Here is a 115,343-nt window from a genome sequence, read left to right as displayed (position 1 = left end):
AACTGGGAAGGCGAAAAAACGGTCGCTGCCGTCATCATGGAGCCGACCATTACAGGCGGGGGAGTGATCGTGCCGTCGCCCGAGTACATGCCGAAGGTGCGGGAGATTTGCGACAAGTACGGCGTGCTGATGATCGTCGATGAGGTCATCTGTGGCTTTGGCCGCTCCGGCAAAAAATTCGGGCATCAAAACTTCGGGGTCAAGCCGGACATCGTCACAATGGCAAAAGGAATTACGAGCGCCTACCTGCCGCTGTCGGCAACGGCTGTGCGTGCCGACATTGCCGACAAGTTCAACGAGCCGGGCAACAATCAGCACTTCCGCCACGTCAACACGTTTGGCGGGAATCCGGCGGCCTGTGCGCTCGCTTTGAAAAACATTCAGATTATGGAAGAGGAAAAGCTGGTGGAACGCGCCGAGCAGCTCGGGGACGAATTGCGTGCCAAGCTCGCTTTCCTGGCCGATCACCCGAATGTAGGCGACATTCGCAGCTTCGGCTTTTTGATGGGCATCGAAATGGTCGAGGACCGCAAAACAAAAGAGCCCGCGACCCCGGCGAAGCTTACGCAAATCATCGCCGCGTGCAAAAAGCGCGGCCTCATCATCGGTCGCAACGGTGACACGATCCCCGGCTTCAACAACGTCCTGACGCTGTCACCGCCCTTTTCGACCACGAGCGAGGACATCGACTTTATTGCCCGCGTTATGAAGGAAGCGTTCGACACATTGGGATAGAAGTTTGAAAGAAAGCCTTTTCAAGTCAAGAAAACAGCAGAAGCCCCCACGCTCTTTACGGGAGACGTGGCCGGGGTGACTGCTGTTTTTTTCGCTGCAATCTTCCTGATGCTATCCTTGTGTCTGTGTTTTTCTACGTTCGGCAGCGTTCCCCATAAATTTTCCTGCCTGTTCCTGAAATTCCCTGATATTCACATGTATCTGTCCTTTCCAGATTTTTGTATAATGATCCAGTACACAAAAAAGTGGTGCCAAAAGCCACGCAACTTTGATGGATCTAGGAGGATGGCATGAAACGTATCTGTGTTTTTGCAGGTTCCAATCCAGGCGTAAATCCGGCCTATGCCCAGTATGCCGAAATGCTGGGGAGAGAGCTTTTGGCAAGAGGGCTTGAGCTGGTTTACGGTGGTTCCAACATGGGGCTGATGGGACGAGTGGCGAATACGGTACTCGAAGGCGGCGGCAAAGTGATCGGGGTCATGCCGACCGGACTGTTTCGCGGCGAGATCGTACATAAGGGGCTGACAGAGCTGCATGAGGTCGTCACAATGCACGAGCGCAAAGCGAAAATGCACGACTTGTCCGATGGATTTATCGCCTTGCCCGGAGGCTATGGCACGTTTGAAGAAATTTTTGAAGTCGTCAGTTGGGGACAAATCGGGATTCATTCGAAACCAATCGGGCTTTTAAATGTAGACGGCTTCTATACGCCGCTGTTGGAAATGGTGCGGCACGCTACAGAGGCAGGCTTCATCCCGCAGATGCAAGGAGAGCTGGTCGTGTGCGAGAGCGATCCGGCTGTTTTGCTCGACCGTCTGCGCGACTACAAGCCGCCAGTCAAAGGGAACAAATGGTCGGAGCTGACTGAAGAATAGGGGAACAGAAAAAAGCAGTTCGCTTTGGAAAAACGGAAGCGAGCTGCTTTCTTGCTTTTTGGAAGGGCACTTTTTCATGGAACAAGAAAAGATTGACAGACAATAAGAACAGGTGATAAGGTAGATGACAATATATCCTAGTTAACAAATAGGAATAGTAAAAATATATTTTGCTTCGTACATAAGGAGGAACCGACATGAGAAAAACGAACAAGTGGCTTCAGCTTTCCACCACAGCAGCGCTCATCACCGCGCTGGCTCTCCCGGCGACAGCGGGAGCCGCAGCGAATCAGCCTGTTGCGGTCCTGGCCAAAGAAGCGGCAAACGCAACAGCGCAGGCAGAGTACGGCAGCTTTTTGTTGCAGCAATACGGCATCTCCCTTGACAAGGCAGTGACCCGCGGGCAATTTTCCCAGGCACTGGCCAAGGTGGTAGCGGCTACCCAAAGTATAACGGAAAAAGAAGCAAACGCGAAAGGCTACGTTCCGCAAGCCGCGGGTACGGCGAAAATCGCCGCCTGGGAAGCGATCAGCGCCGCTGTGAAGGCGGCTGATTTGGCCGAGCTTGCTTACACGTACAGCGAGGACAAAGTGGCGGCGTCCCTGAAAACGGCGGGCATTGCCTATCAACAGGGAGGGACACTTTCCTTGCAGGCTGCACAGGAAGTAGCCGTTGCCCTTGACACCGGGCTTGTGTCTGCGAGCACGCTTTCCGCGATCAAGGCAGACGGTGACACGACCGGAGAACTGGCTGTGCAACTGCTGGGGAAAGTCGTAGAGTTCCACGGCAACTACAAGAACTACCTGGGCAACGTGCAGGATGCGGACATTTACGGAAAGCTCGCGCAAGCCTGGAGCGAATCGTCGCTTATCAAGGCGGGAGAGCTGCAAGAGATCATCGACACGGGCCTCAAGCAAAACCTGATTACCGGCTACAACCTGAAAGACGCTGCCTTCGATCCGCACTTTGATCCGGAGCGCACCATTACTTACGGACACAGCGACATTGCTCACGCCATTCAACTGATCGGTCTGTTGAAAAGCGAAGGCATCCACGCCAAAGTCCAGTTCGAGCCGAAAACATCTGCCTTCATCTACTTGAAGGAATGGGGCGAGCCTACCCAGTCGGATGATTATCAGGTCGTGCAGATTGAAAATGGCAATTTTATCGCCTATGCAAAAGAATACGACTTGAGCTTCGAGTTTGCGAGCAAAGCCGAGAAGGAACGCTTCCAGCCATTGGTGCTGAAGTATGCGAAACGATATCAGGAAGACGTGACGGGCCTGCTGAAAGCATCCTGGTGGCAGCCGCTCTACCACTCCCGTACGGAGCTGGCCGACTATCCGGTCATCACGAACAACCTCATCAAGGAAGGTCGCTACATCGTCCAGACGTTCTCCCTGAACGAGGAGTCGCCAAAAGTGGTGGCGGGCCTGAAAAAACTGAGCGACAAGCTGAACGTGGAAACGTACAAGTTCTGGGTTGACCAGCCATTCTTCAACTATTTGCACGGCGAATCGAAGTAAGCCTGTTTTGTCCATGCAATAAAACCGATCAATCGCAAAAAGCCTTGCTTTGCCCAAGCGGTGGGAGCAAGGCTTTTTGCAGTAAACCCGCATGGAGTCAGGAGAAAATATTGGCAATCATTCGGTATGTTTTGCTAAACTGGGAAAGATAGTCGAAGTAAGGTTGATCGGGGAGGGACTACCGTGTTGGCGAAATACGTGTTTCTTTTGCTTACAAGCTTTGGTTTGCTTGCAACCGGTTCATTGGCCGGTGTGGCTACGGGCATGCAGCAGACCGTACCGGGCCAGGTCGGAACAGATCAGGCGAATGCTGCGCAGGAGCTGGCGCAAACTTCACTCGTCCACGTGTTCCAGAGTGGCCAATGGCAACGGGACGCACTGGGCAAATTTTTGGGACAAGCCGTCAAGACGTTCGACGATTATGCGTATTATCAGGCGGGAATTGCCGTCAAGTGGGATGAAAACGGGCAAGCGTTTGGCGTGTTGGCTGAGCCGGGCTACCAGGGAGAAATCGTTCCGGGCATCACCGCTCAGACGCCCAGGCAGGAGATTTTGCGCAAGCTGGGCACCCCAGCCTTCACTGAACAGGAGTACGGGCTGATCGGATATTCCTATCAGGATTACTACTTGTTTGTCACTTTTGACGAACAAAAAGGGAAGGCGTTTTCTCTCTATCGCCGCGATCGTGTGCCAGACGTGAGTACGCTTGTCGATATGGCGCAGCATTTGCAAGCGTATGGAGAGAAGCTCGCCGAGCCGGCTGCTTCCGCTGCTTTTTCCATTTTTGGCACCTGGGGCCAGCCTGACTTTACTTACCATCTGCACGGAATTGGCACGTATGCCTGGGAATATCCGTCGATTGGCATTGCCTACGACGGTGCGCCGGAAGAGGGGACATTGACGATCTACAGCAATTTCCCGGCAAAAGATGTGCTGTCTTCCCTGGTGAAGCTTCCCCATGTCAGCCTCTCTCCGGAAGATGCGCTCGTTGTGGCCGAAAAGCAGCGAATCGAGCAAGAAAAGGCCAATATTGTAAAAGTGAAAAGCGAGGGAATATTTTCGCCGGACCGAAAAACAGTGGCCGTCATCGACTCGGAAGGTCTGTACAGCTCCGCCAATATCCGTTTTTACGATTGGAAGGACAAGCCTGTCGCCCAGTTTTTTCCTGGGCATTTCGTGGAGAAAGTTGTCTGGTTGGACCACCACTGGATCTATTATGAAACGATGAACGAAGCTGGTGTCTACCATGTCCCCACGCAAAAGGCAACTGCCATTTTGTCCTGGGACGAGCAGCAAGCGGTGCCGATCACGATGTTTGATGTCAATGAAACACGTCTCGATCTGGCGAAAAAGGAGATTGCGTTTGTGTGCGGGGACAAGCCAGACAAAACGTACACGGTGCAATACCAGCTTGCCGGAGAGCGTATCCAACTTGATTGGAAAAAATGAAGCCGCATCTAGTCAGCGGATTGTTCGCCTTTCTTTTCCGCCAAATAGGCGCGCATGCCGCGTATGAACAGCTCGCGGATTACCTCTTGCTGTGTCTTGCTGCTGACGAGCGCGCGAATTTGCTCCAGCTCGGCTACCAGCTCGGAATCCAGGTGCAGGTTGACGGTCTTCCCTTTGTGGCGCGGGTGAATTTCCCCATGTCCGCCGCTCGCGTTGATCTGTCCGTCCACAACCGTGCGCGGATCGAGCTGCTTTGGGTCTGGTATATACAGGCATGGTGCCTCCAAAATAATATGGGTCAGTCCTTCGCTGAAACGGATCGCGAGGGGCTGCCCCTTTTTTTTGTGAAAATCGCGAATTTGTCGGGACAGCTCCTGATTGTCCGCAGTATTTTCCAGTATGATAACGGCCAGTTCCATAGTGCCTCCTTACGGGAGAAACAAATCTTCTTCCGGTACTTGAAGCACGACTTCTCCCGTTGTCTCCAATTGAACGTCGTAAAAGAAACGCAGGTCGCGGCGCGAAACGGCAGTGACCAATGCCCAGCCTGTGTCCCGGCAGGCATGACGGAAGCGCACGCGGTCCAGCACTTCGTACGCGGGGGCGAGCAGCCCTTTTTCATACAAAAATGACAGCACTGTTTCGCGCGGGTACAGAAACCGTTTGTTCCCCTGTTTGCTCGCCAAAAGCGGAAAAGCTTCCCGTTCCTCCACACCTTCACCCAGGCAGCCGCGATCTGACCAGCGCTTGATCGTAGCCATGCTGCCGATGCGGACATGTTTTTGCTCCAATAACGCAAGAATTTCCCGCGAAGACATGTACGCTTTGCGCTGCGCCAACTGCTCGTGATAGCATTGTTGCTCGCTTTCCAGTTCGGCAAGCTGTGTGGTCAGCTCTGCTATGTGCTGTTTGATTTGCGCGATCTTGCGGGTGTAGTCTTTCATCCTGACAGACTCCTTGACAGACGTGGTTACTGTTAGCCTATTCGGGTGTGAAATCATTCATGACTGCGGGCGGCGATTGATTGCACGAAAAACATATGTTGATAGGAAACGAAACAATCATAAAACGGGGCTGCTGCACATTGATTAATAGCAAGCATCTTATTTTTGCTGGCAAGGAGGCTGTGTATGGATGAGCGACCCGTTGGACTTGCAAAAAAATTTCAGCGAAGTGGTGAGCGCCCTAAAGCCGAAGGAAGCGATTGATGAAGCGAATCGCTGTCTGTTCTGCTACGACGCGCCCTGTATCAAGGCTTGCCCCACGTCGATTGACATTCCGATGTTCATTCGTAAAATCGCAACAGGCAATCTGCTCGGCTCCGCGAGGACGATCATGGAAGCCAATCCGGTTGGGGCAAGCTGTGCGCGCGTATGTCCGACAGAGGAATTGTGCGAAGGAGCCTGTGTGCTCAACCACGCCTCCAGACCGATTATGATCGGGCTGCTTCAGCGCCATGCGACAGACTGGGCGATCCGCAACAACGTGACCTTGTTTGAAAAAGGGGAGCCCAACGGCAAGCGGGTGGCGATTGTCGGAGCGGGGCCAGCCGGACTGTCGGCGGCGCGGGAGCTTGCCCGGCTTGGCTATGCGGTCACGATCTACGAGGCAAAAGAAAAAGCGGGCGGGCTGAACACATACGGCATCGTGTCCTTCCGGCTGCCGCAGGAAATCCCGCTCTGGGAGGTTGAGCAGGTCGAAGCATTGGGCGTTACCATCAAGACGAACACGCGCATTGGCGTTGACATCATGCCAGACGAGCTGATGGAAAGTTATGATTCGGTCCTGCTGGCAGTCGGCATGGGCAACGTGCCTTCCTTGCACATTCCCGGAGAAGAGCTGGAAGGCGTATTGGACGCGATTGCTTTGGTGGAGGAGACAAAGACCGGGCCGCTTCCTACAGAGATGGTCGGCAAAAAAGTGGTCGTGATCGGCGCGGGAAATACAGCGATTGACGCTGCGACCTGTTCAAAGCGGCTGGGAGCAGACCATGTGCAGATTTTGTACCGCAGAACGGCGCAGGAAATGAGCTGCTACCAGTTCGAGTACGAGTTCGCCAAGCAGGATGGCGTGGAGTTTCGCTGGCTCGTGGCTCCGAAGCGCGTTTTGGGAAGCAATGGGCGCGTGACTGGGCTGGAGCTGATCCGGATGGAGCTGGGTGAGCCGGATGCCAAAGGCCGAAAACGCCCGGTACCGATTCCGGGGAGTGAGTTTTCCATCGAGGTCGACTTTGTGGTGAAAGCGATTGGCCAAAACCGCCACGTGGCCTTGGTTGAGCAGTTTGGCCTGCAGCATGAAAACGGCATCGTCAGCGTCGAGGAAGGCACGTACCGGACTTCGCACCCGAAAGTGTTTGCCGCCGGGGATGTCATTTTTGGCGGAGGAAAAACGGATGCGATGGTCGTCGACGCGGCCAATCACGGAAAGCGTGCCGCTCATGCGATTGACAAGGCGATCCGCGACCAGAAGCAGCCTGTTTAGGGGATTAATGTACAGAACATTCTGACCTTATTTTTGGAAGCGCTTTTTCGCAGAGCGTGAGTCTGGCAGGGGAGTACGGCGTGCCTGTGGCAGCGCCAATAAGATGGAGGAGAGCAATCATGGCCGATCTTTCTATCAATCTGGCAGGGATTCAATCCCCGAATCCGTTCTGGCTGGCATCCGCGCCGCCGACGAACTCGGGGTACCAGGTCCAGCGGGCTTTTGAAGCGGGCTGGGGCGGAGCCGTCTGGAAAACGCTCGGGGAGCCGATCATCAACGTCTCGTCGCGGTTCGCCGGACTGACTTTTGGCGGGCAGCGGGTATTTGGGTTCAACAACATCGAGCTGATTACCGACAAACCGCTTGCGGTCAATCTGAAGGAAATGGATGAGACGAAAAAACGGTTTCCCAAGCATACGCTGATCGCCTCGCTCATGGTCGAGCACAAGCGGGAGGCGTGGCATGAAATCGTCAAAAAAGTGGAGGCAATCGGCGTTGACGGCCTGGAGCTGAACTTCGGCTGTCCGCACGGGATGGCGGAGCGGGGCATGGGCTCGGCTGTCGGGCAGCACCCCGATCTGATCCGCCAGCAGGTCGAATGGGTCAAAGAAGTCGCAAAGACGCCTGTCATCGTCAAGCTTACCCCGAACATTACTGACATTCGCTTTACCGCCAGGGCGGCTGCGGAAGGCGGAGCCGACGCGATCAGCATGATTAACACGATCAACAGCCTGATGGGCGTCGATCTGGACAAATGGCTGCCGATTCCGCACGTCGATGGAAAAGGAGCACATGGCGGCTATTGCGGGCCAGCGGTAAAGCCGATTGCCCTGAACATGGTCGCCGAGTGTGCCCGCGACCCGTTTGTAGGCGTGCCGATTTCCGGCATCGGCGGGATTTCCAACTGGCGGGATGCGGTCGAATTTTTGCTCATGGGAGCAACCGGTGTGCAAGTATGCACAGCCGCGATGCACCACGGCTTTCGGATCGTGGAAGACATGATCGACGGCTTGAACAACTACCTCGACCAGCGCGGGATTGCCTCGGTCATGGACATCGTCGGCAAGGCCGTACACACGTATTCGGATTGGGGCAACCTGAACCTGAACTACAAGGTGGTCGCCCGCATCCATGAAGAAACCTGTATCCACTGCAACAAATGCCATATCGCCTGCGAGGACACCTCTCATCAGTGCATTGAGATCGTAAGGGACGATGCGACGGGGAAGGAGCGGCTGGTGGTGCGCGAGGAAGACTGCGTCGGCTGCAATCTGTGCTCCATCGTCTGTCCGGTGGAAGGAACAATCGAGATGGTGGAGATTCCGACAGGCAAGCCGCCGCTTTCCTGGAACCAGCGCCAGGCGGCCTTGGCGGGCGGCGGCAGTTGCGAGACGTGAAAAACAGGCTGTTTGGCATGAAGAGGACTTCAGCGGAATAAGCATGTACGAGGGTAGTGTTGTCTCATTCATGCACGCCAGGGAAAGGAGCGAGGAAGGTCATGAAAAAATGGATTCGCAACGGCACGATTGTGACGGCGTCAGACACGTATCAGGCAGACGTGCTGATCGACGGCGATAAGGTAGTCGCGATCGGCACGGACTTGCAAGCGACGGATGCAGAGGTCATCGACGCAACCGGGTACTATGTGCTTCCGGGCGGGATCGATCCGCACACGCACCTTGACATGCCGTTTGGCGGCACGGTGACATCGGATAACTTTTTCACCGGGACAAAAGCCGCCGCATTCGGCGGGACGACGAGCATCATTGACTTTTGCCTGACGAGCAAAGGCGAGTCGCTCCACTCTGCGATTGCGACCTGGCACGAAAAAGCGAGGGGCAAAGCCGTCATTGACTACGGCTTCCACCTGATGGTGTCCGATGCCAATGACCACGTGCTGGAAGAACTGGAGTCGGTCGTGAACAACGAGGGAATTACCTCGCTCAAAGTGTTCATGGCGTACAAAAATGTGCTGATGGCCGACGACGAGACCTTGTTCAAGACGCTGATCCGCGCACGTGAGCTGGGAGCATTGGTTCAGGTGCATGCGGAGAACGGAGATGTCATTGATTATTTGACGAGGAAGGCGCTCGCCCAAGGGAATACCGATCCGATCTACCACGCCTACACCCGGCCGCCTGAAGCGGAGGGAGAGGCGACCGGACGCGCGATTGCCCTCACGGCGCTGGCGGATGCGCAGTTGTACGTCGTGCACGTTTCCTGCGCCGATGCCGTCCGCCGGATTGCCGAAGCGCGCGAAAAAGGCTGGAACGTCTACGGCGAAACATGTCCGCAATATTTGGTGCTCGATATGACCGCGCTCGAAAAGCCGGACTTCGCAGGGGCGAAATACGTCTGGTCTCCGCCGCTGCGGGAAAAGTGGAACCAGGACGTACTGTGGAGCGCCCTGAAAAACGGCATTTTGCAAACCGTCGGCTCCGACCATTGCGCGTTCAACTTCTCCGGGCAAAAAGAACTGGGCCGCGGAGATTTTACGAAGATTCCGAATGGCGGCCCGATCATCGAGGACCGCATGACCATTCTCTTTTCCGAAGGCGTCCGCAAAGGAAAAATCAGCCTGAACCAATTCGTGGACATCACCTCCACCAAGGTCGCCAAGCTGTTCGGCATGTTTCCGCAAAAAGGCACGATTGCAGTCGGCTCCGATGCGGACATCGTTTTGTTCGACCCGACTGCGGAGCGGACGATCTCGGTGGAGACACACCATATGAATGTCGACTACAACCCGTTTGAGGGCATGCAAGTATGCGGCGATGTCATTTCCGTCCTGTCCCGCGGCTCGTTCGTCGTCCGCGACAAGCAGTTTGTCGGCCATGCCGGGGCGGGCCGCTTCGTGAAGCGTTCGACATTTGCCAGACCATAGCTGTTCAAAAACTTGGGTGAGGAGGAGCAAGATGGCAGATAAAGTGACAATCGGTCTGATTCAGGCCAAAAACGACGTGCACGGCGATGAACCCGTTCATCTCCACAAGGAAAAAGCGATCGAGAAACACGTGAAAATGGTGCGGGAGGCGGCTGGCAAAGGGGCGCAAATCATCTGTCTGCAGGAAATTTTTTACGGCCCTTATTTTTGTGCGGAACAAAGCACGAAATGGTACGACGCGGCGGAAGAGGTGCCGAACGGACCGACTGTGCAGCAGTTTTCCGCGCTGGCCAGGGAGCTCGGGACCGTTCTGATCTTGCCCGTGTATGAAAAGGTTGGCATCGGCACGTATTACAATACGGCAGCCGTCATTGATGCAGACGGCACGTACCTGGGCAAGTACCGCAAGCAGCACATCCCGCATGTAGGGGTGGGCAGCAGCGGCTGTGGCTTCTGGGAAAAGTTTTACTTCAAGCCGGGAAACCTGGGCTACCCGGTGTTCGATACGGCTTTTGCCAAGGTAGGCGTGTACATCTGCTACGACCGCCACTTCCCGGAAGGGGCGCGGCTGCTTGCCCTAAATGGCGCAGAAATCGTCTTCAATCCTTCCGCTACCGTCGCCGGACTGTCCGAGTATTTGTGGAAGCTCGAACAGCCCGCACACGCGGTGGCAAACGGCTACTACGTCGCCGCCATTAATCGCGTGGGGACGGAAGCACCGTGGAACATGGGGGAATTTTACGGACAGTCCTACCTGGTCGATCCGCGCGGACAGTTTGTCGCTGTCGGCAGCCGCGACCAGGACGAGGTGATCGTGGCGGACATGGATCGCGAAAAGATCAGGGAAGTGCGGGATACGTGGCAATTTTTCCGCGATCGTCGCCCGGAGACGTACGGCGATATGGTCAAATTGCTGCCGTAAAACAAAGGAGGGGGAGACGCCAGACACGCGTCTTCCTCCTTTTCGCATCTCGGCCTGACTGTTGTTCACGAAAAACGGCAAAAAGGAGCGGCCAGAAATGAAGCAGACGGTTTTTCGGGGAGTCGAGTACGAAGAAGCACTGCGGGTCGTCAAGGCGCAGCGCTACGAACGGGCAGAACGCCGCCAGTTCACCAACGGAGCGAGTGCGAAGGCGGTGTTTGGAGCGGGTGTCTATCTGGTGAGCAATCCGCTTGTGGCCGCCCAGTACGCGATCTGCCACGCTGAGACGATCGGGGACAAAGCCGCAGTGCTTAAGCAGCAGCTCGCTTTGCCGGGACTTTTCTGTTTGGACGAGCGCTACGGCGAAAATGAGCTGCGCAACGAGGCGCTGCAGCACAGACATGGCGCGGAGGAACTGGAGCGGCGCGTCGCTGAGCTTGCGTACGAGGAATGGCTGGAATGGACCGGGGATGAGGTGCGGGCCTATCTGCTCTCCTGTGGATACCGGGGGATTCGCTATCGGATCAGCCCGGAGCTTACGTACTATGTTTGCTATGAGCCTGATTCGCAAATTGAAGACATTACGCTTCTTTCGGTGCTTGAAGTGTGAGGGATCAACCGAGACGATCGACGGGTGGAGCGCAGTACGGGGACGATGAGACTGTCATAAAAAGGTCCAGGTTGCCAGTGTGTTTCGGCATTGTACCGGGACACACTGGTTGGGACGTTTACCTTTTATGGCGGATCCATGAAAGTTCTGCTTAAAGCTTCCGCTTCGGATGTATGGTTTCTATTTTCTTTTCCGGCATCATGATTTTCATGATAATAGATTTTCTTTTTGCGCTGTCTGTCAGCCACATAGCCAAGAACAAGCACGGGTACGACAAAAGCCAAAATGATTCCCCAAAACATGCCATAACCTCCTTGTCAAACGTTACTTTTTCCATAACATCCTATGATGAAACATTTCTCAGGATTTCTGTTCGTATGACAATCCGTCTGAAAAAAAGCCCCCTCCAGGTACCAGTGTCGCACCAAGCTTGCGCAACTTGGCCTTTCTCACTGTCTACCTGAAAGGGGATCCTATCAACTCACCGCGCCATAAAGGAGTGGCCGCAAACTTTAATATCCAGGGTCTGGAACTTTTTGGGGAGAATTAGACTTTTCGTGGCTAATTCCATGAGAAGCATCCATTGCAAAAAGAGCATCGTTCTTGCTGTTTTGATCCGAAACATTCAGTGCGAAAAAAGAGCCAAACGCCAAAGTTAAAGCTACAAGCAGAAAAGATGCCTTTTTTTTCATGTAATCACCAGACCTTTCATTTTTTTCTAACAATTACATTATAAAGCTTTTCTAATTCCTGTAAAACCTCTAAATTCAACATTTTTCCAAAAACGAGATGAGAGCGAATCAGGAGAGATGTATTCTCGATAATCTCCCGATAAGCACCAATCTCCCCGTAATATTGGATGCTCTTCTGTAAACACTCTATTCCCGCATCAAGTATGCCTTGCTCAATCATGAATTTCCCTTTTAAGCTGTAGTAGAGCCCTACTTGATCGAATATATAGGGTGTTTCGATCTCGGCGGGTAGAATCGAGCTCTCTTGGTGAAAAATGGTTTGTGCGGCGTGCAAATCCTCCATTTTCAGAAAAATGTTCAGCAAGTCATTTGCAATGGGGATGCGTGCATTTGGCTTTGACCGTTCCAGGCACTTCTCAAATAACGGAATGGCCTTCCGATAGTCTTCTGTCTTGGAATAGAGAATGGCCCGTAGGTACTCGGCATTTTCTTGTACATAGGGATAGTCGAATTTTTCATATTCTTTCAGAAAAACATTGGCAAGTATGTAATCTTCCAAAAATAAATAGGAATTACAGGTTGCCAAAGTAGCTGCCGCCTGTAACTCGCTTGCTTCCTGGTTTTTGGACAAGCCCTTTCGACAGTGTTCAATACATTCACCGTACAGTTTCAAACTAAACGCTTGTAATCCCAGCCGGTAGAGAGCAATGACTTGGTCGTTTTCATGCAGGTAATGCAAGTAGTGCAACAGCTCCTTCCCTTCGTTGTAGGAGTGTTCCCGGCGAGCCAAGTCTTTGCGCTTAATCAAATATTTCTGAAAAAGCGCGCGGGCAAGATAGACAGGTATTCCATGCTCACGAGCGTATTTCAAAATCGTATCGTAAAGCAGCACCTGAATTTTTTCATCTTCCACCAGACCTGCATATTGGTAAAGGCCGTCTAGCGTCTGGAATGTATCCAATCGGGTACAGGCTAATATTTTTTCGGAGATTTTCTGAATGGATCTATGATGCTTATGAGTAATAGCCTTGTCCAGTAAGAAGTGCAGCATTTCAAGGTTTCTCACATAGTGGATACAGCCGCCGATCATTTGATCGAATGGGATTCCCAAAGCCTCAGCGAGTGTAAGGAGATGGCGCGGATTGGGCCTCTGGATGCCGTTGTTTTCAATCTTGCTGATGGTAGCATGGGAGAGGGTAGTCTTCTCCGATAATTCGGTTAAAGTCAAATTGGCACGATTTCTGTATTCTTTTACAAGATCACCGATCAAGCAGAACACCTTCCTGTTTTATCCATTTATAGTGAATGATAACATCATTTTACATTTTTACACTAAATTTTATAAAAAGGAAAAAAGATTTTACCAAATATTGAAGCTAAAAAGGAACACTCCAAATAACATTTTGCCTGAAAAAAATCCCCTCCAGGTACCAGTGTCACACCAAGCTTGCGCAACTTGGCCTTTCTCACTGTCTACCTGAAAGGGGATAGTGAAAAGGTGTCATTTTATATCCTGCTTCCGCCTCAGGAAGCGCGCGACTCCTCTGCTTGTGTCGTGATCTGGTCGTACTCTTTTTGGCTCAAGATCGAGGCGTCGTTTTTCATCATCCACGTGTAGATCGCAAGCGAGATCAGGAGCCCAACCGTCCAGGCGTTGTCCCAGATGAGATGGAGGCCGGGAATGAACTTGCTGACAAACGGAATGGCAATCCCGATCAGCATCGCCCAGATCGCTCTTACGTTAAAACCTGTCTTGTAGGCGTACATGCCGTTATGTTTGTACAGCTCTACCAGGTGAATGCGCCGTTTGCGTACGAGCCAGTAGTCCGCAATCGCAATCCCGTCAATCGGGCCAAGCAGTGCGCCATACGTGCCGAGCCAGAGAAAAATATAATTACCGAAATTTTCTAAAATATACCACGGCTGCATGAGCAGGGAGACGACTCCGGCGATAATCGCTCCGGCTTCGTAGGAGAGTCGGCGTGGCGCGAGATTTTCCACGGCACGGGCGGGGGCGACGATGTTGGCGGCCACATTGGTAGTCAAGGTAGCAAGAACGATCCCGATTGTACCAAGGAAGATGGCGAATGGCGAGAACTTGGCCAGCACGGCAGCAGGGTCCCAAAGTGCTTCTCCGTAGATCACCACGGTAGCGGAGGCAACGGCTACCCCGATAAAGGAGAAGAAGCCCATGGTCGTCGGCAGAGAAGAGGATTGCCCGATGATTTGCGCTTTTTGACTTTTGGCGTAACGGCAGAAGTCGGGGATATTGAGCGCCATGGTTGCCCAGAAGGCGATTGCTCCTGTCAGGGCCGGGAAAAAGACTTGCAAAAATTCGCCAATCGAGGTGAATTTGGAAGGTGCGGAGAGCATCGGGCCCCATCCGCCTGCTTTGGTCAAAGCCCATACGAGCAAGGCGAGACTCATGATAATCAGGATCGGCGCTGCCCAGGCTTCCATCTTTTTGATCGCTTCCGGACCGCGATAGGCGACCCATACGTTCAGGAGCCAAAAACCGAAAAAGGAGATCCACAGATGGCCGGGGACATTGGCCCAGTCTGTCATCGACATGAGCAGCGTATCGATGGCGGCACCGCCAAACCAACAGTTGATGCCAAACCAGCCGGCTCCGATCAGGCCGCGGGCGACCGCCGGGATGTGTGCGCCCTTGGAGCCGAACCAGAGTCGGGCGAACACAGGGTAGGGGATGCCGAATTTCGTTCCGGCATGAGAGTTGAGAAGAATAGGAATAAGGACAATACAGTTTCCGAGAATAATGGTCAAAATCGCCTGCCACCAGCTCATGCCCAACGAGATCAGCCCGGCTGCCATCGCGTACGTGGGAAGACAGATCGACATTCCGATCCAAAGACTGGCAAAGTTGTACGCCGTCCACGAATGCTCAGCTTTGGTAGTCGGCCGCAGCCCTTCATTATAGAGCGAGCTGTGACTGATGAGGTCCTCCCCTTCTTTTGTCAGGGTGACGATTCCGTTCACTTCTTCCTGCGTCTTCATTTTTTCCCTCCTTTTTATTGACAAAATCACTCGTATTTTGACAACTGCCCCCAGGTTGTCTGAAATACAAGTTGTAACATTATATTGGGGGAAGGAAGACCTAATTCCAGCTTTTTTCCTGGGTAAAAAAGAACGTCCGGAACAGTTCGTTCCAGACGTACAGCAGGTGGCCATGCTATGCTTTTGGGAAATATTCGTTCCAGCGTTTGTCGACCAGTGCCGAAATTTCCGGCAGTGTCTCTACTTCATCCGGATAGAAAGGCTTCATCCGCGCATCGACGACCAGCGGCCCTTCATAACGGATTTTGTTGCGGACAATCGTCGATTTGGCGTACAGATCGTGGGCCGGGTCGAAGCGAGTGAACACGGTCCACAGGAAGCTGCTTTGCTTCTCGGCAATTGCCGCATCATCCACGATGCAGATCATCGGCCAATCCGCGAGATGTTCGTTGAGATAGGGCAGCAGCTCTTCGCCCAGCTCCGGTCTATCGTGGAAGCTCGGCCCGGAAATGACCAGACATCCGGGGCAAAAAGCGCGAATATCAGTCATGCCCGGAATGCCTTGCCCTTTGTACTCGCGCGGCAGCTCACGGACCGGATCGCCGATGCCCAGCATGATCCCTTTGGAGCCGTGGTTCAGCTTCCGTCCCGTATAGTCCAACGTATCGTTCGACGTATCGTTGACGATCAACAGGTCGCGCTCCGGCTGGAAGCGGGCCAGGATGATTTCGAGAAATTGCTTGAAGTTGCCGAGGTCACATGGCTCATCTGTCACCATCAAAAACTTGGTCAAGGTGAGCTGGCCTTCTCCCATGATGCGGAAAGCGTGTGCCATCGCTTCCTTATAGTAGCTCTCGCGCACAATCGCGCCGGCGAGCGCGTGGAAGCCTGTCTCGCCATATGTCCAGAGCGCCTTGACACCCGGCATGACGACCGGGAACAGCGGAGAAAGCAGTCGCTGCAAGTATTCCCCGATGTAGTAGTCCTCCTGACGCGGCTTTCCGACGACAGTTGCCGGATAGATTGCGTCCTTGCGGTGCCACATTTGCTTCACGTTGAACACCGGGAAGTCATGTGCCCAGGAGTAATAGCCGAAGTGATCGCCAAAAGGCCCCTCAGGCCGTCTGATGTGCGGCGGAACTTCTCCGGCGAACACAAACTCGGCTTCTGCAACGATGCGGTGCGGATGGTTCGGCACCTCTGTCATTTTCAGCTTGTCGCCCATCAACAGCGAGGCGAAAACCAGCTCCGGCACCATTTCGGGCAGAGGAGCGATGGCGGAGACGATCAGGGCAGGCGGGCCGCCGATGGTCAGCGTAACAGGCAGCGGCTGGTTTCGTTTTTCCGCTTCGTGGTAGTGGAAGCCGCCGCCTTTTTGAATCTGCCAGTGCATGCCTGTTGTGTTTTTGTCGTAAATCTGGATGCGGTACATGCCCAGGTTGTGCTCTTTTGTATCAGGGTGCTCTGTATACACCAAAGGCAAGGTGACGAACGGACCGCCATCCAGGTGCCAGCTGGTCAGGGCAGGCAGCTTGGTCATGTCGACATCGGTTGTGGCAATTTGCGTCACAGGCGCTTGGGAGGCAGGCACGGTTTTGGTACCCGTGCGCATGACTTCCAGGAGCGGCTGGCGCAACTCCCACAAGCCGGAGAGTTTTGGCGGCAACAGCTTGTCCATCCCGTGCACCAGGCTGCGGACAACCGCCTCGGGCTTAGGCCCAAACGCCATGTCGACCCGCTCTACGGTACCGAACAGGTTCGTGACCACGGGAAACGATTTTCCTTTTACATTGGTGAACAAGAGAACAGGTCCGCCCTCTTCAATCACTCTGCGATGAATCTCGGCCAGCTCCAGATAGGGATCGACTGGTGCGTCAATCTCCACGACTTGTCCGGCGCGGCGCAATTGTTCTATGAACGAACGAAGGTTCGCGTGCATCTGTAGATACCTCCACATCCCCGTAATTCCCTTTTAACTGTACACGAACAATAGCAATGAAGCTACCTTTTTATCCGCTCGGGATGGTAAGATGAAGCTGGAGGTGAGCGATTTGTGACCACAGCCGGAAAAGTATTGTCTTTGCAAACGAGAATGATCTTGCTGATTACCATCGGAATTATTTTGATTATTTCGTCAGTTGGTGCCGTGTTCTCGTCCATCGTGGCCTCGTCGATTGAGGAGCAGATCGGGAAAAGGGCGCTGAGCGTAGCCAAAATCGTCGCCCACGACCCCGAACTGCGCCAGGCTTTTCAAAGCAGCTCGCCGTCCGAGCTGATCCAGCCGATTGCAGAAAACGTTCGGCTGCAAACCGGAGCGGAATTTGTCGTCGTCGGCAACCAGGACGGCATCCGCTATTCGCATCCGCTGCCTGACCGCATCGGCAAGTCGATGGTCGGCGGAGACAATGAGCCGGGACTGATCTATGGCCAATCGTACATTTCCAAGGCGATTGGGAGCTTGGGTCCATCCTTGCGCGGCAAGGTGCCGATTCGCGACGACAATGGCGCGGTGATCGGCATCGTGTCGGTCGGTTTTTTGCTGGAGGACATTGAGGAAGCCATCGACGATTATCAAGAAAAGGTTTTCCTCATCACGCTGATCGCGCTCGTCTGCGGGATTGCTTTTGCCATCGGGCTGAGCCGCTATTTGAAAAGGCTGACGCTTGGGCTGGAGCCGGAAGAAATCGCCGCTTTGTACGTGGAGCGCAACGCCGTTCTCGAATCCGTCCGGGAAGGAATCGTCGCGATTGACCGGAACAGCGAGATCACGATGATGAACAAGGCCGCGATCCGCATACTCGAATTGCCGGAGGAAGACATTCACCGCAAGCACATTTTGGACGTGCTGCCGGATAGCCGCATGCCGGAGGTGTTGAAAACGGGGGAACAGCAGCTCGACCGTGAATCGATCACGAGCGGCAAAGAAATTATCGTAAACCGCCTGCCGATCAAGCTGGGAGACAAAATCGTCGGTGTCGTCAGCAGCTTTCGCCCGAAGTCGGAGATCGACAAGCTGACCTCGGAGCTGTCACAGGTCCGGCGCTATGCCGATGTGCTGCGCGCCCAGACGCACGAGTTTCACAACTTGCTGTACACGATCTCCGGACTGTTGCAGCTCGGCTCCGTACAGGAGGCGATTGAACTGATAACGAGCGAGACATCGGCACAGGAAGAACTGCTCTTGTTCGTGGCAAGACGAATTCCGGACCCGATGATTGGCGCCCTTTTACTGGGCATGCACAACCGGGCCAAAGAACTGAAAATCCAGCTCGTGATCGATCAGGACAGTCATCTTCAAGTGCTGCCGGCACATATCAACCGTCAGCAGGTGATCGTGCTGCTCGGCAATTTGCTGCAAAACGCGCTGGAAGCGGTTAATGATGCAGCCGTTTCGCAAAAGCGCGTGGACGTTTATCTGGCGGATACGGAAGAAGAGCTGTTGTTTGAAATTGCCGATTCCGGGCCGGGGGTGCCCGATGAATGGCGCGAGAAAATTTTTGCCTACGGTTTTTCGACGAAAGCGGGCGAGGACCGGGGACTTGGTTTGGCAAAAGTGCGCGGAATCGCCGAGGAGATGGGCGGCTACATTGTCGTCGGAAAAAGCGACTGGGGCGGCGCGCTGTTCACCGTTTCCTTGCCGAAAGAAGGGAGAACTGGCAGTGAAGAAGCTTGAAGTGCTGATCGTCGAGGACGATTTGCGGATTATCGACATTAACCGAAGATTCGTGAACAAGATCGAGGGATTCGAAGTGATTGCCACTGCCACCAACGGCAGTGACGCCAAAGAGCTGCTCGCTGTCACGCGTCCCGATCTGGTGCTTTTGGACGTGTATTTGCCCGATATGCTGGGCACCGAGCTGGTCTGGTACATCCGCCAGCACTATCGCGAGGTCGACATCATCATGATTACGGCCGCGAAGGAGATGGAGATGGTCCAGGAAGCGCTTAGGGGCGGCGTTTTTGACTACATCGTCAAGCCGCTCGTCTTCGAGCGTTTCCGCGAGCGGCTGGAGAGCTATCGCGCCCATGTGGCCCGGACGAAAGCGGCGACAGAAGTCGATCAGGATGTCATCGACCAGATGCTGACCAGGCGGCCGCTCAACCCAAAACAGCGCGAGTTAGCCGTGCCAAAAGGCATTGACCAGCTGACCCTGGAAAAAGTCATCGCGGCGATCAGGCAGACAGGCGACAAAGGCGTCTCCGCAGAAGAGATCGGCCGCGAGATCGGCACCAGTCGGACGACAGCCCGCCGCTATCTGGAGCATCTGGTGCAGGAAAAAAAGGCGAGGGCCGAACTGATTTACGGCAGTGTCGGCAGGCCAGAGCGAAAGTACCGTTTTTTGCCAGAGCGGGCATGAACAAAATGAACAAAAAGTTGTTAATTTTCTAAAAGTATATTATATTCGAAAACTATCCCCGAAGGACCCGGCATGATACGTTAATGGCAAGCGTGATACCGCTTACAAAAACGACGGGTTCGAGGGGGTTTTTTGTTTGAAAATGAAAAAAAGTGCACTCATTGTTTTGTCTGCTTTCTTTACGCTCGCGCTGGCCGCCTGTGGCGGGGCGAACAGCAGCTCGTCCGGCTCGGGAGCGCAGCCGGCGTCTACGGCATCCAGCTATCCGGAAAAGCCGATTGTGTTCGTCGCTCCATCCGGGGCAGGCGGAGGCTGGGACAAGACAGCCCGCTCGCTTGCCAAGGTACTCGCCGAGAGCAAGCTGGTGACGGAAGCAATTACGGTAGAAAACAAACCAGGCGGCGGCGGGACCGTCTTCATGGCGGAATACGTCAGCAAGGACAAAGGCAACCCTTACAAGCTGTTTGTCAGCTCTCCGCCAATTCTCATCAACCATAACAAAAAAGAGGGGAACAGTCCGTTCGGCTTCCAGCATGTGACGCCGCTGGCGCAAATGACGAAAGATTTCGGCGCCCTGGTCGTGCGCGCCGACTCGCCGTACCAGGATATGAAAAGCTTTTTGGACGATTTGAAAAAAGACCCGACAAAAATGACGCTGGCTGGCGGTTCGGCTCCGGGCTCGATGGACCATCTCGTCAGCGTGTTGCCAGCAGCCAAATACGGCATCGACCCGAAAACGGTCAAGTACGTTTCCTATGACGGCGGCGGAGAAGCGATTGCGGCGCTGCTCGGCGGCAATGCCGACATGATCGCGACCGATGCCTCCGGCGTAGGCGAATACGTGAAGGCAGGCAAGATTCGCGTGCTCGGCGTCACGTCAACAGAGCGGATGAGCGGCGATTTGAAAGACGTTCCGACTTTGCAAGAGCAAGGAATCGATGCGACCTTTACGATCTGGCGCGGTGTATTTGGTCCGGCTGACATGCCTGCGGATGCCAAAGCGTATTGGGACGCCAAATTGAAAGAGCTGTCGGAGAGCGAGGCGTGGAAGAAAGAGCTTGCTGCAAACGGCTGGGAGAGCGAATACAAGGACGCGGCGGCCTTCACGGCGTTCTTGGAGGAGCAGGATCAGCTCGTAAAAGAACTGTTGAACTCGCTTGGCATGGCGAAATAGGGAGAGGGCACTCCTCTCCTTTTTCCCCGCTTTTTGCGGCACGTGTCCAATTTTCCATGTGGAGAAAACGACGCGACCGAACGCTCCCTTATCGAAAAAGGAGGTACGTATGAACGTTAGGTTTGATCGGTACGGCAGTATTGCTTTTGCGCTGGTGGGGGCATTTTTCATCGCGGAGAGCCAGCATATCTCGACGAGTGCATACGGCAGTCAGGTCGGGCCGAGCATGTTTCCGTTCGGCTTGGGCATCTTGCTGGTCCTGCTCAGTCTGCGCCTGTTTTACGAGACGTTCCAGGCGAAATACCGTGCTGCGGGACAAGCCGTTGAAAAACTTTTGTACAAACGATTTCTCCTGATGCTCGCAGCGACGGTGCTGTATGTCCTGCTGCTGGAGCCAATCGGGTATGTGATCGCTACGGCTCTGTTTCTTTACGTCACGTTTCTGGTCATGGGCAGCAAAAGCCAATGGCGATCGGCGGTTGTCTCCTTGCTGTTTTCCGTCGGTGTTTACGTGGTGTACGTGCAACTGCTGAAAGGAACGCTTCCAGGCCTTCCTGCCTGGCTCGGCGTCTAGGGAGGGATCGAGATGGGTACGCTGCAATATTTGGCTGATGGATTTCAAATCGCCTTTCAATGGCACAATCTGGTTTACGCGTTTATCGGAGTGCTGATCGGTACGGCTGTCGGGGTGCTGCCTGGCATCGGTCCGATGAGCGGTGTGGCGCTGCTGATGCCGGTGACAGCCTCGCTGACGGCGGGTCTGCCGCCCGAGATGGCGGCGGCGAGCGCCCTGATCTTGCTTGCGGGCGTGTACTACGGCGCGATGTACGGCGGCTCTACCACGTCCATTTTGCTAAATACACCGGGCGAATCTTCGTCAGTCGTCACGACCTTGGACGGGTATCAGCTTGCGAAACAGGGGCGGGCAGGAGCGGCGCTGTCGATTGCGGCCATCGGCTCGTTTGTGGCCGGGATTGTGGCGCTGGTGGCGCTTGTCTTTCTCGCCGATCCGCTCTCTGACCTCGCGCTGCAGTTCGGGCCGGCGGAGTATTTTTCGCTCATGCTGCTCGGTCTGTGCGCCGTGAGCGGACTTGGCGGCAAATCCATGACGAAGGCTTTGATGATGACAGTCCTTGGGCTTTTGCTGGCAACGATCGGCATCGACAACGTATCGGGAGTGGCCCGGTTTACCTACGATATTCCCGATCTGTACCAAGGGTTGGAGTTTTTGACAATTGCAGTCGGTTTGTTTGCGCTTGGCGAGGTTTTCAAAACGATTCTGGAAAATGACCATTCTTCACAGGAAATCATCAAGGTCGACCGGATTTTGCCGACCAAAAAAGACTTGAAAGATAGCGCCGTTCCCATCGTCCGCGGTTCTTTGCTCGGCTTTTTCATCGGCGTATTGCCCGGAGCAGGTGCGACACTGGCCTCATTCTTTTCCTATGTCATGGAGAAAAAATGGAGCAAACACCCGGAGCGTTTCGGAAAAGGCGAGATCGCCGGAGTAGCAGGGCCGGAATCTGCGAACAATGCCGCTTCCGGAGGCGCCATGATTCCGCTGTTGACGCTCGGAATCCCTGGATCAGGGACAACGGCGATTCTGATGGGGGCGCTGCTCATGTACAACGTCCAGCCAGGGCCGCTTTTGTTCAGCGATCACCCGCAGATCGCCTGGGGATTGATTGCCAGCATGTTCATCGGAAATCTGATGCTGCTCGCCCTGAACATGCCGCTCGTCAAAGTGTTCGCCAAAATCATTGAGACGCCGCCGCAATATTTGCTCCCGATGATTATTGCCATCTCCGTATTTGGCGTCTATGCGGTGCAAATCAGCACGTTTGATCTCATTTTGCTCGTGATATGCGGAATTCTCGGCTACTATTTGAACAAAAACGACTTCCCGCTCGCTCCGCTCGTGCTCGGGCTGGTACTCGGCCCGATGATCGAAAACAACATGCGCCGGGCGCTGACGACGTCCAACGGAGACTTCTCGATTTTTTACACGAAGCCGCTTTCTGCCGTTTTTCTGTTGTGTGCGCTGGCCTGGCTCGTCGTGCCGCTGGTGTTGAAGCGACGGGGAAAACAAGTCGTGATTAACGAAGAAGCATAAAGCTTTACACGCTGCTTGACAGCGCTCCTCTCTCCCCCTATCATAGGAAAAATTGCGGGAAGCTGTACTGCTCGGGCAAGCGGGCAGTACAGGGAAGGGGAGACGAACATGTTAGCAATCGAGCCTGTCACACTGGAAGGAAAGCTGGTCAGACTGGAGCCGCTCCGTCTGGTGCATACGGATGGCATTTTTGCCGCCGGTGCTTTTCCGGAGATCTGGTCGTACATGTCGGTCGAGATTCAGACGCGCGATGACGCGCAAGCTTTTATCGAGCAAGCCATGAAAAACGAGGCAGCGCAAACCGAACTGCCTTTTGCCATCATCAATCGCGCAGATGGTCAAGTCATCGGGAGTACGAGGTTTCTCGCCATTTCTCGCAAGGATCGCGGACTGGAAATCGGCTTCACGTGGCTGACGCCTGCCGTCTGGAAAACCGCTGTCAATACAGAGTGCAAATGGCTTCTGTTGCGTCACTGCTTCGAGCAGCTCGGATGCATCCGCGTCCAGTTGAAAACCGACTCGCGCAACCTCAACTCCCAGCGCGCCATCGCCCGCATCGGCGGCATCCGCGAGGGTGTACTCCGCAATCATATGGTCATGCGGGACGGATATATCCGCGATTCGGTTTACTTCAGCATCCTCGACCGTGAGTGGCCAGCCGTGAAAGAACGGCTGGAAATGTTGCTGTTTGGTGAATAAAAGGGCGGGGCGATTGTAGCGGGAAACTTCCATGTGTACAATAGGAATGAACCTTGTGGGCAAATGGGTTCAGAAAAGAGGGTATGCATGAGACTTCGCCTCTCACCAACCGGCTGCGTACTGCTCGCCGGGGATCTGATCGCCTTTGTACTGTTTGTGTACTATGGAAAGCTGGCACATAATCTGCCAGTTACGTTTCTTGGAATATGCGAGACGTTGGCTCCGTTTTTGATTGGCTGGATCATCGCAATACTGGTTTTTCGCACCTATGCAGAACGCACCTGCTCATCCTGGGGGCGGCAACTGGTCACAATGCTGTTCAGCTGGACGCTTGCGGCGCCGATTGGCCTTTTGATCCGTTCCTGGTGGACGGGTGTGCCAATGACGCTCATTTTTTCCGGCGTAACGTACTTCGTGACCTTGGCTTTTCTGCTTGGCTGGCGTTTGCCTTTCGCGCTGTTCCACGCTTTATGGAAGCGGACCAGGCAAGAGACCGTTCACTAATAAACCGTCCCAAATTGGTTACGCTATCCTGTGAATGACGACAGGAGGTGAATCATTTGGGCAAGAACAACAACAGCAAGGACCTGGGAAAAAACCGCGGGAAAACGCTCGATCACAACGATCAGAACACGAACCTGCGCCAATCCCACCACAACGACCGAAACGAGGGTACGGGCAAAGACCGCTGAGCTTTCAGCGGTTTTTCTGTTTTCATCAGCCAGGCCTGCACAGCAAATGGTTCGATTCCGGACGAGTTGTGTTATAATAGGTTTTGTTTTTCAAGCGAGTGGAGGGGAAAAACAGTATGACGGAACCGATGCATGACGTACAGCCGGTGACTATGTCGTCACAGGCGTTTTTGATTTTGTGTCGACTTTACGACGGATGCTATGACGAGTTGAAGCAAAATGAACAGTTTCGCGAGCTGATTGAGTCCATCGGGGATATTCTTTTGGCCGGAGTGGAAACTCTGGAGAAGCAAGAGACGAAGCCAAAGACGATTACGTTTCCGCTGACAGTGCAGCAGGCGTTTTTCGTGCGGAGGCTGATCGTGGAGCTGCTTGCGCAAGCACCTGATGGCAATGACGACAAGACGACGCAATGGCTGCAGGAATGTCTGACGGCGTTGTCCGGGGTCGGTGCTGCGGCAGGTGCCAAAGCAGATGCGAACTAGCCGGGAGCTTCACGTCATTACGAGCGGCAGGCAAACGCTCGAAGAGGTACTGCGGATGGCTGAAGCAGCGTATGCCGGAGGGATGGACTACCTGCATATTCGCGAAAAGCAGCGAACGGCCAGAGAATGCATGGACTGGGTTCGGGCTTTGGCGAATGTGGTTCCGCTATCGTGCCTTTTGGTCAATGATCGGGTCGATGTGAGTGCCGCGTCAGGCTGTGCAGGCGCACATTTGGCGTATCACAGCCTGGAGGTTGGCGATGCCCGGCTGGTTTTGCGGCGGGAACAAAAAATAGGTCGCTCCGTCCATTCGTATTTGGAAGCAGAGCAAGCAGTGGCAGCAGGGGCAGACTATTTGATGTACGGACATATTTTTCCAAGCGGCTCCAAACCGAACCTCGCGCCGAGAGGGACGGGCGAGCTGATGAAAATAACAGCAGCGTGGACGGTTCCCGTGATCGGACTCGGCGGGATTACGCCGGAGCGGACTGGCGAAGTGCTCGCTGCAGGCTGCGCAGGCATTGCCGTACTATCCGGAATCACCGACGCAACAGATGCGCAGGCGGCCGCTTTGGCTTATCGCGAGGCGTTGGATCGCTGGGAGGGGAATGAAAAGTGAAAGACAGGCAAACACTTCGGGAAAAGATGGGCGTTTACTTGGTGATCGGCAGCCAGGATTGCGGATTTTCCAGTGAAAAGACCGTCGAGATCGTTCGCGAGGCGCTCGCGGGCGGAGCAGGCATCGTGCAGTTGCGGGACAAAGGCAGCAGGCTGACTGCGGAAGAGCGCCATGAACTGGGGCGGCAGCTCCAGCAGCTGTGCCGCGAAGCACAAGCCTTGTTTTTCGTCAACGACGATGTGGAGCTGGCTGTGCGGCTGCAGGCGGACGGGGTACATGTCGGACAGGACGACATGCAACTGGCCCAGGTGAGAGAAAAGGTAGGCGAAGCGATGTACGTCGGCGTGTCAGCAGGCACGGTGGAGGAAGCGCTCGCAGCCCGAAACGGCGGTGCAGACTGCATCGGGGTAGGAGCGATGTTCGCTACATCTTCGAAGGCGGATGCGGGCGAGCCAATCGGTCCCGAGGGACTTCGCGACATCCGTGAGGCTGTCGGCAGCGACTTGCCGATTGTGGGCATTGGCGGGATCACCCTGCAAAACGCCGGGCAGGTAATCAACGCCGGAGCCGACGGCGTAGCTGTCATCAGCGCCATCAGCCGGGCTGACTCGCCCAGAAAAGCGGCACAAGACTTGCTGCAGATTGTACGATCGATCTAGCACGGACAACCAGACGAATACATATGGTAGGGTAATCTTACTCATTCACGAAGGAAACCGATACTGGCGATCAAAAGGAGGTGGAACCGATGAAAAACCGGATTTACCGGATCGGATACGAATGGGTCAGCAAACGGGAATTGCTTGAGCGACTGAACTTGCACGACTGTATCCTGATCGAGCATAAACGGCTCCAGCCGCCCCCGGACGATCAGGATACCGAATTGCCGCCGGAAAAAGAAGTCCATGCTGTCCTGATTCGCAGTCAGCGACGTCCGGGCGAATGGGTGACGTTCAACGGGCTGTACGAGATTCAAACCCGCGAACCGATTCCGTGGATTGATTCTCCTCTGGAGTATCACCAGTTCGGGACGGAGTTGATTCCGGGAAACATCCGCCGGGAAAAGGCCCCCCAGGCCCGGATTCCGGCGAGAACGAAGCTGCAGATTGCGGCGGTGCGTCAGGATACGGTTTTTGTCACCGTGCCTGGACATCCTTCGCGGCGTTATGAAATGTCCCTGGCTCATGCGCGCTTCGCCAAAGATTTTCCGACCGAGCTGGAGATGAAGCTGCAGGTGTATGCGTTTCCACCGCGCCACGACATCTTCGTCGACTGGCTTTTGAAGGAAGGGCGGAAAACCGGCATTATCACAAGGCCGAATCAGGAGAGGGTGGAGCGATCCGCTTTTCAAGTATGGGACGACTTGCGCAAGGAGTACGGGCTTAGCGTCAGCGCCGCCTTGCTTGCGATCAAGCAGGCGCTGATCGTGCTGGACCGGGCAGGTGTGGAGACCGATTTTCCTTATCCGGTCCAGGAGCGGTCGGACCTTTCCTTGTTCAGTGAAACGGAGCGCGACGCTTTTTACTCGTACCAAGCCGTGCGCTGTGCCATGGCGGCTGTCGCTGCACTTTTGACGGTCGATCCCAAGGACCCGCTGCAGGACACCTTGCTGATGGATATTATGCTGGAGCAGCAGCTCAACCGCAGACGTGACTGAAGCGTCAGCGGTTTTTTGTTTTTCGCGCTGTGGTGTATAATAGAAGGGAAACCTATTTGAAAAAGGATGTGGACAAGCATGTACGTATCCATGAACAGATTGAAAGTTCCTGCCGATTACCAGTCTCACCTCGAACGCGCCTTTGGCGGGGGCGGCGAGGGGATGAAGGAAGTTCCGGGCTTTTTGGAGTTTCTCTTCCTCGCACCGACAGAAGGTGACGAATACATCGTCTTCACAAAGTGGACAGATGAACAGTCGTTCCAAAACTGGACGCAGAGCGAAGCATTCAAGCGCGCACACGCCGGAACGAATCCAAACAGCCCGGTCAAGTCAGACTTGCGCAATTACATCGTAAAAGCTCATTCATAGCAAAAAGAAGCATTTGTCGTTTCGGGGCAAATGCTTCTTTTTTTAATCGTTGATGGATAAACATTTTTTACCAAATCAATGCATGATCGTGATATGATAATAGAAGATGGGCATGCCGTTTCAAGTGATTTTTGGCTGGGAGAAACTTCTGCAAAACGAACGCCAGCAGGATCGACTGCGTGGCGATCATCTCCCTGATTGTTGGACACACTGCTTTACATCATCTCGATTTTGTGTCCATAATATTATCATACATAGTTGAATGAAGGCCTCAATGAAGCAAGAAGAAAAGGAGTCAGAGCGTTTTGAAAAATCGAATAAGTAAGTATCTTACTCATTTGGCCCCTGCTGCAGTGGCCAAAACGTTTACTTTTCTTTCTGAAAAATACGATCACTCTGCTTCGCTTCTGGGAGACCGCGCACATACTGAGGCTTTGCTTGTTCAACTGCTCATTCGCTGGGCAGAAGTGGTGGAATCTAATGATCCAACAACGGCAGAACAAGAAATTAATGAAGTCGCGTACAAATGTTTGCATCATGGACTGAATTTGGCGACGCTGGTGCAGTTCCTGCGAGTGTGCCGGGACAGCATTGTCGAGCAGATGAACAACAACTCTGCCTTGCTGGTGAAAAGTGAAGCGGAGCAGCTTGAGCTTTTACGAGGACAATATGCGTTTTTTCAGGCGACGGATCAGCTGATTGCCCAGATCGTGAGCGTCTACAGTCAGGAAAATCGCCCGCCAAATTACAGGCAAAATACGAGTGGAGTCTTGGAGCGGAAACAAGAGGAGCAAATTGCTCTGCTTGCCGAACAAGAGCTGGTCCAAATGGTGCTGCACTCCAGCGACATCGCCGTTTTGATGATTGATCGCTCGCTGAAAATTATCCAAGCCAACCATGCGTTGTGTCAACTGTTTGGGTTCAAACGCGAACAAATCATCGGCCAAAACATAGACGAAGTTTTTAAACAGAACGAGAACGAAAGGTTTGTCCAATGGGTCATTGAACGCGGACAGTCAGGTCATTACATGGCCGAATACCATGCCAAATGGACGACGGTCAGCACCAGTCCGATTTACTACATGGGCGAGATGTGGGGAGCAATCGCTGTTTACCGGAATGTTACCGAGAGCAAACGATATGAAGAAGAGCTGAACAAGCGGGAAGCGTTGGCGGCTGTGGGCCAGCTTGCCGCAGGGATGGCGCATGAAATCCGCAATCCGCTTACCTCGATCAAGGGCTTCATTCAACTCTTGCGCGAGCAGGGAGGGGCGGGACGCAGCGATTCCTACTTCTCCGTCATTTTGACGGAGATCGAACGCATCGACGGGTTGTTGAACGACGTGCTCGTTTTGGCCCGGTACAGGGACGACAAAATCGTTTCCGAACGTTTTCTCGTACTGGACGAGCTTTATGGCGTCATTCGTTTGCTGGAGCCGGAAGCCAATCGCAGGGGGATCAAGCTGGAGCTGGACATCACTCCTGGCGATTGGTATGTGTTCGGGTACCGTTCGCGCATCAAGCAGGCGTTTCTGAACATCATGAAAAATGCGTTCGAAGCTGTGCTGACTCAAGGCAGCGTGGTGCGTGTCACCGTTTACGGCTCCATCAGCCAGGTCGTCATCATCGTGGAGGACAACGGACCGGGACTGAGTTCTGCCTGTCTGGAAAATTTGTTCGTGCCTTTTTTTACGACGAAGCAAGAGGGTACCGGACTTGGGTTGTCCACGACGCAACGCATCATCGCGGATCACGGCGGCGAAATTTTTGCCGACAACTCGCCCCGATTGAATGGGGCGCGCTTCGAAATCCGCTTGCCGCTTTCCACTACTACAAGCACATGAAGATAAGAAACGCAAAGACGGAGCGAACCTTCCGTCTTTTTTCATGGCTTCATCCGGGAAAAAGGTATATATCCAATCTGCACCTGCGCCAAAAGGCACGGTGTCACTGTGGTGGAACAGATAGGAGTAGGTGTAAAGTCCTCTGATCGGAAAAAGTTGCAAGTCTTTCGAATCAAAATATTTGCAACTCGTTGTCAAACCGTGTCGTTTGGTGGAATAATTTACAAAAAGGCTGAACGGAGTTGAACGTAGAGTGATCCGGATGTTGCACAAAAATGAAAAGAGGTGGAGCTATTGGGAAGCGTGGTATGACGAAAAGAATCGGCAGTATGTGGTGAACTACGGTCAGGTAGGCGAAAGTGTCGATCATTATACGATCGTCGCCGAGCAAATCGAAGGGAAACCGGCGCATGTGCTGCAAAACTGGGCGGAAGAAATGAAGGAAAAGGGCTATGCCGAGCTTGCACAAGAGGATATGCAGAAGCTGGTAGTGAGCTTTCAGCACTTGTCGGAAGCGGATGTGGAGATGCGGTATGCTATCGAGGAGCTGCTGGATGAATGTCTTGGCAAAACCGGGAACGGACATAGCGACGGTGGAGACGACAGCGAGGAAAATCTTGCGGTCATTTGCCGCGTGCTCGACATTGACAAGGCAGTCGCCGCCGTCCGGGAAGCCATGTCTGCCGCCCGATTGCTGGATGGCCTGGCAATCTGGGTCCTGCAGGACGACGGCACGCGAGTCTCGCTCGATTGTACTGCCTGAAACGTTTCGCTACTTCACGATTTTGAGCCGGAGGGCCTTGGCGACAGCCTGTGTGCGGTCCTCGACGCCCATTTTTTGCAAGATGCGGTGAACGTGTGTTTTCACCGTGCCTTCGGATATAAACAAGTTTTGCGCGATCTGATCGTTGCGATACCCGTAGGCGATTTGCTGCAGGACGTCCAGCTCGCGGTCTGTCAGCTCATCGAGCAAGGCGGAAGGAGCGGCAGCGTGATCGGAAGCGCTGCGCTGAACCTGCAAGGCTTCTGCCAGCGCCTTGGCTGCCGTCACGGTATGAAAAAGAGCTTCCCCCTGGAAGGCTCTGCGGATCAGGTCGAGCATCTCCTGCGAGTCAGCATCCTTCAGCATATAGCCGACAGCGCCTGCGCGGATTCCTTCGACCACGTAATTGTGGTTGTCAAAAGTGGTGAGGATCAGGACCTTGACGGCTGGATGTGCGTTCATGATCTTCCTCGTAGCTTCAATTCCGGACATTTTGGGCATCTGCACGTCCATCAGCACGACGTCTGGCGCGATTTTTCCTACCAGCTCCACGGCTTCCTCTCCGTCAGCAGCTTCCCCGACGACCTCCATATCCGGCTGCATCTGGATTACGTATCCCAATCCCTGGCGAATCATGTTCTGGTCGTCTACGAGGATCACACGAATTTTTTTCGCTTGGTCTGTCATGTTCGCATGCCCCCTTCTTTTTCCAAATGTTCCAGCGGCAATGTTACATCGAGTCTGAATCCATGCGGTTCCTTGGCAAAATAGGACAGGGTGCCGTTTAGTTGTTTGATGCGCTCGGCGATGCCCGTCAGTCCGAACCCAGGCTTGATTTGATCCTGCGGCGTGATGTCACCGTCGTCCTGGATCGACAGGAAGAGAGAGTTTTCCCGCTGCTCGATCAAGACCTGGATTTCTTTTGCGTTGGAATGGCGCAGCGTATTGGTAACGGCTTCCTGTAAAATTCGGTAAAAGGTGATCGTCAGCTCCTGGGACAGCGGAATATCCAGTTCGGAGGACAAAAGCTCCATCTTGATCCCTGTATGCTTTTGCGCCTGTGACAGCAAAGCCCGCAGCGGCGTGAGTCCCAGCGATGTTTTGTCCATGGCGAGCGTATGCACGGAGGTGCGAATTTCGTCCAGGCTTTGCTTGGCTACGCTGAGCATGTTGCGCACGGCTTCCTGCGCGTGCTCCGGTCCGTCCTGCAGCATGTACTTTAGCGCGTGGAGCTGAACGATCAGCGAGGTCAGACTGTGACCCAGCGCGTCGTGAATGTCGCGGGCAATCCGCGTCCGTTCCTCAAGAACCGCTACCTGCAGCGAGTGCAAGGCCGCTTCCTGGAGCTGGGAATGCGCTTCCTGGAGCTCGGTATGGGCTTGTTGCAGCTCCTTCAAATGGGCCTGATTCGTTTTGTACGCCTCGTTTTGAATCCGGTATCCTCGCGCTCCGATATAGCAGCCGATATACGTCAGGATAAACGGAACGATATGCGGAAAAGTGAGGATGTCGTAACAATACAAAAACAACGTGGTACACGTGCCAAAAAAGCTTGCGTAAGCCAGCGCGCGCCGTCCTTCGATGTAAAAGCCGATAAAGACGGCGAGCGGCAGCATCATCCCGAAGCCTTCTCCCCCGGCGAACATGCCTTTTAAGAGAGACATCGTGCCCAGCAAAACCGTCGCTAGTTCAAATTGGTACGGCTTCCATTTCCTTTTGGAAATCCAGAATACCACAATGTAACAAAAGAATAGTACAATCGTAAGAGAAAACTGTAAGGGAGTCTCGCGCATGAAAGAGCTTGGCAAAAGGGCCAGCACAATCAAGATGGAGAACCAGATGATGAGCAAACGTTTTTGAATCGCCTTTATACTCAGTTTCAGCAAAGAGATGTCCTTCTTTCTCTGACCGGATACTCATTTATTTTCATTCTAGCATGGGGTGTCGTCTATCTCCAGATAGACACCGCAGGCCGGGAAATCAACCTGCTGATAGACTTCACTACCCAAGACTATAGGTAGAATAAAGCTTGGCTAATAAAGATGTAGATGGGTCATGTGGGATAGTGAGGGAGGCTTTCATGAAAGAACTGATTCAGTTGGCAAAGCTCCTGAAAGAAGCGAGCGCCTTGTTTGCATCCATTTCCAAAAAGGAGCTGGACAGCAGCGATCTTAACTGGCAACAGGTGCTGATTTTGGAACAAGTCAGCAACGGTTCAAAAACGATGGGGGAGATTTGCAAGGCTGTCGATCTTCCGTACAGTACCACTTCAGGATTAATCAACAGGCTGGAGCAGGAAAATCTGGTGCGCCGTTTTCGGGACCAAACGGACCGCCGAATCGTGTGGGTTTCCTTGACGGAGCGGGTGTCTTCCCAACAGGAATTGAAGCCGGAAGATCCTCACGCGATCTCATCTCTTCATGCGCTGCAACGATTGTTCTCCCAAATGAAAGAAATAACAGGCTAATTGTCGCTTTCGGCAAATGGCAAAGCCGAAGGGGTACGATTAGCCATGTCAAGTTTTCCAGAAGAGGTGAGTAGATTTGAATCTGTCTGAACTCTCGATTAAACGCCCGGTCACGATGATTATGCTGACCGTGGCCATGCTGATTTTCGGTTTCGTCTCCTTGCCTCGCTTGGCGATTGACCTGATGCCGGATCTTAATTTTCCGGTTGCGGTAGTCGTCACGTCTGTTGACGGGGGATCGCCCAGTGAGGTAGAAAAACTGGTGACAAAGCCGATAGAAAATGCGCTGGGAACTGTTTCCAACCTGGACAGCATTTCATCCGTATCCATTGAAGGGGCCTCGCAGGTCATCCTCATGTTTAACTGGGGAACGGATCTCGACCAGGCCTCGCTCGATGTGCGGGAAAAGGTCGATCAGGTGAGAGGCATGCTCCCTGATTCCGCGCATGCGCCGCGCGTATTGCGCATCGATCCGAACAGTCAGCCAATCATCCAGTTTGCCGTCACAGGCGAGCAGGATGTCAACCAGTTGAAAAAGCTGGCGGAAGACATGATCCAGTCGCGGCTGGAGCGGATTGACGGCGTTGCGGCTGCTTCCATCAGCGGCGGCCAGGATAGAATCGTCGACGTCATCGTCGATCCGGCCAAGCTCTCCGCGTACGGGCTGTCCCTGGAGCAAATCCAGCAGGCGCTTGCAAGCGGCAACCTGTCTGGCTCCGCCGGTTCCGTCCGTGAAGGGGACAGCAACATGAACATTCGCGTTCAGGGTGAATTTGCCAGCGTGGAGCAAATTGCGCTGACGCCGATTTCGGTAGGGGAAAACTCCATTCGCCTGCGCGATATTGCCGAAGTCAGAGATACGCTCGAAGACATTACGCAGCTCAGCTACGTTAACGGCAAGCCGAGCCTTGGTATTTCGATTACGAAAGCTTCCGGCGGAAACACCATCGAGGTGGCCGACGAGGTCAAAGCAGAGCTGGAGAAGATCAAGGCGGATTTGCCAGAACATGTGCAAATTACCACGACGCTTGACACCTCGACATACATCAAAGATTCGATCTACACAACGGCGGAGCACGCTCTGCTCGGTGGACTGGTCGGGATCATCCTGCTGTTCTTCTTCCTGGGCAGTCTGCAGTCGATGCTGATCGCGGTTATCGTTTTGCCTGTATCCATCGTCGCGACCTTCCTGCTGATGTACATGACTGGCCAGACGATCAACCTGATCTCGCTGTCCGGTTTGACACTCGGTCTGGGGTCATTGATTGACTTCGCGGTCGTTATGCTGGAGAACATCTTCCGCAAGCGGGAGGAAGGAAAAGGCATGATGCAAGCCGCGCTGGAGGGCTCCAAAGAGGTCGGAACAGCCGTAATGGCCTCCGCCCTGGCGCAAATTTGCGTATTCTTGCCGATTGCCCTGACGGAAGGGATTGCTTCCGAGCTGTTCGGACCACTGGCTTTGACAGTCGTGTACTCGCATATTGCGGCACTCGTCTTCTCGATTTTGCTCGTGCCGATGCTCAGCTCGCGCATTTTGAAGAAAGTACCGAATCATGCGAATCACGAAAATTATCGTGGCATTAACCCGGTGACTTGGTTTAACATCGGATTTGGCAAAGTGGAAAAAGGCTATCAAAAGCTGCTGGCATGGGCTTTGAACCACAGAAAAACAGTGATGTTCACCTCCATCGGTATGATGATCGGTTCGCTTGCGCTGACGCCGATGATCGGGGCGGAGTTCATTCCGAGCATGGACCAGGGCCAGATTTCCGTATCGATCAAGATGCCGAACGGAACCGTTCTCGAAGAAACAGAAAAAGTGGCCAAACAAGTAGAGGACATTGTGAACAAAGTGCCGGAAAAAGACATTGTCGCAACATCGATCGGCAGCAGCGGTTCGCCGCTGGCCAGCACCTTGACCTCCAATCAGGCAAAAATCACGCTGCTGCTCGTCGACGTGACCGAGCGTAAACGTTCCTCAAACGACATCGTCCTGGATTTGGAGCAGCAACTGAAAATGATTCCGGGGCCGGAAATCAACGTAAGCGCGGCACAAGGCATGTCGATGGGCTCGCCGATTGAGCTGACCGTGCGCGGTGACGATCTGGACGTCCTCAAGGACATCGGTTCGATCATCAAGGGTGAGATCGAAAAAGTACCGGGTACGCTCAACGTCACAACCAGCCTGGAAGCATCCAGACAGGAATTCGAGATCAGAGTCGACCCGGAAAAAGCGAGCATGTACGGTTTGTCGACCGGACAGATTCTCTCCAGTGTCCGCACGGCCTTCCAGGGGCAGACTGTCACGAAGTATCGTACTGGCGATGACGAGATTGACATTAACCTGAAGCTGCCTGAAAATTATCAGGAAGACATCAACTACCTGAACAACTTGCGGATCGCTGCGCCAGGCGGGGCACAAGTCGCGCTGTCTTCCGTTGCTGCCATCAGCAAGGTGGACGTGCCGCTGACGATCAACCGTTCCAACCTGACGCGCGAAGTGAAGATTACGAGTGACCTGGCAGGTCGTGACCTGAACTCTGTCACACAGGAGATTACGGCCAAGCTGAACAACCTGAATCTGCCAGACGGTTACAAACTGGAGTTTGGCGGACAAAGCCAGGACATGGCTGAGTCGTTCGGCAGTCTCGCACTGGCTATTGTTCTCTCTGTTGTGCTTGTGTACATGGTCATGGCAGGGCAGTTCGAATCGTTCTACAGTCCGTTTATCATCATGTTCTCGGTTCCGCCGACGATTACAGGGGTTCTGCTCGGACTGTTGATTACCGGAACGACGATCAGCGTATCTGTATTGATCGGGTACATCCTCCTGATCGGTCTGGTCGTGAACAACGCCATCGTGTTGATCGACTACGTGAACCAACTGCGGGCAAAAGGCTGGGAGCTGCGTGATGCGATTCTCCATGCCGGACCTATCCGTCTGCGTCCGATTCTGATGACGACGATGACGACCATCCTCGCGATTGGACCGCTCGGTTTTTCCGGTGGATCGGGTACAGAGACACAGGCTCCGATGGCCATCACCGTTATTTTCGGTCTGAGCTTTTCGACATTGATTACCCTGATTTTGGTTCCGGTCGTCACCTCGTGGTTTGACGATCTGGGCAAAAAGCGTCGCGAAAGACGCATGAAACGGAAAGAAAAGAAACAAAAGAAAACCGTTCCCGCTTTGGAATCGTAAGAAGCGTTTGTGGGATGAGGAGGGACATTCATGAAACTTAGCATAAAACCCGTCATACTGGCCGTTTTGGCTGTAAGCCTCGTGGCAGGTTGTTCCAGCCCGCAAGCGGAGACACCGCAGGCAGAAACGGTGGAATCGGCAACACCTGTACAGATCGAGACAGTCGCCACCGGCACTGTCACTACAGAGTCCGGCCTTACGGCGAAACTGGCGCCGAGTGAAGAGGTGCAGGTTTCGCCGAAAGTAGGCGGAAAGATTACCTCGCTGCCTGTGCAGCTCGGTCAGTATGTGACAAAAGGTCAGGTGCTGTTCAAACTGGATGAAAAAGATCTGGTGAACGGTGTCAAACAGGCGGAAGCGGCATACGAAGTTGCCAAGGCGAGCTTGAATCAGGCCGGAAGCAGCTCGGATCAGGGACTGGTCCAAGCGCGCAACGGACTGAAACAGGCGGAAGCCGCTTTGGCTGATGCGAAGCTCAACCAGCAGCGGATGAACCAGTTGTTTACGCAGGGAGCGATTTCCGCCCAGCAAATGGAGCAGGCGAACATGCAACTGACCAACGCGCAAACGGCTTATGACAACGCGCAGCAAAGCTTGCAGGTCGCCCAGCAAAAAGCGAACGTGCAAGTATCGGCGGCTTCGGTGAAACAGGCCGAGGTCAGCTTGCAAAATGCCCGCGAGCAACTGGCGAACGCGACGGTTACTTCGCCGATCAACGGATATGTTTCCAGCGTAAACGGCGCGGTCGGTCAAATGGCCGGGCAGCAGCCAGTCGTCGTGGTAGTCAACACCAACCCGTTGCTCGTAAAAGCGAACCTGTCCGAAGCGGATATTACGAAAGTCAAAGTTGGTACCGTCGTAAAAGTGAACGTGCAATCAACGGGAAAAACGATTGATGCCAAAGTAACGGCAGTCAGCCCTGTGATGGATTCCGCGCTCAAGGCGTATCCCGTTGAAATTACGATCCCGAATCCATCCAACGAGCTGAAGTCCGACATGGTCGTCAACGTGACGTTCCCATCCGATGGTGCGAGCGGTGAGAAAGCTCTCGTCATCTCGCGCAAAGCGGTCTTTGATCGTGACGGAAAGCAATACGTGTTCAAGCTTGAAGGCGACATTGCCAAGCAGGTAGAGGTAGTGACCGGTAAATCGACGAGCGACAAGATCGAAATCACAAGCGGTCTGGCGGAAGGCGACAAAGTAGTAGTGACCGGAATTACACTGTTGAAGGATGGCAGCAAGGTAAGCATTCAGTAGGAAAATAGAGCAAGGGAGAAAAGAGGCGGAGCGATGTCCGTCTCTTTTTTCGTATGACGTTGATTCGGGCATGTGAGGTTTGGCCCTGTACATTCGACACGGCTGAATTTCCTTTGCCCAGATCATCTGGATGTTGGAGTTGCAAATGTCACGGATTTAAGGCAAAGTGCCACTTTTGCTTTTGAAGGAGCGAAAGATTCGCTACAATAAGGAATATAGTGGATGAAACAACCATTCGGAGGTACATATGACTGGGAATCTTACGGTGTTTTTGGCGTTTGCGGCGGGGTTTCTCTCGTTTATTTCGCCTTGCTGTCTGCCGCTTTATCCGTCCTTTTTGTCCTATATCACCGGGGTGACGGTGGATGAAGTAAAAAAAGGGAGAACCGTCTTCCAGAAACAGGCCCTTTTACATACGCTATTTTTCATCATCGGTTTTTCCGTTGTTTTTATCGCCCTGGGACTGTCCACCTCGTGGATTGGCAATCTGTTCTCGAACCAAAAGGACTTGATCCGGCAGCTTGGCGGGATTTTGCTCGTCGTCATTGGCCTTGTCATGCTGCAAGTGTTTAAAATGGACTGGATGATGCGGTCGTTCAAGATCGATTTAAAATCGCGGCCTTTGGGGTATACTGGGTCCATACTGGTGGGAATGACCTATGCTGCCGGATGGACGCCTTGTGTCGGGCCGATTCTCTCCGGCATCATCGTGCTTGGAGTCACGGATCCGTCCCGTGCCTTGACGTACACCTTGGCCTATACACTCGGGTTTGCCATTCCTTTCTTCGTCATGACGTTCTTCATCAGTAAAGTGAGCGCGATCGTCAAGTATTCGGATCAATTCATGAAAGTCGGCGGCGGCATGATGATTTTGTTCGGTGTGCTGCTGTACACGGACAAACTGACAGACATTACACGCGTGCTCATTCAATTGTTCGGCGGCTTTACAGGATTTTAAGACCAGTCATGCAGAGGTGACGAGATGAAAAAGCTGTTGCTGGCGGTGCTGGTGCTTGCGGGTTCAGGAATTGCGGTTTGGGAAAAGCCCCAGCCATCAGCGCCAGTCGTAGCAGATGTTCAGAAACCGGAAGTCGGCTTCGTGGCCCCTCACTTTACCTTGACAGGTCTGGACAACCAGACGTACAAGGTAGAGGGAAAAAGGGACAAGCCGCTACTTCTCAATTTTTGGGCATCTTGGTGCGGGCCATGCCGGATGGAAGCGCCCGATTTGCAGAAGATTTACGAGAAGTACGGTGGACAGATTGACATGTACGGGGTAAACGTGACGAGCAGTGACAGCCCGGAGGCCGCGCAAGCCTTCGTACAGTCTTACAAGCTGACCTTTCCCATCCCGATGGACGTAAGCGGTTCGGTGGCCAACCGTTACCTCGTGCAGGCTTTTCCCACGACCTACCTGATCGACGCACAAGGCATTGTCCGTAAAAAAATCATCGGAATGATTGACGCAAAAACGTTGGAATTGGAGCTTCGGCAGCTACAGAAAGAGGAAAAGTAACGAAACGACATACGAACCGCTGGCGCACACTTGAACTGCCCGGCGGTTTTCTTTTGCAGCGAGGGCCGGCCCATTTTGCCCGCAGCCATCCCGTTTTGTATATGTGCCTAAAGAACAGGGGTGCTCTGCCTCATAGACTGGAGTGAACCAGGGCAAAGGGAGGGATCAGATGGCCAAGGGCAAAAAAAAGAAGAAAAACAGTCGGCAACACCCCCACCAGCTCAATTTGAAAATCGTGACCTCCAGTACATGTCAGGCGTGCAAGCAGCAATGCGCGCGCGGCTTGGCGTATTTGGAGCACATGTCTCAGCCTGGCGCGATTGGAAAAGGGGTGCCCTGTATTCTTACCAAACCAAAGGCGTAAGCGAAAACAGGTACGAGGTCGCCGGGAGATAATCTCTGCCAAATGCAGCAGCAGAGGATTATCTCTTTTTGAATGGGGACAGTCCGTCCACTCTCTGGCGGCTTCGTACGCCATGTATTATACTGAAAAGACCGCATTTCATAACGGAAAGGAGCTGTTTTCATGCGTCCCTTGCCAATATCGCCGGAAACCGCAGTGAAGCTTGCCGAAGCGCTGAATGTTCCATTGGAGCGGCTCATGCACATGCCGCAACACATTCTGATGCAAAAAATGATGGAGCTGGCCAAACAGGAGCAGGAAGCGGACAAGGCGGACAAGCAAGAGCCTGGCAAAGCCGAGTAAGCGAAAACAAGCCAGCGTCGCGTTTATCGACGGCACACTGCTCGCATCACCGGGAGGAAAAACGGCGAGACGTTTTTCCAGGAAAAGGACTTTTGCCGCTGTTGTAGAAAAGATACTGGAGCAAGTCCAGATACATATACGGGAGGCAAGAAAATGGCTGCAAATGTCGCACATAAGTTTCGCACGGGATTGACGCCAAAAGCGTTCGTCGATGGCATGACCAAAAATCAGGAGGCTTTCCAAAGCTGGTCGGAAGCGTTTGAATGGGCAGATGAACAGGACCGGGCGTTTTTTGCCTCGCTGCAACATCGCGATGACCTCAGATGCCTGATTCTCGCCGCAGATTGGTGCGGAGATGTGGTCCGCAACCTGCCCGTGTTCTCCACGTACTGAAAGAAACAGAGATGCCGGTAGAAATCATGGTCATGGAAGAGCACCTCGACCTGATGGATGAATTTTTGACGATGGGCGGCCGCGCGATCCCGGTCGTTATTTTTGCGGACACAGGCGGACATGTGCTCGCCAAATGGGGCCCGCGTCCAAGTCACGTCCAGGCAGTCATGACCGCATTCAAACAGCAAAATCCGGACCGCAACGCGCCGGACTACGAAGAAAAAATCAAGGTAGCGCGTGCGGAAATGCTCAAGCAGTACGGCGATGGAACCGGCTACCAGCAAGTCATCGTCAAGGAATTGAAAGAGCTGCTTTCCGCGATTTAGGGAAAGCAAAAAGGACGAATGCAGGGCGGAGTCGCGGCTCCGTCCATTTTCATTCAGAAAGGCTGAGAATCGCATGCACTATTATGGAAACGAAACGATCATGTCGCTGGAGCAGGTTTTGCGCCTGCAGCCCTCCGAGGTGCAAATTTTGGAGTGGGTGCGCACGTACGAGTTTATGGAAAATCGCTTCGGCATCGACGAGTCCGTGCCGTATTTTTTGGAGATCAAGTGCGAGGCAGGCGAAGTGCTGATCCGCAAAAACCGCATTTTGGAATTTCCTGATTACGTCTGTGAGGAGCAATGTCATTTTGCGGAGGTGGAACAAGCTCTCGCCGTCTTCCAGCAGTGGGCAGAGGAAATTTTGCAGCAGACGGGAATTCAGGAAAAAGGGTGAAGCAGCTACGTGAAAGTGGCTGCTCGAAAGTGCAGTAGCCTGGCAAATAGAAAAAACCTTGCATCAGCAAGGTTTTCATGAGCAAATGTATGGAGCGGGTGATGGGAATCGAACCCACGCTGCTAGCTTGGGAAGCTAGAGTTCTACCATTGAACTACACCCGCAAGACAAAATGTCTGGCCGGACGTTAGGTTACATCCTTTATTATAACAACTGGCCCCTCGAAGTCAAGGGAAAGTTATCCATAATTGGCTTGCTGCGGGAAATAAAATGTCCGGCGATTCCTTCGCAGCCTGCTCGCTTTGCATACTGGCGGTCGGAGGATACAGCCTTTGGGAAGCAATGATAAGCCCCAAGTTGTCAGCATCAGCCATAGCTCCTGGTGTCAACGGCTAGGGTGAACAAGGGCAAGGGGCTGTCTCAAGAGGTCGCTTTTTCGAATTCGAGGACGCCCCTTTTGTTCGTCAGAAATGTTGATATAGCCAAGCTTCTAATTATGAACGTTAGTGGAACTGCCCTTTTGAGGCATCCCCTAATGCCGTGTATTAACTGGCTTATTCATTCGTTCTATCATCATAACTGATCCTCAACGGCTTATGACAATTCCTTTACCATATTGTACCAAATCTCTCCGGCATGTGCAGAACTGGAGATGCCTTTGTTTATGTATCCATACTTCTCGTAATAGCCAATCAAGTTTTCCTTGCATGTCAGCGTAATCGTTTCACGCTGTCTCAATCTCGCTTCTTTTTCCAGATGCATCAGCAGCTTTGAGGCGATGCCGTGGTTTTGAAATCGCGGGTGGACCGCCAATCCCAGGATGCTTTGGTGCCCGCCCGTTGCCGGATTTTTTTCACTATGACGAAACAAATCATCTGTAATATAGACAGTTTCAATGACGGGCCCATTTACGAACCCGACAATTTCCCCGTTCTCTTCCGCGACAAAAAAACTGTCCGGGATCATCTGAATCCGCTTTGTAAAAGCCGCTTCCGTTGCAGCCTCTTCTTCTGAGAAACAAAGCTGTTCGATGGCGACAAGCTGTGGCAAATCTTCCATCTTGACGTTTCTGATTTTGAACATAGTTACCACCCTTTGATTGTTGCATGAAGGCACTATACTGCAAAGCTTGAAAGCATTTGGGCAGGATAGCAGGCATGAAAAAGAGCGAATACAGCACTTCAAATCATTGTACCATCTTTTGGTTTGGACAGCGCGTGTAAACTCATGACAGAGTGAAGATTGCTTGAAAAATTAGCAGATAGTGGTAACATGAAAAAGCATGCTGTTTTTTGGAAATACAGCTTTCAGTAAATGTAAATCGTCTACACAGAGAGAAAGGGGATGGGCATTGTGCTGGATTTTGGCGCTGTTTCTGTGGAATGGGGTACGATGTTGGTCCAATTAATCGTTTTTCTTCCGGCGCTGCTGTTTTACGCGTTCGTCATTTATGCGATCGTGAAAGTGCTTCGTTTCATGAAAGAAAAAATACAGCTTGACCGCGAGCGGAATCAAAAGCTCGCCCAGTTGCTGGAGAGCAGGAGACATGAACAAAACTAAACCGCTGGTGCAGTTCGTCAAAACAGGATGCGCAGGCAAGCTCTCATGCAGCTTCGCCGAGCATCCTGTTTGTGCAAAATACCTCAGAAAGCAAACAGGCCGCTAAACCATGGCAATGCCACATAGACGAGCGCACAGACCATGAGAAACAGCATCGTTTTCAAAAGCGTGCCTGCCAGAAAGCTGTCGGTGGACAGGCTGCGCTCGATCAGCCTTTCGACCGCGAGAAAAAGCGTGATGGCCAAAAAAGCGAGCAGGGCGAAGCCGATGAACGGTCCCACGCGGGTGACACCTCCTGCAATTTGATTGTCTGGCAAGCTTTTATGGCTAGTGTCCTACTCGATGTGCTTCATCCTCGATTGGTAAATATATCCAAAAGTATAGCAAAAGGAACAAACCGACTGTCAGGAAAACAAGCCATCTGAACCGGTAAGACGGTGATGCGACAATCACAACCCAGCTAACGAAAAGCAGCAAAAGGAACCCATTGTTTATGATAGTGTCGAGCATAGGCGAAGCCTCCCTCCCTATGAACGATACGTTTCCTGGATATTTTTGGTTACAGGAGAGGGAGAGCGATGTGCGTCGACAAGCCACCGTGTCAGCGAAAATCTTTCCACGTAAAATCAATGCTCAAAAGGCCGATGTACTTTTCTTTCATCGTGACCTTTCCTTTCGTAGCCAACTCCGGCTTGCGAAAGCAGACGAGGTCTTCGTAATAGCCGAACATCCGGCAAATTTCCGGGCGAAACGAATGAATGCCGCACTGGTCTTTGTTCATGTCATAAAAAATACAGGTTCCGCTAAAACGGGGCTGCTGCTCCAGGTTTTCGCGCAGCTTTTTCGGAATGGCTTTCAGCTTCTTATGTATGTTCGTACGCTCCTTTTCCGTGATCGGAACCGGACCGCAGCACAAGCCTTTGCAACCTTGGCATGGCAATGTATTCACAAAAGCACAACCTTTCAATCTGTTCTTTGCTTTTTTTGTAAAGAATAGTATGAAAGGTTTGTTTTGGTTTGTAAACAAAAATTTAACTATATCAAAAATATATAATTTTGTCAATATTCATTTGATGTAAAACTGCCGTTTGCACAAGAAAAATAAGTCAAACCCGTCTTTGCAGCAAGCGCAACAACGGGTTTTCTTTACAGGATGCCTGTACGGTTCGTTAACGTGGGTCTTCTGTTACCAGCGCGATGACAAAGCCGTCGTAGCCTTTGCTTCCGACCGTTTGAATGGCGGTCGCGCTGACTGTAGGCTCGTTTGCCACCAGATTCGTGAATTGCCGGACGCCGACAATGTTTGGATCACTGCTTGTTTCGTCGATCACGGCTCCATTGCGCACCACGTTATCGGTGATGATGACGCTGCCTTTTCGCGAAAACTTCAGCGCCCAGCGGAAGTAGGCGGGATTGTTTTTCTTGTCGGCATCGATGAAGATGAGGTCAAACGGCCCGCAATTTTCATTGGCGAGCGCAGACAGGCTGTCCAAAGCGTCTCCAAGCCTGATCTCGACCACTGATTCAAGTCCGGCACGAGCGATATTGGCTTTGGCCACCTCGGCATGCTTTGGCTCCGCTTCGAGCGTGATGAGCCGACCGTCGTGGGGCAAGGCGCGGGCAAGCCAAATCGTGCTATAGCCGCCAAGTGTCCCGATCTCCAAAATCGTCCGCGCTCCCTGAATGCGTGCCAGCAGATGGAGAAGTTTCCCCTGATTGGGCGCGACATCGATTGGCGGGAGGCCAGCAGCGGCGTTGCTCTCCAGCGCCGCGTCGAGGATGGGATCTGCTGAAATCAATTGCCGGGAAAAGTAGTCGTCTACAGCTATCCATTGATCGCGATTCATCGTTCCACTCCTTTATAATTAGGAAAATGAGCATGCCACAAAAGTATATTCATTCGAATGCTGGAAATTCAACAAGCTTTTGCTCAACGCACAACATTCAGAATGCCGACGAGAATGAACAAGGCCAGGAACGCGATGATGGCGTACAGCAAATAACCTGGCTGTTTGCTAGCGGTTTGTTCCCCGGCCACCTGACCAGGCGTGAGCGGAAGTGCGGCATCTCCGGCATGCTTCGGACCGCTCGATTCATCGGATTGGATAAATGGCTGCTTGTCAGTCGATAAAATCAGACCGACGATCAACAGAAAAAGGCTTGCTGCCAGAAAAAAGGTGACAAAGCCGTTGGTGAAAAGGGAGGGAAGTTCCGGCAGCGTCGGAAATTGCCCGGTAGCAGAGGCGGCCTGCATTTGCCCGATCCAGATGTAGTAAGCGAGGATTCTTTCGAGTGTATAAAGGAATCCGCTGGCTAGAAAAAAGATCGCGCTGAGTGTATAGGCAAGTTTTGCGGTCATCAGATTTTCACCTGCTTTCTGTCCGGATCGAATTAATGATGATAAGACATGAAGATGGCGGCGGAAAAGCATGTGGCTGCATTCAGGTAGAGCAGAGCGGTAGCCCGCCTGGATAGTGGTTGGTTGTGTTTGCTTGGGAACCAGCCGGACTGTTGCAGCCGATTGCGGTAAAAAATGAAGTAAAGCAGAAACAGGGCTGCCTGCGCCAAAACAATGCTTTCTCCAGAGGATGACTGCGGAAAAAACAAAGTGACCACCGGACTTGTCACTGCAAGGAATATCGCCATCCAAATCAGGATGCGAATGATTTCCAAAATGAAGCGAAACAAAAGGAGCATCGTAATCACCTCGTTTATTGTAACATAATCCCATTGCTTGGGAAATAATGGTGCATGAATGAAGAGAGGAAACAATTGCGTCTGTTACCATTATTTTCGCATGGTATTATCGTCCAATCCCGGAGATAATAGAAATGTAATCCAAGCTAACTAGTATAATCCATCTTGGGGATGCGTTCGACTGAATTTTTGCAGACAGGTCGGCGCTTTTTTTTGTTCCAGACATAGGTACTATTACCTAAATGTGATTGTTGTTACCGGGCCGAACATCCTATATGATGAAATCATTCACGTATAACTTATGCGTACTACCCCGTACGCCCCAGCCCGATGTTGCGGCTGGGATTTTTTTTGTAAAGGGTCATCCAGTGATCTCCTATCGCGTTTTCAACGTTTATGGTATATTTTATACAAGGACTCACAATGTTCTTGGGGTCTGCGGTGGCTCAAAAAGGCAGAGGAGTCACCGCTTTTTTTATGGAATGAAAAAAGGATCATCAATAGCAGCGGTTCGCTCGTTCGCTGGCAAGAACCCGCCATGGAAGGATCGCGCATTCATACACGCTTCATTTCCGGTCATCCTAAAGAAAGGGTAGATTGGTCTGGAGGTGTTTTGCATGCGAGCGATCCTTGCTATTTTGATGCTGACTTTGGCGATTACAGGCTGCACAGGCAATAACAGCGCGCAAACCAAGAAGAAAAACGACGCGGAGCCATTGTGTACACCGGCGCCTGTCCGCTATACCCAATGGGAAGAGCAGGCAAAGGCGATTGCAGGCAGCGTGAATGGCGTCGACGAAGCAGCAGCCGTGCAAATTGACAAAGACTTGAACCTTGCCATCAAGGTGAGCAATTTTAACCGCTTCCGGCTGGAGTCGATTGAAAAAGAAGTCGCAGGAAAGCTGAAGGAGGCTTTCCCGGATTCGAATATCCACGTCACTTCCGACAAGAGGCTGTTTTCCGACCTGCAAGCCATGAGCAGTGCTCCGTGGCCGACCGATGTCAAGGAAGCGTGCAAGAAGAAAAAAGAAAGCAAAGAGCTGGAAAAGAAAATGAGAGGGTAACAGCGCTTTTGGCCTCGGTTTACCGGAAAGGTGATCGAGGCTTTTTACGGCGCAAAAGAAAAACTCCCGGGAAATGGGAGTTGGATTCGTTTAATAGCGCTCGTCATCATCATGTTCCCGATCACGTTCATGATCTCGGTCACGACCACGATCCCGATGAAAGTCGACGTTGCGCAGCTCTTCTTTTGCTTTTTCAACCAGCGCTTTATAATCCCTTACCACTTCGGTCAGGGCAGAAACGGATTCTTTGTAATCCGGCTCGTTGCAAATCCCATCAATGGCCCGATGGAGGTGGTACATTTTATCTTCGGTTTTGCGGATAAATTCTACCCAATCCATTCCGTTCATAAAAATACCTCCTTTCCTTGCCTTAGCCTTTACCCGATGAGAGAGAAGTATGCAGCAGGAAGAATCGTTTTTTTGACAGTTTTTCAGACCATGTTTATCTCTTTACTATGGAAATAAACTTGCATCGTGCGTAATATAAGAGGATGGGACAATTAGCAGCGGAAATATCCGTTTGCGGTTTTCGCACAACCAGCACAACCAGAGAAAACTGTCCGTGGATTGTTTGCGAAAAACCAATTGAGGTGAAGAATGTGGACCTTTTAGCAAAAGTAAACAAGTCATTGGAAAAAATAATGCCGCTGCTCACCCCAAGCAGTGTGGCGATTGGCGTATTGGCAGGGACTCATCTGCAACCATATGCATTTTTGTCGCCGTGGGTGTTTGCCTTTATGACTTTCGCCGGGAGCCTGGGAGCGGGCTTCAAGGAATTTGCCAAAGTAATGACGCGGCCGCTGCCTCTTGTCGTCAATCTGCTGATTTTACATGCCCTGATGCCGTTTATCGCCTGGGGAGTGGCCAATTTGCTCTATCCGGACGATATGCATGTCGTCACGGGCTTTTTGCTGGCCGCTCTGATCCCGACCGGTATTTCCAGCTTTCTCTGGTCGTCGATTTACATGGGCAATATTGCGCTGACCCTCTCGATTATTTTGCTGGATACGATGATCTCGCCGCTTGTCGTTCCGTTTGGCATGTACGCTTTGCTCGGGGCCAAGGTAGAAATGGATGCGTGGGAAATGATGCAAGGGCTGTTCTACATGATTGTGCTGCCGTCGCTTGTCGGGATGCTGCTGCACCATTTTTCCAAAGGGAGGGTCAAACAGACATTGGCTCCCAAGCTCGCTCCGTTTTCCAAGCTCGGAATGGGTGTGGTCGTTGCGATTAACAGCTCGATGGTCGCGAACTATTTTCACGCCTTCGATGTCAAGCTCCTGGGAATGGCGCTGGTCGTGCTTTTTCTCGCCATTTTGGGGTATTTGCTTGGCTGGTGGATCTCCAGACTATTTGGTTGGGAGCGCGATGTGATCGTGACTTTGACCTTTAATAGCGGGATGCGCAATATCAGTGCGGGAGCAGTCATGGCGATCACGTATTTTCCGGCGACAGTCGCGTTGCCGGTCGTGCTTGGAATGCTGTTTCAGCAGACGCTCGCATCAAGCTTTGGCAAGTTTTTGGACATCGTGGAAAAAACGCCGAAAAAAATCGTGCAGGAAGCCGCGCATTAGATTGGCAAGCAGAGCGATCCTGCTTTTTTACGGAGCTAAGCGAATAACCGAATAAGCCAGAACATGCTGGCCCCACAGCGCGGTCGTTTTTCCTTAAAGCCCTCGATTAAGGATTTTATTGCTTGTTCGCATGATGTTCGTATATAATTTACACAAACATACGTTCGAGGGTGAGGCACGTGAGGATCGGAACTAGCTCAAAACGGCAAGCTTCCCGGCTGCGCACAATTCCGCCGCTGGTCACGAAGCAGGAGCGCGAGTCGTTTTTGTATTTGCTCCGGGATTCGGGCAGGGAGGATTATGCAGTGACCGTCAGCTGGTGGGTCGCGATGGACGGCGAGTGCGGGAACACACAGAGCATGTGGGGTGTGGTCAAGTGGATCGATCCGCAATCGCGCAAAGTTCAGTTGGTGAATGAAAAGAGAAGCGAATGGATTGAACTGGAACAGATCGTGAATGTTCGCGGCTGAGCTTGGCGGCGTCAAACACGAAGCGGGGAGGGCGAATATGCCCTCCTTTTTTCTGATAGGGAAGGAAGAAAAAGAAGCCGCGTAACATAAACTGACACGAAAGATGCGAAAATTGCCAAAATAAATTTGACAACCGGACATTTTATGTTAGTATATATTACATAGCATGCATTCTCTCCACTTCCTAACTTCGACCCAGAAATGGGTCCTTTTTTTTGCCCGTACCATGCCTATTGCGGATAAGGCTTGCCCTCACCCTTGAACAGCTTGCGCACCATCTGGTACAGACGGCCCGACATGTTCGGGAACACGAACGAATACTGATCGGCTCCCTCTCTCAGCAAAGCGACAGGGGCTTCGATCGTGTAAGGAATTTTCATCAAGTCGAGCATCTTTTTGTACTCATCGACCATGGATTGATCGACTGTATAGTAAAACGATTTGGATGGGTTCATGTGTGCACGCTCCTTTTCCGTATTGTAGCATAGGGGAAGGGTGGGCAATAACAAGACATAATGTTTATTATGTTAACTGAATAGACGGATGAACAACAAAAACACTCTGCTGCCAGGCAAACAGAGTGTTTCATTCCTTAAAAAACGGGCGGTTAGCTACTGAAAAAACTCATGCTGGTGTACTTCCGCTTGTAGTGGGAGCTGCCGTAATGGGAGTGCCCATGCCCGTGACGATATCCGTGGTCTGAACTGTATCTTTTGCGATATTTGAGGTCGCTGCTGCTGTATTTCCGGTATTTGCGGGAAGAAGTCGAGTGATTATCCAGTAAGTTTTTCCATAGCTTTTTTAACATCTCCATCACTCCAGGTTGTCATGTAGGATCGGTTTATATTCGAGTATACGAATATACGGGACAATCGTTTCAGTTTCTTTTGGTTTTTCCGTCGAATCCGGTTTTGTTGGGACGCATTTTTCTTTGTATTCTTAACATTGTTTTATTTAATTTTTATCGATTTAAATTATTTTTTAAGTTATGATAATAGCCTAATATTCAGTCAAATCTTTCGGGGGTGTCATCATGGAGCCGATTTTAGAGACAAAAGGGGTGGAACGCCTCTATGGATCTGGCCCGACGGCTGTTCGCGCCCTGCAGGGAGTGGAGCTGCGGGTGCAGGCTGGGAAGCTGGTTGTGTTAAAGGGCAGATCCGGATCAGGCAAGACGACGCTGCTGAATTTGCTGGGCGGACTGGATCGACCGACTGCCGGAGAAGTCTTTTTTCAGGGTAAGGAAATCGGCGGCCTGGCTGAAAAGGAGCGAACCTGGCTTAGAAGAAACCGCATGGGCTTTATTTTTCAATCTTTTGGCCTGTTTCCGCTCATGTCTGCGGCGGAAAACGTGGAATTCAGCCTGCGCCTGTCCGGTGTATCTTCGAGAGAGTGGGCAATGCGGGTCGAGCAGGCACTGGAGCGGGTCGGCCTGGGGAAACGCGCGCAGCATCGCCCGTATGAAATGTCCGGCGGCGAGCAGCAGCGCTGTGCGATTGCCCGCGCAATCGCGCATCGGCCTGCTTTGCTGCTGGCGGATGAACCGACGGCGGAGCTGGACAGCCGCATGGGGCTTGTGATTAGCCGACTGTTCCGCAGTCTGGTAGAGGAAGAGGGGATGAGTATTGTGATGACCACTCATGATCCGAGTGTGATGGAGGTAGCTGATGATGTGTACGAACTGGAAGATGGTTGTATCCGCGGCTTTCGGCATGCGATTTCCTAAGCGGGCTGTCTGGCTTGCAACTTCTTTTTCGCTGCTTTTGTCCGGATGCTCGCTGTTTCCCAAGGAGGAACAGATTCTGGCTCCTCCGCTGGTAGAGCCTGCTCCCGTTCAGTACAAGGTAGCCAAGGTAGAGCGCGGGACGATCGTGAAGAGCGTGAAGGGAAACAGCACGATCACGACGGCAGACAGACGGGAGCTGTTTTTCAAGGAGACAAAAGGGCTGCGCCTCAAAGCGTTTTCCGTCAAGAGCGGCGACCAGGTAAAAAAGGGGCAGGTGCTGGCAGAGCTGGACGCAGCTGACCTGGAGCGGGAGATTGTATCCGCGCGCTACGAGGTTGACAAGGCGAAGCTGGAGCTGTTGGAAGCCCAGCGCGGGAATCCCTATGAAGTGGAGAAGGCCAAGCTTGATGTGCAGAAGGCGGAAATGAACGCTAAGGCGAGCGAGACCAAGCTGGCCGCCATCGAGTGGGAGAAGGCGAAGCTGTCTCTGGCTGCTTTGCAGGATCCGAAAGAGCGGGAGTACCAGGTGGAGCGGGCAAAGCTCAATTTGCAGCAAAAACAGGTTGAGCTGGCCAATCTTGAAAGCAGATGGACGGAAGCCAAGCTCGTCTCCCCGATCGACGGTAAAGTCTTATTCGTCAGCAACGTACAGGTGGGAGACGAAGTGGAAGCTTACCAGAAACTGGTGAGCATCGGAGATCCGACCAAGCTGCTCGTGCTCTATTCCGCACCGGACAAGGAGGCGCTAAAGGACGTGCAGGAAGGAATGAAGGTATCCTTGACGATTCAGGGAGGAAAAGAGGCCCAAGGCATCGTGGTGCAGACGCCGCGCAGCATCCCTTCCGGATTGCCGGAGGAGGTGGCGGATCTGTATCAGCGAAGCTTGCTCATTTCCCCTGTCAAATTGCCGGAGGGCGTCCAGCTCGGGACTCCTGTCACCATTGAAGTCATCCTGGACCAGAAGGAGCAGGCGCTCATCATTCCGAGACAAGCCCTCCACGAATTTTCTGGCAGGCAGTACGTCAAGGTGCTGGAAGGCAAGACGAAAAAAGAAGTGGATGTCGAGGTCGGCATCCAAAACAACACGCAGGTTCAGATCGTAAGCGGACTGGCAGAGGGCCAGCTGGTGATCTTGGAGTAGGGGGAACAGCGAGTGGCCATGTTGCAAATGATTATGCGGAAACTGTTGAACAACCGCTGGCTGGCCATCAGCCTGTTGCTGGGTCTGGTCGTAGCTGTCGGCCTCGTGTCAAGCATACCAGCTTTTACGGCAGGCGTGCTGCAGCGGTTGTTGACGAAGGAGCTGGAAGCTTACCAGCAGACGGTGAAGCATTTCCCTGGCGGATTGCTCGTGTCGATCAACCGGAATGAGCTTCACGAGCGGGACGACGAGCTGTTTGACCGGGTGTCGGCCTATCTGGATGAGCAGGTCGTCGATTCACTTAGGGTACCGCTGTACGACCGCGTAACAGTCTTGCGGACCATTCCGTTTACAGCCGTCCGGCATGGGCAAGCAAGTCCGGCACAGGCGGAAGAGACGCCCCTCTACGCATTGAGCGGCCTTGCGCAGCATATCGAGCTGGTCGATGGACGGCTGCCAGGAAAAGCGCCAGTCGACGGCGTCTACGAGGCGTTGGTGACGGAAAAAGCGTTGAAAGACCGAAAGATGGTGCTGGGGAGTGTCTATGAACTATCCCCAAACAGCGGCGGTCAAGCAGAGGCCCGGAAGATTCTGGTGAAGCCGGTCGGCGTCTTTTCCGAAAAAGAGGGCAACGATCCGTACTGGTTCGCGGCTGTGAGCGAATATTCCAAAGGCTTCGTGCTGGATGACGAGCTGTTTCGCCAAACTTTTTTGCAGGAAAACAATCTGGTATCGACTGCGCGGATGTACGTCGCCTTTCGCTACCAATCGTTTCGCGTCAACGACAAGGAAAAGCTCTTGTCCGTCGTGCCCGCCATCGAAGGCTACCTGCAGAAGCAAGGGTTGAAAAAGTCGGAATTCAGCGTCAACTTTCCCGTCAGCAGCATTGTGAACAAGTACGAGGTACAAAGTCAGCAGTTCAAGACGATTCTCTGGTCGTTGTACATTCCTATTTTCGTCATGCTCGGATTGTACCTGGTCATGGTGGCTGGATTGATTGTGGAGCGGCAGCGAACGGAGATTGCTGTACTGGGCAGCCGGGGGGCAGGGCGGATACAGGTGATTGCCATCTACCTGGTTGAGCTGGCGATGCTGGGTGCGATCGCCTTGCTGATCGGCCCGTTCGCAGGGGTAGGATTAAGCCAACTGCTTGGCGTGTCCAACGGTTTTCTCCAGTTTGTGAACCGGACCAGCCTGGATGTCTCGCTGGATGGCGAGGTGTTTGCCTATGCCGGCTGGACGGTGCTTTCCTGTATCGCGCTCATCCTGGGTGCGGTCGTTTTGGCTACGCGGCAAAACATCGTAACCCACAAGCAAGCAGCAGCCAGAATGACGGGAACATCGGTCTGGCACCGCCTTTTTTTCGACGTATGGTTGCTGCTGATTTCCTGGTACGGCTGGTATTCCTACCAAAACAGCAGCACGAGTGGGGGCAACAACAGCGGGGAGCCGGGCGTTTTCTCTGTCGATTTTCTGCTCTTTTTCGTGCCCGTGCTGTTCGCGCTCGGATTCGGGCTGTTTTGTCTCAGGCTGTATCCCTTGCTGATCCGGATGGTGCAGTGGCTGGGACGACGCATTTGGCCGCTTTCCTTGCACACCGCGCTGGTCCAGGTCGGTAGGGCATCGCGGCAATACCAGTTTCTCATGCTGTTCGTCACGATTACGGTAGCGGTCGGGATGTTCAGTGCCAGTACGGCGCGGACGATCAACCAGAACGCCGAGGAGCGGATTCGCTACGGGAACGGTGCAGATGTGCGCTTTCAGGCTGATTGGAACAGTGATGAGGTGAAGGTGCTGCTGCATCGGGGGCCGCGCAGCGGGGGAGAGGCGACAGACACGGCTGTTGACGTTTCTGACGCGCCTCCGATTCAGTACGAGGAACCGGATTTTGCGCCCTACACACGGCTGCCCGGTGTCGAACACGCAGCCAAAGTATACATGAATGAACTGGCCGAGGCGCAATATGACGAAGACAAGGTTTCCGAAGTGACGCTGATGGGAATCGACCCCAAGGAATTTGGACAGACGGTCTGGTGGAAACCGACTCTTTTGCCCCACCATCTCAACGAATACTTGAATCTTTTGGCGAAGGAGCCGCGTGCTGTGGTGATTTCGCGAAGTCTCGCGGATCAGCTGGGGATAGCCGAAGGGCAGACGATTGAGATCGGGTGGAAGCAATCGCGTAAGGTCGAAGTGATTGTGTACGCCATCGTCGACTACTGGCCAGGGTGGAGCCCGGTTCCGGAGCAGGTAACGTATGGAAAGAGGGAGCATTCGTATCTGATTGTGGCGAATTTGCCGTTTGTGCAGGATAAAATGCGCGTGGAACCGTATGAAGTATGGCTCAAAATGAAGCCGGATGCTTCTTCGGAGGAGCTGTACGGTGCGCTTGCCGCCTCCGATGTTCAGCTCGTCTCACTGGACAACGCCAGGCAAAAGCTGATCGAGGTCAAGAACAGTGCCTTTTACCTGGGACTGAATGGCTCTTTGACACTCGGGTTTCTTTTGTCGATGCTGATTACGTTTCTCGGCTACATCCTGTACTGGGTGCTGACACTAGGATCGCGCAAGCTGCAGTACGGGGTATTTCGGGCAATGGGAATGCCGTTTGGTCAGCTGGCCCGCATTCTTGCCTGGGAGCAACTGCTGACGTTTGGCTGGGCGTTCATCATGGGCATGGCAGCAGGGAAGCTGGCCAATCTGCTGTTTCTCCCTGCCCTCGGGCTGTATTTGCAGGCGCAGCAGCAAGTTCCTCCGTTCGCGATCGTGACGAACAGGGGGGACGAATGGGTGATCCACTCATTCGTCGGTCTGACGCTCCTGGCAGGTGTCGGGATTTTGTGTGCGATGCTGTCCCGGATGCAAATTCATCAGGCTGTGAAGCTGGGGGAGGACTGATCGCGTGATCGTTTGCGAAAATCTGGTCAAAATTTACAAGGCAGCCGATCTGGAGGTAGTGGCGCTGCAAGGCCTGGACCTGAAAGTGGAAAGCGGAGAGCTGATGGGAATTATCGGCAACAGCGGCAGCGGCAAATCGACACTGCTGAACATGCTGGGAGGGTTGGACCGCCCTTCTGCGGGGAAGCTGTACGTGGCTGGCAAAGACCTGTTCCGCATGTCGGGCCGCGAGCTGGTTCAGTACCGCTTGCGAACGGTCGGCTTCGTATGGCAGAACAACGCCCGCAATCTGATACCGTACTTGACCGCGCAGCAAAACGTTGAACTGCCCATGCTGCTTGCAGGCAAGCGAAAGCGGGAAAGAGCCGTGGAACTGCTTGATCTGGTCGGGCTCGGCCATCGCCGAAAAAACAGGCTTGGCGAGTTGTCCGGCGGCGAGCAGCAGCGGGTCGCCATCGCCATCGCTCTGGCGAACGAGCCGCAGTTGTTGCTCGCGGATGAACCGACCGGCAGCGTGGATACCAAGACAGCAGCGCTCATTTTGGATCTGTTTCAGGAGCTGAATCGGACGCTTGGCTTGACCATTGTGATCGTCACCCATGACATGGCCCTGGCTCGCAAGGTGGAGCGGGTAGTGGCGATCCGGGACGGCAAAACATCCAGCGAACTGCTAAGGCGAAAAAATGACGACTTGCCCCAGGAGGAGGAAGAGCACGAGGAACTGGCTGTTCTGGATCAGGCTGGTCGCGTGCAGATTCCGCGCGAATATCTCGATGCGATCGGAGCGAGCGGGAAGCTGCGGATCGAGCGGGAGGAAGGAAGAATCGTACTACTGCCGGCAGAAGAATGACTTTTGAAAAGGGCGTACCGCAGAGAACCCCTTTATTACGCGAGAGAGCAGGGCTTGGCACGGAGGCAAAAGACTGGCAAAATAGAGGAAGAATCGATACCAGAACCGATAAAAGCAGGAGGATTCCATGAAAATCGCGCTACACCAGATCGCCTATCAGATCGGGATGCATCCGTCTGAGATGGCCAGGCTGGTCTACGAGGGAGAGATCACAGGCGAAGTGCCTGACCGCAATCCGCAAGCGAAGGATGCGTGGGTAGATCTTCATTCGTTGAAAAATTTCATTGAATGGAAGTTCGATCAGGGTGCCTTCGACCAGATGTTTTTCGATAAAGCCATGCGCCATCTCAACAAAGCGATGGGGAAAAAATAAAGCGGTACGACAAGGGAGAGAACACAGATCATGCAGCCATCCATCATTTATTGCCTGTGCCCGAAAGCCTATTGGGAGAAGTGGGCGGACAAAGACCATTACCTGCCCCGCGACTATGAGCAGGAAGGCTTCATTCACGCCACGAAAGGCGAAGAGCTGCTCAGCAAGGTGGCCGCCAGGGTGTATGGCGCATTCGACGAAGAATTGTACGTGCTCGTCGTGGATGAGACAAAATCGCCTTCTCCCGTGAAATACGAGCAGGCGAAGGACGGACTTTTTTATCCGCACATTTACGGGCCGCTCCATCGCGAGGCGATCATGGATGTGAGACGCATGCTGAGAACAGACGGACAGTGGCATATCGGACCGTCTGTTTGCTGATCCAAAGCCATGTGCAACCCCCGCTTTTGCCGAACCCCGATTTCTCCACCTGATCGTACATAATTCCTCCGCGAACGGAGCACAATGGTACAGGTAGGAAATCAAATTGGCAAAGGGAGGAGTGTTTTTCATGGCAAAACCAGACGACCGTTCTGACAACGCAGCCAAGCTGCAAGAGATGCTGCAAAACACGGAAGAGAACATTCGCGAGTCAGAGGATTACCTGGCGGCACATGCGGGCGAGATTTCCGAAGAGGAACGGGCAAACATCGAGGCGAAAAACTATCGCCGTGCAGAGAGCATCCAGGGATTTCGCTCCGAGATCAAAGACGAAGTTTCCCATAGTGAATAACGTGTTCATCAGCGCCTGTCGCAGTCTGTTGCGGCAGGCGTTTTTCACATGCAGCCGGCAAAAGTGCAACAAGACATGAATTGTTGGGCGAAACATGGTAATCTGTAAATGGACAAATTGAATCAAGAGGAGAAAGACTATGAAACGACCAGAAGATACACGCGTCGTTGTCGGCATGTCCGGCGGGGTCGACTCCTCCGTGACGGCTTACCTGCTCAAGCAACAGGGATATGACGTCATCGGCATCTTCATGAAAAACTGGGATGATACCGATGAATTCGGCCACTGCACGGCGGAAGAAGACTTCCAGGATGTCCGGCGCGTCTGTGAACAGATTGGCATTCCGTACTACACCGTAAATTTTGAAAAAGAATACATGGACAAGGTGTTCCAGTATTTTTTGGATGAATATAAACGCGGGCGCACCCCGAATCCCGATGTCATGTGCAACCGCGAGATCAAGTTCGGCGAGCTTTTGGCAAAAGTCATGGACCTGGGGGCCGATTACATCGCCACAGGCCATTACGCGCAGGTGAAGTTCATCGACGGAGAGTACAAGCTGCTCCGCGGCGCAGACAACAACAAAGACCAGACGTACTTCCTCAATGTGCTCGGTCAGGAGCAGTTGTCGAAAACGATGTTCCCGATCGGCCATTTGCCAAAGCCAGAGGTGCGTAAAATTGCCGAAGAAGCCGGGCTGTACACCGCGAAAAAGAAGGACAGCACCGGGATTTGCTTCATTGGCGAACGCAACTTCCGCGAGTTTTTGCAAAACTACTTGCCAGCCAAGCCCGGCAATATCGAAACGGTAGACGGAGACGTGATCGGACGGCATGACGGCCTGATGTACTACACGCTTGGCCAGCGCCAGGGCTTGGGGATTGGCGGCGGGCACGGCAAGACCGGACAGCCGTGGTTTGTCGTGGACAAAGACCTGGAGCGCAACGTCCTGATCGTTGGCGAAGGCAGCAACCATCCCCGCCTGTATTCGAGCAGCTTGCTGGCGACTGACGTGAACTGGGTGAGCGCGAACAAGCCGACCGAATCGTTTACCTGCACCGCGAAATTCCGCTATCGCCAGCCTGACCAGCAAGTGACGGTGCACATCCGCGAGGGCAACACCGTAGAAGTTGTTTTTGCAGAACCGCAAAAAGCAGTGACACCTGGGCAAGCCGTCGTCTTTTACGATGGAGAAGTGTGCCTGGGGGGAGGCACGATTGACAAAGTGCGTCCGATTTCCGATTGACAAAGAGAATGAAATAACGGAGGAAGCGTTAGGTGGATACAGCGAAAAAGTCCAAAGTGATTATTGTTTCGTTTCTGGCGGTTGCGATCTTGATGGGGGTGCTCGCTTACATGGGGATGGCAGTCACGGGCAATGAGCACATGGCCACGATCCAGAGCGTCATCGCGGAAAAAGGCGGCGTGATTGCAGCGAGCGGTGTGACAGTGGTTCCGCTGGAGGAAAGTCCGTTTGAGAAAAGTGGAAAGGGCAACACCATCTATCGCATCGTGTACACGAAGGATGGACAAACCTTGACAGCCTGGTATCGCTCCGACAACCATTCCTCGATTATCAAGGAACCGGAAGAGTGGATTCTTCCGCAATAAGCAGCAAGGATTAAATCTGACTGGGAGAGTGAGGGCAGTACATGACCCAATATGCTGGACTTCGAGAATTGGCCCAATTGATTCGCAGACTGGAGCCGCAGCTAACAGGGGCGTCCCTGAGCATTTTGTCCCATGAAAATAAAGAAGAGATCGCTTCGCTTCTGCTGGAGGGACTTGGCGGCGGCGTCTCGGTTCAAAACAGTTCCGGCGAGTACGCCAACCATCTCGCAAATTTGCGCGTGGGCGCGAACAAGTACACGTTTGCCCAGGACTGGCGCGAAGTGTACATCAGCGAAATCAACTACTGCGCCTGTCGGATTCCTCCGGGCGCTCACGGTCTGCTGGTCCACCATACTGACTATCCGGGCGTCATTTACGACGTGTCCCGCAAGCTGGCTGACCACGAGATCAACATTTCCAAGCTGAATGTGTCGCGTGAGCAAAAGGGGAAAAACGCCCTGTTGATTTGCGTCACCGACGAAGAGATTACACCGGCGGTAGTAGCGGCCATCGAGGAGCTGCCGCAGATCAACAAGGTGTTGTCTCTGCAATAGGCGAAAAAGAACTGGAATGCACGCATGACCGCTCATCGTTTGCGTATGGGCGGTTTTTTGTGTGTCGACTGGCGTTCGTGCTTGTGGCATGGAGCGAGGTAAAGAAAAAACTGCCCTGACTAGCGGGCAGGTGGCTTGGAAGCAAAGCGAATGGCGTGACTGATGAGAACGTGCAGGACAGAGGTGTGATTTTCGTCCGGGAACTGGCGGAAAGACGCTTCGATCTGCCCATTGCCCATGTCGGACAACCGCTCGGCCATTGCCTGCGCCTTGACGTTGACGTCGAAGCGGCCGTCGTTTTCCAGCTCCCCGATGGTGAGCAGCGCTCTGATGCGCGTATCGTCAGTGAGCAGGGACGGCAGGCGGCGTTCCTCTTCCAACAGGACGCTTTCGTTCCAGTGGATCGACGGGCTGCCGGCGATATAGCATTGGTACGCATGCGGCCGGGTCAACAAGGCGTGCAGCACGAGCAAGCCGCCGAGCGAATGCCCGAAAATCGTTTGCCGGGTGCGGTCGACGGGCAAGTCCTTTTCAATCGCGGGTTTCACCGTGTCGTCGATGAAGCAGAGGAAGCCTTCTGCCCCGCCCATTTTTGGCCATTCGCCGCCGCGCGGGTGAGCAGGCAGCTCGGATGCGGGCACGACATGGGTGAAGTCGTAGTAACGCGAGGGATGAAACGGCGCTTCTGTCGGATAGCCGATGCCGACGACGATTGCGGGATACACACCCGTTTTTTCTGGAGCCTGGCTTTGCAGGCGGATCGCTTCGGTCATGGTGCCAAAAACCGAGTTGGCATCCAGCACATAGATGACCGGGAAGCCGGATGGCGGCGGTGTCACGTCAGGGATGCTGACAAAAATGTGAAACGTGCGATCATCGTAGGTCATTTTTCGGATTTGCGAACGAGGAATCGTTACTGCTTCATAAACCGTGTCCTCCATCATGAATCACTCTCCAGTCGGCCGATGGCGTCAACTTTTTGTATACGAAATCTATTATAGGGATGCGATCCAGAGATTGGCAACAGAGAAATGAGAGAGATTATCAGTGCCAAAATAGAACATGCTGACCTTGACTACTACGATATATTGAGGTAAAGTAAGTTTTGCCAACTACATATTGATGCGGACAGGTGTTTGCCACGCAATATCACGCAATATTTGGTAGACATAATAGGGAAGTCGGTGAAAATCCGGCGCGGTTCCCGCCACTGTAAGGAGCGAGTTCCATTTTGTGTTTGCGCCACTGATCCAACAAATCGGGAAGGCGAAAATGGAGCGATGACCCCGAGCCAGGAGACCTGCCTGACCGCAAGCACTGTGTAACCTACGGGAGATAGGGAAGTGTTCGAACGCTCCATTCGTCTTGGGACGAATGGATACGATGGGGATCATCATGCGCATTCGGCCTTTTGACGTCGGATGCGTTTTTACTTTGCTTGAAAAATTCACATTAGCAGTAAAGGATGAGGGACATGTTAATCGCTTTTGACTCCAAAACAGGAAACGTCAGAAGATTCGTCAGCAAGCTCGGGTTGCCTCACGTGGAGATTGATCCCGAAATGGTGATCGAAGAGCCGTTCGTTCTGGTTACATATACGACGGGCTTTGGCCAGGTGCCGGAAAAAGTGGAGCGTTTCCTCAAGCGGAATCATGTCTATTTGCGCGGCGTGTCGGCCAGCGGCAACCGCAACTGGGGAGCCAGCTTTGCCAAAAGCGCAGACACGATTGCCAGCCAATATGGCGTTCCGGTCATTTCCAAATTCGAACTGTCCGGTACCGGCCGTGATGTGGAACAATTTACGAGTGGGGTGGCAGCAATTGCGACACATTGAATTGAACAACCAACTGATGCAGCGAGGAAGCGACGGATTTTACCAACTGGAAAAGGACAGAGAGGCCGTTGCTGTCTTCATGGAAGAAGTACAGGCCAAGACGATGACCTTCAACAGCGTGAAAGAACGCATGGACTACTTGATCGAAAACGACTACTACGAAAATGTGTACGAAAAATACACCGTGGAACAGGTCGATGAAATTTTCCGTCTGGCGCATGGAGCCGGGTTTCAATTCGCTTCGTACATGGCCATCTCCAAGTTTTACAAAGACTACGCCCTGAAAACGAACGACAAATCGATGTATCTGGAGCAGTACCCGGATCGGGTGGCGATTGTGGCACTCTCGCTCGGACGTGGTGACTTCGAGCTGGCGAAGCGGCTGACGGTATCCATGATCGAGCAGCGCCTGCAGCCTGCGACACCGACGTTTCTCAATGCCGGAAAAAGCCGCCGCGGCGAAATGGTTTCCTGCTTCCTGCTGGAGATGGACGACTCCCTGAATTCGATCAACTACGTGCTCGGCACTTGTATGCAGCTGTCCAAAATCGGCGGCGGCGTGGCCGTTAACCTGTCCAAGCTGCGCGGACGCGGCGAGCCGATCAAAGGTGTCGAGGGGGCAGCCAAGGGTGTCATGCCTGTGCTCAAGCTGCTGGAGGATGCGTTTTCCTACGCCGATCAGATGGGCCAGCGTAAAGGCTCCGGGGCGGCCTACTACAACATCTTCGGCTGGGACGTCAACGAGTTTCTCGACTGCAAAAAGATCAATGCCGATGAAAAGTCGCGGATCAAGACGCTGTCAATCGGCCTGATCGTACCGAATGTGTTTTACAAGCTCGCAGAGGAAAACAAGCCGCTGACGGTGTTCGCGCCTTACTCCGTTTACAGGGAATACGGCGTCCATCTGGATGATCTGGATCTCGACGAAATGTACGACGAGCTGGTGGCAAACGAGCGCGTCAAGAAAAGAGTCGTCATGAGCGCCCGCGACATGCTCACCAAAATCGCGATGATCCAGATGGAGTCGGGCTACCCGTACATCATGAACAAGACGAACGCGAACAAAAATCACGCGCTGAAAGACATCGGCTCCGTGAAAATGTCCAACCTGTGCACGGAAATTTTCCAGCTCCAGGAGACATCCACAATTACCAACTACGGCGAGCCGGACATCATCCGCCGCGACATTAGCTGCAATCTGGCTTCGCTCAACATCGTCAACGTGATGGAGCGCAAAAAAGTGCGCGAATCCGTGCGCGAAGGCATCGAGGCGATTACCGCCGTAAGCGATATGACCCGCGTGGAAAATGCGCCAGGCGTGCAAAAGGCGAACCGCGAGCTGCATTCCGTCGGGCTGGGTGCGATGAACCTCAACGGCTACCTGGCGAAAAACAAGATCGCCTACGAGAGCGAGGAAGCCAAAGACTTTGCCCGCACGTTTTTCATGATGATGAACTACTACTCGCTGGAAATGAGCATGGAGATCGCCCAGGCCAAAGGGGAAACGTTCATGGGCTTCGAGCAGTCGGAGTACGCCAAAGGCACGTATTTTGACAAATACTTGACGAACGACTACCGTCCGCGCACGGAAAAAGGCAAGCAACTGTTTGCTGGCATGCACATTCCGACCCCGGACGATTGGGCCGCGCTCAAGCAAAAGGTGCAGAAGAACGGACTGTATCACGCGTACCGTCTGGCGATTGCGCCGACGCAGAGCATTTCCTACATTCAGAATGCGACATCGAGCGTGATGCCGGTCGTCGAACATATCGAGACAAGAACGTATGCAAACTCGACAACCTACTACCCGATGCCGTACATGTCGCAGGAAAACTATTTTTACTACAAATCTGCCTATGTGATCGACCAGTTCAAGGTGATCGATTTGATCGCAGAAATCCAGGAGCATGTAGACCAAGGAATTTCTACCGTACTGCACGTCAACAGCAACATCTCGACCAGGGAACTGGCGCGCTACTACATATACGCGGCGAAAAAAGGCTTGAAATCGCTCTACTACACACGCACCAAGCACCTGACAGTGGAAGAGTGCATTAGCTGCGCCGTGTAATGTGAGGGAACGCCCCTGTGCAGAACAAGTTTTTTTAAGAGAAGAGGAACGCCGATGAAAGCAGTCAATTGGAACAGGCCGGACGACGATTTTACAATGACCTTTTGGAACCAGAACATCATGCAGTTCTGGACGGATGACGAGATTCCGCTCTCGGATGACAAAATGTCCTGGATGGAGCTTAGCGCTTCGGAACGGGACACATACAAAAAAGTGCTCGGCGGACTGACCTTGCTCGACACCGTGCAAGGTGGCGTAGGGATGCCGAAAATCATGGAGCATGTGGACGGACTGCAGCGCAAGGCCGTCCTGGCCTTCATGGGCATGATGGAGCAAATTCACGCCAAATCGTACAGCAGCATTTTCACGACGCTCGCTGCTACGGAAGAGATCGACGAAATTTTTGCCTGGGTCGAGCGCAATCCGCATCTGCAAAAGAAAGCGGCACTGATTTCGAAGCGCTACCAGGAGATCGAGACGCAAAAAGATTTGTACATGGCGATGGTCGCCTCGGTCTTTTTGGAAAGCTACCTGTTTTACAGCGGTTTTTTCTACCCGCTCTATTTGGCAGGGCAGGGCAAGATGACGAGCAGCGGCGAAATTATCGACCTGATTGTGCGGGATGAGAGCATTCACGGCCTGTACGTCGGCGTGCTCGCGCAGGAAGTGTACCAAAAGCTCAGCGTCGCGGAGCAGGCGGCGGTGAAAGAAGAGCTGTACGCACTTCTGCACGAGTTGCACGCAAATGAAGAGGAGTACACCGTCTCCCTGTACACAGAGATTGGCCTTGCGGACGAGGTGTTGGCCTACGTGCGCTACAACGCGAACAAAGCGCTGATGAATCTGGGGTTGGAACCGTTCTTCCCGGAGGAGGAAGTCAACCCGATCGTCCTGAACGGGATACGGACGCACACGAAGCAGCACGATTTCTTCTCGAAAAAAGGCAATGGCTACGTCCGTACGCTCAACGTCGAGCCGCTGACGGATGACGATTTTCGTTTTGAGTAAAAAGCTTAAACGATTGTTTAAAAAGGGCTGCTGTCTACAGATGGCAGTCTTTTTGCTGTGCTGGAAGGAAACCGCGAAAGGGGCCTCACGCGAAGGCGTACGATGTCGTGCAGGAGATGGAATAATAGTTTTATTTATTCGAAAATACTTTTTCATTCATATTTGTGTTATAAATAAATGATGTGTCGCTCTTCTCCTTGCCAGCCAGTCTAAGTCTATGAGAGTTGGACTGGAGCAGCAAGGTGGAAACGAGAGAGAGTCATGCAAACATCGAGTGGTGCGTTTGGAGGACTGATTTATCTGACAGGGAATCCAGTCTGGCTGGAGTCTGGATAAAGCGTCAGACTTCGTGAATTTTTTCACGAATCTGAGGGTTGCTAAAAAGAGCCCTTTGCTTTTTATCACAGGAGGTTTTTGTCATGCATCAAAAAGTTTCCTATTCGTTCATCGTCATCATCGGATTCATGCTGTTTGCGCTGTTTTTTGGCGCGGGCAATCTGATCTTTCCTCCGATGCTCGGACAGATGGCGGGAACGAATGTCTGGGAAGCCAACGTCGGCTTTCTCGTGACCGGGGTTGGCCTTCCACTTTTGGCGATTACAGCGTTGGTGTATTCAGGTAAAAACGATTTGCGCTCACTGGCAAGCCGTGTGCACCCGCTGTTTGGCCTCGTCTTCACCATCATGCTCTATTTGGCTATCGGGCCGTTTTTTGCCATTCCGCGCTCCGGGAATGTGTCGTTTGAGATCGGAATCAAGCCGTTCTTATCCGAGCAGGCCGGCCCTGTGCCGCTGATTATCTTTACCGTCCTGTTCTTCACGCTCGCTTGCCTGTTGTCGCTCAATCCTGGAAAAATTATCAATGTAGTCGGAAAAGTCTTGACACCGATGAAGCTGACGTTTATCGGCATCATCGTCCTGACGGCCATTGTGTATCCGATTGGCGAGTTGCAAGCACCAGTGGGGGATTACCAGTCCAAGGCGTTTTTCAAAGGATTCCAGGACGGCTATTTAACCTTGGACGCTCTTGGGGCATTTGTATTTGGCATCATCATCGTTCAGGCGATCAAGGAAAAAGGCGTTACGGCGCGAAAGCAAATTTTGCTGACGTGCGCCAAAGCGACGCTGATTGCAGGTGTGCTCCTGGCGTTTTTCTACTCGGTGCTCGCCTACATGGGCGCTTCCAGCGTGGAAAAGCTCGGTCATCTGGAAAACGGCGCGCAAGTTTTGGCTAAAGTGTCGAATTATTACTTCGGTTCTTACGGCGGCCTGCTGCTCGGTCTGATGATTACCGCGGCCTGCCTGACAACCAGCGTCGGACTGATTACGGCGTGCTCGTCGTTTTTCCACGCCTTGTTTCCGCGCATTTCGTATAAAAAGTTTGCCGTAATTTTGGCTGCGTTCAGCACACTTGTCGCCAATATCGGGCTGACCGCACTCATCAAGGTGTCCGTTCCGGTTTTGACGACGATGTATCCCATCGCCATCGCGCTGATCTTTTTGACGTTCATGCATCAGGCGTTTGGCGGGCGGCCAGAGGTGTATCAGGGCTGCTTGTTCGCCACGTTTCTCATCAGTCTGTTTGACGGGCTAAATGCTGGCGGGATCGAGGTCCAGGCGATTCATGACGTCTTTTCACGCTACTTGCCCATGTACACAATCGGGCTGGGCTGGTTGCTTCCTGGTTTGGTCGGGGGCGTAGTCGGCTACCTCATTTATTTGATTCGCAAACCATCCCTGCGTGCGCATGAGCTTCGCCTGAACAAACAATAAGGCAGAGCGAAAAGAGTTTGGCGAAAGCTGGAATTGTTTTGCATGACAAAAACTGGTTTGCATGTTACTGTATGAAGAAGGTGTGTCTCATCTTTTATGAGGGCACATGCATTCATTTTGACAATTTCATAGAAGTGGGAACAGGTTCCTTGGCGATAAGATATCGGCGCAAGGATGAAAAGGGAAGTCGGTGAGAATCCGACACGGTCCCGCCACTGTATGAGGGGAGTTTGCACAGCTTTTGGCCACTGGTCATGCTGGACTGGGAAGGCGCTGTGCAGGTTAAGATCCTTAAGTCAGGAGACCTGCCTGTTTCGACAACACTGCTTAACCTACGGGAGATAGGGAGGTGTTAGGATGCTGTGATCTCAGTGTTTATTTGGCATGTCTAACGTTCTTTCTGATCGTTGGAGATGCCTTTTTTATTGGGGAGAATCCGAAAAATGATCGTAAAGGATGGAGGGTTTGCTGATGAAAAGCAGCAATTTGGGATATCCACGGATTGGCAAGGACCGCGAGTGGAAAAAGGCACTGGAAGCTTTTTGGGCGGGGAAACTCGATGAGAAGATATTCCTTGCGCAAATGGAGCAAATTCGCAAGCAGCACCTGGTCAAACAGCAGGAAAAGGGGATCGACTGGATTCCGGTCAACGACTTTACGTTCTACGATCACATGCTCGATATGGCGGTCATGTTTGGCCTGGTTCCGAAGCGGTTCGCGTATGCGGGCGGTCCAGTGCCGCTGGCAACGTATTTTGCGATGGCGCGCGGCAACAAGGAAGCTGTCGCCTGCGAAATGACCAAGTGGTTTAACACGAACTACCACTATATTGTCCCCGAGTTCGGCGAGCGCACGCCTGTCCTGACGGAAAACAAGCCGCTAAAAGCGTATCTGGAGGCGAGAGAACAGCTGGGCATTGTCGGCAAGCCTGTCATCGTCGGGCCGTATACATTTGTCAAGCTGTCCAAAGGGTACGCCAAAGACGATTTTGAGCACGTCGTCAATCAGATCGTGCCGCTGTACGTGCATGTGCTGCGCGAGCTTGAACTGCACGGCGTCGAGTGGGTCCAGATGGATGAGCCTGCTTTCGTGCTCGATGTGAGTGAGCGGGAAAAAGCAATCATTCGCCGTGTGTACGCGCAGTTTAGCCAGGCGCTGCCGCACCTGAAGCTGATGGTGCAGACGTATTTTGAGGCGGTAGATTGGTACGAGGAATTGATTGCACTGCCTGTCCATGGCCTGGGCCTTGATTTTGTCTACGGGAAACAGACGAATCTCGCCAACCTGTTGACGCACGGTTTCCCGCAAGACAAAGTGCTCGGCGCGGGCGTCATTGACGGACGCAACATTTGGTGCTCGGCTCTCAAGGAAAAGTGGGAACTGGTCAAGACGCTGTGCTCCGTAGTCGCCCCAGAGCGGATATGGGTTCAGCCTTCGAGTAGCCTGGTGCACGTTCCGGTTACTGTCGAAGCTGAAACCGATTTGCCGGAAGAAGTGCGTATTGCATTGGCGTTTGCCGATGAGAAATTGGCGGAGGTTTGCCTTTTAGTCCAAGGTTTCCGATATGGAAAGTATGTAATCTCGAAAGAACTCGCCCAGAACGAGCAAAACTTGCTGAGCCTGGCCCAATCTCCAGCGCGGAACCGCGAGGAAGTGCTGAAGGCGCGAGAAGAGCTAAGGATGATAGCAGCCAAACGGGCAGTGCCGTTTCGCGAGCGTCGTGAGATTCAGCAGGCGAAGTGGAAGCTCCCGCTGCTGCCGACGACGACAATCGGCAGTTTCCCGCAGACGACAGAAGTTCGTCAGGCCAGACAGCAGTTCAAAAAAGGAAACTGGACCGCTGAACAGTACGAAGCGTTCATTCAGGAGCAAATCCGCGAGTGGATTGCCATCCAGGAACAGATTGGCCTTGATGTACTGGTGCACGGCGAGTTCGAACGGTCTGACATGGTCGAATATTTCGGGGAAAAGCTTGCCGGATTCGTTTTCACCAAGAACGGCTGGGTGCAGTCGTATGGCTCTCGTTGCGTGAAGCCGCCTGTCATCTACGGCGATGTGCAGTTCGTCTCCCCGATGACGGTCAAGGAGAGTGTCTATGCCCAGTCGTTGACGGATAAGCCAGTGAAAGGAATGCTGACAGGTCCTGCCACGATTTTGAATTGGTCGTTCGTGCGCGACGACCTCCCGCGCCAGGAGGTGTGCGAGCAGATTGCGCTTGCGCTGCGCAAGGAAGTAGAAGCGCTGGAAGCGGCAGGTATTGGCATGATCCAAGTGGATGAGCCGGCACTGCGGGAAGGCTTGCCGCTCAAACAGGCAGACAGAGCTGCCTATCTGGATTGGGCGGTCAAGTCGTTTCGGGTCGCTACTGCGACGGTCAAGCCTGGCACGCAAATTCATACCCATATGTGCTATTGCGAATTTCATGATTTCATCGACGTCATCAGCGAGCTGGATGCCGATGTGATCTCGATTGAAACCTCCCGCAGCCACGGCGAGCTTGTCTCTGTGTTCGAGACGTGCACGTATGACAAAGGAATCGGTCTTGGCGTCTATGACATCCATAGCCCGCGCATTCCGACAGTGGACGAGATCGAGGAAATGGTTTCCCGAGGTATACAAGTTCTGCCGCCAGGACAATTCTGGATCAACCCGGATTGCGGGCTGAAGACGCGGGGGAGAGAGGGTACAATCGCGTCTCTGAAAAACATGGTAGCAGCGACACACGCTGTACGAAACCGCCTGGCGCAAAAAGCAGTGACCCATAGAGAGGAGCAGCGCTGATGGCAACCAAGGCACAGAGCGTAACAGGAGCAAGACCGATCAGTCAATCGAGAACCTTTTTGACAGACCTTGTGCTCCCGCCGGATACGAATCATCACAATACGATCTTCGGCGGTAAGGTGATGGCATATGTTGACAAGATTGCCTGCATTGCGGCGATGCGCCATTGCCGCAAGCCTGTTGTCACTGCGTCCAGCGATTCGTTCGACTTTCTCGCGCCGATCAAGACCGGGGAAGCGATCAATCTGGAAGCTTACGTCACCTGGACGCACAACACCTCGATGGAAGTGTTCGTAAAGGTAGAGTCGGAAAACCTGTTGACTGGCGAAAAACGTATGACCGCAAGAGCGTACCTTACGATGATCGCCCTTGACGAGCAAGGCAAGCCGACGCTGGTGCCTGCCGTCATACCAGAAAGCGAGGAGGAGTGTCTCCAGCACGCGAAAGCAAAGCATCGCTACGCGCTGCGAAAACAGCGGAAAGCAGAGTCGTAGTCTCTACCGCAGCAAACGGTATTCAGAAAAAGCAGCAACAGCAAAAGCTCTCAACGACAGGGTGGGGGCTTTTGCTGCAAGCGGCTGTTTCAGCCCTCGATGCCAAAGACTTGGACGACCGCTGCTTGCGGAAATCCCAACCGTTTCCGAGAAGAAATACTTTATCGAGTCAATCCGAAATGTTAAAATTTTCTGAAAGGGGGTAGATGTGTGATGTATCATTTGAATGAAAATTTGCTGCAAAGCGCACAACATTTTCCGGACCATCCCGCCTACGTATTTATGGGGGAGACGACCACGTACCGTCAATTAAACCAGCAGGTGGCTGAACTGGCCTCCGGGTTGTCCAGGCTCGGGATCGGAAAAGGGGACGCTGTTGCGCTCATCATGGACAACCGGCCACAGTTTGTAAGCGCTTACTATGCGATTTTGCGGACAGGTGCTGCCGTCGTTCCGATGAATCCAATCTACACGCAAAGAGAAATCAGCTATATCCTCGCCAACAGTCAGGCCAAAGCCGTGATCGCCCTGACCGCGCTCGAACCTGTCCTCACCCCTTTGAAAGAACAACTCGATCATGTGAAACATCTCATCTACACAGAGGCGGCTGGCGACGGGCTGACGCTGGAGCAGGTTGCACATGCGGGAGACGGCAGCTTTGTCGAGCCGGAGCGGCATGAAGACGATCTCGCTGTAATTCTGTACACATCCGGCACGACCGGGCAGCCAAAAGGCGCGATGCTCTCTCACCGCAACATGGCTTCCAATGCAGAAGCGATGGGGATTTTGTTCGAACTGCTCCCCGAAGATCGGGTGGTGGCTGTGCTGCCGATGTTCCATGTTTTTTGCATGACCGTTTGTCTCAACGGACCGATCCGCTACGGGGCATCTATCATTATCATTCCGCGCTTCCATCCGGCAGAGGTGGTCCGCACGATCCGCGAACAGCAAGCAACCTGCTTTGCGGGCGTACCGACGATGTACAACTACATGCTCCAACTGCCTGATGCGACGAAAGAAGATTTCGCTTCTGTCCGTCTCTGCTGCTCGGGCGGCGCATCCATGCCTGTCGAGTTGCTGCACAAGTTCGAAGCGAAGTACGAGGTAAAAATACTGGAAGGCTACGGACTGTCCGAGGCGGCTCCGGCAACAGCCTTCAACCCGCTGCACGGAACGAGAAAGCCTGGATCGGTAGGAGTGAACATCCCCCATGTCGAAAACAAGGTCGTCGATCCGGAAGGCAACGAACTGCCCCGTGGCGAAGTCGGTGAGCTGGTGGTCAAAGGACCGAACGTCATGCTCGGCTATTTGGGGCTGCCGGAGGATACAGCAGCGACGCTTCGGGACGGCTGGCTGTACACCGGAGATATGGCGCGGATGGACGAGGAAGGGTATGTGTACATCGTCGACCGCAAAAAAGACATGATTCTCGTCGATGGCTACAACGTCTACCCGCGTGAGGTGGAGGAAGTGCTCTACCAGCATCCGGCGATTATCGAGGCGGCAGTGATCGGCGTGCCTGACGAAGTGCACGGCGAAGCGGTCAAGGCGTTTGTCGCGTTGAAAGAAGTGGCGGTGTCCCAGGAAGACATCATCGCTTTTTGCCAGGACAAATTGGCGAAGTACAAAGTGCCGCGTCTGGTTGAAATCGTTCCAGAGCTGCCGAAAAACAGCACGGGGAAAATATTGCGCCGCGCCTTGCGTAAATAATCAGCACTTGGGGGCAGCAGGCATTGTTATTACGGGAAATAGATGATAGAAGGGAATGAACCGGACCCACGCAGGAGTCTGGTTCATTTTTTTGCAAAGACAGCTTCGATCTAGTTTTCTGGAAATCAATTTGGTAAAACCAAGCGTCTTTCCTGTGTGATTTTTAAGCTTCTTCCGTGTAGCTGATCCATTTTAGCCATAAGGAGATATAGAACATGCTGAAACGAATGTTAAAAATCGTCGGTGTTCTTTTAATCTTGGTCGTCGTTGTTTGTGGCTGCTCGGAATTTTTCGGAACGATCAACGGAAGAATAGCAGCAAATAAACATGCTATGGAGTACATCAGCAAAAAATACAATGTTCCGATTGAACAACTAGCAGCAGAACTACCTTCTTATAGATATGGACAGCGATTGTATGTTACCGGTATTCATGATAAGCAAGAACATAAAAAATATACGGTATATGTAAGAATGTGGGGAGAGGGTGAAGTTATGGATATTTATGAGGAATAAACGTAGATAAACGCAGATAACGAGAACGGGGCTGTCTCAAAAGCCGATATTTCGACTTCAAGACGTTCTTTTTTTTTTCTGCCAGAAACGTTGATCTAGCAATGTTCAAAAATAGCCAGCCGAACTGGTTCAGGCGCTGCGATCACTTTCAGATGCAAAGTTTCCAGGCAGAACTTTTCAAAGGAAAGAGAATCACAATGTCTTGTTTCCCGTTCATTGACAAGTCATTTCCGATATGCCTAGCATGAAGAATCAAGAAAAAGGAAGGAAAGGCCCCAGATGCAAGAAATCGACACCACCACGCTTCACCGCCTTTGCCAACAAGACAGGCCCTTCGCCTTGTTCATCTACACCCCCATGTGCGGCACCTGCAAGCTGGCGGAGCGGATGCTGCACGTTACCAGTGAAGCACTCTCCAGGCAGCTGCCGCTGTACCAGCTCAACATCAACACGGCCCCAGCCCTCGCGGAGCGACTGCAAATCACGAGTGTCCCGGCCCTGTTCCTATTTTGCGGGGAACAGGTCACAGGCAGGCATTATGCCCTGCACTCCGTCGGTTATTTGTACGACGTACTGAAAACACTCGCCTAGACAAACACCTAACCCCTTCGTGCTGAATACAAGAAAGAGAGAGACATATTGCGAAGGGGGAGGCGCATGCAAATCCATGTCGTGGAAGAAGGACAGACGCTGTCTGGCATAGCCGCACTGTATGGGTCGACTGCTGAGGCGATCGCGGAAGTAAATGAACTGCCCGATCCAGGCAGGCTCGTCGTAGGACAGGCGATGGTGATTCCGATTGTCGGGAGTTACCACTGGGTCAGGCAGGGAGACACCCTGTATACAATCGGGCAGCGCTACCAGATCAGCGCAGCCGAACTGGCCCGCGTCAATAACATATCGCAGTACCGCCCGTTGCAAATCGGGCAACGCTTGTACATTCCGCCCCGTCCGCGGCGGGCGGCGGATTTCAACGCGTACGCGGAGCCGCGCAGGACCGTGTCTCCTGTACTGGAAGCGGACGTGCGTACGGCGGCACCGCACCTGACGTACCTGGCACCGTTCAGCTTCCGAATCAGACGGGACGGGACGCTGGCCCGGCCGGCATTGAACGATTTTCCCGCGATTGCCAGACAAAACAATGTGGTGCTAATGCTCGTCGTCACCAATCTGGAAAACGACCAGTTCAGCACGGAGCTGGGCGGGCTTATCCTGAACAACCAGGAACTGCAAAACAAGGTGCTCGACAACGTTTTTCAAACAGCGAGAGAACTTGGGATGGGAGACATCCATTTCGATATGGAGGCGCTCCCGGCTACGGATCGCGAGGCGTACATCCGCTTTTTGCGCAGGGCTCGCGACCGGGCGCACGCCCAGGGGATGATGCTTTCCGTCGCTTTGGCCCCGAAGACGAGCGCCGAGCAGCAAGGCAGGTGGTACAGCGCCCACGATTACCGGGCGATTGGCGAGATTGCCGACTTTGTCGTCATCATGACGTATGAGTGGGGCTACAGCGGGGGGCCGCCGATGGCCGTGTCGCCAATTGGGCCAGTGCGTCGTGTCCTCCAATATGCCTTGACCGAAATGCCTGCCGAAAAAATTTTGATGGGCCAAAACTTGTACGGCTACGACTGGACGTTGCCGTATGAGCAGGGAACGACGGCGCGAGCGTTGAGTCCGCAGGCAGCGATTGCGCTTGCGGCGCGGGAAAACGCCGTAATCCGCTACGATTACCGGGCGCAGGCACCGTTTTTCCACTATACAGCCGACGATGGCAAACGGCATGAGGTATGGTTTGAGGACGCCCGCTCGATTCAAGCCAAATTCGATCTGGTGAAGCAACTGGGCATACGTGGAGTCAGCTTCTGGAAGCTTGGTTTGCCGTTTCCGCAAAACTGGCTGTTGATCGAAAGCAACTTCCGCGTCCGCAAACGAACGTAGCGAGCAGGTGTACAGATAAGAATGGGCTGCGCCAAACTGCTTGGCGCAGCCAAGTTTATGAATCGGGCCTGTCATCTCGCGCCTGTCATCCGGGCAGTCCCTCATACGCATCGCGCACTGCTCAAAGCGCCCTCCGTTGGCAATGCAGGGCAGCGCAGCACTGAGTGCTTACCCGGTCACGTTTTCCATCGGTAGCAATCGTGGTATGATGGTTAGAAGAATACGGGAAAAGGAGAGAAAAGATGGGAGAGTGCAAGCTGAATCACAGCAAAGAGGATGTGCAAAAGAAACTGGCCGAGCAAGCGCCCTTTTTGTCCGAAGTGCGGGTAGGACAGTTCCGGCGCGTGCTGGAAGGCGAGCTTAGCCAGGAGCGGTTGAACGAGCTGTTTCACCTGTTGAAAAAATACGATCTGGCAAGCCCGGAAGAGCGCCTCGCGCGCGAACAGCAGATGGATCGCCTGTTTGGCTAGAAAAAGCCGTCGGCAGTTCGGTTTGCGGCCCATGAAGTCTGGATGCACCTGAAGTAGCGGGGAATGGATTCTTCGCTCTTCGCCAGCACAGGAGCACTTCTTCGCCGTCAATGGATTGCTGTTGTTTGCTTTGCGCGCGTTTTTTTGATCCATCTCGGAGAAAGTGCGCTTCGATTTTTGAAAAAACGAGAGTTCTTTACGTACATAGGGCAACAAGTTGTTCGATCACTTTTCTATCCATATATGAGCACCCCTGGCGGGAGATAATGGCCGGAAGGAAAAAGCAAATCGCTTTTTACTCCCCGGCGGCAAGGAGCAAAAATGAAAGACAGAATCTATTATCAAGATGCGTATGTGAGAAAGTTTACGGCGCAAGTAATCAGGCAAGGGCGGGAAGAGGACGGTACGCCGTACGCCGTGCTCAGCCAGACGGCGTTTTACCCGACGGGAGGCGGACAGCCTGCCGATCTGGGCACGCTTGGAGATTGTCGGGTCATTGACGTGGAAGAAGTAGCGGGCGAGGTGCGTCATCGGCTGGAAGCTCCGCTACCGGAGGACTGCACGGAAGTGATCGGTCAGATCGATTGGGACCGCCGCTTCGATCACATGCAGCAGCATGCCGGACAGCATATTTTGTCCGCCGCGTTTCTGGAAGTAGTGCAGGCGGAGACGGTCGCGTTTCACCTGGGAAAAGAACGCGTAACAATCGACGTCCGCCTGGATGAACTGACACCGGACGTATGGGAAGCGGTCGAGCAGCGGGCCAATCAGGTCGTGCTGGAAAATCATCCGATCATCGCCCGGTTTGTCGATGACGAGGAGCTGGCTACACTGCCATTGAAAAAACAGCCGACGGTCACGGAAAATGTTCGCGTCGTCATCATCCCGGAGTACGACTACAATCCGTGCGGTGGCACACATCCTGCGCGCACAGGCGAAGTGGGCATGATAAAAATTCTCGGCTGGGAGCGCCATCGCGGAAACATCCGGCTGGAGTTCATCTGCGGCTTGCGCGCTTTGCGGGACTATACACGCAAGCAGGTGGCCGTGCGTGAACTGGCGAAGCTTTTTGCAACCAGTGAAGCAGACCTGATCGTGCAGGCAGAGCGCGTGCTGGCTGAACGGGACAGCTTGAAAGCAAGACTCGCCGATGCCGAAAAGCAACTGCTGGAAAGCGAAGTCCGAAAGCAGCTTGACGTGGCAGAGCAAGTGGGAGCAGCGCGGGTCATCACACGAGTTTTCCCGGACAAAACCATTCAGCAGCTGCAGCAGTTCGCCCAGCTTGCGGTCGCGGAGGCGCCGGACGTCGTATGCTTGCTGGCCGCCGCGACTGACGAGAAGACCCAGCTTGTATTTGCGCGGGGTCAGGCCGTGAACGTTGCTGTCAATCAGCTAATCAAGGAGACGCTGCCGCTGATTGCCGGAAAAGGCGGCGGCAATCCGGCGATGGCGCAGGGCGGCGGTCAACCAGCGTCTGCTGCGGACGAAGTGCTGGCACATGCCCGCAAGCTGCTTGCCGAGTCCCTGGTCTGACGGACGAGTCTCGATTCGCGGCCAGGCCGTTCATGCCTGGCCTTCACGATGATGGTTGATGCAAGGAGGAAATGACAATGCTATGGAATCCCGGTGACAAAGTTCGCGTGACGCAGCGGACAGGAGAGTATATTGCGGAAGTGCTGGAAATTCACGATACGAAGTTGTTGGTCAAGGTGCTGGCGGTGACGAAATACCCGCAGCAGGGCGACCTGCATACGTCCTACGAGGTGGATGTGCCGCTGTTTCACGAGCGCCCGGCACTCTCCTACCAGGAAAAATTCATGACCCCGGCCGCATCCGCCATCCGCTACAACGGCGAAGTGCCCGACTACAAAGAGTCTGTGCGCAAGGCGATGGAGCGGGAAATGGAGAAGCTGAAAAAAATGGCGGCCTGGTCCGAACGTTGCCTGGCTGTACTGGAATCGATGTACAAGGAAACCTTTACAAACACGAAATAGAATGGTACTGTAATACTCGAATGTACGACAATTTCATAGGTTTACTACCAAACGGGGGCCGAGCATCGTCGGCTGAGATTGTAACGAGTGTGTTACTGACCGTTGAACCTGACCTGGGTCATGCCAGCGGAGGAAGAGGTATAGGAATCGATTTCACGGTGCGGCAGTGGCGGCGTATTTGCCGGAAAACTGTTGCCAGATGATGAGATCCACTCAACCATCCCACGGCGGATGGTTTTTTTGCTTCCATCTGTCCGAGCGGATACGGATGGGTTACGCATACGGCTTCCACCGTTTGACTGGAGTGACTTCCGGCAGGCGAGGGAAGCCGTTTTTTATCCCTCGACAGGTGCCATCAAGAAGGAGGAATACAATGGTTGTTGTGCTGAACGGAAAAACAGCAGAGCTGTCGGCTGAAATCAACACAGTCCGCGACCTGCTCGCTTCGTATTCCCTGCAGGAGAAGATTGTCGTCGTGGAGCGCAACGGAGAAATCATCGACCGCTCCCGGTATGAACAAACACCGATTGCAGACGGAGACCGCATCGAAATCGTTCATTTTGTCGGAGGAGGATGACCAGCATGGATACATTGAAAATTGGCCCTTACGAGTTTCGTTCCCGCCTGTTGCTTGGGACCGGAAAATTCGCAGATTTGGAAACACAAGGAAAAGCAGTCGAGGTGTCGGAAGCGGAAATTTTGACGTTTGCGATTCGCCGTCTCAATTTGGAAAATCCGCAAGAGCCGAACTTTTTGGAACAGCTCGACCTGAAAAAATTCACTCTGCTGCCGAACACAGCGGGAGCGTACACGGCGGAGGAAGCGGTGCGCATCGCCCGTCTGGCGAAGGCTTCCGGCTTGTGTGACATGATTAAGGTAGAAGTTATTGGCGACCCGAAAACATTGCTGCCTGACCCGATTGGCACGCTGGAAGCGTCGAAAATTTTGGTTGAGGAAGGCTTTATCGTGCTGACCTACACCAACGACGATCCGATTCTCGCCAAGCGCTTGCAGGAGGTAGGCGTGCATGCTGTCATGCCGGGCGCATCCCCGATTGGCTCCGGACAAGGCATCCTCAACGAAAACAACCTCCGCTTCATCATCGAGGACGCCAAAGTGCCTGTGATCGTGGACGCAGGCATCGGTTCGCCAGCCGATTGTGCGAAAGCGATGGAGCTGGGCGCTGACGGCGTGCTGCTGAATACGGCTGTCGCGCTCGCCGACAATCCGGTGTTGATGGCCGAAGCGATGAAGCTTGGAGTGGAAGCGGGACGCAAAGGGTTCCTCGCAGGACGGATCGCGAAAAAGCGCTACGCGTCGGCGAGCAGCCCGACCGAAGGGATGATCGAGTAGCGTGGACCGACTGACAGAAGCGGTAGAAGCGATTGCCAGCCGCAAAGAAGAGCTGTTTGCCCTTTTGGCAGAGCTCGTTTCCCATCCGACTGTGAGTCCGCCAGCGCGAAACAGCGATGCGGCGCAAACCGTACTCGCCAATCGGCTTGCGGCCATTGGCTTTGAGGTTGATCGCTGGACCGTGTACCCCGGCGACGACAATATCGTCGGACGACTGCCGGGCAGTGCTCCTGCCAAGGCGAACAGCCTGATTGTCAACGGGCACATCGACGTCGCAGAAGTCGGCGACGATGCGAGCTGGACGTATCCGCCGTTTTCCTTGACCCGCGGCGCAGACGGGCGGCTGTACGGACGCGGTGTAGCCGACATGAAGGGCGGACTGGCGGCAAGCCTGTTCGCCATCCAGATGCTGCGCGAGCACGGCGTCGAGCTGGCAGGCGATTTGCTGTTCCAATCGGTGATTGGCGAGGAAGCGGGCGAAGCCGGAACGTTGGCTGCGCTCGAACGCCGCTATCAGGCGGACTACGCTGTTGTCGTCGACACGAGCAACCTGCACATGCAAGGGCAGGGCGGTGTCATTACCGGCTGGATCACGATTGAGAGCCCGACGACCTTGCACGACGGGATGCGGGCACGGACGATCCATGCAGGAGGTGGTGTGCGCGGCGCGTCTGCCATCGAGAAAATGGCGAAAATCATCACGGCGCTGCAGGAGCTGGAGCGGGACTGGGCTGTGATGAAGGCGTACCCCGGTTTCCCGGCTGGCAGCAATACGATCAATCCTGCCGTAATCGAGGGCGGACGTCATGCTGCGTTCATTGCGGATCGCTGCGCGCTCTGGATTACCGCTCACTTTTACCCGAACGAATCGTATGAACAGATCATTCGCGAAATCGAAGACCATGTCGGACGGGCAGCAGCGGCAGATGTGTGGCTGCGCGACCATCCTCCCGTCTTTCGCTGGGGCGGTCGCTCCATGATCGAGGAGCGCGGGGAAATTTTTCCGTCCCTGGAGCTGGATACAAAGCATCCGGCCCTGGCGCAGCTGCAAGCCGCCTATGAGAGCGAGCTGCACGAGGCGCCTGTGGTGGACATGTCGACCACCGTCACGGACGCGGGCTGGTTCGCGCATGCCGGCATTCCCGCTGTGCTGTTCGGTCCGGGCGAGCTGAAGTACGCCCATGCTGTCGACGAGTCGATTGATCCAAAACAGCTTGTCCGCTTTGCCCAGATCATGGCCCGCTTCATCGCCAGCTGGTGCAATACGCCAAAGGAAGAGAAGGAGTGAAAAGAGAGCATGGCAACCTTTACAGACCGATTGTTGCGCAGTGTGGCTCCGATCTGGGAGCGCGTTCACCAGCATCCGTTCGTAACGGGTCTCGGTGACGGCACGCTGCCTGTGGAGTCGTTCAAATTTTACCTGAAGCAGGACTACATCTATCTGATTGATTACGCCAAAATGTTCGCACTTGCCAGTGTGAAGGCATACGACCTGGAGATGAGCGCCCGGTTTGCGGCCTTGCAGGAATCGACGCTCAACATGGAGATGGAGCTGCACCGCCAGTATGCCGCCCGCTTCGGCATTTCCCGCGAGGAACTGGAAGCGACCGAGCCGTCCTTTGTCATGCTCGGCTACACCAGCTACATGCTGCGTGCCGCGCACCAAGGCTCGCTGGCCGAGCTGGTCAGCGCGCTGCTTCCGTGCACGTGGAGCTACTGGGAGATCGGCAAGCGGCTGGCGCAGGTCGAAGGGGCGCTGGACCACGAGCTGTACGGCGAGTGGGTGCGCATGTACAGTTCGGACGAGTTCGGTCAGCTCGCGATCTGGCTGATCGACATCATGAACAAGCTGGCAGAAGGGAAAAACGAGCAGGAGCTGGCGAGACTGGAAGAGTATTTCGTCAACACCTCCAAGATGGAATACATGTTCTGGGATATGGCCTATAGAGAGGAAATGTGGCCGTGCGCGATCAACTAGCTTTCTCCAACGTCCGCTTCTCATACACAGGTACGCCGATTCTCGAAGACTTTGATCTGCGCGTGAAAAAAGGCGAGTTCGTCAGCTTGATCGGGCCAAGCGGGATCGGAAAAAGCACGTTGTTTCAACTGATCGCGGGACTTTTGCAGCCCGAACAGGGAGAAATCCGGCTGGACGGGGAACGGATGGAACAGCGGTTGGGGCACGTAGGCTACATGCCTCAGCGCGATCTACTCATGCCGTGGCGGACGATTGTGGAAAATGCAGCCTTGCCGCTGGAGATCAAGGGCGTGCCGAAAAAGGAAGCGCATGAGCGCGTCAGACAAGAGCTGCCCCGGTACGGATTGCAGGAGTGGGCAGACGCCTATCCTGCCCAGCTTTCCGGCGGCATGCGGCAGCGCGTCTCCTTTTTGCGCGCGCTGCTGTCCGGGACAGACCTGATGCTGCTCGACGAGCCGTTCAGCGCCCTCGATGGCATTACGCGGCTCGACATGCAGGAATGGCTGATGGAAAAATGGCAGGAGACAGGCAGTACGATGCTGATGATTACGCACGACATCGACGAGGCGATCTTGCTCGCTGACCGCGTGATCGTCCTGTTGGGCAAGCCGATTCGCCAGCCAATCGAGCTGCACGTTTCCATCCCTCGGCCGCGAGCGGTCGGCAGCCGGAATCAGCCTGGCTTTCTCGCCCTACGCGAACAAATCTGGACGTTGCTGCGCACAGAACAGTCCAGGCTGCAGAAGCTGGGGAGGGAAGCGTGATGACGAGAGGGGTTTGGTTCGGCATTTCCATCGCGCTCTTTTTCGTCGCCTGGGAGGCTGTGTGCCGCCTGCTGGCCGTGCCGCCGTTCATCCTGCCGCCGCCGAGTGCAGTCGTGCTGGCACTGTGGGAGTTGCGCGGCGCACTTCTCGGGCTGCATCTGTGGGCGACGTTGAAGGAAGTGCTGCTCGGCCTGTCTGTCTCGATTGTCTTTGGCGTTTTGCTCGCTTTTGCGATGAAGATGAGTCGAGTCGTCGAGCGACTGGTCTATCCGTATATTGTCATATCGCAAACGATTCCCATTATCGCATTGTCTCCTGTCTTTATTTTGTGGTTCGGATACGATTTGTCCGGAAAAATCGCGGTGACGATCCTGTTCACCTTTTTCCCGATTGTCGTCAACATGTATGACGGTCTTCGCTCGACAGACAAGGAGATGCTGCAACTGCTGAAAACAATGGGCGCGACCCGCTGGCAAATGTTCACGAAGCTGCAGTTGCCGTCGAGCCTGCCGCATTTTTTCAGCGGCTTGAAGGTGGCCGCGACGTACAGTGTCGCGGGTGCGACGATTGGGGAGTGGCTCGGCGCGAGTGAGGGGCTCGGCTACTTCGGCAGACGGGCATCGGGCAATTTTCAGGCACCTGCGCTGTTTGCCTCGGTCCTGCTGCTCTCTGTCCTGGGCATGCTGCTGTTCTGGCTCGTCGGGCGGATCGAGCGCCGTCTGTCTCCGCATACAAAAACGAAACACCCAATATCCAGGTAAAAAAAGTAGGAGTAGGGAGATCAATCATGAAACGGATGCATACATGGACAAAAACCATTCTGGCACTGACCCTTGCCGCTGGACTTGCTGCGTGCGGCAGTCAGTCCGGGACTGGCACAACCACGCCGCAAGCACCGGCTCCGGCTGAAAATGCGGCGGAGCCTGCCGAGCTGACAATCGCGCTCGACTGGTATCCGAATGCGGTGCACTCCTTCCTGTACGCCGCAGAAGAGCAAGGCTTTTTCAAGGAAGAAAACCTCAAGGTCAATCTGCAGATGCCATCGGACAGCAATGATCCGTTGAAAATGGCGGCGGCAGGCAAAGTCGACCTGGCGATCAGCTACCAGCCGCAGCTCGTCCAGGCGCGCGCCGAAGGAATTCCGGTCGTGTCTGTCGCAGCACTCGTGCGCCATCCGCTCAACGTCATCATGACGCGCAAGGACGGCGACATCGACAGCCCGCAAAAGCTGGCAGGCAAAAAAATCGGCTACCCGTCCATTCCGCTTGACGAATCCATCGTTCGCCAGGTGGTCAAGCATGCGGGTGCAGACGACTCTGGCCTGTCCTTTACCGACATCGGCTTTGACATCGTTCCTGCCCTGACAGCGAAAAAAGTGGACGCGGTCGTAGGCGGCTACATCAACCACGAGCAACTGATTCTGGAGAAAAACGGCATCCCGGTTCACGTCTTCAAGCCGTCTGATTTTGGCGTGCCGGATTACTACGAGCTTGTGCTTGCGACCAGCGACGAGACACTGGGCAAGAAGCAGCAGGCGGTCGAAGGCTTCCTGCGCGCGATTGGAAAAGGCCAGGACTACGTGAAAAACAACAAGGAAAAGGCGCTCGATCTGTTGCTTGCCAAGCAAGCAGCCGAATTCCCGCTGGAAAGAGACATCGAGACGAAAAGTCTGGACATCCTGATTCCGCTGATGGACGCGGGCGACAAGCCGTTTGGCTCCATGACAGCCGAGTCGTGGCAAGCGTTGATCGACTGGATGAAAAAAGAGCAGCTGATTACGACCGATGTGAAAGTAGAAGACATCATGCGTGATCTGGTGAAATAAACAGAGTGAAAAAGCAAAACCCCCTGTTAGCCAAACAGCCTGGTACGAGCATGTCTCGTTTTGCCAGGGTGAGGCTGGCGGGGGTTTTTTATGCTCGCTTGCGATTGTCAGTTGACTGGAAAGGTTTTACATGGTATGTTTAAGTTAGTTATTTTGATAAATTTCTAAATATCTAATAAAGATATTCTGAAAGTAGGATCGATCATTATGTCCATGAATCAAGCCTTTAAAGCGCTGTCTGATCCGACAAGGAGAAAGATTCTCGACTTGCTGCGGGAAAAAGACAGGACGGCTGGTGAAATCGCCGAGCATTTTCAAATGACAAAACCGAGCATCTCCCATCACCTCAACCTGTTGAAGCAGGCGGAAATGGTCTTTGACGAGCGAAAAGGGCAAAACATCTACTACTCGTTAAATACGACCGTTTTTCAGGACCTGTTGAAATGGTTTATTCAATTCCATTCGAAAGAGGAGCAATGACATGAAAATAACCCCGATGACTACACTGTGTTTTCTTGCCAGCATCGCGATGGCGATCATTTGTTACCCCTCCATGCCAGACCAAATGGCCATACACTGGGGAGTGAACGGCGAGCCGGACGGCTTTGCGCCAAAGATTGTCGGCGTATCGTTTGTTCCGGTGATGATGGTGCTAATCTTCCTGTTGTCTCACTATCGCAAACAGAGCTATCAAAAGTTCCAAAGCAGCATGGACGCGATAGGGAACACGCTGATGGTTGCGCTTCTCGTCATCCACGGCCTTATCATCGCATATGGTTACGGATATACGGTGAACATGGCGACCGCCGCAACGCTCATTCTCGGAATGCTGTTCCTTACCATGGGAAATTTTATGCCGCGTTTTCGCCACAACCATTTGATCGGGATACGCACGCCCTGGACGCTGGCTAGTGAAAAGGTCTGGAAAATGACCCACCAACTGGCGTCCCGTGTGTTTTTTATCGGCGGGCTGCTCATCGTCCTGACCGCATTTTTGCCGTCACCCGCTCACTTCATTGTGCTGCTTGTCATCGTAGCGGCCACGATCCTTGCCGCGATCTGGAGCAGCTTCTACTACGCCAAGAGGAGGAAATAACATGAAAAATTTGAAAATAGCGGTTCTGCTGGCGGTGTTAAGCGCAATCGGCTTTCTTGCGGCCACTCCTTATTTGCTGACGATGATCGGGGATGCGATCGCCATGGTGCCTCTTCCGGTGCCGGCTGTCATTGCATTGTTTGTTTTGCAGGGCGGCATCACGGCATTTCTGCTTTCGTGGGCCGGATTGACTTTGGCAGGCAAGGTCGGGCTCGATGCGCCAATCTTGCGGAGATGGCTGTATAAAACGGAGGGAGCATCCTTTACCGGGCCAGGAATCGTGCAAGCGGTCATCTTTGGGCTGATCGGCACGCTGCTGATCTATTTGCTGGAACGGCAGCTTTTCCAGCCGCTGATGCCGATTCTCGCGGAAAAGGCCCAGGACTTGAACACACCGGTTTGGGCGGGGGTCTTGACGGCGATTCAAGGCGGTGTGTACGAGGAAGTGATGGTGCGGCTGTTCATGATGACACTCGTCGTCTGGATATTGAGCAAGCTGTTCGGGCGCAAGTCTGCTCCCAAGGCCTGGATGTACTGGGTCGGCATCATCACAGCAGCCTTTTTGTTCGGACTTGGCCATCTTCCTGCGGCGTCCGTTTATTTTGGGGAGATTACACCGCTCTTGTTCGTGCGGACGATTGCCTTGAACGGGGTGGCAGGCATTTTGTTCGGCTACCTGTACTGGAAACGCGGGCTGGAGTACGCCATGGTTGCTCACGCGATAGGGGATATCCTGCTTCACGGCTTTTTAAGCTGAGTGAAGCAGGTTTGTTTTTGCAAAAAGCTAGTAAAATTTTTATTTTTATGTAATTTTCTTGAAGTGAAAAAGCGGAAGGCGTAATATAGATGATGGAATTTATTAGCAATGAGGGGGGGATTCCTTGCGTTTTTTAACGACATTTTCTCTCAGAAACTCAACAGCTATTATCATCATCAGCCTACTCGTCGTCATAAGCGGCATCGTCGCTGCCATGTCGCTCAAAGTAGAGCACATGCCTGACGTTTCCTTTCCTGTGCTTGTCGTCAGTACCGCTTACCCGGAAGCATCGCCGGAAGACGTGCTCGACGATGTAACGAAACCGCTGGAACGCGAACTCGGGCAAGTGTCAGGCATTACCGCATTGGAATCGTATTCGAACAACAACAGCTCCATGCTGAAAGTCTATTTGGAAACCGGAGCGGATGTACAGGCTGCCAGAGACGAGGTGGAGCGAAAAATTTCCGCTGTCGCGCTTCCCGAAAAAGCGAGCAGGCCGCAGGTCATGGTCCAGGGCTTTAGCAGTCAGCCTGTCTATTATTTGTTTGTGACAGGACAGGACGAGGAAAGCGGGCTGGATCTGTTCGACAGCGAAGTAAGGGACACCGTGCTCAAAGAGCTGGAAGGAATTGAGGGCGTCGATAAAGTAGCGACAGTAGGCGGACAATTCCAGGAAATGAAAATCATGCCGAAAGCAGATGCGCTCAACTACTACGGTATCTCCCCCTTGCAATTGAAGCAGCTTTTGCTCGATAATCATATCGCTTTGCCTATCGGCACGATCACCGAAGATGGGGAAGAACGGATTATCCGCGTAGTAAGCCGATACCGCAACGTGGAAGACATCCGCGATACCAAACTGTTCCTGTCGGACGACCCGGCAAACGGTATTGCCTACCTCAGACTTGGCGACATCGCTGACGTCCATTTTGACCGGGTAGCGCAATCGATCAGCCGCTTCAACGGGCAAAACGGCATCAATATCAACATCTACAAGACACGGGACGCCAATGCCGTAGAAACAGGCGATGCCATCAACGAAAAAATCGCCCAGCTGCAGGAAACGTACAACCATTTGACCTTTACCACGATTTACGATTCATCCCTCGATATTAAAAACTCGATTAACGGCATGCTCAAGGAAGGCTTGCTCGGAGCCATCATGGCTTCGCTGATTATCCTTTTGTTTTTGCGCCACGTAAAAGCTACGATGATCGTCCTCGTTTCCATCCCGACGTCGATCCTGGTGAGCCTGATTTTCATGTCCTGGATGGGCATTACGCTCAACATGATTACGCTGTTCGGAATGGCGGTCGCGGTAGGCCGGGTCGTGGATGACAGCATCGTCGTGATCGAAAATATTTTCCGCCACTTGCAGTTGAACAAGGAACGAAAGGAAAGCCTGATTCAATTTGCCACCAATGAAATGCTTCACGCCATTACTTCATCGACCTTTACGACCACTGCCGTATTTTTGCCGATTGTCTTTGTCAGCGGAATGATCGGAGAGGTGTTCCGGCCATTCGCACTGACGGTCGTTTGCTCGCTGTTTGCCTCTCTGCTGGTAGCCGTGACAATTGTTCCGTTGCTGGCCAAAATGATAATCCTGAAAAATCGCAATATTAAGGAATATGAACACGGCAAAGTGACGCACACTTACAGAAAGCTGCTTCAATGGTCGCTGCACCACAAGCCCGCAGTCGGTCTTTTGTCTTTTGTCCTCTTGGTAGCAAGTCTGGCGCTGTTGCCGTACATGAAATTCGGGTTGCTGCCCGAGTCGGAAGCAAAGTACATATTCGCCCAAGTGACATTGCCAAAAGGCACCCAACTGAACGTCCTCGACGATACGATTCGTCAGCTCGAAAGCAAACTGCAAGCCCAGGCGGAAGTCGAGTCCATCCAAAGCAGCCTCGGTTCGGAAGACGGAGCGGATATTCGGCGGACGAACGAAGCGGTCCTGCTGATAAAAACAGGGGAAGATACAGACCTCGACCAAACGATCAAAAAATTTGAGGAAATCATCAAACCGTCGATCCCGCTCGGCTCGGAAATGGTTTTGAGCAAGCCGGGCAGCAACGAAAGCAATCAGTTCAAAGTAGTCCTGCACGGGCCTGATCTGGAACGGCTGAAAGAAGCGCGCGACATCGTCAAGGCGAAGCTGAAAGAAAGCCCTCTTTTGACCAACGTGCGTGACAATTTGAACGACATCAACGAGGAAGTCGTCATCAAGGTAGACCGGGACGAGGCAGCAGAGCTGGGAATATCGCCGGTGCAGGTTGCCCAGGAAGTGAACCTGCTCGTCTCGGATACGAAAATCGGCAAAATCAAGATCAACGACAAAGATTACGATCTGTTTTTCGGGTTGAGCGAAGACCGCGAAAAATCGCTGGAGGAACTGAAAAACATTTACATTCAGACACCGGGCAGGCAACAAGTGCGTCTTTTGGACTTCGCCGAGATCGACCAGGAAAAAGTACAGTCGCAAATCAACCGCAAGGACGAGAAGCAATTCGTGCAAATTACGGCGGACATTGTGAGCGACAACAAAGGGGGAGCGAGCAACTTCCTGTTTGCACTCCTGCAAGCAGAAGAGCTGCCGAACGGCGTCACGCTGTCCTCCGAAGGGGTCGCAAGCGACATGGAAAAGAGCTTCCAGGACATGCTCCTCGCTATCGGGGCCGCGATTTTCATCGTCTACATTGTCATGCTCATCTCGTTTGGCAATGCAACGGCACCACTTGCGATTCTCTTGTCCTTGCCGCTCGCTGTGATCGGCGGCCTGTTTGGGCTGTTTTTGACGGGCTCCGTACTTGATGTGACCGCCCTCATCGGCTTTTTGATGCTTGTCGGCATCGTCGTGACGAACGCTATCGTGTATGTGGACAATATCCAGCAGCGGCGACTCGCGGGGGCTTCCATGCGCGAGGCTGTCGTCGAAGCGGGCATTACCCGTATGCGCCCGATTATCATGACGGCAGTAGCGACGGTTTGCGCACTCTTGCCGCTTTGTCTTGGCTTTTCCGAAGGGGCCTTGATGACGAAAAGTCTGGCGATTGTCGTCATTGGCGGCCTGATTACGTCGACGGTCCTGACCTTGATTGTGGTGCCGATTGGGTACGAATTGCTGTATCGGATCAAGAAAGAGTTTTTCACTCCGGATACAGAGGAACAGGAGCGGGAGCCAGGCGAGGACATGTTTATTTCCGTGCTGAGAAGTTTGCGCGATATGAAAAAGTCTGGGTAGGCAAAAGAGAGGGGCTTTTCAGAAATGAACAGGAAGAAGCTAATCAACGTAGGTGTGGGTTGCCTCTTGGGCGCGACGATCCTCGCGGGATGCAATTCACAAGCGACGGAAAACAAAAACGCCAACGGTGGACAAGCTCAGATCGAAAAGCAGTCCGGCACGGAGGTGGAGATGATTAAAGTCGAGAACGCTATCGACGTCCAGGTAGCGGAATTGACAGAGGGAGAGCTTCAGGAGTCGGATCGGTTGCTGGCAGAAGTATTTGCCAATACCGATGTCAGCATTGTCGGCAAGACAGGCGGGACCGTCTCGCAAATTTTCGTAAAAAAGGGCGCCCCCGTGAAAAAGGGACAAGTCATCGCAAAGCTGGATCAGACGGAGGCGATGCTGAGACTCCAGCAAGCAGAAGCAACACTGGCGGTCGCCAAGGCAAATCTGGAGCACACAAGCAGAGTGGGAACTTCCCAGCAGTTGGCCGAAAACCAGTTGAAGCTGGCAGAGCAGGCTTACAAGCACACGGAGAGCGTGATTGCCCAAGGCATGCAACTGGCGCAAGCAAACTACGATCGCGCCAAAAAGCTGTACGAGCAGCATGCCTTGTCCAAAGGCGAGCTGGAAAATGCCCAGAATGCCTATCTGCAAGCGAAAAACCAGTACCAAAGCCAGCTCGATCAGGCGAAAACCGCTTTGAATAACGCCCGGACACAAGTGAATCAGGCGGATAAAAATGGACGGATCACGCAAGCCAACATCCAGCAGGGGCAAGCCGAAGTGAACATTTCGCGAAACGCCTTGGACAACACGCTGATAAAAGCAACGGTCGACGGCATTGTCACCGAAATTCTCGTCCAGGAGGGAGATACGATCACCGCGCAAAAGCCTGTTGCGACGATCATTAACCTCGACCCGGTCATTGTGAAGGCAAACGTTTCGGAAAAAGCGTTGCCAGCCTTGCCAAAAGGCACACAGCTTGACGTACAAATCCCGTCCCTTGGAATCAAGGCCAAGGGCACGGTTTCCTTCGTCGGACTAAGTGCTTCTGGCCAATCCAGGCTGTTCCCCGTTGAAATCGAGGTGCCCAATCCAAAAGGAACGATTTTGCCCGGGATGAAGGCAGAGGTGTCCTCCCAAAAAGGACAGGCTGGCATTCTCGTGCCAACCGACGCCATTTTGGAGCGCAATGGAAAATCAGTCGTCTACGTCGTAGACGAGGAGAGAGTGGCAGAAAAAGAAATCGCGATCGCCTTGAAAGGAACGGAGAGGACGCTGATCGAGTCAGGGGTGAAGAAAGGCGACAAGGTCGTCATCAAAGGACAATCCCAGTTGAAAGACGGGGCAAAAATCAACATCGTTCCATAATGAGGCAAGGAGGATACCTGATGCAAAAAACAAACGTTTCCCAAACCCGCTGGCTGCTCTCGCCGCAATTGGCACCGGAGGCAGAGGTTCTTTTGTTCTGCTTCCACTATGCGGGCGGACACGCGGGCATTTACCGGGACTGGCAGAAAAAGCTGCCCGTTCAGATCGGCGTTTGTCCGGTGCAACTGCCTGGCAGAAGCAACCGTTTTACCGAGCCGTTCCATACGGATTTGTCCGTGCTGATCCGTGAGCTGGCAGAAGCGCTCTTGCCTAATCTGAATCGGCCGTTTGCCCTTTTTGGGCATAGCATGGGGGCTTTGCTCAGCTTCGAGCTGGCCAGATATTTGCGCAAACATTATGGCATCAAGCCTTTGCATTTGTTTGCCGCCGGACACCATGCCCCGCATTTGCCTGATCCCGGCGAAGCGATTCACCATCTGCCGGACGCGGAGTTTTTGCAGGGACTGAGAACGCTGAACGGTACGCCGCAGGAGCTTTTTGACCATGCAGAAAACGAAGAGATTTTGCAAATGCTCTTGCCGATGCTACGCGCGGATTTCACGATCTGCGAAACGTATCAGTACGAGGATGAAGAGCCGCTTGAGTGCGGATTGACCGCGATTGGCGGCCGGCAGGACCCGGATGTGACCGTGGAGCACATGGAAGCCTGGAAAAAGCACACCCGCGCTTCCTTCCACATGCACATGCTGCAAGGCGACCACTTTTTCATCCATTCGGAGCAAAAAGAGCTTCTGTCGATTGTGGAATCAACGCTGCAAAGCTATCTTGTCGGAAACAGGGGGATAGGATGATTACAGGAAAAGCGACGCTGGAAGGGACACAGCAGCTGGCACAGGCCAATCCGCATCTTTCATACAGACAGTTTGGCAGCTTTGAGGTTTGGATCAGTCAGGTCGGCTTCGGAACATACCGGATTGATGAACAGGATGAACAATACCAGCACGCCTTGCGCAAAGCGCTGCTCGAAGGCATTAACCTGATCGACACCAGCAGTATGTACGCAAACGGCAGTGCGGAAAAAGTCATCGGCCATGTCTTGAAGCAGCTTGTCGACGAAGAAAAAATCAGGCGGGAAGAGCTCGTCATCGTCTCCAAGGCGGGCATCGTCGTCGGGGAGGACTCCGAAGAGACGATGAAGCGGACGGCCGCAGGCAAGCCGTATCAGGACTTCACGACTGTCCATGAAGGGATGTCGATTTGCATCCATCCGGAGTACCTCCAGGATCAGCTCACGCGCAGCCTGCAGCGCTTGCAGCTGGAACAGATTGATTGCTACATGCTGCACAATCCGGAATGGTATTTGCTATGGGCCAAAATGAACAAGATCAAGCAGCAGGAAGCGTACGAAGAACTGCTGGAGCGGATCGAGAAAGCTTTTTTGCACCTGGAAAAAGAAGTCGAGGCAGGGCGCATCCAATGCTACGGAGTAAGTGCCAACTCGTTTGGCAGCAATCCCAAGGAGTTTGACTTTATTGCGCTGGATACTCTCTGGGCGATTGCGGAAAAGATCAGCCCGCATCACCATTTTCGCGTGATCCAGTTTCCGATGAACATGTACGAGTCTGGCCCTTTGCTGGAAAAAAACCATGGGCACGGCCAGAGTGCATTGCGCTTTGCCAAGGAAAAAGGGCTGGGCGTGATGACCAACCGGACGCTGGATGTGACAGCGAAGGAAAAAATTTTCCGCCTGACAGACATCCGGATGGAACCTGAAACAATGATCGACGAGAAGGAAGCGACCCAAAAGATCAAAGCCTGCCTCGATCGCGTCGATGAAGTGGAGGAGCAGATCGTCGACCATATTTTGCCTGCGTTGAAGCTGGAGAGGGACGAGGTAAAAGAGCTGAAGAAAAAGGTAACGGCGGGCGCGATGCTCCGCAAATATTGGAAAAAGCTGTACTCGTCGGCAAACGTGCACAATGTGCAAAGCCTGCTGTTTGAGCCGGTCATCACCGATCTTCGCAAGTCGATCGCAAAGCATGGAGAATTGGACGACCAGACGCTGGAGTGGCTGGATACGTACAAGGAAGTTCTCACTAAAGCAACAGATGCCTTGAAAAGCTACTACACACCAAAAGACTGCCAGCGGGCGCAAGCGATTAAAAAAGAGCTGTCGCGGGTGCGTCCGCATCTGATGGCGACAGACACATTGAGCCAGGCAGCCATCCGCACGATGCGGGCAACGCCAGACGTGCACGGCATTCTCGTCGGCATGCGGCGGGAGCACTATGTCGATGATGTGCTCGCGGAATTGCAGCGGCCTTTGGATGCGCAGTTGCAGGAAGAAGACTGGCAAACGATTACCCAGACGCTCAAAGCGGTCATTGGTGCGCGCTAGAACGAAGGGAGCCGCCTGCGGGCCGTTCCCTTTTCTTTTTTCGGAATGGAAAGAGTGGGCAAGGCAAAAGAAAACCACCGCATAAATCGCGAACGTCAACGATTTCATGCGGTGGTTGTTTCATTCATTCGTTATTTCCACTTGCTGATAATGTGCTCGCGATCAAACAGCTTCACGCTGATCTGGAACGTAATCAGGGAGACAACCGCACATACGGTCACGAGGCCGAGATAGATCAGCGGATTGCTCATCATCGAGAGGAAAATCACCTGACTGATGGCAAGTCCGATGATCGGCAATACGAGCAAGGCGCCGAATTGCTGCGCGGCGGCGACGTTGTCCACTTTGGAGGAAACGACAACGCTCAGCGACAAGCTGATGATCGAGATAAATGGGACGAGCAGGATCATCGCGAGGATGAACACAATGGAAAAATGGGAGCCGGCATTTTCAAAGCTGGCAAAGACAAAGCCCAAAAAGATAAGCTGGATCACCCAGGTCAGGGCGATGGACGGCAAGGAGAAAGCAAGAATTTTCCCAAGCAAAAACTCTCGGGTGGAAATGGGAGTGACCAGCACGCTTTCCAGAGTTCCTGTTATTTTTTCCGTGATGATGCTCGAAGTGGCAAAAGTCAGCGGGATCATCGCCGGGACGATCAGGAACAGCAGGAAATAGAAGCGGGCAATGGCAATCGTACCGTCCTCTCCGGCCACATTGAGCAGCGGATTGGTCAATTTCATCAAGGTCAGGACAAACTCCATCTTGCCGTTTTGCGCAAAAACCGTCGTTATCAAGGCCATAATCAAGATCACAAATGGCGCGGCAAGATTCGTAATCAGCACAGAGCGGTTGGCAAAAAGCTCTTTCCACTCTCGAATGATGACAAATGTCGGCATATTAGATCGCCTCCTTTTCTTGGTCCAGCAAGCTCAGGTAGGAATCTTCCAGCGAAACAGAGAGCGGTGTTATGTATTTGACCGTGACATCCGCGGCGACAAGCTTTTTCACCAACTGCGGGTTGGCTGTCTCCGGGTCGGCGATTCTCAGATGAAACTGGTTTTCCACGCGTTTGTACGCTTCGACTTCCTTGGCTTCCTTGATAACCTGCTCCGACTTTTGCAGGTCTGCGCCGACATCGAGAATCACGTTGTAGGTGCTCCATTCTTCGCGGAATTTTTGCGGGGTGGTCAAGCGAATGACTTCGCCCTTGATGATCGCGAATTCATGGCACAATTCGTCAATCTCGGTCAGGATGTGCGAGCTCATGATGATCGTTTTCCCGGAGGCAGCCCATTCGCGGATCAAATCTTTCAGCTTGCGAATGCTGACGGGATCGAGATTGGCTGTGACTTCGTCCAGGAAGAGGACTTCCGGATCGTGCAAAATCGCGCAGATGATCGAAAGCTTTTGCTTCATTCCTTTTGACAACCTGCCGGCAGGGTCGTTTCTTCTTTCCCACAAGTCGAACTGGCGCAGCAAAAACTCGATGCGGGAGGCACGCTTGGCTTTGGGAATCTGATAGCAGGCAGCGAAAAATTCCAGGTTGTCCAGGACAGAAAGCTTGTCGTACACCCCCGGTGACTCTGTTACGCAACCGATTTTTTTGCGAATCTCTTCTCTGTGCTTGCTGATTTGATGGCCAAGGATGGTGACTTCTCCGGAGGTAGGCTCGATGAGGCAGGACAGGATGCGCAAGGTTGTCGTTTTGCCAGATCCGTTGGGGCCGAGTAGACCGAAAATCGTTCCTCTGGGAATCGAGAGAGAGATTCCGTTCAGAACATTTTTGTCGCCGAACGACTTTTTCAGGTCTTTCATTTCGATTACATGCTCCATCAATTATCACCTTTTTTCGAATGATTGTGTATAATAGAAATTGCAGTGTTTTCCATATATTCCACATTTTCTCTTCTTTTGTCGAAGTTCCTCTTTTTTCATCATGAATATTTTTTTTAATGATGAAGCCGTTTTTGACTGACTGCGCCGGACTTGAGGCATGAGCTGTTCGTCCTTCTTTCCTCCACGTTTTTCGTTCGGAATCGTCTCCCGATGCCTGCGAGCAACATAGGGGCATCAGGGGGCTTGGTTCTATCATGGTTAAGAGTTTTTAATCAAAAAGGAATTCTTTTCAGATTCAGAAAAATATAAACACTTGACCTCTAACTATTTACAAATTACCATTGTTTTGTACAATATGTAAAAAAGTGTAAAGACTTGTCTCAAGAAAGATTTTCAGTCGAAGCTACTTTTTTGTCAACGAAATTTTGGAAGTGCTGGTGGTGTTTTTGTGAGAATACTATTCCTGACAACGTTTATGAGCAAAAGCAACAAAGTTGTACGGTACTTGGAATCATTACACCACGAAGTCGTCATATGCCAGGAGAAATTGGATGAGCAGTCAGAATTTTTTGAAGATGTCGATTGGATCGTCAGCTATGCGTACGGCTATATTTTGGACAAGGCTATCGTTTCCCGCTTCAAAGGGCGCATCATCAACCTTCATCCCTCCCTTTTGCCCTGGAACAGAGGGAGAGATCCTGTTTTCTGGAGTGTCTGGGACGAAACGCCTAAAGGGGTGACGATCCACCTCATCGACGAAAATGTCGATACCGGGGAGATTCTCGTCCAGGAAGAGATTGCTTTTGCCGACGAAGATACGCTGCTCGACTGCTACAACAAGGCGCATCAGGCGATGGAAGACCTGTTCATCCGCGAGTGGGAAAACATCGTGCATGGGCGACTCACGCCCTATCCGCAGCCTGCCGGTGGAACCATCCATTTCAAAAAAGACCGGGATTTCTACAAAAATCTGAATATGACGACGGTAAAAGATTTGTTGGCATTAAAGCGGCTTTGCGAAGCGAACAACGAGGAAGCAGCGCCGATCGACAAAGCTTATCACCAGTTGTTTGAACAGCAAGTGGAACAGTCACCGGACAATGTGGCGGTTGTCGATCAGGGGCGTTCCTTGACATACAGACAGCTGAACGAACGGGCAAACCAATTGGCCCACCATCTCCGGTCCAGAGGCGTCAAGCCTGACGATCAGGTGGCGATCATGCTGGACAAGTCGTTGGACATGCTGGTCAGTATTCTCGCGGTGATGAAAGCAGGAGGGGCCTATGTTCCCATCGATCCGGAGTATCCGGCGGAACGAATTGTCTATATGCTGCACGACAGCAGCGCCACCATTTTATTGACAGAGACAAAGCTGAAAGACAGAGCGAGCAGCGGCTGCGAAGTGATCGACGTGTGCGATCCTGGCAACTACAGCGACAGGAAAGACAATTTGCCGCACGTCAATCGGCCGACGGACCTGGTCTACGTCATGTACACATCTGGTTCGACAGGCCTGGCCAAAGGCGTCATGATCGAGCATCACAATCTGGTCAATTTTTGCCAGTGGCATCGCCGCTATTTTGCCGTGACCGCTGCGGACAAGGCATTGGTGTATTCCAGCTTTTCATTCGACGGGTCGGCACTCGATATGTTTCCGTACCTGCTCGCAGGGGCATCTCTGCACATCGTGCCTTCCCCGTTGAAATACGACCTTGAAGCGCTGAACGACTACTGCAATCGGGAAAAAGTCACCATCAGCTATTTTCCGACAGGAGCCGCGGAGCAGTTCATGCAAATGGACAACCATTCGTTTCGCGTCGTGATTACGGGCGGCGATGTGCTGAAAAGAGTGGAGCGGCGCGGAACGTACAAGCTCTACAACGGTTACGGGCCGACAGAGTGCACGATCATGGTGACGATGTTTGAGGTAGACAGACAGTACCCGAATATCCCGATTGGCAAGCCGATTGACCGTACCCGCATCCTGATTTTGGACGAGGCCTTGGCATTGCAGCCGCTTGGGGTAGCGGGCGAGCTGTTCATCGTCGGCGAAGGGCTCGGGCGCGGTTATCTGAACCGTCCCGATTTGACGGCGGAGAAATTTTTGATCCATCCGCAAACAGGCGAGCGCATGTACCGCACAGGTGACAGGGCACGCTTGTTGCCTGACGGAAATATCGAGTTTCTGGGCCGCCTCGACAACCTGGTCAAAATTCGCGGATACCGCATCGAGCCGGGGGAAATTGAGCCTTTTCTCATGAGCCACCCGCGCATCGAACTGACAACGGTTGTCGCAAAAGAGCGGGAAGACGGGCGCAAATACCTGGTTGCCTATTACGTCGCCCCCGAAGAAATCCCGTCTGGCGAACTGCGGGAATGGCTGCGAAACGATCTGCCGGAGTACATGATCCCGACGTATTTTGTCCATATGGAGAGCTTTCCGCTGACCACGAACGGAAAGGTGGACAAGCGGGCACTGCCAGAGGTGCAGACGGGCGGGGAACTGGGGAGAGAGGACTACGCCGCCCCTACTGACGAGTTGGAGCAACAGTTGGCTATGGTGTGGAGCCGCGTGCTGGGGATTCCTCAGATCGGAATCGACGACCATTTCCTCGAACTGGGCGGAGACTCCATCAAGGTTATGCAATTGATTCACCAGCTAAAAGACATCGGGTTCCAGTTGCGATACGACCAGCTTTTCCTGCATCCGACGATCCGGCAACTGAAACGGCTTTTCGCAAATGAACAGCAGGCGAGCCTGGAGCCTTTGCCGGAGCTTGGGGAACAACAGGAATACGAGACATCGGCGGTGGAGAAGCGGATGTACGTCATCCAGCAGCAGGACGTCGAGTCGGTCGCCTACAATGTGGTTTTTACGGTCGATTTTCCATTGAGTGTCGATATTGAGCAAATCCGCCAGGCTCTGCAGCAGTTGGTACAGCGGCACGAAGGCTTGCGAAGCACGTACCACCTGCACGGTGACGAGATTGTGAAGCGGATTGTCCCTTGGGCAGAGCTGCCCTTCGTCCGCCAGACAGGGGCAGAAGAGTCGGTCCACAGCTTGCTTGCCGAACAGATCAAACCGTTTGATCTGGCACAAGCGCCGTTGCTCCGGGCGGGCGTGATTGAGACAGCGGACAGAAACATTCTCTGGATCGATTCCCACCATATCCTCATGGACGGTTTATCCAAATCGATCCTGCTGCGGGAATTGCAGGCTTTGCTCGAACAACAGCCGTTATCACCTGTAGAAAAAACTTACAAATCATTCGCGCGCTGGCAAAACGAATGGCTCACAAGCGACGAATACGAGCAGCAGCTTTCCTACTGGAAAACGCTCTTGCAAGGAGAGCTACCCGTCGTCCAGCTACCGACGCGAAAACGGCCGCCGCAATTGACATATGAAGGGGCGATCCAGACGCATCGCGTAAGCGCGGAGATCACGCGAAAGCTCAAGGCAATCGCAGCCAGACATGATCTGACTTTTTACATGCTCATGCTCAGCATCGTGTCCCTCTGGCTGTCCAAGATGAACAACGACAGCGAGAAAGTCATACTGGGCACCGTAACAGACGGCAGGCAGCATCCGGATACGCGCCAGATGCTGGGGATGTTCGTCAATACCTTGCCGCTGTTGCTCTCCCTCGATCACGAGAAAAGCTTTTTACATAACCTGCAACTGGTCAAACAAGAGCTTTTGCCGGCTCTGCAAAACCAGTACATACCCTTTGACAAAATCGTCGAAGGCTCTGGGGTAAAGCGCGAAGGAAATCGCCATCCGCTGTTTGACGTGATGTTCATGATGCAAAGCCCGCCGGAAAACGAGCTGGAGAAGCGAATGCGCTACATCCACAACGGCATCAGCAAGTTTGACCTGACACTGGAAGCGGTGGAGAGGGAAGATGAGCTGCACGTTGTGTTCGAGTACAACACCAACTTGTTTGATGAGGGCAGCATCAGCCGCATGATCGCCCAGTTTGCACACCTGCTCCTGCAAGCCGTTCACGGGCTGGACAAGCCGCTTCAATCGTTTGAACTGCTGCCAGAAGAGCAAAAGCGCGAGCTGCACGCACAGGTGAACGATACAGCCAAAGCGTACCCCGACAAGCTGCTGATGCCGATGTTTGAGGAATGGGTAGCGGCGACACCTGACAAAACGGCGCTCATCTTCCGCGAACAAGGCGTGACGTATCGCGAGCTGAACGAACGGGCGAACCGGCTGGCCCACACCTTGCGGGAAAAAGGGGTGCAGCGGGACGACCTGGTCATGCTGATTGCGGAACGATCTGTCGAGATGATCGTCGCGATTTTTGCCGTGCTGAAGGCGGGGGGAGCCTATCTCCCGATTGATCCACACAGTCCGACAGAGCGGATCGACTACATTTTCGCAGACAGCGGTGCCAAGCTGGTGCTGGCGCAAGCGCGTTTTGCTGAAAAAGCAAGCGCAGCGAAGGTCGTGCTGGAGCTGGACAACGAGAGCAGCTACGCACCTGATGCAAGCAATCCGCCACCAGTGAACAAGCCGGGTGACTTGGCGTATGTGATGTACACGTCCGGCTCAACCGGAAAGCCAAAAGGGGTCATGATTGAGCACGGCGCATTGCTCAATGTGATTCACGCCATGCAGGATGCCTATCCGTTGTTGCACGACGATGTCTTCCTGCTGAAGACGACCTACATATTCGATATTTCGGTCGCAGAAATCTTCGGATGGGTTCCCGGCAATGGGCGACTGGTCATTTTGGAGCCAGGGGCGGAAAAGAACCCCGCAGAAATATGGCAGGCAGTAGTCCGGGAAGGCATTACCCACATCAACTTTGTGCCGTCCATGCTGATCCCGTTTGTCGAGTATTTGCAGGGACGAACGGAGCGGCATCGGTTGCGGTACATCCTCGCCTGCGGGGAAGCGATGCCGGATAATCTCGTGCCAAAAGTGTTTGACGTTTTGCCAGAGGTAAAGCTGGAAAACATCTACGGGCCGACGGAAGCGACGATCTACGCCTCCCGGTATTCGCTCACAGCGGACAGTGTGGAAAGTCCTGTGCCGATCGGGAAGCCACTTGCCAACTATCGCATGTACGTCCTCAATCGGCATGGACAATTGCAGCCAATCGGCGTGCCAGGCGAGTTGTGCATCGCGGGTACAAGCCTGGCGAGAGGCTATTTGAAGAACGAAGCACTGACGCAGGAAAAATTCGTGGCCCATCCGCTGGAAAGAGGCGAGCGGATTTATCGCACGGGGGACCTCGCGCGCTATCGGGAGGACGGCAACATTGAGTACCTTGGACGGCTCGACCACCAGGTAAAAATTCGCGGGTACCGCATCGAACTGGATGAAATCCGCAGCAAGCTGATTCAGGAGGAGTCGATTCAGGATGCGGTAGTCGTAGCGAGAAACGATCAGAACGGGCAAGCCTACCTGTGCGCCTATCTGCTTTCCGAACGGGAATGGACTGTCGGCCAGCTGCGGGACGTGCTTCGGCGTGAGCTGCCGGAGTATATGATTCCAGCCCACTTTGTACTCATGAAGGAGTTTCCGCTCACGGCAAACGGCAAGCTGGATCGCAAAGCTTTGCCCGAACCTGACGGCAGTGTGAAGGCTGAAGGGGAATACGCAGCGCCGCGAACTGAACTGGAAAAGACGGTGGCAAAAGTCTGGGCCGACGTGCTTGGCGTCGAGCGGGTAGGGATTCGCGACAACTTTTTCGAACTGGGCGGAGATTCGATCAAAGGCTTGCAGATTGCGTCGCGCCTGCAACGGCACAACCTGATAATGGTCGTGAACCACCTGTTCAAATATCCGACAGTTGAGCAGATTGCGCCGCATGTTCATTTCGAGAAAATCGACATCGAGCAGGGACTGGTGACGGGACCGGTTGTGCTCACGCCGATGCAGCGGTATTTCTTTGAACGGATCACGTCGGACAGACATCACTGGAATCAGGCGAGGATGCTTTATCGTCCGGAAGGCTTCGTGCAAGAGCTGGTTCAGGAGGCGTTGAACGCGCTTCTTCGGCATCACGATGCCTTGCGCATGAGTTTTTGCGAATCAGACGAAGGAATGGTCCAGTTCAATCGAGGGGACGAAGGAACGCTGTATGCATTTGAGCTGGTGGACTGCATGGAAGAGCTGGATGTATCGCGCAAAGTGGAAGAGAAGGCGAACAGTCTGCAAGCCGGGATGAATTTGCAGGAGGGGCCGCTCGTTCAGGCAGCGCTCTTCCGGACAAGAGCAGGCGACCATCTGCTTCTGGCGATTCACCATCTGGTTGTGGACGATGCTTCCTGGCGCATCCTTCTGGAAGACTTCCGAACCGCCTATCAGCAGGCAGCTTCCGGCGAGCCCATCAGTTTTCCGAAGAAAACCCATTCCTATCAAAAGTGGGCAGAGGAACTGCAGCATGCCGCCGCCAGCAAAAAGCTGGAAAACGAGTTGGCCTATTGGAAAAAAGTCGAATCCACCCCGACCCGCCCGCTGCCCAAAGACCAGGAGACGCTCTACCAGACAGAACAAAGCACAGTGACGGCATGGATCCGCTTTTCCAAAGCCGAGACAGAAAACTTGCTTCACCACGCCAATCACGCCTATCAGACCGAGCCGAATGAACTGTTGCTGACGGCTTTGGGAATGGCTTTGCAGGAGTGGGCAGGGGCAAGCAATGTCAGCGTCTTTTTATCAGGACGCGGTCGAGAAGCGATGGTCAAAGGGCTGGATGTTTCCCGCACCGTCGGATGCTTCCGCACGCTGTTCCCGGTCGTTCTGCCTGCGGCCCAATCAGGCCAGGTGGGAGAGCGGATCAAGCTGGTCAAAGAGATGATGCGAGCCATTCCCAATAACGGGATCGGGTACTCCATCCTCAAGCATCTCTCTGCTTCTACCGACAAGCATGACAGCCATTTGACGCTTCAACCTGAACTCGTTTTCCATTATTCGTATGATTTGCATGAAGATGGAACGGATGGTTTGTTCACGTTCTCCCATCTGCCACAAGGTCGACTGCTCGGCCCAGCCGCCGAGCGCATGCACCAGCTGGAACTTTACGCCAAAATCGTCGGGGACGGGTTGGCCGTCTATGCCCACTACAACCGCAATGAGTACCGCAAGACGACTATCGACAAGTTGCTGGGACTTTATCACTATCATCTGAATACGATTGTGACCCATTGTACGCAAAAGAAAGACGTCGAGCTGACCCCAAGCGACTTTGTGGACAAGGACCTCTCGATGGCAGAACTGGACGACATTATGGACTTGATTGGCGATTTGTAAGTATCTGGAATCAGGAGGAGAGCAGTCGTGTCAAGGAATAAGATCGACAATATCTATCCGTTATCTCCTATGCAAGAGGGAATGTTATTTCATTCCCTCCTGGACGAAGAAACCGAGTCCTATTTTGAGCAATTGCGGTTCACGATCAAAGGGCTCATCGATCCAGCTATTCTGGAACAAAGCTTGAACACAGTGATCGAGCGACACGATATTCTCCGCACGGTTTTTCTCCTTGAAAAAGTACAAAAGCCTCGACAGGTTGTGCTCAAGGAAAGAAAGACAACGGTTCAGGTGGTGGACATTACCCACCTGAACCCCGATGAGCAAGACGCCTTTCTGGAGGACTTTGCAAGCAAAGATCGCAGGAAAGGCTTTGATCTAGCAAAAGACGTGCTCATTCGTCTTGCGCTTGTCCGGACTTCATCGGATTCGTATACCCTTTTCTGGAGTCACCATCATATTTTGCTGGACGGCTGGTGCATTCCGATTGTGCTGAATGACTTTTTTCAAATCTATCAGCAACTGAATGCAGGGCAGCCAGTCCAACTTGGCCCGGTCTACCCCTACAGCGCGTACATCAGCTGGCTCGGGGAGCAGGATACAGAAGAAGCAAAAGCAAACTGGGCCAAGTACATAAGCGGCTATGAGCCCAGCAGCTTTTTGCAAAAGCAAGGCGTCGGCGACAAATACAGGCAAGCGGAATTTGTCTTTGCGATTGACGAGGCACTGACAAGCGGCTTGAACAGGCTCGCCAAGCAATTGCAAGTGACGGTAAACAATCTTTTCCGCACGATCTGGGGGCTCATGCTACAACGGCACTGCAACACGGATGACATCATCTTCGGATCGGTTGTCTCCGGGCGGCCGAGCGAAGTTATGCACGTCGAGCAAATGGTGGGACTGTTCATTAACACCGTGCCTGTCCGTGTCCAGGCGAGCGAGCAGCAAACGTTTGCTGACCTGGTGAAGCAAGTGCAGGACGAGTCGCTCTCGCTGGAAAAATACCATTATCTTTCCTTGGCCGACATCCAAGGGAAGCAAAATTTGATCGATCATATTGTTCTCTTCCAAAACTATCCGATGGGTCAAGAGTTTCTGGCCCGCCTCAACCAATACAACCAGGATTTTACCCTCACTCATCTGACTGCATTTGAACAAACCAACTACGATTTGAACGTAATCGTTACCCCGAACGACGTCATCACGATCAAGTATATTTACAATGCTTCTTGCCTGACAGAAGAACAGCTTTTGCACATCAGTCAACAACTCACGACAATTATGACACAAGTCACAAACAACCCGGACATTCCTTTGCAGCAGCTCGAAGTAGTGGACCCGGCAGAGAAACATCGGCAGCTTTATTCCTTTAACGATACGTACCGCCATTATCCTGTTCATCAATTGATTCATCAAATTTTTGAAGAGCGTGCCAAGCAAAATCCGGACCGGGTTGCGCTGGTAATCGGCGAACAAACGGTCTCTTATCGCGAATTAAATGACAAGGCCAATCAACTTGCTGCTGTATTACGTGTCAGAGGCGTCGGACCGGAGAGCATGGTCAGCCTGCTTGTCGAACGTTCGGCGGAGATGCTGATCGCCATTCTGGCGATCTTGAAAGCGGGCGGAGCCTATTTGCCGATTGATCCCGCCCATCCGCAGGAACGGATTGAATACATTTTGCAGGACAGCAAAAGTCAATGGCTGCTGACGACCAAGCGCTTCCTTGAGACGATTGATTTTCCTGAGCGGATCATCAATCTGGAGGCGGATGAGCTTTACCAGGGCGTGGCGGACAATCTGCCATGCAGAGCGCATGCGGGAAATCTGGCCTACGTCATCTATACATCCGGTTCGACGGGCAAGCCAAAAGGGGTCATGATCGAGCATGCGAGCCTGCTCAACATCCTCTTTGCCCTGCACGAGGAATACCCGCTGCTGGAGAACGATGCGTATTTGCTGAAGACGACCTACACCTTTGACGTGTCCGTCGCAGAAATATTCGGCTGGATGTTGGGCGGCGGCAGACTGGTCATTCTCGATCCCGGCGCGGAGAAGGAACCGGCGCAAATCTGGGAAGCGATTGTGCGCCATGGCGTAACGCATGTCAATTTCGTTCCGTCCATGCTCATTCCGTTTGTTGACTATGTGCAAGACCGGAAGCACGCGAACCGACTACGGTACATTTTCGCCGCCGGGGAGGCCATGCCGTCCGATCTGGTGGCAAAAGTATACGAGGCACTGCCAGACGTCATGCTGGAGAACATCTATGGCCCGACGGAATCGACGATCTATGCCACGAAGTTCTCCCTGACGCGGGATTTTCGGGACGTATCGGTGCCGATCGGAAAGCCGCTCGCCAATATTCAGACGCATATCGTCAACAGACACGGGCAGTTGCAGCCAATCGGCGTGCCTGGTGAATTGTGTATCGCCGGAGCCAGCCTGGCGAGAGGATATTTGAACAACGAAGAGCTGACCAACGAAAAGTTTGTCCCTCATCCGTTTGCAGCGGGCAAGCGCATGTACCGGACTGGCGACCTGGCTCGTTATCGCCCTGACGGGAACATCGAGTACCTTGGCCGCATCGACCATCAGGTCAAAATTCGCGGCTATCGGATTGAGCTGGACGAAATTCGCAGCCAACTGATCCAGGAAGATTCGATTCGTGATGCGGTTGTTGTGGCTCATACCGATCATAACGGGCAAGCGTATTTGTGCGCCTATTTCATCGCGGACAAGATGTGGAACGTTTCGTCCTTGCGTGAATGGCTTCGCCAAACATTGCCCGAGTACATGGTGCCGTCCCATTTTATCCAGATGGAAGAGTTTCCGCTGACCTCCAGCGGGAAAATTGATCGCAAAGCCCTGCCTCTCCCTGACGGCAGTGTGAATACGGGCACCGCGTACAGTGCGCCGCGCAACCCGATAGAGGAACTGCTTGCCCGCATCTGGGAGGAAGTGCTCGCTGTAACGCGAGTCGGGATTCACGACAACTTTTTCGAGCTGGGTGGTCACTCGCTTTTGGCGACACAAGTGCTTTCGCGGACAGCCAAGCTGTTTCAGGTTCAGCTTACGATGCGGGAGATTTTTACTTATCAGACGGTAGCTGAGCTTGCCGAGCGGATTCAATTCCTGCGCCAGGGAGCGGAGGGCGTGAAGCAAAGCGCCATCGAGCCGCGCCCACTCAGCAGTTTCGCCGAGTGGCCGCTCTCCTACGCGCAGCAACGTCTCTGGTTCCTTGATCGGCTCATCCCGAACAGCGCCATGTACAACATTCCGGTCGGATTCCGCCTGCGAGGTGACGTCGACGCACATGTGCTGGAATGCGCTTTGAATGAAATCATCAGACGGCACGAGTCGCTCCGCACGACGTTTATCGACGTAGACGGGCGCGCTGTTCAGGTAATTCATACAGATGTACACTTGTCGCTTGCCGTGATGGATCTGCGCCACAAACCGGCAGCGGAAAAAGACGCGGAGTGGAAGCGGATGGCGGCAGAAGACGCGGCGACACCATTCCAGCTCGATCAATGGCCGTTAATGCGCGCCGGGTTGATCCGGTTGGCGGAGCAAGAGTCCATTCTCTGGCTGAATGTACACCACATCATCGCGGACGGCTGGTCGATGGATGTACTGGTGAACGAACTGAGCACGGTGTACGAAGCATTGCTCAAGAAAGAAGCGGTGCCGCTTGCTGACTTGCCGATCCAGTACCGCGATTATGCGATATGGCAGCGGGAACAAGGGCAAAACGACGTATGGGAAAAGCAGCTTGGCTACTGGAAACAGAAACTGGCTGGCAGCGAACCGCTGTTGCCGCTGCCGACAGATCGGCCGCGTCCGGTCGTACAAAGCTATCGCGGCGACAATCTTTCCTTTTTCGTGTCGAGTGAAGTGGGGCAAAAGCTGCGCGAACTGGGCCGCCAGGAAGGTGCGACGCTGTTCATGACGCTGCTTGCGGCGTTCAAAAGCTTTTTGTACCGCTATACGCATACGACAGACATATTGATTGGGACGCCAGTCGCCGGACGCAATCGGCAGGAAATCGAAAACTTGATCGGATTTTTCGTCAATATGCTGGTTCTGCGTACCGACTTGTCCGGCGATCCGTCATTTGTGGAGTTGTTGCGGCGAGTGCGTGAGACGGCGTTTGATGCATTTGCCAACGAGGACCTGCCTTTTGAAAAGCTGGTGGATGAACTGCAAATCGAGCGCAGTCTGAGTTATTCCCCGCTGTTCCAGGTGCTGTTCGCTCTGCAGGGGATGTCGACAGGCGTACGGGAAGGCGAGACGCTGGCGATTGCACCGGATGAAGTCCAGCTCAACCAGACGACCAAATTTGATTTGACGCTGACGATGATCGAAGCGGAAGACGGCGGGTTCAAGGGTGTGTTTGAATACAGCACGGATTTGTTTGACCGTTCGACCATTGAGCGAATGGCGGGGCATTTCTGCCATCTGTTGCAAGCGATTGCCGTCCAACCAGGGCAGAGGCTTACGTCCATTCCGCTGCTCGGTGATGCGGAACGAACCCGGATGCTCGTCGAGTGGAACCAGACCGAAGCTGCTTATTCCCGCGAGCGGAATGTCCACGAACTGGTCACCTGCATGGCGCGCGAGTTTCCCGAGCAGCTTGCTGTGATCGGCGAGGAGGGAGCGATCACCTATGCAGAGCTTGATGCGAAGGCCAACCAGCTTGCGCATGTCTTGTTGAAGCGCAAGATTGGCGCCGAGGATCTGGTCGGGATTTGTGTGGAGCGTTCGATTGAAATGCTGATCGGTCAACTTGCGATCCTCAAGGCAGGGGCCACTTATGTTCCGATGGACCCGGCGTACCCGCGTGAGCGACTCGCTTTCATGATGGACGATGCGCACATGTCACTGGTGTTGACCCAGGAGCGGTTGCTTGAGGCATTGCCGGAAAGTGCTGCGGCGTATCTTTGCCTGGACCGGGATTGGCAGGAAATTGCCCAAGAGAGCCCGGTTGCGCCTGCCATCACGACAAAAGCGGAGCAACTCGCCTACGTCATCTATACGTCAGGTTCAACGGGTACACCAAAAGGGGTGCAGATCGAGCACGGGTCGCTTCTCAATCTGGTCTACTGGCACCAACGGGCGTACAACGTTACTGCCGGGGACCGGGCCTCGCAAATTGCCGGAACGGCTTTTGACGCTTCGGTATGGGAGACTTGGCCGTATTTGACGGCAGGGGCGACGATTTGCCAGCCGCCGGAAGAGATTCGTCTCATGCCGGAAAAGCTGCGGGATTGGCTCGTCGAATCCGAAATCACGATCAGCTTTTTGCCAACCCCTCTGGCCGAGAGCATGCTTGCTTTGGAATGGCCGAACAAAACAGCGCTGCGCTACATGCTGACAGGTGGCGACAAGCTGCACCAGTACCCGACTGCGGATGTGTCGTTTACGCTCGTGAACCAATACGGTCCGACAGAAAATACCGTCGTCGCGACAGCGGGCGTCGTTCCTGCTGGCGGAGAGCGTGCGTCTGCCCCTTCCATCGGGCGGCCGATTGACAACGTAGCGGTGTATGTACTCGACGAAAACAGACAGCCTGTGCCTACAGGTGTAGTCGGGGAGCTGTACATTGCCGGAAAAAGTCTCGCGCGCGGCTATTTGAACCGGCCAGACCTGACAGCAGCCAGCTTTGTACCGAATCCGTTTTCCCCGGTCCCCGGTGAGCGCATGTACCGCACGGGCGATCTGGTCCGTTATAGAGCGGATGGCAGCCTGGAGTTCATCGGGCGTGCCGACAATCAGGTAAGCATTCGCGGGTTCAGGATCGAGCTTGGCGAGATTGAAACGGCGCTGTACGCGCATCCGGCAGTATTGGAGGCGGTGGTGGTCGTCAGGGAAGATGTGACGCCTGGGGTGAAGCGGCTTGTCGCCTATGTCGTGCTTCACGAAGGAGAAGCGATCCTGACGGGCGAGCTGCGTCAGTCGCTGAAGGAGAAGCTGCCGGACTACATGGTGCCGTATGCAATCGTACTGCTGGATGCTCTGCCGCTTACGCCAAACGGAAAAGTAGACCGTCGTGCATTGCCAAGACCCGATGTCTCGCAAACGGAGTGGGAAGGCCGCCATGTCCCGCCGCAAACAGAAGCGGAACGCAAGCTGGCTGAAATTTGGCAAGAAGTTCTCGGGGTAGAGTCGATCGGGGTTCACGATAACTTTTTCGAGCTTGGCGGAGACTCGATTTTGACGATTCAGATTGTCTCGCGGGCCAGTCAGGCGGGGCTGAAATTGACGCCGAAGCATTTGTTTGACGCGCAAACATTGGCGGAGCTGGCTGCCAGCGCTGTAGTTGTAGAGGACGCGCCACAGCAGGCGCAGGCCGAGCAAGGAGTCGTAACTGGCGAGCTGCTGCTTACGCCGATTCAAATGTGGTTTTTTGAGCAGGAGATTCGTGATCTCCATCACTGGAACCAGTCGGTTATGCTGGCTGTCCGGGAAAAACTGGATGCGACTGTACTGGCAGAAGCTTTTGCCGCCCTGCCTGTTCACCACGATGCGCTGCGTCTGCGTTTTCCATACGTCGACGGAAAGCGGAAGCCGTATCATGCAGCAATCGCGGATAAAGACGTGCTGCAAGTGGTCGATTTGTCGTCCGTTCCCGAAGCGGATCGCGAAGCCCGAATGCAGGCAATCGCGGACGAGCTGCAGGGAAGTCTGGACATCGAAAAAGGGCCGCTGCATCGCGCGGTATACTTCCAGCTCGGCAGTGAGCAGCGTCTGTTCATGGTCATTCACCATCTCGTAGTCGATGGCGTTTCCTGGCGGATTATTTTGGAAGACTTGCAAACCGCCTATCAGCAACTGAAAGCAGGGCAAAAGCTGGAGTTGCCTCGAAAAACGACTTCGTTCAAAAGCTGGTCGGAGGCGTTGGTGCAGTTCGCCCGGCAAAGCAAGGTCGACGACTACTGGATGCAGCTTGACACCGGAAAAATATGCCCGCTGCCTGTGGATCGCCCGACAGGAACAAACAAGGAAGGTCTGGCGGTACAAGTGAAAGCGAAGCTGAGTGCAGAAGAGACGCGCGCCCTGCTGCAAGAAGTGCCGGCTGCTTATCGCACCCAGATAAACGATGTCCTGCTCAGCGCCTTGACCCGAACGGTTGCCGACTGGACGGGCAAAGAGACACTCTACGTTGCCGTCGAGGGGCACGGACGGGAAGCGATCAGCGATGGCGTGGACATTTCCCGAACCGTGGGATGGTTTACGAGCATGTACCCGGTCTTGCTGGAAGCACAGCCGGAGATGGCATGGGGAGACATGCTGAAATCGGTCAAGGAACAGCTTCGCGCCATTCCCGACAAAGGCATTGGCTACGGCATTCACCGTTATTTGAGCGAGGACGAACAAACAGTCGCACGTTTAACGGCCTTGCCGCAGCCGGAGATCAGCTTCAACTACCTGGGACAGTTTGGCCAAGCGCAAACGGCTGATGCCGCCTTGTTCCAGATGATCCCGAACTGGTCCGCTTCCAATCAGGGCAAAGAGGAAACCCGTCTGCACAAGCTCGACTTCCTTGGCATGGTGACACAAGATCAGTTGGAAATGACCTGGACGTACAGCGGCGACCTGTACGAACAAAGCACAGTGGAAAAGCTCGCACGTAGCTACGTACAAGCGTTGCAAGCGATCATTGCCCATTGCCGCACAGAAGAAGCAGGGGGCTATACCCCTTCCGATTTCCCGCTGGCTGAGCTCGATCAAAAGAGTCTGGACAAGTTCATCGGAAAAAATCGCCGGATCGAAAACGTCTACACGCTCACGCCGTTGCAGGAGGGAATGCTGTTCCACTCCTTGTACGAGCAGACAGGCGGGGATTACGTCGTGCAACTGGCTTTGAAGCTGAACGATGTAAATGTGGCGCTGTTTGCGGAAGCTTGGCAAAAAGTCGTCGAGCGTCACGCGATTCTCCGCACGTCGATCCTCTGGAGCGGACTGGAGAAGCCGCATCAGGTCGTCCATACGCATGTCAAAGCGGATGTCACGCAACTGGATTGGCGTCATTTGACAGAAGCGGAGCAGGAAGCGAGCCTGCAAGCGTATCTGGAGCAGGATCGCAAGCGCGGCTTCGATCTTGCGCGTCCGCCGCTGATGCGCTGGGCATTGATTCGCCTGGATGCCAACACCAGCCAGTTCGTTTGGAGCTTCCATCACATGCTGCTGGACGGGTGGAGCACGCCGATTGTGTTTCACGATTGGCAGGCGTTTTACCAGGCAGCGCGCCAAGGGCGTGAAGCGAAGCTGCCAGCGATTCCTCCGTTCTCTGCCTATATCGCCTGGTTGAAGCGGCAAAATCTGCAGGCAGCCGAGCAGTATTGGCGCGATTATTTGCGGGGCTTTAGCGTTCCGACTCCGCTTGCGATGGGCAAAGCGGGCGGAAGCGCCGGACAGCCAAAAGAGTACGCAGAGCACAAACTCGTCTTGACGAAGGAGACGACTGCGCGGCTCCACGCCTTTGCCCGAATGCATCAGTTGACGCTGAATACATTGGTTCAGGGTGCTTGGGCACTGATTCTTGGACGTTATGCTGGCGAAGCTGAAGTGTTGTTTGGGGCAACCAGCCTGGGACGTCCGGCCGATTTGGCCGGAGCCGAATCGATGGTGGGGCTGTTTATCAACACGTTGCCAGTGCGCGTGCTTTTACCGGAGCAAACGGACGTCATCAGTTGGCTGCACGATTTACAGCTGGCCCAAAGCGAGATGCGCCAGTACGAATATACGCCGCTGGTAGACATCCAGAGCTGGAGCGAGGTGCCGCGCGGGCAGTCGTTGTTTGACAGCATTTTCGTTTTTGAAAACTATTTGTCTGACACAAGTGCCGAGTCCGATTCCGGTGTATGGCTCGGGAAAGTCAAGGCAGTCGAGCAGACGAGCTATCCGCTGACACTGGTCGTCGCCCCTGGCGAAGAGCTTTTGCTCAAACTGATTTATGAGACAGGGCGATTTGAGCGAGAGGCGATCGACAGAGTTTTGGCTCAGTTGAGCAGAGCGCTTCAGGTCATCATGCTTCAACCGCAGGAACCGCTCGCTGCGCTGTCGATCATCACAGACGAGGAACGCCACAAGCTGTTGGTGGAATGGAATGCGACCGAAGCGGAGTACGCGCGCGACGTCGTGATTCACCAGTTGGTGGAAGCGCAAGCAGCGGCAACGCCCGATGCCGTGGCGCTGGTCGTCGGGGAAGAACGCCTGACGTACAGAGAGCTGAACGAACGAGCAAACCAGTTGGCTCGCTACTTGCGCGAACAGGGGATCGGGCCGGAAGTATTGGTTGCTGTCCTGATGGAGCGCACGACAGAGATGATCGTCGCCATGCTCGGCATTCTCAAGGCAGGCGGGGCGTACGTGCCGATTGATCCGGCCTACCCGCAAAACAGAATCGGCTACACGCTGGAAGATTCGCAAGCAGCAGTGGTCTTGACCCAAGAACGATTGCTGCCGATGCTGCCTGACCATGCTGCCACGGTCATTTGCCTGGACCGCGACTGGGAGCACATTGCAGCAGCACAGCGCGTGGAAAACCTGCCGAATCTGGCGGAGCCAACGAACTTGTCCTACGTGATCTACACGTCAGGCTCGACAGGTCTGCCAAAAGGGGTGGCGATCCAGCACAGCAGTGTCATCGCCTTCATCCATTGGGCGAAAACAGTCTTTTCAGCGGAAGAGATGAGCGGTGTGCTTGCTTCCACCTCGATCTGCTTCGACCTGTCTGTCTATGAAATATTCGTGACGCTAAGCTGCGGCGGCAAAGTGATTCTGGCTGACAATGCCTTGCACCTGCCAACCCTGCCGGCAGCAAGCGAAGTGACTTTGATAAATACCGTGCCATCTGCTGCCAAGGAACTGGTGCGGATGAACGCCATCCCGGCAAGCGTTCGGGTGGTCAACTTGGCCGGGGAGCCTTTGCCGAACACGTTGGCGCAAAGTCTGTATGCGCTGGAGCATGTGGAAAAAGTTTTCAACCTGTACGGTCCTTCGGAGGATACGACCTATTCCACGTATGTGCAGGTGCCAAAAGGAGCCGAGACAGAGCCGACGATTGGCCGTCCGCTGTCCAATACGCAAGCGTACATTCTCGACGCCAGCCTGCAGCCTGTGCCGCTTGGCTTGCCAGGGGAGCTGTACCTGGGGGGCGACGGTCTTGCCCGCGGCTACCTGAACCGTCCGGAGTTGACGGCAGAGCGCTTTGTGCCCAATCCGTTCCACCCTGATCCGCATGCGCGCATGTACAGAACCGGCGATCTGGTGCGCTACTTGCCAGATGGGCAAATCGAGTATTTGGGCCGACTGGACCATCAGGTGAAAATTCGCGGCTACAGGATCGAACTGGGAGAGCTGGAGGCTGTGCTACGCACCCATCCGGCGGTCAAGGAAGCGGTGGTCATGGCAAGAGAGGACAAGCTGGGAGAAAAACGTCTCGTGGCCTACTTGACGGAAGCGGATGGAAAAAGAGAAGAGAGTGCAGTCTTGACTGCCTGGGCGAAAGCAAAGCTGCCGGAATTCATGGTTCCGTCCGTCTTCGTCTGGCTGGACGTCATGCCGCTTACGCCAAACGGCAAAATCGACCGCAAGCAGCTCCCAGAGCCAGAGTGGAGTCAGACAGTTTCTACTCAGGACTATGCAGCGCCACGCAACGAGACGGAGGAGATGGTGGCAAACATCTGGTCGGACGTGCTCGGTGTCGGCCAAGTAGGAATCCACGACAACTTTTTCGAGTTGGGCGGCCATTCGCTGCTGGCGACGCGGGTCATTTCCCGTCTGCGTGAAACGTTTGCGAAAGACGTGCCGATCCGCACCCTTTTTGAAAGCCAGACCGTTGCCAAGCTGTGCGAGGCACTCGGCGAAATGTTGCCGGAAAAAACAGAAGATGCGATCAGATCGGTTTCGCGGGATCGTCATTTGCCGCTGTCTTTTGCGCAGCAGCGCCTGTGGTTCCTCGACCGACTGATGCCAGACAGCACCTTGTACAGCATCCCGTCCGCCGTGCGTTTGCTCGGAGACTTGCATATCGAGGCATGGGAAAAGAGCATGCAGACGATGATCCGGCGCCACGAAAGCCTGCGGACGACTTTTGGCGATGTGGATGGAAAAGCCGTGCAAGTCATTCATCCCGAGCTGGCATGGACGCTGGATGTAATCGACCTGCGTGGCTTGCCAGCGGATGAGCGGGAAGCGGAAGCGCACCGCTTGGCGGGCGTGGAAGCCGCTACGCCATTCTGCCTGAGCGAAGGTCCGCTGTGGCGCACGCTTTTGATTCGTTTGACAGAGCAAGAGTCCGTCTTCCTGTTCAATATGCACCATATTATTTTCGATGGCTGGTCTATCCGCATTTTCATTGAGGAAATGCGGGAACTGTATGAAGCGTTTGTCTATGGAGCAGAGCCTCATTTGGACGAGTTGCCGCTGCAATACGCCGATTACGCCGTCTGGCAGCGGGAGTGGCTGAAAGGCGAGGTACTCGACGGGCAACTGGCGTACTGGAAAGACAAGCTCGCGGGTGCCGAACCGCTGCTGGCCTTGCCGACAGATCGTCCGCGACCCGCCGTGCAAAGCCATGAGGGAGCCATGTACACGATTGCGCTGTCAGACGAACTGCAGGCGAAGCTGAACAGATTCAGCCGGGAAGAAGGCGTGTCGCTGTTCATGACGTTGCTTTCAGCCTTCCAGACGTTGCTCTACCGCTACAGCGGGCAGGAGGATATTCTCGTCGGAAGCCCTGTCGCTGGACGGACCAGACAAGAGACAGAGCAGATGATTGGCTTTTTCGTCAATACGCTGGTATTGCGCACAGATTTGTCAGGAGAACCGAGCTTCCGCGATTTGCTGGCAAGAGTGCGGGAGACATCACTTGAAGCATTTTCCCACCAGGATTTGCCGTTTGAAAAGCTGATCGACGAGTTGGAGCTGGAGCGCAGTCTCAGCTACTCGCCGCTGTTCCAGGTGATGTTTGTCCTGCAAAACTTCCAGCTTGATGTAAGCGAAAAAGCGGGAATCCGACTGGCGGAATTCGATATGGACGAGCACCTCGTCACAGCCAAGTACGATCTTACGTTGACCATGGCGGAAAAGGCGAGCGGACTGACGGCTACGTTTGAATACAGCACGGCCCTTTTCGATCAAGCGACAATTGTGCGCATGGCCAAGCATTTCACGCAAGTGCTGGAAGCAGTCGTGCAGATGCCGGAACAGCCCATCACCCGTTTGCCGCTTCTTGTGCAGGACGAGCGCGAACAACTGCTCGTGGCATGGAACGATACAGCGACCGCTTACCCGCGGACGAAACGGGTCGATCAATTGTTCCAGGAGGCAGCGCGGACGTATCCCGAGCGCATCGCGGTCGTTTCGGAAAATCAGGCGATCACCTATGCCGAACTGGAGAAACGGGCCAACCAGACGGCCAACTACTTGCAAAAACAAGGGGTGCGCTCAGGCTCGCTCGTCGGGATCTGCGTCAAGCGTTCTTTGGACATGCTGATCGGATTGCTCGGGATTCTCAAGGCAGGCGGCGCCTATGTGCCGTTGGATCCCGACTATCCACAGGAACGTCTGGCGTACATGATGAACGACGCGCAACTTACGGTATTGCTTACCCAGGAACAACTGCTGCCTGCTCTGTCAGCAGGAGAGCGGACGACGATCTGCCTGGACCGCGATTGGGCAGCGATTGCAAAGGAGAGCGAGCTTGCGCCTGCTCTTGACACGACAGCGGAAAGTCTCGCCTACGTCATCTACACATCCGGTTCTACCGGTTTGCCAAAAGGCACACTTGTCCCGCATCGCGGCATTGTCCGGCTGGTCAAGGAAACGGACTATGTGACGATTACGGAGCAAGACGTTTTCCTGCAAGCGTCTACGGTGTCGTTCGACGCGGCGACATTTGAAATATGGGGCAGCCTCCTGAACGGGGCAAAGCTGGTACTGCTGCCGCCTGAGCTGCCTTCGCTTGCGGACATCGCACAGGCGATCCAGACGCACAAAGTGACGACGCTCTGGTTGACAGCCGGGTTGTTTACGCTGTTGGTCGATCATCACAAGGAGTATTTGGCGGAAGTTCGCCAACTGCTTGTAGGCGGCGATGTCGTCTCTGTTTCCCACGTCAGAAAAGCGCTGGAAATCGCAGGGCTGACGGTTATCAACGGGTACGGGCCAACGGAAAACACGACGTTTACCTGCTGCTATCCGGTCATGGAGTTGCCAGAGACGTTCCAGTCCTTCCCGATTGGCCGACCGATCAAAAATACGACGGTCTACGTGCTGGATCGGCACATGCAGCCCGTTCCAATTGGCGTGACAGGTGAACTGTACATCGGCGGAGACGGTCTGGCAATCGGGTATTTGAATCGCCCTGACTTGACGGCAGAGCGCTTTGTGCCAAATCCGTTCTCGTCCGATCCAAAGGAGCGTCTCTACCGCACAGGCGACTTGGTGCGCTACCTGCCGAATGGCCTGATCGAGTTCATCGGCCGGATCGACAACCAGGTGAAAATTCGCGGATTCCGCATCGAACTGAGTGAAGTGGAGTCGGTTCTTGCCAAACACCCTGCGGTTGCCGCCTCGGTGGTCGTTGTCCGCGAGAGTGAGCCGGGCATGAAACAGCTCGTCGCTTACGTCGTCAAGGAAGCGGAGCAAGAGCTTGAGCCAGCAGAACTGCGCCAGCACTTCAAAGCGCATGTGCCCGATTATATGGTGCCATCTGCGTTTGTCATGCTGGATGGCTTGCCGCTTACGCCAAACGGAAAAGTCGACCGCAAAGCGCTGCCCGATCCTGTCTTTGAACGCAGCCAGGAGGAAAGCTCGTATACGGCGGCTACGAGCCTGATCGAGCAAAAGCTGGTGGACATCTGGTGCGCCGTCCTGCGTATGGATCGCATCGGCATTCACGATAACTTTTTTGAGCTGGGAGGCGATTCGATTCTCAGCATTCAAATCGTCGCCCGTGCGAACAAAGCCGGAATCCATCTGACGCCAAAGCAGTTGTTTGATTATCAGACGATTGCAGAGCTGGCAAAGGTTGCAGGAAAAATCCAAAAAATTACAGTTGAGCAAGGCAAAGTGACAGGCGAGGTTCCGCTCTTGCCGATCCAGAGCTGGTTTTTCGAGCAAGAACAGCCAACCCCGCATCACTGGAACCAATCCATGCTGCTTCGCGTGAACGAACCGTTGGAGGAAGAGCCTTTGCAGCAAGCCGTCGCCCACCTGCTCGCCCACCACGACGCGCTTCGCCTGCGCTATACCTATGCGGATGGACAGTGGGAGCAGACGTATGCAGAGGTCGATGCAGAGGTGCCACTCAGCGTGGAAGACCTGTCCATGCTCCCGCCAGCCCAGCATGCGAAAAAGATCGAAAAGCTCGCGCAGCAGGCACAAGCGAGCCTGAACCTGGCGAACGGGCCACTCGTGAAGGTCGTCTACTTCGATCTCGGGTTTGATCGACCAGGCCGTTTGCTGATCGTCATTCACCACTTGGTCGTAGACGGTGTCTCGTGGCGCGTGCTGATCGAGGACCTGCAAACGGCATATACGCAAGCTGCGAACGGAAAAGAGATTCAATTGCCAGCGAAGACGACCTCCTACAAGACATGGGCGGAAAAATTGCGTGAGTACGCCGCATCCGACCGCATGCTGGCCGACCGGACATACTGGCTCGCGGCAGCGGACGAGCTGGCTGCCCATGCCCCGGCAGTCGATGACAGGGAGCGAAACATCGAAGAAAACTGCCAGACGGTGACGATCTCTCTGGAGGAAGCAGAGACAGATGCGCTTTTGCAAAAAGTTCCCGCTCGCTACCGCGTGCAGATCAACGATATTTTGCTGACGGCGCTGGCTTTGGCCTACGTCAAATGGACAGGCGAGCACTCTCTCTTGGTCAGTCTGGAAGGCCACGGCCGCGGAGAGCTGTTCGAGGACGTCGATCTTTCCCGAACCGTCGGCTGGTTTACGTCGATGTATCCGCTCCTGATCCAACTGGACAAAACCATGTCGTTGGAAGATACACTGACACACGTCAAAGAGAAGCTGCAACAAATTCCAAACAAAGGTCTCGGCTACGGCCTTCTGCGCTACATCGCTTCGGACGACGAGGTGGTCAAAAAGCTCAAGGCGATTCCGCAAGCGCCGATCAGCTTCAACTATTTGGGGCAGTTCCATCAAGCAGTAGAGACAGATTCTCTGTTCGGATTTGCAGAAGGAGAAAACAGAGGCTCCAACAACGCACCAGACAACAAGCGGGCCCACCTGATCGACGTGGTAGGGGCCGTCACTGAAGGCAAGCTTGGCGTAAGCTTCCTCTACGACGAGACACGGTATAGCGAGGCGAGTATCGAGACATTCGCCCGGCATTACACGGATGCCTTGCGTTCACTGATCCATGCGGAGAAACAAAACTACAGACCCGAAGACTTCGAGGATGCAGACCTGAGTCAAACGGCGTTGAACAAGGTTCTCGCCAAGCTCAAGAAAAGATAGGGGGATGAACTCGATGGGGAATTTCACTGATCTGTACACCTTAACCCCGCTGCAGGAAGGAATGCTGTTCCATTCGCTGTACTCCGAAGGTTCGGCCTATATGATCCAGAACACCGCCGTTCTTACAGGCGAGCTTGACATCGCAAGCTTTGAAAAAGCCTGGAACAAAGTGGTGCAAAGACATTCGATTTTGCGAACCGGCTTCCTCTGGGAAGAGGTCGAGAAGCCGCTGCAGGTGGTCTTCGAGCATGTTCCTTTTTCCATCCACCAGGAAGACTGGTCCGATCACAGCGAGACTGAACAGGAAACGATGCTGGCAGCGTTTTTGCAAAAGGAAAAAGAAGCGGGCTTCGACTTGAGCGAAGCCCCGCTCATGCGCGTAACGGTCATCAAAAAGGCCGAAGCCGTGCACCAGCTCGTCTGGAGCTTCCATCATCTGCTGTTGGACGGCTGGAGCAGCCCGATCGTTTTTCAGGAGGTTCTCGAATTTTATGAGGCGTATCGCCAAGGCAAAGAGTTGAGATTGCCGCAGCCAAGACCGTTCAAGGATTACGTCTCCTGGCTTCGCCGTCAGGACAAGCAGGCAGCCGAGACGTTTTGGCGCGAGTTTTTGGGCGAAATCGAGAACCCGACGCCGCTTCCTTTTGAATCGTATGCCAAAAGGAAGCAAGAGACGGAAAAAGGCATTCGGGAAGCGACAAAAATTTTATCTCGTGACGTGACCAAAGCGCTTTCCAAATTGGCGCGGACGTACAAAGTCACCATCAACACCATCGTGCAAGGCGCATGGGCGATCCTCCTCAGCCGTCTGAGCGGCGAGGAAAGCGTGGTGTACGGGGTAACCGGCTCCGGTCGCCCGAGCGACCTGCCCGGCGTGGAGCAGATGGTGGGGATGTTCATCAACACCTTGCCGATGAAGGCGATTGTCGCTCCCGAGAACACGCTGGCTCACTGGTTCAAGGAATTGCAGGAACAGCAATCCAGAGTCCGCCAGTATGAATACACGTCATTGGTCGACATTCAGGGCTGGACGGATGTTCCGCGCGGGATGCCGCTGTTCGAAAGCATTTTCGTATTTGAAAACTACCCGCTCGGGGAAGAGGCCGAGCAGGAGGTCGGGTTTACCATCTCCCATGTGCAACACTTCCAGGAGGTGGATAATCCGCTCACCGTTGTCGGGATTCCGGGGGATCCGTTCCGCATCAAAATGATGTACGCGACAGAGCGCTTTGAGCCAGCGGCAATCGAGCGGACTCTAGACCAGCTCGAACGTATTCTGGAGGCAATCGTTGACAATCCGGAGCAGCGCCTGTCCACGCTCTCTTTGCTCAGCGAGGAAGAGAAGCAGCACTTGCTGTTTGAACTGAATCAGACTGCGACCCACTATCCTGCCGACAAAACGGTCCATCAACTGTTTGCAGAAACGGCCGCCAAGTACCCGGAGCGCATCGCTGTTGTCGCGGGCGACCAGCAGTTGACCTATGCCGAACTGGAGACGAAAGCGAACCAGCTTGCTCACTACTTGCAAAAGCAAGGAGTGGAGACAGGTACTTTTGTCGGGATATGCGTTGAACGCTCGGCGGACATGCTCGTCGGACTGCTTGCGATTCTCAAGGCAGGCGGGGCGTACGTGCCGCTCGACCCGGCGTATCCAAAAGAGCGTCTCGACTTCATGCTGGCGGATGCCAACGTGTCCGTCTTGCTGACCCAAAAGCATCTGGCGAAGATGTGGAAAAGCGGAAAGCACCGCGTTGTCTGCCTCGACCGCGACAGCAAGAACTGGGCGGAGGAAAGTACGCTTGCGCCAGTCGTGGATACGACCAAAGACAGTCTCGCCTACGTCATCTACACGTCAGGCTCTACGGGTACACCAAAAGGAGTTCTCGTCCCGCATCGCGGAATTGTCCGTCTGGTCAAGGAAACGAATTACGTCACGATCAGCG

Annotated in this window: 96 protein-coding genes, 1 tRNA gene, 1 pseudogene and 3 riboswitches (2 of these 101 cut by a window edge); of the genes and pseudogenes, 77 read left to right on the top strand and 21 right to left on the bottom strand. The window is 53.7% G+C overall.

Features of this window, described 5'->3' with window-relative positions:
* From AAFJ72_RS12005 to AAFJ72_RS11990, 4 genes are all read left to right on the top strand, one after another.
* Window positions 1-735, top strand: partial view of an aspartate aminotransferase family protein gene (locus AAFJ72_RS12005; protein WP_432774146.1) — the 3' portion only. 630 nt of this gene lie to the left of the window's left edge; the window shows 735 of its 1,365 coding nt (coding positions 631-1,365); its start codon lies beyond the left edge, outside the window; its stop codon occupies window positions 733-735.
* Between the two features lie 290 nt (window positions 736-1,025).
* Complete coding sequence (locus tag AAFJ72_RS12000) at window positions 1,026-1,610, top strand: TIGR00730 family Rossman fold protein (RefSeq protein ID WP_122906257.1); 585 nt, start codon at window positions 1,026-1,028, stop codon at window positions 1,608-1,610.
* Between the two features lie 197 nt (window positions 1,611-1,807).
* Entirely contained in the window at window positions 1,808-3,136 is a 1,329-nt protein-coding gene (locus AAFJ72_RS11995) for a hypothetical protein (protein ID WP_432774145.1), read from the top strand.
* 183 nt (window positions 3,137-3,319) lie between these two features.
* Window positions 3,320-4,585: a hypothetical protein gene (locus AAFJ72_RS11990; RefSeq protein ID WP_432774144.1), complete on the top strand. Its 1,266-nt coding sequence runs from the start codon at window positions 3,320-3,322 to the stop codon at window positions 4,583-4,585.
* Window positions 4,586-4,593: 8 nt separating this feature from the next.
* On the opposite strand, the gene AAFJ72_RS11985 is transcribed toward AAFJ72_RS11990, so the two are convergent.
* Complete coding sequence (locus AAFJ72_RS11985; protein WP_432774143.1) at window positions 4,594-5,004, bottom strand: hypothetical protein; 411 nt, start codon at window positions 5,002-5,004, stop codon at window positions 4,594-4,596.
* 9 nt (window positions 5,005-5,013) lie between these two features.
* Window positions 5,014-5,529, bottom strand: a complete 516-nt coding sequence (locus tag AAFJ72_RS11980) for a hypothetical protein (RefSeq protein ID WP_432774142.1) — start codon at window positions 5,527-5,529, stop codon at window positions 5,014-5,016.
* A gap of 190 nt (window positions 5,530-5,719) precedes the next feature.
* On the opposite strand from AAFJ72_RS11980, the gene AAFJ72_RS11975 reads away from it, so the two are divergent.
* The 5 genes from AAFJ72_RS11975 (at window position 5,720) to AAFJ72_RS11955 (ending at window position 11,482) form a co-directional block, all read left to right on the top strand.
* Window positions 5,720-7,066, top strand: a complete 1,347-nt coding sequence (locus AAFJ72_RS11975; protein WP_432774141.1) for an NAD(P)-dependent oxidoreductase — start codon at window positions 5,720-5,722, stop codon at window positions 7,064-7,066.
* Window positions 7,067-7,185: 119 nt separating this feature from the next.
* Complete coding sequence (gene preA / locus AAFJ72_RS11970) at window positions 7,186-8,463, top strand: NAD-dependent dihydropyrimidine dehydrogenase subunit PreA (protein WP_432774140.1); 1,278 nt, start codon at window positions 7,186-7,188, stop codon at window positions 8,461-8,463.
* A gap of 101 nt (window positions 8,464-8,564) precedes the next feature.
* A complete protein-coding gene (gene hydA, locus AAFJ72_RS11965) occupies window positions 8,565-9,950 on the top strand; it encodes a dihydropyrimidinase (protein ID WP_432774139.1) in 1,386 nt (461 codons plus the stop codon).
* Between the two features lie 31 nt (window positions 9,951-9,981).
* Entirely contained in the window at window positions 9,982-10,872 is an 891-nt protein-coding gene (locus AAFJ72_RS11960) for a nitrilase-related carbon-nitrogen hydrolase (protein WP_432774138.1), read from the top strand.
* Window positions 10,873-10,969: 97 nt separating this feature from the next.
* The gene (locus AAFJ72_RS11955) at window positions 10,970-11,482 is read left to right on the top strand and encodes a hypothetical protein (protein ID WP_432774137.1); all 513 of its coding nucleotides are present in this window, start codon (window positions 10,970-10,972) and stop codon (window positions 11,480-11,482) included.
* A 125-nt stretch (window positions 11,483-11,607) separates the two neighbouring features.
* Here AAFJ72_RS11955 and AAFJ72_RS11950 read toward each other — a convergent pair whose 3' ends face one another.
* The 5 genes from AAFJ72_RS11950 to AAFJ72_RS11930 all read right to left on the bottom strand — a co-directional run bounded on the left by AAFJ72_RS11950 (window position 11,608) and on the right by AAFJ72_RS11930 (window position 17,128).
* Window positions 11,608-11,784 (bottom strand): hypothetical protein, encoded by a 177-nt coding sequence (locus AAFJ72_RS11950; protein ID WP_170163476.1) that lies wholly within the window; start codon window positions 11,782-11,784, stop codon window positions 11,608-11,610.
* A 210-nt stretch (window positions 11,785-11,994) separates the two neighbouring features.
* The gene (locus AAFJ72_RS11945) at window positions 11,995-12,174 is read right to left on the bottom strand and encodes a hypothetical protein (RefSeq protein WP_432774136.1); all 180 of its coding nucleotides are present in this window, start codon (window positions 12,172-12,174) and stop codon (window positions 11,995-11,997) included.
* A 16-nt stretch (window positions 12,175-12,190) separates the two neighbouring features.
* Window positions 12,191-13,444, bottom strand: coding sequence for a helix-turn-helix domain-containing protein (locus AAFJ72_RS11940; protein ID WP_432774135.1), 1,254 nt, complete (start codon window positions 13,442-13,444; stop codon window positions 12,191-12,193).
* A 254-nt stretch (window positions 13,445-13,698) separates the two neighbouring features.
* The gene (locus AAFJ72_RS11935) at window positions 13,699-15,189 is read right to left on the bottom strand and encodes an NCS1 family nucleobase:cation symporter-1 (protein WP_432774134.1); all 1,491 of its coding nucleotides are present in this window, start codon (window positions 15,187-15,189) and stop codon (window positions 13,699-13,701) included.
* Window positions 15,190-15,364: 175 nt separating this feature from the next.
* Complete coding sequence (locus AAFJ72_RS11930; protein WP_432774133.1) at window positions 15,365-17,128, bottom strand: UbiD family decarboxylase; 1,764 nt, start codon at window positions 17,126-17,128, stop codon at window positions 15,365-15,367.
* Window positions 17,129-17,281: 153 nt separating this feature from the next.
* On the opposite strand from AAFJ72_RS11930, the gene AAFJ72_RS11925 reads away from it, so the two are divergent.
* The 15 genes from AAFJ72_RS11925 (at window position 17,282) to AAFJ72_RS11855 (ending at window position 29,962) form a co-directional block, all read left to right on the top strand.
* Window positions 17,282-18,862 (top strand): ATP-binding protein, encoded by a 1,581-nt coding sequence (locus AAFJ72_RS11925; protein ID WP_432777183.1) that lies wholly within the window; start codon window positions 17,282-17,284, stop codon window positions 18,860-18,862.
* Complete coding sequence (locus tag AAFJ72_RS11920; protein WP_432774132.1) at window positions 18,849-19,547, top strand: response regulator; 699 nt, start codon at window positions 18,849-18,851, stop codon at window positions 19,545-19,547. Before AAFJ72_RS11925 ends, AAFJ72_RS11920 begins: the two co-directional genes overlap by 14 nt.
* Window positions 19,548-19,689: 142 nt before the next feature.
* The gene (locus AAFJ72_RS11915) at window positions 19,690-20,721 is read left to right on the top strand and encodes a tripartite tricarboxylate transporter substrate binding protein (RefSeq protein ID WP_432777182.1); all 1,032 of its coding nucleotides are present in this window, start codon (window positions 19,690-19,692) and stop codon (window positions 20,719-20,721) included.
* 109 nt (window positions 20,722-20,830) lie between these two features.
* The gene (locus AAFJ72_RS11910; RefSeq protein ID WP_432774131.1) at window positions 20,831-21,295 is read left to right on the top strand and encodes a tripartite tricarboxylate transporter TctB family protein; all 465 of its coding nucleotides are present in this window, start codon (window positions 20,831-20,833) and stop codon (window positions 21,293-21,295) included.
* Between the two features lie 12 nt (window positions 21,296-21,307).
* Window positions 21,308-22,834: a tripartite tricarboxylate transporter permease gene (locus tag AAFJ72_RS11905; protein ID WP_432774130.1), complete on the top strand. Its 1,527-nt coding sequence runs from the start codon at window positions 21,308-21,310 to the stop codon at window positions 22,832-22,834.
* Between the two features lie 108 nt (window positions 22,835-22,942).
* Window positions 22,943-23,533, top strand: a complete 591-nt coding sequence (locus tag AAFJ72_RS11900) for a GNAT family N-acetyltransferase (protein WP_432774129.1) — start codon at window positions 22,943-22,945, stop codon at window positions 23,531-23,533.
* Between the two features lie 87 nt (window positions 23,534-23,620).
* A complete protein-coding gene (locus AAFJ72_RS11895; protein ID WP_432774128.1) occupies window positions 23,621-24,037 on the top strand; it encodes a DUF3054 domain-containing protein in 417 nt (138 codons plus the stop codon).
* A gap of 56 nt (window positions 24,038-24,093) precedes the next feature.
* Window positions 24,094-24,225: a hypothetical protein gene (locus AAFJ72_RS11890; RefSeq protein ID WP_281274250.1), complete on the top strand. Its 132-nt coding sequence runs from the start codon at window positions 24,094-24,096 to the stop codon at window positions 24,223-24,225.
* A 116-nt stretch (window positions 24,226-24,341) separates the two neighbouring features.
* Complete coding sequence (locus tag AAFJ72_RS11885) at window positions 24,342-24,710, top strand: hypothetical protein (protein WP_432774127.1); 369 nt, start codon at window positions 24,342-24,344, stop codon at window positions 24,708-24,710.
* Window positions 24,700-25,329 carry a thiamine phosphate synthase gene (locus tag AAFJ72_RS11880; RefSeq protein ID WP_122906276.1) on the top strand — a complete coding sequence of 210 codons (630 nt, stop codon included), beginning with the start codon at window positions 24,700-24,702 and terminating at the stop codon, window positions 25,327-25,329. Before AAFJ72_RS11885 ends, AAFJ72_RS11880 begins: the two co-directional genes overlap by 11 nt.
* The gene (thiE, locus tag AAFJ72_RS11875; protein WP_432774126.1) at window positions 25,326-25,988 is read left to right on the top strand and encodes a thiamine phosphate synthase; all 663 of its coding nucleotides are present in this window, start codon (window positions 25,326-25,328) and stop codon (window positions 25,986-25,988) included. The genes AAFJ72_RS11880 and thiE overlap by 4 nt, the downstream gene beginning before the upstream one ends.
* An 89-nt stretch (window positions 25,989-26,077) precedes the next feature.
* Window positions 26,078-26,986 carry a hypothetical protein gene (locus AAFJ72_RS11870; RefSeq protein ID WP_122906278.1) on the top strand — a complete coding sequence of 303 codons (909 nt, stop codon included), beginning with the start codon at window positions 26,078-26,080 and terminating at the stop codon, window positions 26,984-26,986.
* 78 nt (window positions 26,987-27,064) lie between these two features.
* The gene (locus AAFJ72_RS11865; RefSeq protein WP_122906279.1) at window positions 27,065-27,355 is read left to right on the top strand and encodes an antibiotic biosynthesis monooxygenase family protein; all 291 of its coding nucleotides are present in this window, start codon (window positions 27,065-27,067) and stop codon (window positions 27,353-27,355) included.
* Window positions 27,356-27,660: 305 nt separating this feature from the next.
* Entirely contained in the window at window positions 27,661-29,199 is a 1,539-nt protein-coding gene (locus AAFJ72_RS11860; RefSeq protein WP_432774125.1) for a two-component system sensor histidine kinase NtrB, read from the top strand.
* 262 nt (window positions 29,200-29,461) lie between these two features.
* Window positions 29,462-29,962, top strand: coding sequence for a hypothetical protein (locus AAFJ72_RS11855; protein ID WP_432777181.1), 501 nt, complete (start codon window positions 29,462-29,464; stop codon window positions 29,960-29,962).
* 9 nt (window positions 29,963-29,971) lie between these two features.
* Here AAFJ72_RS11855 and AAFJ72_RS11850 read toward each other — a convergent pair whose 3' ends face one another.
* Both AAFJ72_RS11850 and AAFJ72_RS11845 read right to left on the bottom strand, forming a co-directional pair.
* Window positions 29,972-30,649, bottom strand: coding sequence for a response regulator (locus AAFJ72_RS11850; protein WP_432774124.1), 678 nt, complete (start codon window positions 30,647-30,649; stop codon window positions 29,972-29,974).
* Window positions 30,646-31,848 (bottom strand): sensor histidine kinase, encoded by a 1,203-nt coding sequence (locus AAFJ72_RS11845; RefSeq protein ID WP_432774123.1) that lies wholly within the window; start codon window positions 31,846-31,848, stop codon window positions 30,646-30,648. Before AAFJ72_RS11845 ends, AAFJ72_RS11850 begins: the two co-directional genes overlap by 4 nt.
* A gap of 194 nt (window positions 31,849-32,042) precedes the next feature.
* Here AAFJ72_RS11845 and AAFJ72_RS11840 point away from each other — a divergent pair, with 194 nt between their 5' ends.
* The 9 genes and pseudogenes from AAFJ72_RS11840 to AAFJ72_RS11800 all read left to right on the top strand — a co-directional run bounded on the left by AAFJ72_RS11840 (window position 32,043) and on the right by AAFJ72_RS11800 (window position 40,223).
* Window positions 32,043-32,429, top strand: coding sequence for a MarR family winged helix-turn-helix transcriptional regulator (locus tag AAFJ72_RS11840; protein ID WP_432774122.1), 387 nt, complete (start codon window positions 32,043-32,045; stop codon window positions 32,427-32,429).
* Window positions 32,430-32,505: 76 nt separating this feature from the next.
* Window positions 32,506-35,631: an efflux RND transporter permease subunit gene (locus AAFJ72_RS11835; RefSeq protein ID WP_432774121.1), complete on the top strand. Its 3,126-nt coding sequence runs from the start codon at window positions 32,506-32,508 to the stop codon at window positions 35,629-35,631.
* Window positions 35,632-35,661: 30 nt separating this feature from the next.
* Window positions 35,662-36,888: an efflux RND transporter periplasmic adaptor subunit gene (locus tag AAFJ72_RS11830; protein WP_432774120.1), complete on the top strand. Its 1,227-nt coding sequence runs from the start codon at window positions 35,662-35,664 to the stop codon at window positions 36,886-36,888.
* 247 nt (window positions 36,889-37,135) lie between these two features.
* Window positions 37,136-37,846 carry a cytochrome c biogenesis CcdA family protein gene (locus AAFJ72_RS11825; protein ID WP_122906287.1) on the top strand — a complete coding sequence of 237 codons (711 nt, stop codon included), beginning with the start codon at window positions 37,136-37,138 and terminating at the stop codon, window positions 37,844-37,846.
* A gap of 24 nt (window positions 37,847-37,870) precedes the next feature.
* Window positions 37,871-38,404 (top strand): TlpA family protein disulfide reductase, encoded by a 534-nt coding sequence (locus AAFJ72_RS11820; RefSeq protein WP_122906288.1) that lies wholly within the window; start codon window positions 37,871-37,873, stop codon window positions 38,402-38,404.
* Window positions 38,405-38,573: 169 nt separating this feature from the next.
* Window positions 38,574-38,768: a hypothetical protein gene (locus tag AAFJ72_RS11815; RefSeq protein ID WP_122906289.1), complete on the top strand. Its 195-nt coding sequence runs from the start codon at window positions 38,574-38,576 to the stop codon at window positions 38,766-38,768.
* A gap of 162 nt (window positions 38,769-38,930) precedes the next feature.
* Window positions 38,931-39,110 (top strand): YycC family protein, encoded by a 180-nt coding sequence (locus tag AAFJ72_RS11810; RefSeq protein ID WP_122906290.1) that lies wholly within the window; start codon window positions 38,931-38,933, stop codon window positions 39,108-39,110.
* Between the two features lie 153 nt (window positions 39,111-39,263).
* Window positions 39,264-39,829 (top strand): annotated as a pseudogene (locus AAFJ72_RS11805) (thioredoxin family protein).
* Between the two features lie 73 nt (window positions 39,830-39,902).
* Window positions 39,903-40,223, top strand: a complete 321-nt coding sequence (locus AAFJ72_RS11800) for a hypothetical protein (RefSeq protein ID WP_122906292.1) — start codon at window positions 39,903-39,905, stop codon at window positions 40,221-40,223.
* Window positions 40,224-40,313: 90 nt separating this feature from the next.
* Here AAFJ72_RS11800 and AAFJ72_RS11795 read toward each other — a convergent pair.
* Together AAFJ72_RS11795 and AAFJ72_RS11790 are read right to left on the bottom strand one after the other, a co-directional pair.
* Window positions 40,314-40,387: transfer RNA gene (locus AAFJ72_RS11795), tRNA-Gly, on the bottom strand.
* 430 nt (window positions 40,388-40,817) lie between these two features.
* Entirely contained in the window at window positions 40,818-41,306 is a 489-nt protein-coding gene (locus tag AAFJ72_RS11790) for a GNAT family N-acetyltransferase (protein WP_432774119.1), read from the bottom strand.
* 261 nt (window positions 41,307-41,567) lie between these two features.
* Between AAFJ72_RS11790 and AAFJ72_RS11785 the strand changes: the two genes are divergently transcribed.
* Entirely contained in the window at window positions 41,568-41,783 is a 216-nt protein-coding gene (locus tag AAFJ72_RS11785) for a hypothetical protein (protein ID WP_432774118.1), read from the top strand.
* Window positions 41,784-41,866: 83 nt separating this feature from the next.
* Here the strand turns inward: AAFJ72_RS11785 and AAFJ72_RS11780 are convergent, their stop codons facing one another.
* From AAFJ72_RS11780 to AAFJ72_RS11765, 4 genes are all read right to left on the bottom strand, one after another.
* A complete protein-coding gene (locus AAFJ72_RS11780) occupies window positions 41,867-42,064 on the bottom strand; it encodes a hypothetical protein (protein WP_122906294.1) in 198 nt (65 codons plus the stop codon).
* Window positions 42,065-42,384: 320 nt separating this feature from the next.
* On the bottom strand, window positions 42,385-42,732 hold the full coding sequence (locus AAFJ72_RS11775) for a YkgJ family cysteine cluster protein (protein ID WP_432774117.1): 348 nt from the start codon (window positions 42,730-42,732) through the stop codon (window positions 42,385-42,387).
* Between the two features lie 220 nt (window positions 42,733-42,952).
* Entirely contained in the window at window positions 42,953-43,630 is a 678-nt protein-coding gene (locus AAFJ72_RS11770; RefSeq protein WP_122906297.1) for an O-methyltransferase, read from the bottom strand.
* An 83-nt stretch (window positions 43,631-43,713) separates the two neighbouring features.
* Complete coding sequence (locus AAFJ72_RS11765) at window positions 43,714-44,571, bottom strand: hypothetical protein (RefSeq protein WP_432774116.1); 858 nt, start codon at window positions 44,569-44,571, stop codon at window positions 43,714-43,716.
* A 526-nt stretch (window positions 44,572-45,097) separates the two neighbouring features.
* Here AAFJ72_RS11765 and AAFJ72_RS11760 point away from each other — a divergent pair.
* A complete protein-coding gene (locus tag AAFJ72_RS11760; protein ID WP_432774115.1) occupies window positions 45,098-45,544 on the top strand; it encodes a YhcN/YlaJ family sporulation lipoprotein in 447 nt (148 codons plus the stop codon).
* A 90-nt stretch (window positions 45,545-45,634) separates the two neighbouring features.
* On the opposite strand, the gene AAFJ72_RS11755 is transcribed toward AAFJ72_RS11760, so the two are convergent.
* Window positions 45,635-45,892: a hypothetical protein gene (locus AAFJ72_RS11755; RefSeq protein ID WP_122906301.1), complete on the bottom strand. Its 258-nt coding sequence runs from the start codon at window positions 45,890-45,892 to the stop codon at window positions 45,635-45,637.
* 251 nt (window positions 45,893-46,143) lie between these two features.
* Here AAFJ72_RS11755 and AAFJ72_RS11750 point away from each other — a divergent pair, with 251 nt between their 5' ends.
* Together AAFJ72_RS11750 and AAFJ72_RS11745 are read left to right on the top strand one after the other, a co-directional pair.
* Complete coding sequence (locus tag AAFJ72_RS11750; protein ID WP_432774114.1) at window positions 46,144-47,118, top strand: bile acid:sodium symporter family protein; 975 nt, start codon at window positions 46,144-46,146, stop codon at window positions 47,116-47,118.
* A 179-nt stretch (window positions 47,119-47,297) separates the two neighbouring features.
* A complete protein-coding gene (locus AAFJ72_RS11745) occupies window positions 47,298-47,588 on the top strand; it encodes a YolD-like family protein (protein ID WP_432774113.1) in 291 nt (96 codons plus the stop codon).
* A gap of 230 nt (window positions 47,589-47,818) precedes the next feature.
* On the opposite strand, the gene AAFJ72_RS11740 is transcribed toward AAFJ72_RS11745, so the two are convergent.
* Entirely contained in the window at window positions 47,819-48,043 is a 225-nt protein-coding gene (locus AAFJ72_RS11740) for a hypothetical protein (protein WP_432774112.1), read from the bottom strand.
* 152 nt (window positions 48,044-48,195) lie between these two features.
* Window positions 48,196-48,396, bottom strand: coding sequence for a hypothetical protein (locus AAFJ72_RS11735; RefSeq protein ID WP_432774111.1), 201 nt, complete (start codon window positions 48,394-48,396; stop codon window positions 48,196-48,198).
* A gap of 225 nt (window positions 48,397-48,621) precedes the next feature.
* Between AAFJ72_RS11735 and AAFJ72_RS11730 the strand changes: the two genes are divergently transcribed.
* The 10 genes from AAFJ72_RS11730 (at window position 48,622) to AAFJ72_RS11685 (ending at window position 57,474) form a co-directional block, all read left to right on the top strand.
* Entirely contained in the window at window positions 48,622-49,314 is a 693-nt protein-coding gene (locus AAFJ72_RS11730) for an ABC transporter ATP-binding protein (protein ID WP_432774110.1), read from the top strand.
* The gene (locus AAFJ72_RS11725) at window positions 49,256-50,455 is read left to right on the top strand and encodes an efflux RND transporter periplasmic adaptor subunit (protein WP_432774109.1); all 1,200 of its coding nucleotides are present in this window, start codon (window positions 49,256-49,258) and stop codon (window positions 50,453-50,455) included. The genes AAFJ72_RS11730 and AAFJ72_RS11725 overlap by 59 nt, the downstream gene beginning before the upstream one ends.
* Before the next feature lie 18 nt (window positions 50,456-50,473).
* Window positions 50,474-53,353, top strand: a complete 2,880-nt coding sequence (locus AAFJ72_RS11720) for an FtsX-like permease family protein (RefSeq protein WP_432777180.1) — start codon at window positions 50,474-50,476, stop codon at window positions 53,351-53,353.
* A gap of 4 nt (window positions 53,354-53,357) precedes the next feature.
* Window positions 53,358-54,203: an ABC transporter ATP-binding protein gene (locus AAFJ72_RS11715; RefSeq protein ID WP_432774108.1), complete on the top strand. Its 846-nt coding sequence runs from the start codon at window positions 53,358-53,360 to the stop codon at window positions 54,201-54,203.
* A gap of 127 nt (window positions 54,204-54,330) precedes the next feature.
* Window positions 54,331-54,576 (top strand): hypothetical protein, encoded by a 246-nt coding sequence (locus tag AAFJ72_RS11710; protein WP_122906307.1) that lies wholly within the window; start codon window positions 54,331-54,333, stop codon window positions 54,574-54,576.
* 30 nt (window positions 54,577-54,606) lie between these two features.
* Window positions 54,607-54,957 carry a DUF952 domain-containing protein gene (locus tag AAFJ72_RS11705; protein WP_432774107.1) on the top strand — a complete coding sequence of 117 codons (351 nt, stop codon included), beginning with the start codon at window positions 54,607-54,609 and terminating at the stop codon, window positions 54,955-54,957.
* A 130-nt stretch (window positions 54,958-55,087) separates the two neighbouring features.
* Complete coding sequence (gene tlp, locus AAFJ72_RS11700; protein WP_432774106.1) at window positions 55,088-55,309, top strand: small acid-soluble spore protein Tlp; 222 nt, start codon at window positions 55,088-55,090, stop codon at window positions 55,307-55,309.
* Between the two features lie 139 nt (window positions 55,310-55,448).
* Window positions 55,449-56,555, top strand: coding sequence for a tRNA 2-thiouridine(34) synthase MnmA (mnmA, locus tag AAFJ72_RS11695; protein WP_432774105.1), 1,107 nt, complete (start codon window positions 55,449-55,451; stop codon window positions 56,553-56,555).
* Between the two features lie 32 nt (window positions 56,556-56,587).
* Complete coding sequence (locus AAFJ72_RS11690) at window positions 56,588-56,920, top strand: hypothetical protein (protein ID WP_432774104.1); 333 nt, start codon at window positions 56,588-56,590, stop codon at window positions 56,918-56,920.
* Between the two features lie 41 nt (window positions 56,921-56,961).
* Entirely contained in the window at window positions 56,962-57,474 is a 513-nt protein-coding gene (locus tag AAFJ72_RS11685; RefSeq protein ID WP_432774103.1) for an ACT domain-containing protein, read from the top strand.
* 119 nt (window positions 57,475-57,593) lie between these two features.
* Here the strand turns inward: AAFJ72_RS11685 and AAFJ72_RS11680 are convergent, their stop codons facing one another.
* Complete coding sequence (locus AAFJ72_RS11680) at window positions 57,594-58,415, bottom strand: alpha/beta hydrolase (protein WP_432777179.1); 822 nt, start codon at window positions 58,413-58,415, stop codon at window positions 57,594-57,596.
* A 172-nt stretch (window positions 58,416-58,587) separates the two neighbouring features.
* A riboswitch (cobalamin riboswitch) is annotated at window positions 58,588-58,796 on the top strand.
* Window positions 58,797-58,948: 152 nt separating this feature from the next.
* Here AAFJ72_RS11680 and nrdI point away from each other — a divergent pair.
* The 27 genes from nrdI to AAFJ72_RS11545 all read left to right on the top strand — a co-directional run bounded on the left by nrdI (window position 58,949) and on the right by AAFJ72_RS11545 (window position 88,799).
* Window positions 58,949-59,308, top strand: coding sequence for a class Ib ribonucleoside-diphosphate reductase assembly flavoprotein NrdI (gene nrdI, locus AAFJ72_RS11675; RefSeq protein ID WP_432774102.1), 360 nt, complete (start codon window positions 58,949-58,951; stop codon window positions 59,306-59,308).
* Entirely contained in the window at window positions 59,295-61,379 is a 2,085-nt protein-coding gene (gene nrdE, locus AAFJ72_RS11670; protein WP_432774101.1) for a class 1b ribonucleoside-diphosphate reductase subunit alpha, read from the top strand. Before nrdI ends, nrdE begins: the two co-directional genes overlap by 14 nt.
* Window positions 61,380-61,433: 54 nt before the next feature.
* Window positions 61,434-62,387, top strand: coding sequence for a class 1b ribonucleoside-diphosphate reductase subunit beta (gene nrdF, locus AAFJ72_RS11665; protein ID WP_432774100.1), 954 nt, complete (start codon window positions 61,434-61,436; stop codon window positions 62,385-62,387).
* Between the two features lie 419 nt (window positions 62,388-62,806).
* On the top strand, window positions 62,807-64,159 hold the full coding sequence (brnQ, locus tag AAFJ72_RS11660) for a branched-chain amino acid transport system II carrier protein (RefSeq protein ID WP_432774099.1): 1,353 nt from the start codon (window positions 62,807-62,809) through the stop codon (window positions 64,157-64,159).
* Between the two features lie 125 nt (window positions 64,160-64,284).
* A riboswitch (cobalamin riboswitch) is annotated at window positions 64,285-64,486 on the top strand.
* 144 nt (window positions 64,487-64,630) lie between these two features.
* A complete protein-coding gene (gene metE / locus AAFJ72_RS11655) occupies window positions 64,631-66,940 on the top strand; it encodes a 5-methyltetrahydropteroyltriglutamate--homocysteine S-methyltransferase (RefSeq protein WP_432774098.1) in 2,310 nt (769 codons plus the stop codon).
* Entirely contained in the window at window positions 66,940-67,434 is a 495-nt protein-coding gene (locus AAFJ72_RS11650; RefSeq protein ID WP_432774097.1) for an acyl-CoA thioesterase, read from the top strand. Before metE ends, AAFJ72_RS11650 begins: the two co-directional genes overlap by 1 nt.
* Before the next feature lie 213 nt (window positions 67,435-67,647).
* Window positions 67,648-69,144: a fatty acid--CoA ligase family protein gene (locus tag AAFJ72_RS11645; protein WP_432777178.1), complete on the top strand. Its 1,497-nt coding sequence runs from the start codon at window positions 67,648-67,650 to the stop codon at window positions 69,142-69,144.
* A 215-nt stretch (window positions 69,145-69,359) separates the two neighbouring features.
* Window positions 69,360-69,659: a hypothetical protein gene (locus AAFJ72_RS11640; RefSeq protein WP_432774096.1), complete on the top strand. Its 300-nt coding sequence runs from the start codon at window positions 69,360-69,362 to the stop codon at window positions 69,657-69,659.
* 279 nt (window positions 69,660-69,938) lie between these two features.
* Entirely contained in the window at window positions 69,939-70,250 is a 312-nt protein-coding gene (locus AAFJ72_RS11635) for a thioredoxin family protein (RefSeq protein WP_432774095.1), read from the top strand.
* Between the two features lie 66 nt (window positions 70,251-70,316).
* The gene (locus AAFJ72_RS11630) at window positions 70,317-71,600 is read left to right on the top strand and encodes a LysM peptidoglycan-binding domain-containing protein (RefSeq protein WP_122906320.1); all 1,284 of its coding nucleotides are present in this window, start codon (window positions 70,317-70,319) and stop codon (window positions 71,598-71,600) included.
* Between the two features lie 242 nt (window positions 71,601-71,842).
* Window positions 71,843-72,070: a hypothetical protein gene (locus AAFJ72_RS11625; protein ID WP_432774094.1), complete on the top strand. Its 228-nt coding sequence runs from the start codon at window positions 71,843-71,845 to the stop codon at window positions 72,068-72,070.
* A 321-nt stretch (window positions 72,071-72,391) separates the two neighbouring features.
* On the top strand, window positions 72,392-73,603 hold the full coding sequence (locus AAFJ72_RS11620; RefSeq protein ID WP_432774093.1) for an alanyl-tRNA editing protein: 1,212 nt from the start codon (window positions 72,392-72,394) through the stop codon (window positions 73,601-73,603).
* A 77-nt stretch (window positions 73,604-73,680) separates the two neighbouring features.
* Window positions 73,681-74,064: a sporulation phosphorelay system protein KapB gene (gene kapB, locus AAFJ72_RS11615; RefSeq protein ID WP_432774092.1), complete on the top strand. Its 384-nt coding sequence runs from the start codon at window positions 73,681-73,683 to the stop codon at window positions 74,062-74,064.
* A 41-nt stretch (window positions 74,065-74,105) separates the two neighbouring features.
* A riboswitch (TPP riboswitch) is annotated at window positions 74,106-74,216 on the top strand.
* 221 nt (window positions 74,217-74,437) lie between these two features.
* Entirely contained in the window at window positions 74,438-74,641 is a 204-nt protein-coding gene (gene thiS / locus AAFJ72_RS11610; RefSeq protein ID WP_122906324.1) for a sulfur carrier protein ThiS, read from the top strand.
* A 5-nt stretch (window positions 74,642-74,646) separates the two neighbouring features.
* Entirely contained in the window at window positions 74,647-75,417 is a 771-nt protein-coding gene (locus AAFJ72_RS11605; RefSeq protein WP_122906325.1) for a thiazole synthase, read from the top strand.
* A 1-nt stretch (window position 75,418) separates the two neighbouring features.
* Window positions 75,419-76,705, top strand: coding sequence for an acetylornithine deacetylase (locus AAFJ72_RS11600; RefSeq protein ID WP_432774091.1), 1,287 nt, complete (start codon window positions 75,419-75,421; stop codon window positions 76,703-76,705).
* A gap of 9 nt (window positions 76,706-76,714) precedes the next feature.
* Complete coding sequence (gene tenA / locus AAFJ72_RS11595) at window positions 76,715-77,395, top strand: thiaminase II (protein WP_122906327.1); 681 nt, start codon at window positions 76,715-76,717, stop codon at window positions 77,393-77,395.
* A complete protein-coding gene (locus AAFJ72_RS11590) occupies window positions 77,380-78,159 on the top strand; it encodes an ABC transporter ATP-binding protein (RefSeq protein WP_432774090.1) in 780 nt (259 codons plus the stop codon). The genes tenA and AAFJ72_RS11590 overlap by 16 nt, the downstream gene beginning before the upstream one ends.
* Entirely contained in the window at window positions 78,159-78,920 is a 762-nt protein-coding gene (locus AAFJ72_RS11585) for an ABC transporter permease (RefSeq protein ID WP_432774089.1), read from the top strand. The genes AAFJ72_RS11590 and AAFJ72_RS11585 overlap by 1 nt, the downstream gene beginning before the upstream one ends.
* Window positions 78,921-78,946: 26 nt before the next feature.
* Window positions 78,947-79,984 carry an ABC transporter substrate-binding protein gene (locus tag AAFJ72_RS11580; protein ID WP_432774088.1) on the top strand — a complete coding sequence of 346 codons (1,038 nt, stop codon included), beginning with the start codon at window positions 78,947-78,949 and terminating at the stop codon, window positions 79,982-79,984.
* Between the two features lie 213 nt (window positions 79,985-80,197).
* Window positions 80,198-80,464, top strand: a complete 267-nt coding sequence (locus AAFJ72_RS11575; protein WP_211338277.1) for an autorepressor SdpR family transcription factor — start codon at window positions 80,198-80,200, stop codon at window positions 80,462-80,464.
* Between the two features lies 1 nt (window position 80,465).
* The gene (locus tag AAFJ72_RS11570) at window positions 80,466-81,080 is read left to right on the top strand and encodes an SdpI family protein (protein ID WP_432774087.1); all 615 of its coding nucleotides are present in this window, start codon (window positions 80,466-80,468) and stop codon (window positions 81,078-81,080) included.
* A 1-nt stretch (window position 81,081) separates the two neighbouring features.
* Entirely contained in the window at window positions 81,082-81,837 is a 756-nt protein-coding gene (locus tag AAFJ72_RS11565) for a CPBP family intramembrane glutamic endopeptidase (RefSeq protein ID WP_432774086.1), read from the top strand.
* Window positions 81,838-81,961: 124 nt separating this feature from the next.
* Window positions 81,962-85,081 (top strand): efflux RND transporter permease subunit, encoded by a 3,120-nt coding sequence (locus tag AAFJ72_RS11560; RefSeq protein ID WP_432774085.1) that lies wholly within the window; start codon window positions 81,962-81,964, stop codon window positions 85,079-85,081.
* 24 nt (window positions 85,082-85,105) lie between these two features.
* Window positions 85,106-86,440: an efflux RND transporter periplasmic adaptor subunit gene (locus AAFJ72_RS11555; RefSeq protein WP_432774084.1), complete on the top strand. Its 1,335-nt coding sequence runs from the start codon at window positions 85,106-85,108 to the stop codon at window positions 86,438-86,440.
* A 20-nt stretch (window positions 86,441-86,460) separates the two neighbouring features.
* Window positions 86,461-87,252, top strand: a complete 792-nt coding sequence (locus AAFJ72_RS11550; protein WP_432774083.1) for a thioesterase II family protein — start codon at window positions 86,461-86,463, stop codon at window positions 87,250-87,252.
* The gene (locus tag AAFJ72_RS11545; RefSeq protein ID WP_432774082.1) at window positions 87,249-88,799 is read left to right on the top strand and encodes an aldo/keto reductase; all 1,551 of its coding nucleotides are present in this window, start codon (window positions 87,249-87,251) and stop codon (window positions 88,797-88,799) included. The genes AAFJ72_RS11550 and AAFJ72_RS11545 overlap by 4 nt, the downstream gene beginning before the upstream one ends.
* A gap of 131 nt (window positions 88,800-88,930) precedes the next feature.
* On the opposite strand, the gene AAFJ72_RS11540 is transcribed toward AAFJ72_RS11545, so the two are convergent.
* Both AAFJ72_RS11540 and AAFJ72_RS11535 read right to left on the bottom strand, forming a co-directional pair.
* Complete coding sequence (locus AAFJ72_RS11540) at window positions 88,931-89,695, bottom strand: ABC transporter permease (RefSeq protein ID WP_432774081.1); 765 nt, start codon at window positions 89,693-89,695, stop codon at window positions 88,931-88,933.
* A 1-nt stretch (window position 89,696) separates the two neighbouring features.
* Window positions 89,697-90,632: an ABC transporter ATP-binding protein gene (locus AAFJ72_RS11535; RefSeq protein ID WP_432774080.1), complete on the bottom strand. Its 936-nt coding sequence runs from the start codon at window positions 90,630-90,632 to the stop codon at window positions 89,697-89,699.
* 550 nt (window positions 90,633-91,182) lie between these two features.
* Here AAFJ72_RS11535 and AAFJ72_RS11530 point away from each other — a divergent pair.
* The 3 genes in view from AAFJ72_RS11530 to AAFJ72_RS11520 are tightly spaced (at most 27 nt apart) and all read left to right on the top strand, a layout consistent with a single transcriptional unit that may run on beyond the window.
* Window positions 91,183-97,905, top strand: a complete 6,723-nt coding sequence (locus AAFJ72_RS11530; protein ID WP_432774079.1) for an amino acid adenylation domain-containing protein — start codon at window positions 91,183-91,185, stop codon at window positions 97,903-97,905.
* Between the two features lie 27 nt (window positions 97,906-97,932).
* Window positions 97,933-113,400 carry a non-ribosomal peptide synthase/polyketide synthase gene (locus tag AAFJ72_RS11525; RefSeq protein WP_432774078.1) on the top strand — a complete coding sequence of 5,156 codons (15,468 nt, stop codon included), beginning with the start codon at window positions 97,933-97,935 and terminating at the stop codon, window positions 113,398-113,400.
* A 13-nt stretch (window positions 113,401-113,413) separates the two neighbouring features.
* Window positions 113,414-115,343, top strand: partial view of a non-ribosomal peptide synthase/polyketide synthase gene (locus tag AAFJ72_RS11520; RefSeq protein ID WP_432774077.1) — the 5' end (the start) only. Its footprint extends 21,290 nt past the window's final position; only the first 1,930 of its 23,220 coding nucleotides appear in the window; its start codon is at window positions 113,414-113,416; its stop codon lies off the right edge, out of view.

This window comes from Brevibacillus gelatini, assembly GCF_050920745.1.
In the GTDB taxonomy this organism is placed as follows: domain Bacteria; phylum Bacillota; class Bacilli; order Brevibacillales; family Brevibacillaceae; genus Brevibacillus; species Brevibacillus gelatini.
The sequence above is the reverse complement of the archived record's forward strand: the minus strand, read 5'-3'. Positions and strand labels throughout refer to the sequence as shown.

What these genes read in the sequence shown, in the direction of transcription:
- AAFJ72_RS12000 (WP_122906257.1), top strand. Translation starts at nt 1,026, where the DNA reads ATGAAACGTATCTGTGTTTTTGCAGGTTCCAATCCAGGCGTAAATCCG.
- AAFJ72_RS11995 (WP_432774145.1), top strand. Translation starts at nt 1,808, where the DNA reads ATGAGAAAAACGAACAAGTGGCTTCAGCTTTCCACCACAGCAGCGCTC.
- AAFJ72_RS11985 (WP_432774143.1), bottom strand. Translation starts at nt 5,004, where the DNA reads ATGGAACTGGCCGTTATCATACTGGAAAATACTGCGGACAATCAGGAG.
- AAFJ72_RS11980 (WP_432774142.1), bottom strand. Translation starts at nt 5,529, where the DNA reads ATGAAAGACTACACCCGCAAGATCGCGCAAATCAAACAGCACATAGCA.
- AAFJ72_RS11975 (WP_432774141.1), top strand. Translation starts at nt 5,720, where the DNA reads ATGAGCGACCCGTTGGACTTGCAAAAAAATTTCAGCGAAGTGGTGAGC.
- preA (WP_432774140.1), top strand. Translation starts at nt 7,186, where the DNA reads ATGGCCGATCTTTCTATCAATCTGGCAGGGATTCAATCCCCGAATCCG.
- hydA (WP_432774139.1), top strand. Translation starts at nt 8,565, where the DNA reads ATGAAAAAATGGATTCGCAACGGCACGATTGTGACGGCGTCAGACACG.
- AAFJ72_RS11960 (WP_432774138.1), top strand. Translation starts at nt 9,982, where the DNA reads ATGGCAGATAAAGTGACAATCGGTCTGATTCAGGCCAAAAACGACGTG.
- AAFJ72_RS11955 (WP_432774137.1), top strand. Translation starts at nt 10,970, where the DNA reads ATGAAGCAGACGGTTTTTCGGGGAGTCGAGTACGAAGAAGCACTGCGG.
- AAFJ72_RS11950 (WP_170163476.1), bottom strand. Translation starts at nt 11,784, where the DNA reads ATGTTTTGGGGAATCATTTTGGCTTTTGTCGTACCCGTGCTTGTTCTT.
- AAFJ72_RS11945 (WP_432774136.1), bottom strand. Translation starts at nt 12,174, where the DNA reads ATGAAAAAAAAGGCATCTTTTCTGCTTGTAGCTTTAACTTTGGCGTTT.
- AAFJ72_RS11935 (WP_432774134.1), bottom strand. Translation starts at nt 15,189, where the DNA reads ATGAAGACGCAGGAAGAAGTGAACGGAATCGTCACCCTGACAAAAGAA.
- AAFJ72_RS11930 (WP_432774133.1), bottom strand. Translation starts at nt 17,128, where the DNA reads ATGCACGCGAACCTTCGTTCGTTCATAGAACAATTGCGCCGCGCCGGA.
- AAFJ72_RS11925 (WP_432777183.1), top strand. Translation starts at nt 17,282, where the DNA reads ATGATCTTGCTGATTACCATCGGAATTATTTTGATTATTTCGTCAGTT.
- AAFJ72_RS11915 (WP_432777182.1), top strand. Translation starts at nt 19,690, where the DNA reads ATGAAAAAAAGTGCACTCATTGTTTTGTCTGCTTTCTTTACGCTCGCG.
- AAFJ72_RS11910 (WP_432774131.1), top strand. Translation starts at nt 20,831, where the DNA reads ATGAACGTTAGGTTTGATCGGTACGGCAGTATTGCTTTTGCGCTGGTG.
- AAFJ72_RS11905 (WP_432774130.1), top strand. Translation starts at nt 21,308, where the DNA reads ATGGGTACGCTGCAATATTTGGCTGATGGATTTCAAATCGCCTTTCAA.
- AAFJ72_RS11900 (WP_432774129.1), top strand. Translation starts at nt 22,943, where the DNA reads ATGTTAGCAATCGAGCCTGTCACACTGGAAGGAAAGCTGGTCAGACTG.
- AAFJ72_RS11895 (WP_432774128.1), top strand. Translation starts at nt 23,621, where the DNA reads ATGAGACTTCGCCTCTCACCAACCGGCTGCGTACTGCTCGCCGGGGAT.
- AAFJ72_RS11885 (WP_432774127.1), top strand. Translation starts at nt 24,342, where the DNA reads ATGACGGAACCGATGCATGACGTACAGCCGGTGACTATGTCGTCACAG.
- AAFJ72_RS11880 (WP_122906276.1), top strand. Translation starts at nt 24,700, where the DNA reads ATGCGAACTAGCCGGGAGCTTCACGTCATTACGAGCGGCAGGCAAACG.
- AAFJ72_RS11870 (WP_122906278.1), top strand. Translation starts at nt 26,078, where the DNA reads ATGAAAAACCGGATTTACCGGATCGGATACGAATGGGTCAGCAAACGG.
- AAFJ72_RS11865 (WP_122906279.1), top strand. Translation starts at nt 27,065, where the DNA reads ATGTACGTATCCATGAACAGATTGAAAGTTCCTGCCGATTACCAGTCT.
- AAFJ72_RS11855 (WP_432777181.1), top strand. Translation starts at nt 29,462, where the DNA reads ATGTTGCACAAAAATGAAAAGAGGTGGAGCTATTGGGAAGCGTGGTAT.
- AAFJ72_RS11850 (WP_432774124.1), bottom strand. Translation starts at nt 30,649, where the DNA reads ATGACAGACCAAGCGAAAAAAATTCGTGTGATCCTCGTAGACGACCAG.
- AAFJ72_RS11840 (WP_432774122.1), top strand. Translation starts at nt 32,043, where the DNA reads ATGAAAGAACTGATTCAGTTGGCAAAGCTCCTGAAAGAAGCGAGCGCC.
- AAFJ72_RS11830 (WP_432774120.1), top strand. Translation starts at nt 35,662, where the DNA reads ATGAAACTTAGCATAAAACCCGTCATACTGGCCGTTTTGGCTGTAAGC.
- AAFJ72_RS11825 (WP_122906287.1), top strand. Translation starts at nt 37,136, where the DNA reads ATGACTGGGAATCTTACGGTGTTTTTGGCGTTTGCGGCGGGGTTTCTC.
- AAFJ72_RS11820 (WP_122906288.1), top strand. Translation starts at nt 37,871, where the DNA reads ATGAAAAAGCTGTTGCTGGCGGTGCTGGTGCTTGCGGGTTCAGGAATT.
- AAFJ72_RS11815 (WP_122906289.1), top strand. Translation starts at nt 38,574, where the DNA reads ATGGCCAAGGGCAAAAAAAAGAAGAAAAACAGTCGGCAACACCCCCAC.
- AAFJ72_RS11810 (WP_122906290.1), top strand. Translation starts at nt 38,931, where the DNA reads ATGCGTCCCTTGCCAATATCGCCGGAAACCGCAGTGAAGCTTGCCGAA.
- AAFJ72_RS11800 (WP_122906292.1), top strand. Translation starts at nt 39,903, where the DNA reads ATGCACTATTATGGAAACGAAACGATCATGTCGCTGGAGCAGGTTTTG.
- AAFJ72_RS11790 (WP_432774119.1), bottom strand. Translation starts at nt 41,306, where the DNA reads ATGTTCAAAATCAGAAACGTCAAGATGGAAGATTTGCCACAGCTTGTC.
- AAFJ72_RS11785 (WP_432774118.1), top strand. Translation starts at nt 41,568, where the DNA reads ATGGGCATTGTGCTGGATTTTGGCGCTGTTTCTGTGGAATGGGGTACG.
- AAFJ72_RS11770 (WP_122906297.1), bottom strand. Translation starts at nt 43,630, where the DNA reads ATGAATCGCGATCAATGGATAGCTGTAGACGACTACTTTTCCCGGCAA.
- AAFJ72_RS11765 (WP_432774116.1), bottom strand. Translation starts at nt 44,571, where the DNA reads ATGGTAACAGACGCAATTGTTTCCTCTCTTCATTCATGCACCATTATT.
- AAFJ72_RS11760 (WP_432774115.1), top strand. Translation starts at nt 45,098, where the DNA reads ATGCGAGCGATCCTTGCTATTTTGATGCTGACTTTGGCGATTACAGGC.
- AAFJ72_RS11755 (WP_122906301.1), bottom strand. Translation starts at nt 45,892, where the DNA reads ATGAACGGAATGGATTGGGTAGAATTTATCCGCAAAACCGAAGATAAA.
- AAFJ72_RS11740 (WP_432774112.1), bottom strand. Translation starts at nt 48,043, where the DNA reads ATGAACCCATCCAAATCGTTTTACTATACAGTCGATCAATCCATGGTC.
- AAFJ72_RS11735 (WP_432774111.1), bottom strand. Translation starts at nt 48,396, where the DNA reads ATGTTAAAAAAGCTATGGAAAAACTTACTGGATAATCACTCGACTTCT.
- AAFJ72_RS11730 (WP_432774110.1), top strand. Translation starts at nt 48,622, where the DNA reads ATGGAGCCGATTTTAGAGACAAAAGGGGTGGAACGCCTCTATGGATCT.
- AAFJ72_RS11725 (WP_432774109.1), top strand. Translation starts at nt 49,256, where the DNA reads ATGATGTGTACGAACTGGAAGATGGTTGTATCCGCGGCTTTCGGCATG.
- AAFJ72_RS11720 (WP_432777180.1), top strand. Translation starts at nt 50,474, where the DNA reads ATGTTGCAAATGATTATGCGGAAACTGTTGAACAACCGCTGGCTGGCC.
- AAFJ72_RS11710 (WP_122906307.1), top strand. Translation starts at nt 54,331, where the DNA reads ATGAAAATCGCGCTACACCAGATCGCCTATCAGATCGGGATGCATCCG.
- AAFJ72_RS11705 (WP_432774107.1), top strand. Translation starts at nt 54,607, where the DNA reads ATGCAGCCATCCATCATTTATTGCCTGTGCCCGAAAGCCTATTGGGAG.
- tlp (WP_432774106.1), top strand. Translation starts at nt 55,088, where the DNA reads ATGGCAAAACCAGACGACCGTTCTGACAACGCAGCCAAGCTGCAAGAG.
- mnmA (WP_432774105.1), top strand. Translation starts at nt 55,449, where the DNA reads ATGAAACGACCAGAAGATACACGCGTCGTTGTCGGCATGTCCGGCGGG.
- AAFJ72_RS11685 (WP_432774103.1), top strand. Translation starts at nt 56,962, where the DNA reads ATGACCCAATATGCTGGACTTCGAGAATTGGCCCAATTGATTCGCAGA.
- AAFJ72_RS11680 (WP_432777179.1), bottom strand. Translation starts at nt 58,415, where the DNA reads ATGGAGGACACGGTTTATGAAGCAGTAACGATTCCTCGTTCGCAAATC.
- nrdI (WP_432774102.1), top strand. Translation starts at nt 58,949, where the DNA reads ATGTTAATCGCTTTTGACTCCAAAACAGGAAACGTCAGAAGATTCGTC.
- nrdF (WP_432774100.1), top strand. Translation starts at nt 61,434, where the DNA reads ATGAAAGCAGTCAATTGGAACAGGCCGGACGACGATTTTACAATGACC.
- brnQ (WP_432774099.1), top strand. Translation starts at nt 62,807, where the DNA reads ATGCATCAAAAAGTTTCCTATTCGTTCATCGTCATCATCGGATTCATG.
- metE (WP_432774098.1), top strand. Translation starts at nt 64,631, where the DNA reads ATGAAAAGCAGCAATTTGGGATATCCACGGATTGGCAAGGACCGCGAG.
- AAFJ72_RS11650 (WP_432774097.1), top strand. Translation starts at nt 66,940, where the DNA reads ATGGCAACCAAGGCACAGAGCGTAACAGGAGCAAGACCGATCAGTCAA.
- AAFJ72_RS11645 (WP_432777178.1), top strand. Translation starts at nt 67,648, where the DNA reads ATGTATCATTTGAATGAAAATTTGCTGCAAAGCGCACAACATTTTCCG.
- AAFJ72_RS11640 (WP_432774096.1), top strand. Translation starts at nt 69,360, where the DNA reads ATGCTGAAACGAATGTTAAAAATCGTCGGTGTTCTTTTAATCTTGGTC.
- AAFJ72_RS11635 (WP_432774095.1), top strand. Translation starts at nt 69,939, where the DNA reads ATGCAAGAAATCGACACCACCACGCTTCACCGCCTTTGCCAACAAGAC.
- AAFJ72_RS11630 (WP_122906320.1), top strand. Translation starts at nt 70,317, where the DNA reads ATGCAAATCCATGTCGTGGAAGAAGGACAGACGCTGTCTGGCATAGCC.
- AAFJ72_RS11625 (WP_432774094.1), top strand. Translation starts at nt 71,843, where the DNA reads ATGGGAGAGTGCAAGCTGAATCACAGCAAAGAGGATGTGCAAAAGAAA.
- AAFJ72_RS11620 (WP_432774093.1), top strand. Translation starts at nt 72,392, where the DNA reads ATGAAAGACAGAATCTATTATCAAGATGCGTATGTGAGAAAGTTTACG.
- kapB (WP_432774092.1), top strand. Translation starts at nt 73,681, where the DNA reads ATGCTATGGAATCCCGGTGACAAAGTTCGCGTGACGCAGCGGACAGGA.
- thiS (WP_122906324.1), top strand. Translation starts at nt 74,438, where the DNA reads ATGGTTGTTGTGCTGAACGGAAAAACAGCAGAGCTGTCGGCTGAAATC.
- AAFJ72_RS11605 (WP_122906325.1), top strand. Translation starts at nt 74,647, where the DNA reads ATGGATACATTGAAAATTGGCCCTTACGAGTTTCGTTCCCGCCTGTTG.
- tenA (WP_122906327.1), top strand. Translation starts at nt 76,715, where the DNA reads ATGGCAACCTTTACAGACCGATTGTTGCGCAGTGTGGCTCCGATCTGG.
- AAFJ72_RS11585 (WP_432774089.1), top strand. Translation starts at nt 78,159, where the DNA reads ATGACGAGAGGGGTTTGGTTCGGCATTTCCATCGCGCTCTTTTTCGTC.
- AAFJ72_RS11580 (WP_432774088.1), top strand. Translation starts at nt 78,947, where the DNA reads ATGAAACGGATGCATACATGGACAAAAACCATTCTGGCACTGACCCTT.
- AAFJ72_RS11575 (WP_211338277.1), top strand. Translation starts at nt 80,198, where the DNA reads ATGAATCAAGCCTTTAAAGCGCTGTCTGATCCGACAAGGAGAAAGATT.
- AAFJ72_RS11570 (WP_432774087.1), top strand. Translation starts at nt 80,466, where the DNA reads ATGAAAATAACCCCGATGACTACACTGTGTTTTCTTGCCAGCATCGCG.
- AAFJ72_RS11565 (WP_432774086.1), top strand. Translation starts at nt 81,082, where the DNA reads ATGAAAAATTTGAAAATAGCGGTTCTGCTGGCGGTGTTAAGCGCAATC.
- AAFJ72_RS11555 (WP_432774084.1), top strand. Translation starts at nt 85,106, where the DNA reads ATGAACAGGAAGAAGCTAATCAACGTAGGTGTGGGTTGCCTCTTGGGC.
- AAFJ72_RS11550 (WP_432774083.1), top strand. Translation starts at nt 86,461, where the DNA reads ATGCAAAAAACAAACGTTTCCCAAACCCGCTGGCTGCTCTCGCCGCAA.
- AAFJ72_RS11545 (WP_432774082.1), top strand. Translation starts at nt 87,249, where the DNA reads ATGATTACAGGAAAAGCGACGCTGGAAGGGACACAGCAGCTGGCACAG.
- AAFJ72_RS11540 (WP_432774081.1), bottom strand. Translation starts at nt 89,695, where the DNA reads ATGCCGACATTTGTCATCATTCGAGAGTGGAAAGAGCTTTTTGCCAAC.
- AAFJ72_RS11535 (WP_432774080.1), bottom strand. Translation starts at nt 90,632, where the DNA reads ATGGAGCATGTAATCGAAATGAAAGACCTGAAAAAGTCGTTCGGCGAC.